We start from the raw sequence: 110,079 nt of genomic DNA, 5'->3' as shown, positions 1-110,079 counted from the left end.
CGTCGCTCGACGCGGCGCAGCGCTTCGACGTCATCTACTGCGCCAACATGCTGCACATCGCGCCGGCTGCGGCGTGCGCCGCCCTCATGGCAGGCGCCGCGCGGCACCTGGTGGCGGGCGGACTGCTGATCACCTACGGCCCCTATTTCGAAGCGGATGTTCCGCCGGCGCCGAGCAACCTGGCCTTCGATCAGAGCCTGCGGGCCCGCGACCCCGCCTGGGGCATCCGCCACCTGGACGAGGTGGCGGCAGAGGCGCGCCGGGCCGGGCTGGCCCTGCGTGAGCGCCATGACATGCCCGCGAACAACTTGCTGCTGGTCTTCGGCGCCTGACGGGCGAGGAGGGTCGAACAGGCGCCACGCCCTTCCGAGTCAGTTCAACTTGATGCCGAAGGCCTTCACGATCTCCCCGTTGCGCTCGTATTCCGTGCGCACGTCCTCGGCGGCCTGCTCCAGCGTGCGCGATTCCGTGATGGGCTCGAAGCCGGTGCTGGCGTAGCGCGCCCGCACGACGGGCGAGGCGTTGATCTTGGTGAGTGTCGCGTGGATTTTGGCCAGCAGCGCCGGGGGCGTCTGCGACGAGGCGAACACGCCGCTCCAGTTGCTGAAGTTCACCTCCGGGTAGCCGAGCTCCGCCATGGTGGGCACGTTCGGGTATTCGGGCATGCGGCTCTTGTAGGCCACGGCCAGCAGCTTGACCTTGCCCGCCGCGATCATCGGCTTGGAGGTGACCGAGCCATCGAACATCAGCGGGATCTGGTTGCCCATGACCTGGGCCAGCGCAGGGGCCGAGCCGGCGAACGCCACGTGCTCCATGTCCAGCCCGGCCTTCCTGTTCAGGATGGCGCTGGCGTACTGCGACGAGGTGCCGGGGCTGTAGGAGGCCACCGAAACCTTGCCGGGGTTGGCCTTCACGTAGGCGATGGCTTCCTTCGCGTCATTGGCAGGGAACTGCGGCGCGGCAATGAACAGCATGTAGGAGCGCGCCATCTCCGCGATGGGCTTCACGTCCTTGAGCGGGTCGAAGCCGCTCTTGACCACGTGCGGCGATTCGGTCAGCACGTTGGTCACGCTGACCAGCAGCACCTGGCCGTCGGCAGGCTGCGAGAGCATGTACTTGATGGCCACCGCGCCGCCCGCGCCCGGCTTGTTTTCAACGATCACGGGCTGGTTGATCTCTTGCGAGAGCTGGTCGCTGATGATGCGGGCGAAGACATCGATGGTGCCGCCCGGCGGGGCGGGCACCACGAGCTTGACGGGCTTGTCGGTGAAGGCCATCGCGGCGCTCGTGCACAAAAGGGCAGCGGCGGTGACAACAAGGGAAATACGGCGTTGCATGGGTCGTCTCCTCGGGATGTATTTCTTATGCGGCCTTGCGCAGGAAGCCCTGCTGGCGGCCAGGGGCGTTGGGGGCGAAGCCGTTGGCGGCCAGCGCTTCTTCCGTCGTGTCGTAGAACACGCCGATGCGGCAGATCTCGCGCGCCTGCTTCGCCGTCGCGATCGGGCGGCCCAGCTCACCCGAGATGCGCACCAGCTGCTCGATCTGCTTGACGGTGCCGATCTTGGCGGTGCGGGTCTGGTTCCACAGGTTGTCCTCGGTGCCGGTGCGCACGTGCAGGCCGGCGGCGATGCCCCACATGTTCACGGGCAGCGTGTTGAGCACCGAGCTTTCGACCGTCAACACCGCGCCGTCGGGCACGCCGCGCACGAAGTTGGCCAGGGTGTAGAGGTTGGGCGAATCCATGCCGCCGCCGATCGCCACCCAGTTCAGAACCAGCGGGCCCTTGTAGACGCCGCGGCGGATCAGGCGCTCCACGGATTCGAGGCTGTTCTGGTTGTAGCACTGGAACTCGCTCTGGATGCCCGCGGCGGAGAGGCGGCGGATGTGCTCCTCGGCCCAGCCGGGCTGCGCGGGCACGGTCATTTCCTTGTAGGCGTTGAAGACCGCCGGGTCTTCCAGGGAGCTGCCTTGCACATCGCGGTGGTCGAACTGCTCCAGGAAGTTCATCTGCGCGGTATTGATGGTCACCGTCACCTGGTCGGGCTTGGGGTCCAGTTCGGCCAGCATGTGCCGCGTGTCGTCGCTGAGCCACTTGGCCGCTGCGCCATCCGTCTCGGGGGCGAAGCTGATGGAGCCGCCGACCTGGATGATCATGTCCGGCACCCGGGCGCGCACGCCGGCGATCAGTTCGTTGAACTTGGACAGCCGCTTGCTGCCCTTGCCGTCCAGTTCGCGCACGTGCAGGTGCAGCACCGTGGCGCCGGCGTCGTAGCAGTCCGCCGCCATCTGGATCTGTTCTTCCATCGTCACCGCGATCTCGCCGGGAAAATCCGAGGGCACGTAGGAAGGCGCATAGGGCGCGGCGGTGATGATCAGGGGTTGCATGTTCTCGGGGAACAGGTGGCCGTCGAGGAAGTTCATGGTGGTTTCTCTTTGCGGGGTAGGGGTCAGGCGGTGGGGGTACCGATGATTCCGGCACGTTCCATCTTGCGATGGCAGGGGGGGTAGTCCATCACCGCGTAGTGCTGCGTGGCGCGGTTGTCCCAGATGGCGACATCGTTGGGCCTCCAGCGCCAGCGCACCTGGTACTCCGGAATCGCGGCCTGGCTGATGAGGTACTGGAGCAGCTGCGCCGAGCCCGGCGCGAAATCCTGTCCGACGCGCACGTTGGCGGCAATGTGGAAGTTGGTGAGGTGGGTGGCGAAGCCGCACACGAACAGCACTTTCTCGCCCGTCTCGGGATGGGTGCGCACCACGGGGTGCTCGGCGTCGGGGTACTGGGCGCGCAGCGCGTGGCGCTTCTCGATCGGCATCGCCGCGCCGAAGGTGCATTCGATGCTGTGGCGCGCGCGCAGCGGGGCGATCAGGTCCTTGACGTGCGCGGGCAGCCTCTCATAGGCCAGCGCCATGTTGGACCACATGGTGTCGCCGCCCACGGGCGGGCACTCGATGCAGCGCAGCACCGCGCCCATGGACGGGGCCTCGCGCCAGCTTCCGTCGGCGTGCCAGGAATTCTCGTAGCGTTCGGCCGGGCTCTCGGGCGACTTGTAGATGCGCACCAGGCCGGGGTGATCGGGGTCGCTGCCGACGACGGGGTGGTCTTCCAGGTCGCCGAAGCGGCGTGCGAAGGCCACATGATCGGCGCGGGCGATATCCTGGCCACGCAGGAACACGACCTTGTGGGCGAGCAGCGCGGCCCTGATCTCGGCAAACAGGTCGGCGTCATGGGCCGCGTCGGCCAGGCTGACGCCGGTGACTTCGGCGCCGATGGCGCAAGTCAGTGGTTCGATACGCATCGTTGTCTCCATCGGGAAGATCGGGATTGGATCTGTCGTCCAGTGGCGCAACTGTAGGAACGAGTGGGCTTCCACGCTTTGCATTTCGTGCCACCGGCTGTACTCTTCGTGCCAGTACGGGTTTCCCCAGGAGGGGCCGCAGATGGTGACTTTGGTGCGAGCAGCGGCCCTGACCGGCTTTGCCGAGGTCATGCACGCCCTGGGCGGCGACGCGGACCGAGCCCTGCGCCGTGCCGGCCTGCGGCGAGCGCTCATTCGCGAGCCGGACCAGCTCATCGAGGCCGCGGTGGCCGCGCAACTGGTGGAGGACGCCGCCGCGGCCACGCAGTGCGACACCTTCGGCCTGCGCATGGCCGAGTCGCGCCAGTTGTCGCACTTCGGCGTGCTGAGCCTCCTGTTGCTGCACCAGGCCACCTTGCGCCAGGCGCTGGCCACGCTGATCGCCTATTCGCACCTGCTCAACGAGTCGCTCGCCATCCAGATGGAGGATGCGGGCAGCCTGGTCATCCTGCGCGAAGACATCGTGGCCCCGGGGCCCATGCCGCAGTCGGTGGACCTGGCGATCGGCGTGCTCTACCGCACCTGCGCGGCCTTGCTGCACGAGCGCTGGCGGCCTCAACGCGTGTGTTTCGGCCACTCGGCGCCGAGGGACCTGGCCGTGCACAAGCGCTTGTTCGCCTGCCGCGTGGAGTTCGATGCGGAGTTCAACGGCATCGTCTGCAAGGCGGCCGACTTGAACGAGCCCAACCTGCTGGCCGACCCCGCGCTGGCGCGCTACGCCCAGACGCTGGTGGACACCCAGTTCGGCGCCCGCGACGCCAGCACCGCCCAGCAGGTGCGGCGCGCCATCTACCTGCTGCTGCCCTCGGGACGCGCCACCTGCGCCGGCGTGGCGCAGGGGCTGGGCCGCAGCATGCGCACCCTGCAACGCACGCTGGATGCCGAGGGGCTGTCGTTCACGGCACTGCTCGACCAGGTGCGCCGCGAGCTCGCGCAACGCTACCTGGCCAACCCGCGCTACGACATGGGTCAGATCGCCGTCATGCTGGGCTACGGCAGCCACAGCGCCTTCTCGCGCTGGTTCGGCGCCCAGTTCGGCTGCGCGCCGCAGGCGTGGCGCAACAGGCACCGCAGGCCATGATGAAGGCACCCGCCCGCTTCGCCGACCTGGTGGCCGGCACTTCGATCGCAGGCCTGCTGCTGCCCGAGGCCGTGGCCTACTCGGGCCTGGCCGGGCTGCCGCCGCAGGCGGGCGTGATCGCGCTGCTGGTGGGCCTGTTCGTCTACGCGCTGCTCGGCAGCAGCCGCTTCGCGATCGTGTCGGCCACCTCGTCCTCGGCCACCGTGCTGCTGGCGGCCACGAACTCGATGGGCGCGTCGGATCCCGCGACCCGCGCCGCCCTGAGCGTCGGCGTCATGCTGCTGGCCGGCCTGTTCTTCGTGGCGGCGGCGCTGGCGCAGCTGGGGGCGGTCTCGAGCCTGATCGCCAAGCCGGTGCTGCGCGGCTTCGCCCTCGGCCTGGCCTTGACGATCGTCGTCAAGCAGTTGCCCAAGGTGCTGGTGGTCCATCCGGGGCATGGCGATTTCTTCCCGCTGGTCGCGGAACTGGCGGCGGGCTGGCGGCAGTGGAACCTGGCCGGCGCCGCGATGGCGGCCATGGCGCTGGTGCTGATGCGGGTGCTGGCGCGCTGGCGCGCCGTGCCGGCGGCGCTGCTCGTGATTGTCGCGGGCATCCTGCTCGACCGCGCCGGCTGGTGCCAGGCCTGGGGCGTGTCGCCGGTGGGGCCGATCGTGATCGGGCTCGGCGAGCCGGCGCTGCCGACGCTGGACCGGGCGCACTGGCTGCGCCTGGGCGAGCTGGCCTTCGCCGTGGCGCTGATCCTCTATGCCGAGTCCTATGGCTCGATCCGCACCTTTGCGCTGCGGCACGGCGACAACGTGTCGATCAACCGCGACCTGCTGGCGCTGGGCGTCGCCAACGTCGGCGCCGGCTTGCTGCAGGGGATGCCGGTGGGCGCTGGCTATTCGGCGACTTCGGCCAACGAGTCCTCTGGGGCGCAGAGCCGTGCGGCCGGCGCGATCGCCGGGTTGGTGGTGCTGCTCGCGGTGCTGACCTTGCTGCCGTGGATCGCGCACATTCCCGAGCCGCTGCTGGCCGCGATCGTGATCCACGCCGTCAGCCACAGCCTGAGCCCGACCGTGCTCCAACCGTATTTCAAGTGGCGGCGCGACCGGCTGATCTCGATCGTGGCGGTGGTTGCGGTGCTGCTGCTCGGCGTGCTCGACGGCTTGCTGGCCGCCATCGGCGTGAGCCTGCTGCTGCTGCTGCGGGGCTTCGCCCGCACGACGGTCAGCTGGCTCGGCCGTCTCGGCCAGAGCCACGACTACGTCGACACGGCGCGCCATCCCGAAGCGGTGGTGCCGCCCGCCACCCTGATCGCGCGGCCCGAGGTGCCGCTCTTCTTCGGCAACGCCGAGGCGGTGTTCGCGAGCATCCGCAACCGCATCGACGCCACGCCCGGCCTGCAACGCTTCGTGCTGAGCCTGGAGGAGTCGCCCGACTTGGACGCCACGACGATCGAAGCCCTGTGCGACTTCGCCGCCTTCGTCCGCGCGCGCCGGGCCGAACTGGTCCTGGCGCGCGTCAAGGACCGGGTGCGTGACCTGCTCGCACAGGTGGGGTCGCCGGACCTTCCGGCGGCGGTCTATGCGAACTGGAGCGTCGACGACGCGGTGCACTGAGCGGCATGTCAAACGGCTCCTGGAACGGGGTCGCAATCGACGATCCGACCATCGTCGATACAGATCACGTCCTGCGCCAGCGCTTCCACGTCCTGCGGATCGTGCGTCACCAGCAGCGTCGGCACCTGCACGCGTTCGAGCATCTCGGCCAGCTCGTGTCGAAGCCGCTTGCGCAGCGGCGAATCCAGTGCCGACAGCGGTTCGTCGAGCAGCAGCAGGCGGGGCTCGATGGCGAGCGCCCGGGCCAGCGCCACGCGCTGCCGCTGGCCGCCGGACAGGTGGCGCGGCAGGGCGCCGCGCAGGCTCGCGAGATCGAACTGCCGGATCAGGGTGTCGACGCGCAGTGCGTGCCCGGCATCCGCACGTTGGCCGAGGCGGCGCAGGCCGAACTGCAGGTTCTGCTCCACCGTCATGTGCGGGAACAGCGCATAGTCCTGGAACACCACGCCCACCCGGCGCTCGCGTGCCGGCAGGTCGATGCCCCGCGGTGTGTCCAGCAGCGCCTGCCCGCCGACCCGCACCCGGCCGCGCGCCTGCGGCAGCAGGCCGGCGATGGCCTGCAGCACGGTCGACTTGCCGGAGCCCGACGGCCCGATCAACGCGGTGCGCTGCGACGCGGCGGTGAAATCGACGTCCAGTTCGAAGCTGCGGTCGGGCGAATGCAAGGTGAGCTGCAACTGGACTTCGAGCGCGGCCATTTCAATGCCTCGCCTGCAGCAGCCGGCCCGAGGCCACCAGCACCCCGATACAGACCAGCGAGATCACCAGGGTCAGCCACAGGGCCTGGCTGTCGTTGCCCGCCTGGACCGCCTCGTAGACGGCGATCGACAGGGTCTGCGTCTTTCCGGGCAGGTTGCCGGCGATCATCAGCGTGGCGCCGAACTCGCCCATGGCGCGGGCGAAGGCCAGCATCACGCCGGCCGCGATGCCGCGGATGGCCAGCGGCAGCGACACTCGCAGGAAGACCTCGAGCTCGCCGGCACCGAGGGTCCGCGCGGCATTGGCGAAGCGGCCGTCGACTTCCTCGAAGGCGGCCCGCGCCCCCTTGTAGACCAGCGGCAGCGAGACCACCGAGGCCGCGATCACCGCGCCCTGCCAGGTGAAGATCAGGTTGATGCCGAACCAGCGGTCGAGGTACTGGCCGAGGATGCCGTTGCGTCCGATCAGCACGATCAGGTAGTAGCCGATCACGGTCGGCGGCAGCACCATCGGCAGCATCAGCAGCGAGTCGACGAAGCTGCGGCCGGGGAAGGGCCGGCGCGCCAGCCACCATCCCAGCGCGATGCCGATGGCCGCGGCGATCAAAGTTGCGAACAGTGCGACCTTGAGCGTCAGCCAGAGCGGGACGAACAAGGCGTGCATGTGCTGCCCGGCGCCGCGTCAGGGCTTCGAGAAGCCGTAGCGCTGAAGGATCTCCTGGCCGGGCGCGCTGCGCACGAAGGCGATGAACTCGCCGGCCAGGACTGCGTTCTTGCTGCTGCCGATCTGCGCGATCGGATAGGTCACGGGCGTGGTGGTCGGGATCGTCAGCACGATGCGGGTCTTTTCGGGCTCGATCAGCGCGTCGGTGCGGTAGACGAAGCCGGCATCGACCTCGCCGCGTGCCACGTAGTTGAGCACCTGGCGCACGCTCTCGCCATAGATCCAGCGCGATTGCAGCTGCGCCGTGAGGCCGGCCTTGTCGATCGCCTCCATGGTGTAGCGCCCGACCGGGACCGTCGCCGGCGTGCCGGTCGAGATGCGCTGGATCGACGGATTCGCCAGGTCGCCCAGCTGCTTCGGTGCACGGGTCGAGACCGCAGGCACGATCAGCACCAGCATGTTGGCCGCGAAGTCGACCCGCGTCGCCGGCGCGATCAGGTTGGCGCCGGCTGCGCGGTTCATGGTCTCCTGGTCGGCCGACGCGAACACGTCGACCGGCGCGCCTTGCTGGATCTGGGCCAGCAACGGCCCCGATGCCGCGAAGTTGAAAGTGACTTTCGCGCCCGGCCGGGTTTGCTCGAAGGCCTTGCCGGCCGCCTGGAAGGCGTTCGTCAGACTGGCGGCCGCGGAGACGATCAATTCCTGCGCGCTGCAGGCGGCACTGCCCAGCAACAGCGTCGCGACCAGGGCCGCGCTGCGAAGCCTCGGGAAAATCGTCATGGCCGGTGCCTCTCGATCGCTATTCAGTTTAGGAATAGCGATGATAGCAACACTGTCAGGTGAGCCGGCGCGCCTGGCGCCGGCGGTCCCTCAGGCGTCGACCTTGACCTTGCCGTCGCGCACCACGCGCGCCCACTTGTCGATCTCGCTCGAGATGAACTTCGCGAACTTGTCGCGCGAGCCGCCGCCGTCCTCGGCGCCGTAGGTGTCGAGGCGTTCCTGCACGTCGGGCATCGCCAGCACGGTGTTGACGTCGCGGTTGATCTTGTCGGCGATGGCCGACGGCAGCCTGCCCGGGCCGGCGAGTCCGTACCAGGTGGTCGCTTCGAAGCCCTCGAAGCCCTGCTCCTGCATGGTCGGGATGCCGGGATGGCCCTTGGCGCGCTTGAGCCGCGTCTGCGCCACGCCGATCACCTTGCCGCTCTTCACGTGCGGGGTCGCGGCGGTCATGGTCTCGAAGCTGTACTGGATCTGGCTGCCCATCAGGTCGGCCAGCAGCGGCCCGCTGCCCTTGTAGGGCACGTGCAGCGCATCGACCTTGGCCTGGAGCTTGAACATCTCCAGCGCCAGATGCTGCGCCGACCCGGCGCCGGCCGAGCCGAAGCTCACCTTGCCGGGCTCCGCGGCGCACAGGGCGACGATGTCCTTCACCGTCACGGCCTTCTGCGTCGGGCTCGCGATCAGCAGGTTGGGCGTGACGCCGACCAGCACGATCGGCACGAAGTCGCGCTGCACGTCGTAGCGCAGCTTCGGCTGCAGGCTGGGCGCCAGCGCGTGGCTGTTGATGTGCGCCATAAGCAGCGTGCTGCCGTCGCTCGGCTGCGTCGACACGTACTCGGCGGCCAGCACGCCCGCGACACCGCCCTTGTTCTCGACGATGACCGTCTGATTCCACATCACGGACAGTTTCTGCGCCACCACGCGGGCCAGCGCGTCGGTGCCGCCGCCGGGCGGGAAGCCGACCACGATGCGCACCGGGCCGGTGGGCCATTCCTGCGCGAACACGCTGGGCACGCCCAGGGCCGCCGCGGTGGCGCCCACGGCCTGGATGAAGGAACGTCTTTGCATGATGTCTCCGTTGTTGTGAATGACCGGCCGGCGCTCAGGCGGCTTTCTGCAGCGCGGCCGGCGCCGCGTGGCCGGCGAAGTAGTCCATCGACGCCTGCACGCCGCTGCCGGCGAGCTTCACGCCGGAGAGCTTCAGGCCCATCTCGACGCCGGCGACCATCGCGACCAGCGTCAGGTCGTTGCTGTCGCCGAGGTGGCCCATGCGGAACATGCGCCCCTTGAGCTTGCCCAGCCCGGTGCCGAGCGACAGGTCGAAGCGCTGGTGGATGAGACGGCGCACCGCATCGGCGTCGATGCCCTCGGGCGTGATCACGCCGGTGAGCACCGGCGAGTACACGGCCGGGTCGGCGCACTGGATCGGCAGGCCCCAGGCGTTCACGGCGGCGCGCACCCCCGCGCCCCAGCGCTGGTGGCGCGCGAAGACGTTGTCCAGGCCTTCGCCGAGGAGCATGTCCAACGACTCCGACAGGCCGTAGAGCAGGTTGGTGTTGGGCGTGTAGGGCCAGTAGCCGTCCTTGTTCATCTCGACGATCTCGTCCCAGGCCCAGAACGAGCGCGGCAAGGTCGCGCTCTTCATCGCATCGAGCGCCCGCGGCGAAATGGCGTTGAAGCTGATGCCCGGCGGCAGCATCAGCCCCTTCTGCGAGCCGCTGATGGTCACGTCGACGCCCCATTCGTCATGGCGGAAGTCGGCGCTCGCCAGGCCGGAGATGCTGTCGACCATCAGCAGGGCGGGGTGGCCCGCCGCATCGATGGCGCGGCGCACCGAGGCGATGTCGGAGGTCACGCCGGTCGAGGTCTCGTTGTGCACCACGCACACGGCCTTGATCTTTTTCCCGGTGTCCTTGCGCAGGCGGGCTTCGATCAGGTCGGCCTGCACGCCGTGGCGCCAGCCCGGTGCCTGCGGCAAGTCGGCGTCGGTGCCGCCATAGACGAGGAATTCGGTCGAGATGCCCAGGCGGGCGGCCATCTTCTGCCAGAGCGAGGCGAAGTGGCCGGTCTCGAACATCAGCACGTGGTCGCCGGGGCTCAGCGTGTTCGACAGCGCGGCCTCCCACGCCCCGGTGCCCGAGGCCGGATAGATGACCACCGGATGCTGCGTCTTGAAAACCTGCCGGATGCCGGCCAGCACCTTGCGGCCGAGCGCGCCGAACTCGGGCCCGCGATGGTCGATGGTGGGCAGGCTCAGCGCGCGCAGGATGCGGTCGGGCACCGGGCTCGGACCGGGGATCTGCAGGAAGTGCCTGCCGGTGGGATGGGAGTCGAGTTGAAGCATGGGGCCGTCCTTTCCTTTTCAGTTTTGCATTCAAAACACAAAAAATCATGATCGTTATCCCCTACGCACAATGATTGATACATCGTAAATTTGCATTCAAAATGCATCTCAAGGGAAATGAAGCCATGGCTGAAGTGATAGAAATCTCGCGCCTCGCGCTGCATGACCAGGTCGCGTCGCGCTTGCGAACCATGCTGATCGAAGGGCAGATCGCACCCGGCGCCAAGCTCAACGAGCGCGAGTTGTGCGAGCAGTTGCGGGTCTCGCGCACGCCGCTGCGCGAAGCCATCAAGCTGCTCGCGGCAGAGGGGCTGGTCGACCTGCTGCCCAATCGCGGCGCGGTGGCCGTCAAGCTGACCGAGGCCGACGTGGTCAACACCTTCGAGCTGCTGTCGATGCTCGAAGTCATGTCCGGCGAACTGGCGGCGCAGCGCATCACCGACAGCGAACTGGCCGAAGTGCGCGCGCTGCACTACGAGATGATGGCCTGCTTCGCGCGGCGCGACCTGTCCGGCTACTACCGGATCAACGCCCGCATCCACGCGGCGATCAACGACGCGGCCAAGAACCCGGTACTGACCAGCACCTACCGTGCGGTCAATGCGCGCGTGCAGTCGCTGCGCTTTCGCACCAACCAGAACGAAGCCAAGTGGGCCGGCGCGGTGGCCGAGCACGAGCGAATGATCGAAGCCCTGGGCGCCCGCGACCCTGCCGCGATGCGGCAAGTGCTGGTCGAGCACCTGAACCGCAAGCGCGACACCGTGCTGGAGCTCCTGCGCGCCGGCGAAATCTATCCACGGGCCCCAGCGGCCAAGACCTGAAGCCCACCCCATGCGCATCGAGCCCGCCAGCCATCTGCAGCCCGCCGGTACGGTCCTGCCGCCCAACGAAACCTGCGAGGCGCTGGCCAGGCGGCTGGCGGCCGAGACCCAGGGCGAAGTGCTCTTCGACGCCGCATCGCGCGGCCGCTATGCGACCGATGCGTCGATCTACCAGATCATGCCGGTCGGCGTTCTGGTGCCGAAGACCGAGCGCGACATCGCGACCGCCATCGACGTGGCGCGCGATCTCAAGGTGCCGGTGCTGGCACGCGGCGGCGGCACCAGCCAGTGCGGCCAGACCACCGGCGCGGCGCTGGTGATCGACAACAGCAAGCACTTCCGGCGCGTGCTGGATCTCGATCTCGACCGCTGCACCGTCACGGTCGAGCCGGGTATCGTGCTCGACCACCTCAACGCGCAGCTCAAGCCGCACGGGCTGTGGTATCCGGTCGACGTGTCGACCAGCGCTCAAGCCACGCTCGGCGGCATGGCGGGCAACAACTCCTGCGGCTCGCGCTCCATCGCCTACGGCAACATGGTGCACAACGTCGCCGGCGCGAGCGCCTGGTTGTCCGACGGCGAACTGGTCGACTTCGGTCCGGTCTCGAACCTGGGTGCGAGGGCCAGCGACATCGCGCTGCATGTGCGGCAGCTGGTGCTCCAGCACCGCGGCGAGATCCACGCGCGCTGGCCCAAGGTGATGCGCCGGGTCGCCGGCTACAACCTCGACATCTTCGACAACCAGAGCGAGAAGCCCTACACGGCGGACGGCAGCGTCAACCTGGCGCACCTGCTGATCGGCGCCGAAGGTACGCTGGCCTACACCCGCAGCCTGACGCTCAAGCTCGCGGAACTGCCGCGCGCCAAGGTGCTGGGCGTCGTCAACTTCCCGAGCTTCCGAGCGGCCATGGATTCGGCGCAGCACATCGTCAAGCTGGGCCCCACGGCGGTCGAGCTGGTCGATCGCACGATGATCGAGCTGAGCCTCGCCAACCCCGCCTTCAGGCCGACGGTCGAGACCGCGCTCATCGGCCGGCCCGCCGCCATCCTGCTGGTCGAGTTCTCGGGCGGCGACAAGGCCTCGCTGCTGCCCAGGCTGAAGGATCTGGTCGACCTGATGGGCGAGCTCGGCCTGCCCGGCAGCGTGGTCGAGATGCGCGACGACGCGCCGCAGAAGAACCTGTGGGAAGTCCGCAAGGCCGGCCTCAACATCATGATGAGCCTCAAGGGCGACGGCAAGCCGGTGAGCTTCATCGAGGACTGCGCGGTGCCGCTCGAGCATCTGGCCGACTACACCGACGGCCTCACCGAAGTGTTCGCCAGGCACGGCAGCCGCGGCACCTGGTATGCCCACGCCTCGGTCGGCACGCTGCACGTGCGGCCCATCCTGGACATGCGCACCGATGGCGGGTCCAAGATGCGCGCCATCGCCGAGGAAGCGGGCGCGCTGGTGCGCAAGTACAAGGGCGCCTTCAGCGGCGAGCACGGCGACGGCCTGTGCCGCGGCGAGTGGATCGAATGGCAGTTCGGCCCGGCGATCAACGAGGCCTTCCGGTCCATCAAGCAGAAGCTCGACCCGATCAATCTCTTCAACCCCGGCAAGATCATCGATCCGCCGAAGATGGACGACGGCGCGCTGTTCCGCTTCGCGCCGGCGACGGCACCGAAGCCCTACAGGCGCATCCCGCTCACGCCGGTGCTCGATTGGTCCGCATGGAACGTGCAGGCCGATCCGGTGACAGAAGCGACCACGGCGCCGGGCACCGGCGGCGACCTCACGGGCGGCTTCGCCAAGGCCGTCGAGATGTGCAACAACAACGGCCATTGCCGCAAGTTCGACGCCGGCACGATGTGCCCGAGCTACCGCGTGACGCGCGACGAGCAGCACCTGACACGCGGCCGCGCCAACACGCTGCGCCTCGCCATCTCGGGCCAGCTCGGCCCCGATGCCTTCACCAGCGAGGCCATGCACGAGACGATGGACCTGTGCGTCGGCTGCAAGGGCTGCAAGCGCGACTGCCCGACGGGCGTCGACATGGCGAAGATGAAGATCGAGTTCCTGGCGCACTACAAGAAGAAGCACGGCCACACGCTCAAGGACCGGCTCATCGCCCGCTTGCCGGACTACGCCCACCTGGCCAGCCGGGTGCCGTGGCTGCTCAATCTGCGCAACAGCGTGCCGGCTGCACGCTGGCTCGGTGAAAAGGTGCTGGGCCTTTCCGCCAGGCGATCACTGCCCGTGTGGCGCAGCGACACCTTCTGGCGCGCTGCCGACGCTTCGACGTTCGCCAGCCGCGAGGAGGCCATTGCCGCGGCGCGAGAAGGTCGCAAGGTGGCGGTGCTGTTCGTCGACACCTTCAATGGCAACTTCGAAAGCCAGAACGCCTGGGCCGCTGCGCGCGTGCTCAAGGCCGCCGGCTACCTGCTGCACACGGTGCAGAAGGACGGTGGTCATCACTGCTGCGGCCGCACTTACCTCGCCAACGGCATGGTGGACGAGGCCAGGGCCAGGGCCGGCGCGCTGATCGATGCGCTGATGCCGTTGGCGGAAGCCGGCATTCCGATCGTCGGCCTCGAGCCCTCGTGCCTGCTGACCTTGCGCGACGAGACGCTGGTCATGGGGCTCGGGGCCAAGGCCGACAAGGTCGCGGGTCAGGCGCTGCTGTTCGAGGAATTCATCGCGCGTGAAGTGAAGGCGGGCCGGTTCCAGCTGGCGCTCAAGGCGGTGGACCAGCCGATCCTGCTGCACGGCCATTGCCACCAGAAGGCTTTCGGCGCCGTGAGCCCGATCCTCGATGTCCTCAAACTGATTCCCGGCGCCAAGCCGGAGCTGATCGAAAGCTCATGCTGCGGCATGGCCGGAAGCTTCGGCTACGAGGCGGCCCACTACGACGTCTCGATGCAGATGGCGGAAGCCAGCCTGCTGCCGGCGGTGCGGAGTCGACCCGACGCGATCGTGGTCGCCGATGGCACCAGCTGCCGCCACCAGATCGCCGACGGCGCGCAGCGCGAGGCGGTCCACGTCGCGGTAATGCTCGACCGGCAGCTCATGTCTTAGTCGATCCAGGGACCGCCCAGCATCGCCTGGATGTAGGCCGCGACCTTGACCAGGTCTTCATCGGACAAGGGAATCGGCGGCGCGTCGACCAGGTGCTCGGCGACCATGTGCAGCTTCGCCGATGCGTTGGGCTGCTCCTGGAGCAGGACCGCGAGGGCCGCGGTCTGGGCGACAGCCCTCAGCTCGAGCGATCGGAGCCGTGCGTTGAGTTCTTCCGCATCCATTTCGTCCATCCTTCGAGAGTCCAAGAGTGAGGCCCGATTCTGCTTCGGATTGGACGGGCGGGTGATGGCCCGTGCTACGCTGCGCGCGGAGGACCCAGCCCGTGCACACGCCGATTCCGCTCGACGAACCGACCGATCCGCCGCTGGTTTCCACCGGCCACCTGCCGCCCCCCGAGCGCGTCAAGGCGCTGGTCGACGAGGCCTATGGCCGCTACCGATCGATCGACGAAGGCGCGGTCGCCGACTACATCCCGGCGCTGGCCAAGGTGCCGCGCGACCTGTTCGGCGTCTGCCTCGTCGGCGTCGACGGCTCGGTCCATGAGGTCGGCGATGCCGGGTACCCGTTCTCGATCCAGAGCGTCTCGAAGCCTTTCGTCTTCGCCCTGGTCTGCCAGGCCATCGGCGCCGAAGAGGCGCGCCGGAAGCTGGGCGTGAACGCCACCGGGCTGCCTTTCAACTCCGTCATCGCCCTGGAGCTCAACCAGGACCGGACCATGAACCCGATGGTGAACGCAGGCGCCATCGCGGCCACCAGCCTGGCGCCGGGCGAGATCGCAGACGAGAAGTGGCGCTTCATCCAGGATGGACTGTCGCGCTTCGCCGGCCGCAGGCTCGAGGTCGACGAACAGATCTACCAGTCCGAGGCGGCCACCAACCTGCGCAACCGAGGCATCGCCAAGCTGCTGGAGGGCTATGGCCGCATGTACTTCGACGCGCTGGAGGCCACCGACATCTACACCCGGCAGTGCGCGTTGAAGGTGACCGCGAAGGACCTCGCCGTGATGGGCGCCACGCTGGCCGACGGCGGGGTGAATCCGGTCACCGAGGAGCGGGTGGTCGACGCCTCGATCTGCAAGCGGGTGCTCGCGGTGCTCGCTACGGCCGGGCTCTACGAGCTCTCGGGCGACTGGCTCTACGAGATCGGCCTGCCGGGCAAGAGCGGCGTCAGCGGCGGCATCGTCACGGTGATTCCGGGCAAGGGCGGCCTGGGCACCTTCGCTCCGGCGCTGGACGAAGCCGGCAACAGCATCAAGGGCCAGCGGGTGTCCAAGTACCTCTCGGAGCGGATGGGCCTGAACCTGTTCGCGTCGAAGCCCGACCACTGAAGATTCAGGGTCGAAGGCCTTGCACCGGCCATTGTTGCGAGGAAGAATGCAAGCGGGAAGTCCTCAAGGAGATGCAATGAAAGCACTGACCCCTCCGGGACGCGCGGCCCTGATCGCCAGCTTTGCACTCGCCATCGGCATGGCCTGGAGCACGGTCCGCGCAGCCGAAATCGCCGTGGTCAACGGCGAGCAATGGACCACCTCCAGCGATGCCGTCAAGAAGGCCTACCTGGTCGGCGTCGCCAACATGGTCCAGGTCGAGCGCGCCTACAGCGGCGCAACGCCTCCCTCGGACGCCCAGAGCATCGTGCCGCGCATGGCCAGGGGAATGCAGGGCCAGACCCTCGACAGCGTGCGCGAAGGCGTCGACCGCTGGTATGCCGCCAACCCGACCAAGCTGAAGCGCCCGGTGCTGGACATCATCTGGTTCGAGATGGCCGCTCCCGGGCTGCAAAAGAAGTGACGGAGGCCCTCATGAAATCGCTTGCTTGGATGGCGGGCATCGCCAGCGTGACGCTCCTCGTGGGCTGCACCAACATGACCCCGCAGCAGCAGGGAACGATGAGCGGCGCGGCCATTGGCGCCGCGGCGGGCGCCGGGATCGCGGCGATCGCCGGCGGCGACGGTTGGACGGGCGCAGCGATCGGCGGCATCGCCGGCGGCATTGCCGGCAACATCAAGGGCGGCCGCCAGCAGCAGCAGGGGTGGTGATCGCGCACCGGGCACGAGCGGCGCGGCCTGACATGTCGCGCGCCCGATGATCGTCAGGCCCCGGCCCCATTGGCTGCGCCTGTTGTTCGTCTGGCGCGGATCGGTGCTGCCCGACATCCTGCCGCAGCTGCTGGCGACCACGGCCTTCGCGATCGTCGTGACCGTGCTTCACGGGCGGCTGTTCCAGTGGAAGATCCCGCTGAACTTCGTGCCCTTCTCGCTAATCGGCCTGACCCTGGCGATCTTCCTGGGCTTTCGCAACGGCACCAGCTACGCGCGCTACTGGGAGGCCCGAACGCTCTGGGGCACGGTGCTCAACGACACGCGGGCGCTGGTGCGGCAGGCGCTCACCCTGGCGGACGCGCCGTCGGAGGCGTCCTTGCTGGCGGCGCGGCTGATCGCTTTCGTGCATGCACTGCGCCACCAGCTGCGCCGGACCGATCCGGCCGCGGATTTCGAGCGCCTGCTCTGCGTCGAGGACCGCGACCGCCTGCGTCCGGCGCGCTACAAGCCTGCGCTGCTGCTGCTCATGGCCGGCGAGTGGCTGCGCGACCGGCGCCAGGCCGGGCGGATCGCGCCGGCGCTGGTCCAGGCCATGGAAGGCCCGCTCGGGCGGCTCACCGACGCACTGGGCGGATGCGAGCGCATCGCCGGCACGCCGATCCCGTTCACCTACACCGTGATCATCCACCGGACCATCTACCTCTACTGCGTGCTGCTCCCGTTCGGGCTGGTCGATGCCATCGGCCCCATGACGCCGTTGATCGTGGCCTTCATCGCCTACACCTTCTTCGCGCTGGAGGCCCTGGGCGCCCAGATCGAGGAGCCCTTCGGCACCGACCCCAACGACCTGGCCCTCGACGCCATGTCGCACATGATCGAGTCTTCGCTGCGCGAGATGATGGGCGAGCCGCTGGCGCCGCAGGACGCCGAGCCGGGCGCGTTCATCCAGACCTGAGTCCTCAGGGCAGCGCCGGCCTGGCGAGCGATTAGAGCACCGAGGGCATCGCATCCTCCGGCAGGTCGATCACCTGTTCGCCCCCGGCGGCGTCCTCGACGCGAAGGCGATAGCTGAAGCGGTCGGCACCCGGCGCCGGGCCGGGCGGCGCACCGCGCGACCTGGCCGGCCGGTCGGACGCCGCCGCTTCGATCACCCGTTCCAATGCCTGCTGCTGGGCTGCGTTGAGCGCCGCGAAGTCGTGCTCGGCGCTCACGGCCAGCCCGGCCAGGCCGCCGCGGCGCTCGATGCGGACGCGGCGCACCGCGGGCCGGGCGGGATCGGCCGGCTCGGTCATGGGCTCGCGGGCGTGACGCCCACCTCGGTCCAGGCGCCGGTGCACTGGGCCTGCAGTGCGGCGCCCCCGATCTTCAGCGCCGAGGCGATGGTCAGCGCCGCGAACTCGCTGAAGGTGGCGTCGCTGCGCAGCGCCCGGTTGATGCAGGTGTCGTACCAGGCCTTGATGGCGTTGTCCCAGGCCTGCCCGCCGGCCGCCCGCGCGAAGGTGGCGAAGGCCTTGTTCGGCACGCCGCTGTTCTCGTGCACGTCGGCCGTCGGGTCGATCTCGCCGTAGAGTTCGGGCTGCGGCGACAGGCAATGCCTGGCCGAGGGCTGCGCCATGTCGCGCAGGCAGGTGAAGCCCTTGGCCAGTGCCGGGGGCGCCATGATGCCGGCACCGACCAGCCAGCCGCGCGGCTCGGTCACGGCCCAGTTGTTCAGCCACTGGTTGAACACGGCGCTGATGCTCTCGTTGAGCGCACCCGACTCGCCTTCGTAGCGCAGGGCGCTGAGGTTCTGCGTCACGCCATGGGTCAGCTCGTGGCCGATGACGTCGGGCGACAGGTACATCTCTCCGAACAGCTTGCCGTCGCCGTCGCCGTACACCATCTGCGAACCGTTCCAGAACGCGTTGTCGTAGTTCCTGGCGTAGTGCAGGCTGGACACCAGGTCGAAGCCCTTGTTGTCGACCGAATTGCGGCCGAGCACGGTTTTGTAGAACTCCACCACAGATGCTGGGCCGGCACGTGGACCGCAGCGCCGGCCAGGAAGCGGTCCGTGTCGCGCAAGGTCGCGACGCGATGGGCTTCACGCAGTGCGCGCAGGCGCTCGGTTTCCACATAGGTGTCCTGCAGGGACTTGCGCGTGGCGGCGTCGATGGCGTCGTCGCGCGCGTATTTCTTCAGCACGCCGGGCGGGACGATGAAGCAGCACATCGATCGATAAGGCAGGACCAGCGCATCGGATGGTCGGCCGCAGGCATTGGCAGATGACATGGCGTTCTCCTTGAAGATCCCCGGACCTTCGGCGATCGAACCGGCGCCGGGCCGGAACGCAATTAGGAACCCGGCGATCGCGGAATGCGACCTCCACGCGAAGGAGCCATGCGCGCCTGCAGTCAGTGCGAAGTCAGCTCGGTTATCCTTGCGTCGACCCGTTCGCTGCTGCAGGCAAGCGTCATGGAGGCCCATGCGAATCCCGAGCGCTGTTCCCGTCAGAGCACTTTTCGCGGCCGTACTGTGCGCGTCCGGCTTGCGGGGCCGAAACGCGACCGCAGGCAACACGCTGCCGGCCGGTGTCGGCGTGCGCTTCTAGACGACGGCGCACCGTATGCTCCTCCCCCTCGCAGCCTACGGTCCGACCTTCGTGGTCGTGAGTTCGGTGCTGCTCTACATCTCGCGCGGCGCGATGACGCGTCCGCGCTCGCACGGCTTCTATCGCTTCTTCGCCTGGGAGTGCATCCTCGGGCTCATCTGGATCAACCTGCCGGTCTGGGGCGCAGACCCGCGCGCGCTGCCTCAGCGGGTGGCGATGGTGCTGTTCATGACCTCGATCTGGCTGCCGCTGCATGCATTCAGACTGCTACGGCGCGACGGGCATCCGGGCGAGGCGCGCCAGGACGAAGCGCTGATCGGATTCGAGAAGACGACCACGCTCGTGACGGCCGGCGCATTCCGCTACATCCGCCATCCGATGTACACCGCGCTGATCTGCCTGGCCTGGGGCATCTTTCTGCAGCAGTTCACCTGGCTGGGGCTGGCGCTGGTGGTGGCGGCGACGGTGCTGCTGTTCGTCACCGCCTTGCGCGAAGAACAGGAATGCCTTGCGCATTTCGGCCAGGCGTACCAGGACTACATGCGGCGCACGCGCCGCTTCGTGCCCTTCCTGCTGTAGCGCGTGCCGCCTATGCGCCCTCGGTCTGCGCGTCCGGCCCGGCGTCCTGCAGACAGGCATCGCGCAGCAGCCCCGGACACTGTTCGCGGAAGTCCGCGAAACCGAAGGCGCTCGCCGCGATCGTGGCTGCGAGCAGCAGCAGCCACGCGGTCGTCGCGAGGCCGCTGCGTGCCCTGGGATGCTGTCGCTCGAGGTAGGCCTGCCAACGTTCCTCGCCAGGGGACGCGTGGCCTTCGAGCTTCGCCAGGTAGTCGGCCACAAGGGCCAGGCGGGCGCGGACGGCCCTGGCTTTCAGGATGCCGTAGGCCGGGACGACGATCGGCAGGAACCACACGAGGCCCTGGTAGCCGACATAGTCGCCCGCGCCCCGGACCAGCCAGGCGAACAGGGCCGCCGCGCCCAGCACGCAGGCAAGCTCGAGGCGTGCGAGCGCCGCCATGCCGCTGCGCATTTCCTGCTGCAGGGCGACGTACTCTTCTCTTGGTAGCCAGGGGTCGGCCATGCACGCTGCTCCGTCATCGCCGGCTGGGGCGCCGGTGGGGTGAGGAGCTTACCAGCGCCGGTCCCGCTTTCAGGGCTTGCGCACCAGCGCAAGCCCTGGTGCATCGGCGTCACCTCGCCGAACGCCGTGGCGCCTGCAATTCGAAGCGATGACCTCGACGACGCGTCGTCGGCTCCTGCCTATCGGAACGCTTGCAGGTAGTTGTCGACGCTTGATGAAAGCTGGTTCTGCTCGGGTACCTGGCCGCCCGGCGTGAAATGGTCGACCACGTCGGGCAGCAATTCAGACAGCCCCGAGCGCGTCTCGTCGTCGCCGAGGCCTGCCTGCTGGGCGATCTGGTGGAGCTGATCGCGGCCGAAGATGTCGTCGATCGCATTCGGCGGCAAGGCCTGGTTCGCACCCGTGCCCACCCATGACTCGGCTTGGCTCCCGTAGCCCTTCTGCGTGAACTGTTCGAGGAGGCCGCCGAGGCCGCCCATGCCGGCGAGACCTCCGGGTCCACCAACTTCACCCCCGCCGCTGGCAGGACCGGCGCCGAGGCCGCCCGCGTGACCGCGCTGGCTCAGCATGTTGAGGACCACCGGCAGCAAGGCCATCAGGACCGGGCTCATGCCGCCGCGCGAGCTGTGGCTCTGGCTTCCGCCGAGTGCATTGCCGGCGAGTCCGCCGAGGATCTGCGTCAAGAGGCCCATGATGATCTCCTTGGTTGATCGCGCGCCCGCGGACGCGCGGGGGTGGCGCTTCGAACGACGCCAGTATCAGGCCATGGGCGGGCCGCGGGTGGAGGACGAAGCCTCGACCTACAACGCCTGGGCTCAATCGCTGATTCGTTCGGCCTTCACGTGGGCGGATATCTGCATGAGGCAGAAGGCGATCGGCCGCGGCCACCTGTTTCATTCTTTCACCGGAGGCACCATGGGCAACCCTTCAATCGTCTCGCGCCCGGACAGCGACCCGAACCGCAGCACCACGTCAACCGGGACGGGGCGGGAGACCACCTGGACCACGGACACGGCCGCCCCGTTCGATCAAGGCCGGCAATCCGGGCAGCAGTCGGGGCAGCCGCAGCAGGCCGCGCAGGGCACCGCGTCGCCGCAGGGCGGCCCTCCTGGCACCCAGCCCGACACCGACGAGGGCTCGTCGATGCGCCGCAGCATGGACGACGCAGATGCGGTCGGACGCAAGGTGGCGAGTACCGCCCAAGGGTACCTCCATGATGTCAAGGACAAGGCCGGCAGCGTCACGCACTCCGCCAAGTCCTACGCCCGCAGTGCGGTCGATGCGGCGGGCGAGAAGATCCAGGGCATGAAGGAACAGGCGGGCGACCTGCGGGTGAAGGGCCAGCAATACGTGATGGGGGAGCCGATCAAGGCAATCCTCTGCGCCGCTGCGGGCGGCGCGCTGATCACGGCGTTGCTGCTCGCGCTGTCCGCGCCGCGCCGCTGATCCGCCCGCGCCCACCCGGGCGGTCGAATCGGACCCCACTCCCTCATGTGTCGCGGGCGGGTAGCTGTAGTGGCCATCACCTGTGCTCGTCGACGTAGTGCGATTGGTAGAAGACATGGCGGATGTCGTCGGGTCGGGCGAGGCGTCGCATAGGGGTGTTGGGGCGTCTGAAGGGCGGCCGAGTGTAGTCGCGCACCGAGGCTATGCTCGGGTCCGAATGTCCTTCCATTTCGTGCCGCGGCGGCTTCTTCCGGTCGCCGCTTACCTCTTGGCCATGGCCGCGCCGTTCGCTGCCGGGGCCGCTTCGCTGTGCCTCGACACCGCCACGCGATCCCCCCCGCCGCCCCGCGCGCTGGCCATGGCGGCCGCGGCCGAGCGCGAACACCGGGCCTTCGGCGGACAGGCCATGGATGCCGAAGGCCGGCTCACCGAATCGGGCCTGTCGGAGGCCGAAGACGTGCGCACCGGTGTGTGGGCCCGTGCGCCCTGGGAGCGCGTGCTCGGCTATTGGGGCGCCGTCGATCCGCAGCAAGGCCGCCTGCCCTACCTCGTGCGGTTCGGCGCGCTGCGCCCGGCCGATCGGCAACTCCTGCTGCAGGCGCTGAACCAGGCCACGGCCGCCCGGCTGCAAGGACTGGGCGTCGGCCCGGACCAGGGCCTGGAATCGCACGAGCTGCGCGCCGCGCAGGCCGCGATCGACCGGGTCGCCGTGATCGACACCCCCTGGTCCGCGGCTTTCGTGAGCTGGCTCGCACGCCAGGCCGGGCTCGGCGCGGACGAGTTCCAGTTCTCCGAGGCCCATGCCGACTATGCGGGCGCGGCCTGGCAGGCCGGCAGCGCCGAGGCGGCCGGCCGTCCGACCGCCTACGCGATGCGCGCCTGCGACATCACGCGCACACCGCCGCGCGTCGGCGACCTGGTCTGCCAGGCGCGCGGCACCGGTGCCGGGCTCGACAGCTTCGAGAAGATCGGCGAGGCGCTGGCGGCCCGCCGCACCGGCGGCGGCGCCTTGCCGATGCATTGCGATGTCGTGGTGACGGTCGATGCCCTGGGCTTCGATGCCATCGGCGGCAACGTGCTGCAGTCCGTCACCTTGCGCCGGCTGGCCTTCGCGCCGGGGAATCGCTGGCTCGACCCCAGCTACCTGAGCGACGGCTGCGGTGCGGCCAGGGCCGACTGCGTCGATCGCCACATGAGCCGGCAGCCCTGGTCGCTGCTGCTGCAGTGGCGCTGAACCGCGCCGGACTCAGCGCCAGACCGTCTCGTGCTTCAGGACCAGTGGGTCCAGGCGCTCGTCGATCTGCCGCGCGACCGACTCGCGATCGCCCGTGGCCGCGCCGGTGACCGCAACCGTGACCAGGCTGCCGTGCAGCGCGTGGGCGCCGACCTCGACCGTCAGTTCGCGATCGGCTCGCTGCAGGTCCGACAGCAGGCGCAACGCCACGCGCTGCGCCGCCTGCCATCGCAGCGCGGGCTTGAAGACCTTGCCCACCGCGGTCAGCGGCAGGGCCTCGACGAACAGCACCTCGACCGGCAGCGCCGCGCGTTCCGGCGTGCCGGCGGCAACGAAGGCGAGCAGGTCGGCCGCCTCGACCGCCGCGCCCGGCTTGAGCTGCACGAAGGCGATCGGCAGCTCGCCCGCATACACGTCCGGCTGGCCGACGACGCTGGCCTGCGCCACCGCGGGATGCTGGAAGAAGACCTCTTCGATCGCCATCGGGTCGATGTTGTGGCCGCCGCGGATGATCAGGTCCTTGGCGCGGCCGGTGATCCAGAGGTAGCCTTCGGCGTCGAGGCGGCCGAGGTCGCCGGAGTTCACCCAGCCGGGCGCGACGAAGGCCTCGCGGTTGTGGCTGTCGCTCAGGTAGCCGCTGAACACGCCGGGCCCGCTCATCGCCACGACCCCGCTCTCGCCGACCGCGCAGTCGCGCGTGGCGCGCCCCTCGGCATCGACCTCGACGATCCGCACCCGGCTGTACGGCACCGGATGGCCGACCGAGCCCAGGCGGATCGGCCGGTCGAGGTAGGCCAGGGTGTGGACGCTCGAGGTCTCGGTCATGCCGTAGACCTCGACCACCGGCACCTCGAAGCGCTGCGCGTAAGCCCTGCCGATCGGCACCGGGATCGCCGAGCCGCCGCCCGAGCAGATGCGGATGCTCGAGACGTCGGCGCCGTCGACCGGCACGTTGAGCGCCGCGCCGAGCACGGTCGGAACACCGCCGAACACTTCGGGCCGAAAGCGCTCGACCAGCCGCCAGACATTGCGCACCGCCACCGGGTTGCGCCAGCCCGACGGCGACAGCACGACGATCGCGCCGCCCGCGCTCAGTTGAGCCAGGCCCTGCGTCAGCGCACCGCCCACATGGAAGAGCGGCAGGCCGAACAGCAGCGGCGCGCCGGCGCGCACGCGCAGCATCAGGCCCACGGCCCAGGCCTGGTAGACCTGGTTGCCGTGCGTATGGCGCACCAGCTTCGGCATGCCGGTGGTGCCGCCGGTGTGGAAGTAGGCGGCGGTGTCGCTGGCCGCGATCTGGCGGCCGCCGAGCAGCCGGTCGGCGGGCTGCCGGTCCACCAGTGCGTCGAAGCCGTGCACGGCGCGTGCCGGGTCGCTCTCGCCACCGACCACGACGATCGCCTTCAGGCCCGGCAACTGGTCGCGGATGCGTTCGACCTTGGCCCAGATGTCGGTTCCGGGCACGGGGCCGAGCGCGACCAGCACCTTGGTGTTGGCGGCGCGCAGGATCTCGGCGATCTGGCCCGCCTCGAGCAGCGGATTGACCGGATTGGCTATGCCGGCCGCTTCGGCGCCGAACAGGCAGAAGAAGCTCTGGGGAACCAGCGGCAGCAGCAGGCTGACGACATCGCCGGGGCCGACGCCGAGTTCGGTGAACAGGTTCGCGGCCTGCGTCACGCGGCCGACGAACTGCCGATGGCTGATGCGCATCGGCGTATCGTCGGGCTCCGCCTGCGGCAGGAACACGATGGCATCGGCGTCGGGGTCGCAGGCGGCGCCGCGCTGCAGGGCCTCGTAGGTGCTCTGCGCTGCGATGCGCTCGGCATAGGGCGTGGCTTCGAAGGCACGCAGTTGGGCGTCGCTCGCGAAGGCCGGCCATTCGTCGCCGATCAGCCGGTCCAGGGGGTGCGCGGGTCTCATGGGTTCTCCTGTTCGCGCCGGCCGTCGCGAGGCGCTCCGGCTACGGCATTGACATGGTCGGGCTGCAGCACCTTGGCCGGATGCGACGCCGTGACGTGGCCCATGAAGGGCGGCATGATCTCGTAGCCGAGCAGCGACTGCAGGCGCGGCGACATGCCGCGCACCAGCGCCGGCGGGATGCCGAGGTAGAAGTTCTCCTGGGTGCGCGCCCAGGGTTCGCAGTACTGGTTCGAGAACGCCAGCCGCGGCGCCGCGCTGCGATTGGCGCCGCCGCGGTGCATCAGGGTGCCATGGAAGAAGATGCAGGCCCCTGCCGGAACGACCATCGGCACGAGCAAGCGCTCCAGCGAGGAGGGCATCGGCGCATCGGCATCGCGGCCGTCGTAGGCCCCGATGATCCGGGCGTCGCTCCAGCGGTGGCTGCCGGGGATGATCTCGGTGCCGCCGTTCTCGGCCGTGAACGCATCGACCGCGACGATCGTGCTGAAGCTGATGGAAGGCCGCGGGCGCGGTACCGGGTAGAACGAGTCGTCGTAGTGGATCGGCTGCGGCGTCTCGCCCGCATGGATGCAGATCGCCTGGCTCGCCGTCAGCAGGTAGCCCGGTGCCAGCAGCCGGTCGAGCAGGGCCAGCACGCGCGCGTCTTCGGCGATGTCCTCGAAACAGCGGCCCCGGCCGACCAGCGTGTAGACCCGTTCGGTGCGCACGCCCTCGAAGTTGTTGCGTCCGGTGTGGCTGCCCAGGTGTGGTGCGAGGCCCGCGCGGACCCGCTGCAGATCGTCCGGCCGCAGGAAATCGGGGATGACCGTGTAGCCCTGGGCGTCGAGTTCGGCGAGATGGCGCTGCACGCCGATGGCGCTGTCCTGGTGGCCTGGCCCCGTGTCCGTCAATGTGGTCATGAAGATCCTCGGTCGCGCGCAGCGTAGCCCGGAACGCCAGCCCGGACAACCAAGAGGAACCCCGAGGCCGGCGGCGGCAGCCTTCACAATCGGCGGGCCGAATTTCATTTGCCGCGACCCATGTTCACCCTGACCCGAATGACGATCCAGCGCGCCCGCAAAGAGCGCTTGCCCCAGGTCGCCGGGAGCCTGACCTTCACGACCCTGCTGTCCATCGTCCCCTTGCTGGCGGCGAGCTTCGCGCTCTTCACGCACTTCCCGGTCTTCAGGCGATTCAAGGATGCGATCCAGGAGTTCCTGCTGAGCCCGCTGCTGCCGGCCGATATCGCGCGCACGGTCCTGCAGTACCTGAACCGGTTCGCCGCCAACGCCAGCGGCCTGACCTGGGTCGGCTCGCTGCTGCTGCTTTGCACGGCGGTCGCGATGCTGCTGACCGTCGAGAACGCCCTGAACCAGATGTGGGAGGTGCGGCGCAACCGGCCGTTCTTCAGGCGGGTCGGCCTGTACCTGCTGATGCTGGCGGTCGGGCCGCCGGTGCTGGGCCTGAGCCTGTGGGCGAGCTCCCATGTGCTCGGCGCCTCGCTGGGCTGGATCGGCGCGCTGCCCGCTTCGCTCGCCTTCGTGTTCGATCTCGGCCCGCTGCTGCTCGTCCTGGCGGCGCTGACCAGCATGTTCTACCTCGTCCCGAACACCCAGGTGCGCCTGCGTGATGCCCTCGCCGGGGGCCTGGTCGCCAGCTTGGCCTTCGAGTTCGGCAAGCGCGGCTTTGCCGGCTACCTCGCCAAGGTGCCGACCTACAAGGCGGTCTACGGGACCTTCGCGGCGTTCCCGATGTTTCTGCTCTGGGTGTATTTCTCGTGGCTGGTCACGCTGGTCGCGGCCATGATCGCGGCCAACCTGGGGCGTGCCAGGAAGGAAAATCGACGATCCTCGAATCGAGCGGCATGACCTGGTGGCGCGCGCCCGAGGTGCCTATGGCGGCGGTTGCCTTCGCCGAAGCTCCATCGACACGGCCTTGCCCATGGTGTCGAGGTCGAAAGGCTTGGCGAGCACCGAGTGCGGGCCGATCAGACGCTCGACGGCGTTCATGTCCGCGTAGCCGGTCGCCATGAGAATCGGAAGATCGACGTACATCTCGCGTGCATGGGCGATCAGTTCAGCGCCGTTCATACGCGGCATCAGGTAGTCGACCAGCAGCAGGTCCGGTCGCGCCTTCTTCAACTCGGTCAGGCCCGCTGCGCCATCCGCGGCCTGGCGAACGTGGAATCCAAGCACCTGAAGGCATTCGACCATGCTTCGGCGAACGGCGGGATCGTCTTCGACGACCAGGATCTCCGCCTGCAACGCCAGCGCCGCGTTCTGCCCGCGAAGCGTGGCCTCGGCCGCTTCCTTCGGCGCCGGGGCCAGCGGGAAGCAGAGCTTGATCGTCGTGCCTGCGCCGACCTCGCTCTGCACTTCCACATTGCCGCCCGACTGCCGCGTGAATCCGTAGACCTGGCTCAACCCGAGCCCGGTACCGGCGTGCTGCTTGGTCGTGAAGAACGGATCGAAAACCTTGCCGAGCAGGTTGTCCGGGATTCCCTCGCCCGTATCGCGCACGGCGACGCTGACCGTGCCCAGTGGATACGCAGTGGCGACAGCGCCACCGGGACTGGCGTCGGGATCGACGGCCGCCGCCATCTGCGTGTGGATTTCCAGCATGCCGCCCAGGGGCATGGCATCGCGCGAGTTCACCGAGAGATTGAGGACGGCCATCTCCATCTGGGCGGCGTCGACGACGACATACGCGGGCTCGGGACACAGCGACAGCGACAGCTTGACATGGGCGCCCACGGAAATCGAAATCAGCTCCGCCATGTTGCGGATGAGATCGTTCACGTCATGCAGCTTGGGCACCAGGCTCTGCGTGCGCGCAAAGGACAGCAGTTGGCCGGTCAGGCGCGAACCGCGGTCCACGGCCTCCTTGGCCCGGTGCGCGTAGTGGCGAACGCGGTCGTCCTTGATTGTCAGCCGCTCGATCAACTGCAGGTTCAGGTTGACGGCATGCAGCAGGTTGTTGAAGTCGTGGGCGATGCCGCCGGTCAGGCGGCCCAGTGCTTCCATTTTCTGGTTCTGGACGCGCGAACTCTCGACGCGTTCCCGCTCCAGGATCTCGCGCATCAACCGATCGTTCGCGCTCGCGAGGTCGGCGGTCCGCTCGGCGATCCGGGTTTCGAGCTTGTCGTTAAGCTGCTCGACGCTCAGCTTGGATGCCTCCAACTCGGCAAGATGCTTGCGCGTGAGGTATTGGCGCTGCCGTGCGCGCAATGCGGACTCGGCAGCACTTGCCAAGGTGTCGGGATTGACCGGCCGCTCGAGCAGCACCAGATTGCTGAGTTCCTGCAGCGCAGACCGGGCACGATCGGTCCGGTGCAGCGTTTGCCGCGCCGCCAGCACGACGAACGGATAGTCGGACCACGGCGGCTGGCTCGCGAGCATCTCGCGCAGCGCATCGACGATGCCGTTGGTCAGCGCTTCCTCGGTGAGGATCGTCGCGGCCGAGTCCTGGCACATTTCGCGGATCAGCGCGTCGCCGCTTTCGCAGATGTGTGCAACGACTCGCCGTGCCGCGAGCACCTCGGTGATCACCCGGGCGTCGCGCCCGAACGGCGCCAGGACGAGTATTCGATTCTCCACGCCGTCACGCCTGTTCCGCGCTGCCGAGCAGCGAGGTCTCTCCGCTATAGCGCGGAACACCAGCCATGACACCTTCGAAATCCGTGAGCGCCTCACCGATCTCGAGGCCGCTCGCGCTGAGCCTGAACTGATGGATCGTGGAGGCGTGCGCGCTGGTGCGACTCTTGATCACCGACACCGCCTTGAGGAGTTGCCCACGGGCCTCGAAGTACCGGAACTGCAGCATCGAATCGCTCAGGTAGCTCAGGTCGACATCGTTTGGGACCTCGCCGGAAAGGCCGTGCTGAGACAGGACAAGAATGGTCGTCACCCCCTGCAGATTGAGGTACGTCAGCAGCTCGTGCATCTGCAGCAGAAGGAAGTTGCTGCCGGGCATGGCGACCAGGTAGGCGTTCAGCGTATCGATCACGACCGTGCCGACGCCCCGCCGCTCGACCGCATCTCGCACGCGGTGCGAAAACTCGCCGGCGGAAATCGCCGCCGGGTCGATCGTGTGCAGATCCAGCTGTCCCGACGCGTTGTACTCTTCGATGTCCAGCCCCAGGGCCCGCGAGCGCATCAGGAGTGTCTTGATTCCTTCGTCGAAAAGGAAGAATGCCGCCTTGCCCCCGCGCTGCATGGCGGCAGCCGCACAGCACACGGCAGTGGTCGTCTTGCCGACGCCGGCGGGGCCGGCGAACAGCAAGTTGCTGCCCGGGACCAGCCCGCCGCCCAGGAGCCGGTCCAGTTCTGCATTGCCGGAACTCACGGCTTCGCTCGCATGCTCGCGGCCGTGCTCGTTGGCCACCAGGCGCGAGAACACCTGCAGTCCGCCCCAATCGAGATTGAAGTCGTGCTCGCCCTCCCGGAACCTCACGCCCCGCATCTTCACCACGCGAAGCCGGCGCTTGTCGGGGCCGTAGGTGCCGGTGTTCTGCTCGAGATGGATCACGCCGTGCGCAATGCTGTGCAGGTGCATGTCGCCGGCGCCGGCCGATTTGTCGTCGAGCATGAGCACGGTGCAGCGCTGCGTCAGGAAGAAGCGCTTGAGCGCCAGGATCTGCCGCCGATAGCGCAGCGGGTTCTGGGACAGCAAGCGCAGCTCCGAGAGGCTGTCGAAAACGACACGCTCCGGTCGCACGCGCTCCACCAGGGCCATGACGTTGCGGATCGTTTCGCCCAGCTCGAAATCGGAGGGGTTGAGGATGCTCTGCTCGGCGTCTGCGCTGAGGCCCTCGTCGCCGACGAGATCGAAGATTTCTATGCCGTCGAGTTCCCACCCGTGCGACCTCGCGCCCTGCGCAAGCTCGTCGGAAGTCTCCGACAACGTGACGTACAAGCCCTTTTGGCCGAGTACCCGCCCTTCGAGAAGGAACTGCAGGCCGAGCGTCGTCTTGCCGGCGCCCGGGGTCCCTTCGACAAGATAGAGGTGCCCCGCTGGCAGTCCTCCGGCCAGCACCTCGTCGAGTCCTGGCACCCCGGTGGGCTCGAAGAGCGACGGCTGCGAGGCAGTGCGTAGATTCGTCATGGCGAAAGCATCCGGTTTGTTTTTTCCTGAATCTAGTGTGAAGACGGATGTCGTCTCGAGCGATGCTGCGCGCGCCCGCATGTAGGCGCTTTTCTTGAAAGCGTGTGGGGACGGGCGGCAGGGCGCTCAGGGTTTCGAGGGGCCGCGGCGCAGGCGAGCCACCATCGCTTCGAACGTTTCATCGGAAAACCGGAGCAGTCGCACGCGGTCGTTGACCACCCTCAGCAACTCGTGCTCGCCGCAGACCAGGGTTGCGCCGGAGCCTGGCGCGCCGTCCGTTATATCGCCGGGGAAGGACAGGTTCCAGTAGGGCCAGTCCATGGGCAGCACTTCGATGTTGTAGGCCTCGGCCAGGGCCAATGCCGGAATGGCCATCGTTTCGAGGAACTCGTGGTCGGGCGATGCGATGGGGACCGGTCGGTGGACCTTGACGGTCAAGGCGAACCTGACCTGCATGTCGAGGTCCAGGTGGCCTTCCCGGACCAGCACGCCGAGGCTGGCGGGAGCGCTGTGGGTCCAGGCCGCGGCCTGGCTGCCCAGAAACGCGAAGGCCTCGCCAGATTCGCAGATCGCGAACAGGCGCTCGCACGGACCCGGCGAACGCGCATAGGCCCGCAGCACCTCTGCCAGCACCGGCCGACGACGGACATCGGCGTAGAGCCGGTGCGGCGCGTAGCCGAACCGCAGGAGTGCTGCGTGGCATACATCCTCGGGCGCCACTTCCCCGTGGATGCCGGCCAGTCCAGCCAATGCGTCCATGCATTGCCAGATGACCCGGGCGACCTCCGTCAGCGGTTGCCCGGTGATCGCAGCGATCGCAGCCGGAATGGGGCGCACCGGACCCGCCCGGTCCCGGACGATCGGGCTGAGTGTTCGTACCATGCAGGAGCCTTGTGTCTGATCCGATAGCGCCCACGACCCGGTGCGGGGGCAACGGACCGATCGTAGGTTCCCCGAGCCTGCCCAGCCCGTGGCACCTTCGGCCGTGCGCGTGTAGGACCACGCAGCATGAAGCGCTCTGGCACAGTTGGACCCCTCGACACTGAACGATCTCATCCAAGGAGGTGCCATGGATCTTCAATTGACCGGCAAGCATGTGCTTGTCACGGGCGGCAGCCGCGGCATCGGGCTGGCCTGCGCCCGCGAGTTCCTGCGCGAAGGCGCGCGGGTCAGCCTGGCCGGGCGCACGGCCGCGCACCTGGAGGCCGCTGTGGCGGCATTGCGCGCCGAGGGCCACGTGGCGCACGGCCAACTCGCCGACCTCGGTGATGCGGGTGCGGCGCTTGCGATGGTGGATGCCGCCGAAGCCGAGGGTGGCCCGATCGACGTCCTCGTCAACTCGGCCGGGGCCGCGCGCCGCACGCCCTTCGACGAGTTGCAGCCGCAAGCGTGGCAGGACGCCATGCAGGCCAAGTTCTTCACTTACGTCAACGTCATGGACCCGGTGATCAAGCGCATGGGGGCGCGCGGCACGGGCGCGATCGTCAACGTCATCGGCATGGGCGGCAAGGTCGCCACCACCACCCACCTGGCAGGCGGTGCCGCCAATGCGGCGCTGATGCTCGCGACCGCCGGCCTGGCCGCGGCCTATGGGCCGCGCGGCGTGCGCGTGAATGCGGTCAACCCGGCACTGACGCTGACCGACCGCATGGCCGAGGGCCTGGCCGCCGAGGCCCGGCTGCACAAGACCAGCGCCGAGGCGGTGCTGCGCGACGCGCAGGCCCGCATGCCCCTCGGACGGGTCGCCGCGCCCGAGGACATCGCGCGTGCGGTCGTGTTCCTGGCATCGGGTGCGGCCGGCTACATCTCCGGGGCCATCGTCTCGATGGACGGCGCCGCGGTGCCGATGGTGGTCTGAGACCGTGAAGGGGCTCGGCCCCCTGATGAATTGCGCAACGACCGGCCTGGCATACCTTCCCATTGCTCGGCAACGCGATCCCTGGAAGTAGGGTGAACAGGCCCTAATCGATCGAGATGTTGGCCCGGGCCACCACGTCCTTCCAGCGCGCCAGGTCGCGCTGGATGAGGCGCGTGACTTCCTCGGGGCCGCTTGGTTTCACCGCGTAGCCCAGTTGGGCCAGGCGGGCGCCGAGCTCGCCATCGAGCGCCTTGCGCGTGGCGTCGCGGATGCTCGAGAGCACCGCCGCAGGGACCGCGGCGGGCGCCATCAGGCAATACCAGACTTCGTAGTTGACCGCCGGGCCGCCGGCCTCCGGCAGCGTCGGCACCTCGGGCAGATGGGTGCTGCGGCGTTCGCCGAAGACCGCGATGCCGCGCAGCTTGCCCGCCGCGATGTGCCCGGCCACCGAGGGCGTGGTGGCGTAGACCATGTCGATCTGGCCGCCGATCGCGTCATTGACCGATGGTGCCGTGCCCTTGTAGGGCACATGCAGGGTCTTGAGCGGCGAGATCGTCGACAGGTACTCGCCCACCAGATGCGGCGATGTCCCGGCGCCCGGTGTTCCGAAGCTCAGGGGTCGCTGTTGCGAGAGCGCGACCAGTTCGTTGAAGTTCTTCGCCGGGAAGTCCGGCCGCACCGCGATCACAACCTGCGTGGTGCCGATCATGCTCACCGGGACGAAGTCCTTGAGGGGGTCGTAGCGCACGTTGCGGTTCACGCTCGGATTGGTCGCCAGGAAATCGTTGGCGAACAACAGGGTGTAGCCATCGGCGGGCGCCCTGGCGACCGCATCGGTTCCCATGTTGCCGCCGCTGCCGGGGCGGTTGTCCACGATCACGGCCTGGCCCAGGCGCTTGCCGAGCCGCTCCGCGAAGGGCCGTGCGATGGTGTCGAAGCCGCCGCCCGGCGGAAAGGGCACCACCATCGAGATCGGGCGCGAAGGGAAGCCCTGGGCCCAGGCGCGCAGCACGGGCGCGGTGGCCAGCGCGGCGGCGCCGAGGCCGAGCAGGGCGCGCCGACGGCGCGGGTCGAAGGGGCGGCCGATCATGGCGAGAGCCTCGGCAGCTCGATCTGCAGCAGCTGGCTGGCGGCGTCGGCCTGCATCCGGCTCGCGTTCGCCCCGCTGTACAGCGACGAGCGCGGCTCCCAGTCGCCGTCGCCCGCCCGGCCTTGCCCTTCGAGCACGAAGACGATGGTGTTCGGCGGCACCTCGAACCCGACGCCGGGCTGGAGCTCGACCAGCGACAGCGTGGTGCAGGCCTCGGAGAACGTGCCGAGGTGCTTGCGCGCGAGCCCCGGGGCGCTGTCGTCCGGCACCCAGGCGGCCGCCGACGGCCGGATGAAGACCGGCTTGTCGTAGCGGCTCTCGGGATAGCGCAGCGCGCGGCCATGGACATGCTCCCAGACCGCTTCGTAGGCATCCTGGTTGCGCGTGCCGCCCTCGGGCTTGTCGACCTTGTAGACGCCGGCCTCGAACCGGCCGGTCTCCTTGAGTTCGCTGATGCCGCGCTGGAAGGCGGCCTCCGACAGATAGCCGCTGCGGCTGGCACCGCCGAACTGCAGCACCAGCGTGAGGGATTCGCCCGCGATGCTTTGCGGGCCGTAGAACACGCCTTCGGGGAAGTAGCCGATCATGCCCGGCTTCATGACGCCGTCGCGCGAGAAGTCGGCGTCGCCTTCGAGCTGCACGCGCACCTGGTCGAAGTTGTGCCGGTGGCGCGGCGAGTCGAAGTCGTTGAAGGTGTTGGACAGCTGAAGGAAGAAGTTGCCCACCGCGCCGTCGGTGCCGGACAGAAGGGGGTGGTAGCGAAAGCGGCCGCCGCGGGCGTGAACGCGCTCGATCATCGTCAGATCGCGTAGATTCAGTATCTGTTGCATGGTTCGTCTTGTCTCCGTGGGAACAGGGCGCATGCTGACGCACCCGCCGCCACCTGCCCAGCGACATTTATTCACAACGGCGTTGCCCTCCCGGCAACGCATGCCCCGATCCGATGAAAGCTCGACGTCCGCTGCTGGACCACCTGAACCTCTCGACCCTGAAGCTCATCGCCGCGATCGAGCGCGAGGGCAGCCTGTCGCGCGCCGCCGCGACCCTGCACATCGTGCCGTCGGCCGCGAGCCGCCGCATCACGCAGCTGGAGGCCGCGACGGGCTCGCCCCTGCTCGACCGCACCGCGCGCGGCGTCGAACTGACTGCCGCGGGCCTGTCGGTCGCGCGCTATGCGCGCGCGATGATCGACGACGTCGAGGCGCTCGACGACGAACTGCAGAACCTGCAGGCCGGCGTGTCGGGCCGCATTCGGCTGGTTGCCTCGATCTCCGCCATCGTGCAGCACCTGCCGCAGGACCTGGCGCTCTTCCTGCACCAGCACCCGAGCATCAAGATCGAGCTGGCCGAGCACACCAGCGCCGACATCGTCGAGCTGCTGCTGCAGGACCGGGCCGACGTCGGCGTCTTCGTCGCCGAAGGGGACATCCCGGGCCTGACGCTCCGGCCCTACCGCAGCGAACGGCTGGTCGTGATCCTGCCCGCCGCCCACCGGTTCGCCAAGCGCAAGCGCCTGCGCTTCGACCAGCTGCTCGAGGAGGAGTGGGTCGAACTTCCGCCCGGCACCGCGCTGGCGATGCGGGTCGCGAAAGAGGCGCTGAAGCATGGCGTGAAGCTGCGCACGCGCATCCAGGTCAAGGGCATGGACTCGTGCAGCCGGATGGTGCAGTGCGGCCTCGGCATCGGTCTCCTTCCGCAAGCCAGCCTGGAGCAGCAGGCGCAGTTTCCAAACCTTGCGTTCGTGCCGCTCGACGAGCCCTGGGCGCATCGCGTGAGCTCGCTGGCGGTGTCGGCGCACAGCGAGCCCACGCCGGCGAGCCGGACCTTGCTGCAGGCGCTGATGTACGCCAGCAAGCTGCCGGGCTAGCCGCTATTCGCGGAGCACGACGACCCCGTCGGCGGCACGCACGCCGGCGCCTCGGGGCAGCACGAACAGGGGATTGATCTCGGCCTCGACCAGCCGGTCGCCCAATTGCGCGGCCATGCGGGAGAAGGCCACGATGGCATCGGCCAGCGCGTCGACGTCGGCCTTCGGACGCCCGCGAAAGCCGTCGAGCAACGGCCAGGTCTTGAGGTCGCGCGCCATCGCCAGGGCCTCGTCGCGGCCCAGGCCGCCTTGCGCTGGAAGCAAGCGGATCGTCGTGTCCTTGAACAGTTCCGCGGTCACGCCGCCCATGCCGAGCAGGATGGCCGTGCCGAGCGCGTCGCGGTGCATGCCGAGGATCAGTTCGCATCCGCCGTCCACCATCTCCTGCACCAGGAATCGCTCCGGGCGTAGCCCGGTGGCTCGCTCGACCCCGGCCGCCATCGCGACCAGCCGAGCGGCGATCTCCTCGGGCGAGACGTTGACGGCGACGCCGCCGACGTCGCTCTTGTGCGTGATCTCGCTCGACAGGATCTTCAGCACGACCCGTCCTCCCAGTTCGCGCGCTGCGCGCTCGGCTTCCTCGCCGCTGCGGACGATCGCCTCGCGGGCGCAGGGCACGCCGAAGCGGGCGAACAAGCGCTTGGCTTGCGCCTCGTCCAGCGAGCCCGCGGGGAGATCGTGCAGCTGCACGCGGGCGGCGCCCTCCGGCGCACCGGCCGGCGCCCGCCATCGGCTCGCCTGCAGCATGCCCGCCAGTGCTGCGGTGCAGCTCTCGGCGGCAACGAAGGCGGGCACGCCGCGCTGCGTCAAGAGCGCGGCGGCCTCGGGGGCATGCGGGCTTACATAGGCCAGCACCGGCTTGTCGGACAGCGGCAGGCAGTCCTCGATCGCGCCGGCCATCAGCTCGGGCCTGCCGACGCCCGACGAGCCGATGATGACGGCCAAGGCGTCGTAGCTCGGACTGGCCAGGAGCGCCTTGATTGCGCCGCGCAGCAGATCCGGCTGCAGGCCGGCCAGCGTGACGTCGATCGGATTGCGGTCCAGCGCGGCATGGTCGCCGGTCTGCAGGGCCCGCAAGGCCGCCGCCGTGGGTTCGTCCGGCGCCGGGGTCTCGAAGCCGGACACGCCCAGGCTGTCGGACACCAGCGTGCCGGCGCCGCCGGTCGATGTGAGGATGGCGACCCGCTTGCCGCGCAGGACCCGCCCTGTCGCGAGGGCGGCCGGGATGTCGAGCAGGTCGCCGAAGGTCTGCGCCCGGATCACGCCGGTCTGCTGGAACAGCGCGTCGTACATGCGGTCCGCGCCGGCCAGCGCCCCCGTGTGCGACACCGCGGCCTTGGCGCCCGCTTCGGAGCGCCCGATCTTGAAGGCGACGATGGGCTTGCCGGCGCGCGCCGCCTTGAGCGCGGCGGCGCGGAATTTCTCCGGCTGCCGGATCGCCTCGATGTACAGCGCGATGACCCGCGTCGCCGGATCGTCGACCAGCGCGTCGACGAAATCCGCGAGTTCGAGATCCGCTTCGTTGCTGGTCGACACCAGCTTCGACAAGCCGATGCCCCGGGCGGCGGCGCGCGACAGCAGCGCGCCGAGGATGCCGCCGCTCTGCGACACCACGCCGATGGCGCCGGCGTGGAAATGGTCCATCTCCAGCGCACCGCTGGCCGAGAGCACGATATGGTCGGTCAGGTTCACCAGGCCGATGGTGTTCGGGCCCAGGATGCGCATGCTGCCGGCGGCCTCCAGCAGCTGCTGCTGGCGCCGTGCGCCTTCTTCGCCGGTCTCGGTGTAGCCGCTCGCCAGCACGATGGCCGCGGCCGCGCCGCGTTGGGCGAGTTCCTTCACGGCGATGTGGGCCCGCTCCGCGCCCAGCAGCACGATGCCGACGTCGGGGACCGCCGGCAGCGAGGCCACGTCGCGGTAGCAGGGCAGCTCGCCAATGCGATCGAGCTTCGGGTTCACGGGGTAGATCGTGCCGGCGAAGCCATGCTTCTGCAGGTACGACACCGGCCGGCCGGCGGTCTTGGCCGGGTCGCCCGAGGCGCCGATCACGGCGACGCTTCGGGGCTGGAGCAATCGGGACAGTGCTTCCATGGCGGTCATTCCCCGGCCGTGCCGTGGGACTTCGCCAGGAAGGCCCGGACCGACTCGCGGTGCTCGGTGCTCGTGTAGCAGATGCCCTGCGCCTGGCTGCCCTGGGCGAAGACCTGCTGGGCCGGCAGTTCGAAGGTCTGGTTCAGGATCGTCTTGGACAGCGCCAGCGCGGTCGCGGAACCCCGCCCCAGTTCGGCGGCCCACGCCTGGGCATCGGCCAGCAGCCGGTCCGCCGTGGTCTTGCGGTCCACGATGCCCAAGGCGAGCGCTTCGTCGGCCTCCACCTTGCGCCCGGTGAAGATCAGGTCCTTGGCCTTGGCCAGCCCGACGCGGCGCGGGAGGAAGTACATGCCGCCGCCGTCGGGGATGATGCCCCGGTGGATGTAGGACCAGGTGAAGCTGGCCCACTCGCTGGCGATGATGAAGTCGCACGCGAGCGCGGTGTCCGCGCCCAGGCCGGAGGCAGCGCCGTTCACTGCGGCGATCACCGGCTTGGGCATCGTATGCAGCAGCGCTTGCGTGTGGTGCACCCGTTGCTGCCGATGCCAGCCGTTGAATGCGACCTCGCCGGCCGGCGCGTTCATGCGGCGCTCCATGCCCGCGATGTCGCCGCCGGCGCAGAAGCCCTTGCCGGCGCCCGTGAGCACCAGCGCTCGAGTCTCCTTGTCGGCGGCGACGCGCTCCAGGGCATGGGTGAATTCGGCGCGCAGTTCATCGCTCATCGCGTTGCGCTTCTCGGGGCGGTTGAAGGTCAAGGTGGCGATGCCGCGCTCGACCTGCAGCTGGATCAAGGTGTAGTCCATGGGGTTCATCCTTCCTCGGCCTCAGTCGGCCTTGACGTTGTTTTCTTTCACGATCCGAGACCAGCGGACGGTCTCGGACCTGACGAAGTCATCCAGTTCGGTCGGGGCCCCGCCGCTGACCGTCAGGCCTTCGGGCTCGAGCATCTTGCGGAACTCGGCGCTTTCGGTGGCCTTCCTTGCCGCCGCGTTCAGCTTGGCGACCACATCGGCCGGCGTGCCGGCGGCGACGAACAGGCCGTACCAGCTCTCCACGGCGTAGCCGGGAACGGTCTCCGCGATCGCGGGCACATCCTTCAGGGCCGGCGCACGGCGCGGCGTGGTGACCCCGATGGCGCGCAGCTTGCCGCCGGCCAGCTGGGACGACACCGCTGCGGCGGTGGCGAACATCATGTCGACCTGGCCCCCGAGCAGATCGGTCAGGGCCGGGCCGGCGCCCTTGTAGGGGATGTGCGTCATCTGCACCTTCGCGAGGTTCGTGAACAACTCGCCCGCGAGGTGCGCCGAAGTGCCGTTGCCCTGCGAGGCAAAAGTGAGCTTTCCGGGCTTGGCATGCGCGGCTGCCGCCACGTCCGCCACCGACCGGTAGGGGCTGTCCGCACGCACCACGAGGACGTTTGGGCCGCGGGCCAGCAGCACCACCGGCGCGAAGGCCTTCTGCGTGTCGTAGGGGAGCTTGGGCATCAGGCTGGGATTGACCGCATGCGCGAACGTGGACACCAGCACCGAATAGCCGTCCGGCGCACTCTTGGCCACGGCATCGCTGCCGATGATGGTGCCCGCGCCGGGCTTGTTGTCGACGATGACCGGCTGGCCGAGCGCCTGCGACATGCCGAGGCCCAGCGCACGCGCGATGGCGTCGGTCCCGCCGCCCGGGGCGAAGGGAACGACCAGTTTCACGGGCCTGTCCGGGAAGGCGGCGAAGGCCGCGGAGGCTGCGAGTGCGGTCACGGCCAGACAGCCGGCCACGCGGCACAGAATGGAACGAAAGGATCGGGTCATCGGCTGTCTCCTGCCACGCGGGGGCAAAGGTCTTTGTCGCTGCCGCTTCCGGGTGAAGCCGCCATGGGAAGTAGCTTAGGAAGCCGGTGCCGGTTTGGCATCCCTTCGATTCCAAGCAGTGGAACCCAATACACTGGCGTTCTGCCGTCGTCCGGCCCGGCATGGAGGTGCTGAATCTCATGAATTCGTCAACGCCTGCGCAGTCTCTGGGGGCGGAGAAGCCCGGGGTCTCGCCCGCGAACAGGTCGCTGGAGCGGGGCATCGAGATCCTTCGATCGTTCCGCCCCGGCTCGGAGCTGCTGGGCAACGCCGAGATCGCCGAGCGAACGGGCCTTTCCCGTTCGACGGTGAGCCGCCTGACGCAAACTCTGGTGGGGTGTGGCTATCTCCAGGTGGAAGCACGCACCCGGGCGTATCGCCTGGCGCCTGCGGTCCTGAGCCTGGCGCACGCCATGCGCTCGGGTTCCACCGCGCTCGCCATCGCCGCGCCGCACATGCGCGACGCCTCGCAGGCGGAGCGGCTCAACGTGGGCCTGGCCGCTCCCGATCGGGACGAGATGGTCTACCTGGAGTCGATCCGATACAACCGCCGGCCCTCCCTGCGCCGGGTGGTGTCGGGCCAGCGTGTGCCGATGGAGCTGACCTCCCTCGGTCGCGCCTACCTGGCCGTCGCGCCGGAGGGCCAGCGCAAGGCCTTGCTCGCGCACTTTCGCCGGACCCGGCGCACCCAGTGGGCGACGCTCGGGCCGGCGCTCGCGGCCGCGATCCGGGACGTCGAGGAGAAGGGCTTCTGCGCCGCCGCCTGGCAGCCTGAAGTGGTGGCGCTGGCGGCTCCGCTGCTGTTCAAGGGCTCGCGATACGCCTTGAACGTGAGCCTGTCGACGGCCGAACCCTTGGCTTCGGCGGTGCGCGAACTCGCTCCGACGCTGCTCGCGCTGAGCGCGCGCATTCAGCACGACTTGGATGTCGCGACGGACGCGTGGTGAGCATCGATGGGCTGCGACCGCTTGGCCGGCGGCGCGTCACTGCTGCCGCGTCAGCCCGAGCTCGCGGATGATGCCGCCCCACTGCTGGTAGGTCGAGCGCGTGAGCTCGTCGAGCTGCTGCGGTGTCGACGCCTCGGCCTCGTAGGCGCCCTGGCGGAAGAAGTCGCGCGTGGCCGGCATTGCCAGCACCTGGGCGAGCGCGGCATTGAGCCTGGCGACGACCGGAGCCGGCATGTGTGCCGGGCCGTAGAAGGCGAGCCAGCTCGGCATGTCGACACCGCTCACGCCTTGCTCGGTCATCGTCGGCAGGTCGGGCAGCATCGGGCTGCGGCGAGGCGCGGCCACCGCCAGCATGCGGACCTTGCCGGTCGCGGTGTTGGTGATGGCGTTCGGCGCGGCGTCGAAGTAGTACTGCACGCGGCCGGCGAGGAAATCCTTGGCGGCGTCCGAGCCGCCCTTGTAGGGCACGTGCACCACATCGAGCCCGGCCTTGCGCGCGAAGGCCTCGCCGTAGATGTGCGAGGAGGTGCCGGTGCCGAACGAGGCATAGCTGAGCTTGCCGGGGTTGGCCTTGATGTACGCGATCAGTTCCTGCACGGTCTTCGCGGGCACGCTGACGTGGACCGTGAGTACCAGCGGACCTCGGGCGCCGAGCGAGATCGGCGTCAGGTCCTTGAACGGGTCGTAGCGCACCTGGGCGAGCGTCTGCGGGTTCTGCGCCACGACCGAGGAGGGCGCATACATGATCGTGTAGCCGTCGGGCGCCGATCGGATGACTTCCTCGGTCGCGAGGATGAAGCTGGCGCCGGGGCGGTTCTCGACGATCACCGGCGTCTGCAGCACGTCGCCGAGCTTGCTGGCGACGAAGCGCGCCTGCGCGTCCGAGGCGCCACCGGCGGCCAGGCCCAGGATGATCCGGATCGGCCGTCCCTTGTCGGGGAACGCGGGCGGGGCGGCCGGTGCGGCGGTTGCGAGCACGGGCGCGAGGGACAGGACCAGCGCGCCGATTGCGCGGCGGCGGTCGATGCGACATACGGAAAGACGATGCGATTTCATTCCTTGGCCAATCCAACTTGCTTCACCATCGCGCCCCAGCGGTCGTAGGTCGACCGCGTGATGCGCGCGAATTCATCCGGCGAGCTGCCACCGGCCTCGTAGCCGCCACTGCGATAGAAGTCCTGCACCGCGGGCATCTCGAGCACCTGGCCGAGCGCCTTGTTGAGGCGCGCCACCACCGGTGCCGGCATGTTCGCGGGGCCATAGAAGCCGAGCCAGCTCGGCAGGTCCAGGCCTTCCACGCCTTGCTCGGCGAAGGTCGGGACCTCCGGCAAGGCGGGGATGCGCGCGGCCGAGGCCACGGCAAGAATCCTGACCTTGCCGGAGCCGACCGTGATGATCGCGGAAGAGGCGGAGTCGAACATGTACTGGACGCGGCCGGCGATCAGGTCCTTGGCGGCGTCCGAGCCGCCCTTGTAGGGGATGTGCACCGCGTCGATGCCGGTCTTCTTGACGAAGGCCTCGCCGTAGATGTGCGAGGAGGTGCCGGTACCGAAGGACGCGTAGCTGACCGTGCCCGGGTGCGCCTTCACGTAGCGCACGAGCTCGCCGACCGACTTCGCCGGCACGCTGTCGTTGACTGTCAGCACCAGCGGCCCGCGGCCGCCCATCGACAGCGCGGTGAAGTCCCTGAAGGGGTCGTACGGAACCTGGGCCAGCGTGTGCGGGTTCTGCGCCATGGTCGACGAGGGCGCATACATCAGCGTGTAGCCATCCGCCGGCGCACGCGCGACTTCGCTGGCCGCCAGCATGGTGCTGGCGCCTGGACGGTTGTCGACGATCACGGGGGTGCCGAGCACCTCGCCGAGCTTCTGCGCCACCAGGCGCGCCTGGCCGTCGGTGCCGCCGCCGGCGGTGAAGCCGACCACGATGCGGATCGGCTTTCCCTTGGCCGGAAAGTCCTGCGCGCCGGCCCAGGGCGCGAGTGCCAGCAGCGCGCTGCCGAGCAGGAGGCCGAATCGCCGCCGCGCGTTCCGCCCTGCTTGCCGGTGAATGTCCATTTTTCGTCTCCGTCTTGAAAATGGATTGTCAAACCATAAAAGACGGACAAAGCCAAGGGAATACCCGGGTTTCAGGCCGATTGATATCAATAAAATGGACATCAAAATCAAAATAGTCGCATCAACCCGCCCTTGACCCAAGTTATGAAAACCATCGTCCGCACCGACGAGCGCATCCTCAGCTCCGACATCTTCGATCGCGACGGTCGCGTGGCACGGCCCGACCACGGGGTCTGGTCCGAGCCGGGCCGTGACATACCGGTTTATCACCGGTGCGGCGTGCTGGTGGTCGGCGGCGGGCCGTCGGGCACCGCCGCCGCGGCGTCGGCGGCGCGGGCCGGCGCCGACGTGGCCTTGCTGGAGCGCTACAACCACCTGGGCGGGCTGTCCACCGGCGGCCTCGTGATCTGGATCGACCGCATGACCGACTGGGAGGGCCAGCTCGTGATCCGCGGCTTCGCCGAGGAGCTGTTCGATCGGCTGCCGGCCGACGCGGTGGCCGGGCCGTCGCGGGAAGACTGGGGCTCCCAGGACTCGGCCAAGGCCAGCCACTGGGCGCAGCGCACCGCGGCCTACCACGGCATCGTCACCTGGTCGCCGACCATCGATCCCGAGCGCCTCAAGCTGCTGTCGCAGGAGATCGTGCTGGAGCGCAAGGTCAAGCTCATCTACCACTCGTGGGCCGCGGTGCCGATCGTGCAGGACGGCGCGGTCAAGGGCGTGGTGTTCGAGAGCAAGGAGGGGCGCATGGCGATCATGGCCGACGTGGTGGTCGACGCCACCGGCGACGGCGATCTCTTCGCGCGCGCCGGCGCCGCCTTCGTCAACGACATCGAGGAGGCCGACGTGCACCATTGCATGAACACCTCGTGGCTGTTCGGCGGCGTCGACATGGGCCGCTGGATCGACTTCAAGGCCGGCCGCCCCGACGCGTTCAGCGCCTTCATGGCGCGCGGCCGCGAGCAGCTGGGCCTGTTCGAGCGCCCCTTCGTCTCCTGGCGCAACGACGTCGCCTTGTTCATGGGGCCGCGCCAGTCGGGCTACTCGGCGCTCGACGTCGACGATCTCACCGCGGTGGAGGTGCGCTCGCACCGGGCGATGGCCGCGCATCTCGACTTCTTCCGCGCCCATGCGCCCGGCTTCGAGGACGCCTACCTGATGCTGAGTGCACCACAGATCGGCGTGCGCCATGCGCGGCGCCTGAGCGGCGTCGGCGCGGTGCTGCGCAGCCAGTGGCCCGAAGGCCGCGCGCTGGCCGACGAGATCGGCGTGTCTCCGGCCGTGTCGCCCAAGTTCCCGAACATCTCGATCCCCTACGGCGCGCTGGTGCCGCAGCGGCTCGACGGCCTGCTGGCCTGCGGCCGCCACATCTCGTGCGACCGCAACTCGCACGGCTTCATGCGCGAGATCCCGCAATGCTGGATCACCGGACAGGCGGCGGGCACGGCGGCGGCACTGGCTTCGCAGGGACGGATCGCACCGAGGGCGGTCGAGGTGACCGCGCTGCAGACGGCGCTGCAGGCCCAGGGCGTGTACCTGCGCGCCGGTGCCGACGGCGCCGGGCCGGTGGCCGAGCGGCCGTCGCTCGAAACCGCGAACAGCTGAGCCGCTCACGATGATCGGGACGACCGGACCCTCGCCGGCAGGCTCTACATTGGCGGATCTCCCAAAGGACTTCCGCATGGCCGCCGAACACAATCCGCTCCCCGTTCCCTCCGCCGACACCACCGACGCGCGGGTGGACCGTTCCGACACCGTGAGCGCGCTCGAGCGCGGCATCTCGGTGCTGCGCAGCTTCTCCGAAGACCGGCCACTGCTGAGCCCCGCCGAACTCGCGCGCATCACCGGCATCCCGAGGCCGACGGTCAACCGCCTGGTCGCGACGCTGGTGGCGATGGGCATGCTCAAGGCATCGCCGGCCGGCGACCGCTTGGCGCTCGGCCCGGGCGTGGTGTCGCTGTCACGCGTCTTCCTCGGCAGCCTCGACGTCCGCGCCGTTGCGCGGCCGGTGATGCAGGCGCTGGCGGAGGAAAGCGGCGCCTCGGTCTATCTGGCGGTGCGCGACGGGATGGAGATGGTGCTGATCGAGGCCTGCCGGCCGCGCTCGACCATGCTGTCGGCCCGCCTCGATGTCGGATCGCGTGCGCCGCTGCCGAACTCGGCGCTGGGCCGCGCCTACCTGTCGGCGCTCGACGACGCCACGCGCGCGCAGCTGTTCGATTCGATGCGCCTCATGCGCGGCCCCGAGTGGGACAGCCTGGCGCCGGCCATGCTGCGCGCGATCGACGAGGCCCAGCGCCTCGGCTATTGCCTGTCGCTCGGCGAGTTCCATCGCGAGATCAACTCGGTGTCGGTGCCGCTGGTCGGGCCGGGCAACGAGATCATGGCCTTGAACGGCGGCGGCGCAGGCTTCGTGTTTCCCGAGGAGCGGCTGCGCGACGAACTCGCACCGCGGCTGCGCGCGGTGGCCGGGCGCATCGCGAGCGAGATCGGCGGCCACGTGCCGGGCCCGCGCCTGCCCGAGCGCTGACCTTTTTTCTTCGAACCCTCCAGCGAGACAACAGGCGATGTACCTGACCGACGACGAGAAAGCGATGCGAGACGGCAGCGGTGGCGCCGCGGTGCAGAAGGCGATGGACCTTCTGGTGCGCTATGGCGAGGCACTGGGCGCCGAGCGGCTCGTGGAGACGCGCAACGTCTGCGCCACCATCACGTCGACGACGCCGTTCCAGCGCGATTTCGCGTTGAAGCAGGGGGGCATGGACGCGGTGTTTTCAGAGTTCAGCCTGGACAGCCAGGAGGTGGTGCCGATCCCGAAGTTCAAGGTCTTCACGAGCCACCTGCAGCTCGGCTTCGATCCGGGGCAGCCCGAGCGCATGGGCGTGAGCGAGGACATCGTGCGCTTCTACGAGAAGAGCGAGCGCCACGCGGCCGGACTCGGCGCCCAGATCATGAACACCTGCACGCCCTACCAGGTCGGCAACATCCCGACCCGCGGCGAACACTGCGCCTGGATGGAGTCGTCGGCGGTGATCTACTGCAACTCGGTGCTCGGCGCGCGCACCAATGCCGAAGGCCGGGAGAGCACCGGCGCCGCGATGCTCACCGGCCGCATCCCCTACTGGGGCTACCACCTCGACGAGCATCGGCTCGGGACCCACGTCGTCGAGCTCGACATCGAGATCGAGTCGGTGCAGGACTGGGGCCTGCTCGGCTACTTCATCGGCGAGCAGGTGCAGGACCGGGTGCCGGTGGTCCACAGCCGGCGCGGCATCGGCCGGGTGCCGAACCTGCCGCGGCTCAAGCACTTCGGCGCTGCGGCCTCGTCGTCGGGCGGCGTCGAGATGTACCACGTGGTCGGCGTGACGCCCGAAGCCCTCAGTCTCGAGCAGGCCCTGGGCGGCCGCAAGCCGGCACAGGTGCTGCGCTATGGCGAGGCCGAGCGCCGCGCCACCTACGAGACCATCAACGCCACCGCCCGCAGCGCGGACATCCAGTACGTGATGCTCGGCTGTCCGCACTACACGATCGAGCAGATCTGGGAGGCGGCGCAACTGATCGAGGGGCGCAAGGTGCATCCCGGTTGCGAGCTGTGGATCTTCACGCCGCGCGCCATCAAGTCGCTGGCCGACCGCAACGGCTACACCAAGATCATCGAGGACGCGGGAGGCATCCTCATGACCGACAGCTGCTCGGCCATGAGCCGCGCGGTGCCGAAGGGCACGCAGACCGTGGCCCTGGATTCGGCCAAGCAGGCGCACTACCTGCCCGCCATCCTCGGCGTGCAGGCCTGGTTCGGCAGCACGGCCGAATGCATCGATGCGGCCTGTACGGGGCGCTGGAACGGGAGCCTGGCATGAGCGGACAGACACTGGGCGGTCAGACCCTGGTGATCCGCGGACGCAAGGTGGTCGGCGGCGTCGCCGAGGGCGAGGCGATGGTCACGCGGGACCAGATCTCGGGCTGGGGCGGCATCGATCCGCGCACCGGCACGGTCGTCGAGACGCGCCACTCGCTGCGCGGCCAGAGCTTCGCGGGCAAGGTGCTGGTGTTCCCGGGGGCCAAGGGGTCGTCGGGCTGGTCCGCGATGTTCCACGTCGCGCGGCTCATGAACACGGTGCCGGCGGCCTTCCTGTTCAACGAGATGACCACCAAGGTGGCGCTCGGCACCGTGGTCTCGCATTCGCCGTCGATGACCGACTTCGACCGCGACCCGCTCGAATGCATCGAGACCGGCGACTGGGTGCGGGTCGATGCCGACCGCGGCATCGTCGAAGTCACGAAGAAGAACAATCACAACCCGGAGGCCGCACCATGACACGTCCGCTGCGCAGCAATTTCCCGCGCGGTTCCTACCTCTGGTCGGTGCGCAATGCCCATTGGCGCGCGCTCGGCATCCCCGAGGAAGACTGCGAGAAGCCCAAGATCGCGGTCGTCAACAGTTCCTCGGAGCTTGCGGCCTGCTTCAGCCATCTGGACCAGGTCGCGGTGCAGGTCAAGGACGCGATCCGCGCCGCCGGCGGGGTTCCGTTCGAGATCCGCACCGCCGCGCCGAGCGACTTCATCACCGGCGCCGGAGCGCGCGGCGCCTACATGCTGGCGGCGCGGGACCTCGTGACCAACGACATCGAGGTCGCGGTCGAGGGCGCGCAGCTCGATGGCATGGTCTGCCTCACGTCTTGCGACAAGACGGTGCCCGGGCAGTTGATGGCGGCGGCGCGGCTCAACGTTCCGACCCTGCTGGTGCCTTGCGGCTACCAGCCCAGTGGCGAGTTCCGGGGCCGCCACATGGACATCGAGGAGGTCTTCATCGGCGCGATGCATGCCGTCACCGGCACGCTGCCGGTCGGCGAGCTGATCGAGATGAGCCGCGAGGCGATCCGCGGCCCCGGCGTGTGCTCCGGCCTGGGAACCGCCAACACGATGCACGTCGTCTGCGAAGCGCTCGGCCTGGCGCTGCCGGGCAGCGCGCCGGTCGCGGCCCTGAGCCCGAAGATGATGGCCGATGCGCGTGCGGCCGGGGCCCGCATCGTGCTGATGGTGCGGGACGACCTGAAGCCGCGCGACATCCTCACGCCTGGCGCGTTCGCGAACGCCGTGCGCGCGGTGCTCGCGATCGGCGGCTCGCTCAACGCGGCCAAGCACCTCCAGGCCGTGGCCACCGAAGGCGAATGCGGCGTCGACGTGTATGGCCTGTTCGAGCGGCTCGGGCCCGAGACGCCGGTGCTCGCCGGCGTGCGCCCGATCGGCGGGCACAGCATCGAGGAATTCGAGGCGGCCGGCGGCTGCCGGGCGCTGATGAAGCAGCTCGAACCGCTGCTCGACACCGGCGCGCGCACGGTCAGCGGCGACTCGGTCGCAGGCAACCTGCGGGGCATCGAGGTGGCGGATGCGGAAGTCATCCGGCCGATCGCCCGGCCGGTCGCGCCGCGGCCCGCGATCATCCTGCTGCGCGGCAACCTGGCGCCCGAATCGGGCCTGATCAAGACCGGCATCGTCGAGCGGAAGGTGCGCCGCTTCAGCGGTCCGGCGTTGTGCTTCTGGAGTTCCGACGAAGCGATTGCGGCGCTGAAGCAAGGTCGCATCCGTGCCGGCCAGGTGGTGGTCATGCGCGGTGCCGGAGCCTGCGGCGGTCCTGCGATGGGCGGCGGCGCCTCGCGCGTCGTCTTCGCGATCGACGGCGCCGGCCTCGGCGACGAGGTCGCGCTGTTGACCGACGGCCATCTCTCCGGCCTGGTGTGCAAGGGCCTGGTGGTTGCCGAAGTCTCGCCCGAGGCCGCGCTCGGCGGACCGTTGGGACTGCTCGAGGACGGCGATATCGTGACCATCGATCTCGACGCCCGCCGTCTCGACGTCGCCCTCGACGAGGCCCAGCTGCAGGCCCGCCGCGCGGACTGGCGCGCGCCGCCGCTGGCCCATCACACCGGCTGGCTGCAGCAGTACCGGCGCAACGTCGGTCCGCTGTCGCAGGGGGCCGTGCTGGTACAGGCGCAGGAACCCGTGCCGCCCGGCTAGGCCCTTTGCGGAGAGCCGTCCGGCTCTCCCGTTCCGCTACCCATCGGCCCGACTTGGCGGCGCCAGGTTTGTCAATCGCAAGGAGACAGAGATGCAACGCAGGACGATCCTCCGGTGGGCTGCGCCCATCGCCGCAGCGCTGGCGCTGCCCCACGGCGCGAGCTGGGCCGCGGAAGCCTATCCCGAGAAGCCGGTCCGGTTGATCGTCGGCTTCGCGTCCGGTGGGGGCGCCGACGCCATCACGCGGATCATGGCCGAGGGCCTGTCGCGGCAGCTGGGCCAGCAGGTGGTGGTCGAGAACCGGCCGGGTGCCGATGGCGTGCTGGCGGCGCAAGCCGTGAGCGGCGCACGGCCCGATGGCTACACGCTGCTGATGGGCACCAACACCGCGATGGTGGCGGCGCCGACCTTGCGGCCGAATCCGCCCTACGACCCCTTCAAGGCCTTTGCGCCGATCAGCAGCGCAGGCCAGTTCTCGATGTTCCTCGTGGTGCCGGCTTCATTGCCGGTGAAGAGCGTCGGCGATCTGCTGGCGATGGTCGCGGCCCGGCCCGGCGCCTACAACTCGGCGTCCAGCAACAGCGCTTCCGAGCTCGCGATGCTGCAGCTGCTCGGCGGGCGCAAGGTCGTGAACGCACGCTACAAGGGCGACATGCAGGCGATGACCGATCTGCTGGGCGGGCAGGTGCAGATGATGTTCACCACCGGAACACTGGCGCCCGCCTTCGTGCGCGACGGCCGCATCCGGGCGCTCGTCACGCTGCAGCCGCAGCGCAGTGCGCTGCTGCCCGACGTGCCGAGCGCGGGCGAGCTCGGACTCGGCAAGCTGACCATCACGCCCTGGGCCGGTTTCTTCGGACCGCCCGGGCTGCCGGCCGGGATCACCGAGAAGCTGTCGGCCGCGCTGCAGCAGACGCTGAAGGACCCCGCGGTGCACGAGCGGCTGACGCAGCAGGGCTTCGAAGGCTATGGCATGAGCCCGGCGAAGTTCGCCGAGTTCTTCCGCGCGCAGCACGACGCTTTCGTCTCGACGGTGCGCGAGCACGGCGTCAGTTTCGAATAGGGCGCGTTCGCCCTGCGGCGGTCAGGGCCGGCGCTTGCGCAGCGGCGCCCGGCTGCGTTCGTTGTTGAGGCTGACGAACTTTCGCAGCAGGCGCAGCAGCTCGCTGCTTTCGTTCTCGGTCAGGCCTTCGAGCAGGGTGTCCTGCAGTGTCTGGATCGGCACCGAGAGATCCTGGATCAGGCTGCGACCGTCGTCCGTCAGGTGCAGGCTGCGCTGTCCCCTTGCGCCCACGTCGCGGGTGATCAGTCCCTTGGCCTCGAGCCGGGCGGCGATGTCGGCGCAGGACGAGGTGTCGATCGCGATCTCCTGCGCCACGGTCAGCTGGTCGAGCCCGGGTCGCTGGCCCAGCAGCATCAGCATGGCGTACTGGATCGGCGTCACCTCGCGGCCGACGACATCCAGGAAGACCGACACCGAGATCTGGTGCGCCCGCCGTATGAGGTGGCCGGGCTGGTGGTCAAGGTCGATGAAGGCGTGAGCGTCGGTGGGGGTCGACATGGGCGAAGGAGAGGGAAGAGAGGGCGCCGCCGTCTGCTGGCGGACGCGGCGCCCGATTGTCCCACCAACCCGCGCGCTAGATATCGAGCACCAGCACCGGCGAGCGCGCACGCGAGCAGCAGGGTGTGAACTGGTCGTTCGCGGCCTGCTCTTCGGGCGTCAGGTACAGGTCCTTGTGCTCGGGTTCGCCCTCGAGCACGCGCGTGAGGCAGGTGCCGCACACGCCCTGTTCGCAGGAGACCTGGATCTCGACCCCGGCTTGTGAAAGCGCCTGGACGACGGTGCGGTCCGCCGGCACGCGGATCACGCGCCCCGAGCTCGCGAGCTTGACGTCGAACGCGCCGTCGGTCGCTGACGCCGCGACCTCGGCACCGAAGAACTCGAAGTGCAGCCTCGATTCGGCCCAGCCCGCGCCGCGCGCACGCGCCAGCACCCAGTCGATGAAGCCCTTCGGTCCGCAGACGTAGAGATGGGTGTCGGCCGGCGCGGCCGCGAGCGTGCGGTCGATGTCGAGCTTCTGCGCGTCGAGGCCGTCGTCGAAATGGAAGCGGACCTGCCCGGCGAACGCGGCCGCGGCGATGCGGTGGCGGAATGCCGCGCGCTCGGGCGAGCGGGTGCAGTAGTGCATGTCGAACGACCGGCCGGCCGCCGCCAGCTTTTCCGCCATGCTCAGCAGCGGCGTGATGCCGATGCCGCCGGCCAGCAGCAGGCTGTGCGGCGCCTCTTCGTCGAGCGCGAAGTGATTCCGCGGCGCCGCGATGCGGAGCAGGTCGCCCTCGTTGACCTGCTCGTGCATGGCGCGGGATCCGCCGCGCGAGGCCGGATCGCGCAGCACGCCGATCAGGTAACGGTGGGTCTCGCTGGCGTCGTTGCACAGCGAGTACTGGCGCGTGATGCCGGTCGGCAGGCGGACGTCGATGTGCGAGCCCGCCGAGAATGCCGGCAGGGCGCTGCCGTCGGGCTGCACCAGTTCGAAGGCGCAGATGTCGAGCGCCTCGGCGGTCTTGCGCGCCACGCGCACGTTCAATTCGATGGCTTGCATGGCTCAGGCCCCGGCAGCGGCGACGCTTGCCGGTTCTTCCTGCGCGATGAGCCGCTCGATCACGCGCCGCGACTGCACGCCGCCGGCGTCGATGTTGAGCTTGAGCAAGGAGCGGGAAGGGTGCGCCAGCAGGTTGCGCTGTTGCCGCTCCAGCATCTCGAGGTCTTCGCCGAAGATCTTGCCCTGGCCTTCGCGGATGGTGGCGGTGAGCTCGGCGTCCCCGGGCTTGAAGTTGCGCGCCATGCCCCAGAAGTACCAGATCGAGGTGTCGGTCTCGGGCGTGATGAAGTCGACCACGATGCTCGATACCTTGTGTGCCGGATCGGCCTCGTAGCCGCCCTTGCCGGCATGCGCCACGCCGACCTCGATCATCACGTGGCTCGGCGGCGTGAAGCGGCAGATCTGCCAGCGGTCGACCGGCACGTCGTCGGCCAGGCCGTTGCCGCGCAGGGCCATGCGCCAGAAAGGCGGCGCCGACACCTTCTCCATGAAGCGGCTCGTGATGACTTCGTCTCCCTCGACGCGGGTCTGGGTCGGCGTCTCGTCGATCTCCTTCTGGCCGATGCTCGATGCATGGACGTAGGTCTCGTGCGTGAGGTCCATCAGGTTGTCGATCATCAGGCGGTAGTCGCACTGGATGTGGTACAGGCCGCCGCCATAGGCCCAGTCAGGGCTTTCGGCCCATTCGAGGTGGTGCAGCTTGGAGGCATCCGCCTCGCTGGCCTGGCCCGGCCAGATCCAGACGAAGCCGTAGCGCTCGATCAGCGGAAACTTCCTGATCGGCGGGAAGCCGCGCACGCGCTGACCCGGCATCGCGACCGTCTTGCCGTCGCAGCCCATTTCGAGCCCGTGGTAGCCGCAGACCAGCTTGCCGTCGACGACGCGGCCGAGCGACAGCGGGGCGCCTCGGTGCGGGCAGAAGTCTTCGAGCGCGACTGCGCTTCCGGAGCCGTCGCGGTAGATCACCAGCCGCTCGTTGCAGATCGTTCGACCGAGCGGCGCATCGGTCACTTCGTCGCTCGAACAGGCGACGTACCAGGCATTTTTCGGGAACATCGTGAGAACTCCTTCAAGGTATCGAATCGGGGCACACAGGGATCAGTGAGCGGAGGCAACCGCCGCGGAGGGCGCATGGACGCCACCGCGGCGTCCCATGGCCAGCACCGCCGCCGCGGCCGCCACCAGGGGCAGGGCATAGATGAAGTAGAGATGCGGTGCGGGCCAGTTGCGGTCCAGCAGCAGGCCCGCGACGAAGGGGCCGAGCACCGCGCCGAGGCGGCCGACGCCGATCGCCCAGCCCAATCCGGTGGTGCGCACCGCGGCGGGATAGATCACGGGCGCGAAGGCGTAGAGGCCCGCCATGGAGGCGAAGATGAACGCGCCGATCGCACTCGCGGCGGCGAAGGCGGCACTCAACTGGTCGGTGCAGAGACCGAAGACGACCAGCGCCAGCGCCGTGAGGACGAGCGCCGAGGCGGTCAGCGGGCGCAGCCCGAAGCGGGCGGCGAGGACGCCGAAGATGCCGCCCCCGGCGATGCCGCCGACGTTGAGAAGAACGCCGCCGGTCACGCCCTGGGTGGCCGACAGGCCGGCGGAGACCAGCAGCTTCGGCGTCCAGCTCAGCGCGAAGTAGAAGCTGAACATCAGCAGGAAGAAGGCGCCCCACAACAGCAGCGTGGCGCCGCGAAGCCTGGCGTCGAAGAGGCCCGCGACGCCGGTGGAAGGTGCGCCGGCGAGCTTGGCGGCGCGCGGAGGCAACTGGGCCAGCTGCGGCCGGTGCATCTGCCGCAGCAGTGCGTTGGCTTTCTTCAAGGCGCCGCGGGGCTGCCGGTTGAGCAGAAAGTCCAGCGATTCGGGAAGGCGCCACAGCACCACCGGAATCATCAGCGCGGTGGCCAGGCTGCCGAACACGAACACCGAGCGCCAGCCGTGCAGATCGAGCAGCACGGCGGCGATCGTGCCGCCGATGGTGGCGCCGATCGGGTAGCCGGTGGCCTGCAGGCTCACCGCGGTGCTGCGCCACTTGTCGGAGGCGAATTCGGCGGTGATGACGCCGACGCTGGCCAGCATGCCGCCGATCCCGAGGCCCGTGAGCGCCCGCAGCAGGCCCAGCTCGATGCTGCTGCGCGCCAGGGCGGAGAGTGCCATGCCGACGGTGATGATCACCAGGCAGACGAGGATGATGGCCTGCCTGCCCCAGCGGTCGGCCAGCGGGGCCAGGAACAGCGAGCCGATCGCCATGCCGACCAGGCCGGCACTGAAGAGGAAGCCGAGCTGGGCGCCGTTGAGCTGCCATTCGGCCGCGACGCTGGAGGCCGTGAAGGCCATCACCAGGACGTCGAATCCGTCCAGCATGACCAGCATCACGCAGATGCCCACGGCCAACCACTGGAATGAAGTCATCTCGCCCTCGGCGAGACCGGTACCTGTATCACGCTTCATCGTCTTCGCTCCCGTCGTTTCTGTTTTGTCGATCAGTACACTGATTGTGGATCAAGCGAAGGCGGCGCGGTTCAGGGTTTTCCCTTTGAGGGGGCGTTTCGGGGAAGGTCAGGGCGGAGAACTCGACGCATATCGCCCTTTCTCCGCCCCCGAATCGCGCCTATCATCGCGACCCCGGCGGCCGCTCGGCTGCCCTCGATCTCCATCGAGCACGCAAGAAGGGGGACACCATGGCCGCCAAGAAAACCAAGCCGGGCAACGATGCCACCGCACTGTCGCTGCACATCGGGCTCAATGCCGTGAGCGCGGCCGCCTACGAGGGCTGGGATGGCCCCCTGGCGGCATGCGAATTCGATGCCTCGGACATGGCGGCGATCGCCAAGGCCAAAGGCATGACGTCCACCGTGCTGCTGACCAAGAAGGCCACGCGAGCGAATGTCCTCGCGGCGATCCGCGGCGCGGCCAAGGCGCTCAAGCCCGGCGACCTGTTCTTCATGAGCTACTCCGGCCATGGCGGCCAGGTCCCTGACATCGACCATGACGAGAAAGACCGCAAGGACGAGACCTGGTGCCTCTTCGACGGACAGCTGATCGACGACGAGCTCTACTTCGAGCTCAGCAAGTTCGGCGCCGGCGTCCGGATCCTGGTGCTTTCAGACAGTTGCCACAGCGGCACCGTGACACGCGACCGGCCGCCGATACCGCCGCCCGGAACGCGGGCGCGCCTGATGCCCGCCGGCGTGGCGATGCGCGTCTACGAGGCGCACAAGGCCTTCTACGACAAGCTGCAGAACGATGTGGCGAAGGCGGCCGGCGGCCAGGTGACCGATCCCGACGCGGCCCTGTCCCAGGTGGGCACGGCCGGCCAGGCGTCGACTGTCATCGGCGAGTTCAAGCCCTCGGTGATCCTGATGTCCGGCTGCCAGGACAACCAGGTCTCACTGGACGGCGACCACAACGGCGCCTTCACCGAACAGCTCCTGAAGGTCTGGAACCACGGGGCCTTCGAAGGCACCTACGGCAGCTTCCACGCCCGCATCCGGGCCGGCATGCCCGCCAGCCAGTCCCCCAACCTCTTCGTGCTGGGCCCGGCGGCCGCCTTCCTCAAGCAAGCGCCCTTCGCGACCTGAGCGGCAACGCCGGGGCAGGTGCCCGCGCCTGCCGCGAGAATGCGTGCTCCGCCGCTGGTTGGCGGCGAATCACGAACGCATGACCTACCCCGATGCCCCCACGCTCGCGCAGATCGATGCCTGCGCCGAAGCCTCGCTCGACCTCCTGCAGCGCAACCTGACGCCGCACGGCATCCTCGCGGCCACCCGCACCGAGGCGGCGGTGGCCCGGCGCTACACGCGCATCTTCGGACGCGATGCCGCCATCTGCGTGATGGCGATGTGCGGCAGCGGCGTGCCGGCGCTGGAGCAGGGCGCGGTGGCCAGCCTCGACGCGCTGGCGGCGCAGCAAGCCGGCAACGGCCAGATTCCCAAGTACGTCGACCCCGAAGGCCGCGACGCCGACTTCTGGTATCTGGGATGCATCGACGCCACCCTGTGGTGGCTGATCGCGGTGGACCATGTGCGGCGCCACGGCCAGGTCGGCGCCTCGCACTGGCAGCCGGAGGTGGATCGCGCGCTCGGCTGGCTGCTGGCGCAGGAGCACCAGCACTTCCGGCTGCTGCAGCAGAACGAAGCCAGCGACTGGGCCGACATCATGCCGCGCTCCGGCTATGTGCTGTACACCAACGCCCTGTGGTACGAGGTCAAGCGCCGCCATGGCCTGGACCATGCCGAGGCCACGCTGCATCACTTCAATCACCTGTTCAATCCGTTCCAGCGCGACCTGCCTGAATACCACCGGGCACGCCTGCTGCGGCACTATGCGCGTCGTGGCCGCCGCGACCCCGGCCTCTACCTCAGCTTCGTGAATCTCGCGGTCGTCGGCGACGAGGGCGACGTGTTCGGCAACGTGCTCGCGATCCAGAGCGGGTTGGCCGACGCCTCGATGGCGCGCCGCATCGTGGACACCATCGCCGCCGCCGGCGCCGACGATCCCTATCCGGTGCGCGTGGTGCTGCATCCGTTGTCGCGCCAGCACGAACTCTGGCGGCCCTACATGGCGCGCCATCAGCAGAACATGGTCCACCAGTACCACAACGGCGGCATCTGGCCCTTCGTGGGCGGCTTCTGGGTCATGGCGCTGGCCCGCCTGGGCTTGGAGGCGCAGGCCTGGTCCGATCTGGCGCGGCTGGCGCATGTCAACGCGCTCGACGACTGGCGCTTCACCGAGTGGTTCCACGGCCGGACGCTGGCGCCCATGGGCATGGCCGGCCAGAGCTGGAACGCGGCCACCTTCCTGCTCGCCCGGCGCGCCTTGACGGGCGGCGCGGCGGCCTGGTGAGTCAGCCGGGGGATGACGGCGCCGGCCCGACGCGTCCGAGGTAGCGCGCGGCTTCGCCCGCTGTCATCTGGGCCTCGATCTGCGCGAGCTCCAGCCGTTCGAAATCGTGGGAGATCCATTCGAACAGACGAGACGGCGGCATTCGGTCGAGCGGGTCCTGGTCGCTCCAACCCTGCAGCCGCTGCGGCGCGCTCTGGAGCAGCAGCTGGAGGAACTGGGCACGGGCCAGCATCACCTCGGAGCGCTCCTTGTCGTCCAGCCCGGCAAACAGGCGCAGCGCCAGGCGTTCCCGGGCCGAGATGCGCGCGGGCACCTCCGGCTCCTTCGCTCGGCCGCCGGCGACGCCCGACAGCTGGCTGCAGCTGAAACGGATCCTGGCTTGCGACAGCTGCTGGAGCAGCTGCAGCAATTGCAGGGCGGTGGGCGTCATGGCGTCGATTTCAGGTCCGGCCGGCCGGGGCGCCCGTAGGACCCGGCCTCAGTGATAAACGCCGATGTCCGACGTCTCGAAGTCGGCCGTCTCCAGTCGCACCGGCCGGCCCTGGGTCTCGCGGTGGCGGGCGAGAGCCAGAGCGTTGATCAGATCGGCGTTCATCAGGTAGGCGTCGACCAGGCTGTCACCGCCGCCGCAGGCGCCGAACAGGTCTCGCAGCGGGTCTTCGGCGATCTCGACGATGCAGCGCTCGCCGTCCGGGCCCTCGGGATGGATGGCGAAGCGAACGCTCGCGGTATCGAAACAGTAGATGGCTTGGGTCATGTGCCTTTGTCTCCGCGTCGGTGCGTGGGAGCACGGTGGAAGAATTATCAGACCGATAGCGATGCGGGAGCGGCTCCGCACGCATTGCAATGTAGGCCCGTGCTTACAGTGGCTGCACCAGCGTCAGTACGGCGCCCGGAAAGGCCTGCAGCACCGCGGCCAGCGCGAGTTGCGGGCCGCCCGCCGGGTGCCGCAGGCCCGTCACTTCGTCGTCCATCGCCACGGTTGCGAAGCCGGCGGGCAGCTGTACACAGGTGTCGCCCCAGCCGGTGTCGCCGAGCCGCGCGAACAGGCGCGCCACGATCACCACCAGCGCCCGGTCGTCGTGGCGGCGGGCGAAGGCGATGACGTGGTCGGCGCGTTCGCCGCGCACTTCGAGCGGCTCGTAGCTGCCATGCCGGAACAGCGCGGGCCAGCGCTGGCGCAAGGCGAGCAGCCGCCAGGTCAGCCACAGCTTGGCCCGGCCATCGGACGGCGTGGCCGCGAAGCCGCTGACGGCCTGCGCGAGCGCGCCGCCAGAGGCAGCGGCCGCCAGTGCCTGCATGGTCTCCAGGAGGTGCTCGCGCTCGCCGTAGTCCACTGGCCGACGGTTGTCCGGATCGACCAGGCTGCGATCGATGAGTTCGCAGCCCTGGTACAAGTCGGGCACTCCGGGCGAGCTGTACTTGAGCAGCGTGAGGCTGATGCCGTTGAGCGCACCGAAGCGGTCCAGCGTGCCCACCACGCGCCCCAGGTCGGCCAGGAACGCATTGTCGGGCCGCGGCGCCAGCACACCGCGCACGAAGCGTTCGAGCGCCTCTTCGTAGGCGGCATCGGGCCGGGTCCAGCTGGTGCCCGTCTTGCCTTCCCGGGCGGCCTTGTGCATGTAGCGCACGATGCGGTCCGCATAGCCGTCCTGTGCCCCGGCGTCGGGTGGCGCCACCGGCATCGTGCCCAGCAGCGTCTGGTAGAGCAGGTACTCGTGCACGGCCAGCACCGGGCCGCGCAGCGGCGCATTGAAGCGCGACCAGCGCCGCAGCGCCAGCCGCCACAGGCCAGGCATCTCGGACAGCACGTCGATGCGCAGCCGCACGTCCTCGGCACGCTTGTTGTCGTGGGTCGAGGTGGCCAGCATGGTCTGCGGCCAGCGCCGCTGGCGATCGCCGCTGGCTTCGTGGAAGGCCGCCACCGAAACGCCGAGCCGGGCGGGCTCGCCGCCGACCTCGTTGGCCGAGGCGAGCGGAAAGTAGCGGTAGAACGCCGTGTCCTCGACCCCCTTGGCCGCCACTGGCGCGCTGAACTGCTGGAAGCGGCGGGCGAAGCGCAGCGCCTTCCGGCGTGCCGCCCGGCCGGGTGTGGGGGCCCGCCCCAGCAAGGCTTCGCGCACGAACTCGAACACCGAGGGGTCGGGCAGCCCCAGGCGTTCGCGCGCCGCGGCGACCGCCTGGTCGATGAAATGCCGATCCTGCTCGCTGACCTGCTTGTCGTTGTAGGTGCGATAGACCGTGAGGCTCGCCGCTACGGTCGCCAGCACCTCGCGCAGCGTGTTGAGCGTGTGGTCGCGGGTGCTGCGATGGGCCTTGCCGATGGCCAGCAGCGCGATCGAGAGCACCTCGAGGTCGGAGGCCAGCGTCACGCCGGCCACTTCGCGCTTCGCCTGGTAGACGATCTCTTCGAACGGTGCGCACTGCCCGGTGAAATGGCGCCAGATCCGCTTCAGCCGGTCGGCGGCGCGCTCGTCCACCAGCACCGCGTTGGCCAGGTTGGCGAAACGGTAGCCGGTGGTGCCGTGGACCGCCCACGACTCCGGCACCTCCTCGTTCGGCGCCGCGATCTTCTCGGCCACCACGTAGAGCGGCCGGTCGGGGCGGCCGTCGGCATCGACGCCGCGCGGCGGCAGGCCGGCGCGGGCGACGAAGCCGTCCTGCAGTCGCTCGAAATAGCGCGCCGGGTCCTGCAGCCCGTCGGGATGGTCGATGCGCAGCCCGTCGACCCAGCCGCGCGCGGCCAGGTCGAGCGCCATCGCGTGCGTGGCCTCGAAGACCGAACGGCGCTCGTTGCGCAGCGCCGCGAGCTCGTTGACGTCGAAGAAGCGCCGGTAGTTGATCTCGTCGGCCGCCGCCCGCCAGTGGGCCAGCCGCCAGGCCTGCGCCTCCAGCAGCCGATGCAGAGCGTCGCGTTGCTGCGGTCCGTTGAGCGCCTCGACCACGGCCGCGATCGCCTGCGCCACCGCGGGCCGGGCGGCCGCGAGCAGCGCCAGTTGGGCCTTGAGCAGCTGGCTGTCGCGCGCGCGCTCGGCCACGGCCTTGGGCTTGGTGCGGTGCATGCCTGGCAGATGGCGCAGCGCGGTGGCGATGCCGGCCAGCGGAGCGCTGGCCTCGCCCGCGCCGAGATGGGCGCAGGCGCGCTCGAGCACGGTGGCGGTGCTTTCCGGGGCCAGCGGAAAGCGGTGCTCGAAGTAGCCGATGCCGAACTCGCCGGACTCGGCGTCCCACAGCAGCGACAGCTCGCCGCGTTCGAGCACCCGGCCGTAGGCATCGCCGAGCACCGGCAGCATCACCTTGCCCGCCAGCTTCGGTGTCAGCGGCCGCCAGTCGATGTCGAAGTGGCGCGCGTAGCGCGAGGCCATGCCGTGCGCCAGCACGTCGGACCACCAGGCGTTGTCGTTGCCGAGCACCCCCATGTGGTTGGGCACCAGGTCGATCAGCTGGCCCATGCCATGGGCCTTCAGCGTCTTCGTCAGGCGCTCGAACGCGGCCAGGCCGCCGAGCTCGGGATTGATCTCGTCGTGGGCCACGACGTCGTAGCCGTGCATGCTGCCGGGGCGGGCGCGATGGATCGGCGAGCAGTAGACGTGGCTGATGCCGAGCCGCGCGAGGTAGGGCACGATGCGCGCGGCATCGTCGAAAGTGAAGCCGCTGTGCAGCTGCAGCCGGTAGGTGGCGCGCGGCACGCGGGTGCCGGTCGGCGGGCTGGCCGCTTCGCGCGGCCGGCTGCGGGCGATGGCGGCGCACAGCCGCAGCACCGGCGTCCGGGCCCACAGGTCCTTCGGACCGCTGCCGTATTTGCGCTGCCAGTTGGGATGCTGGAAGGTGGTGCCGGGCAGGTTGGCCTGCTCCACCTCGCCGAGCGCGTCCTCGAGCTGCGCCATCATCACGCACGAGGGTGCCGCCGCCAGGAAGGCATGCACGGCCGCCACTGCGTCGGCGTCCAGCGTGCCAGCCACGGCCGCGGCCACGCTGTCTTGCGGCAGCGCCTGTTGCTGCCGCACGGCGTCGAGCAGGCTCGTGCGATCACGCTTGCGCTGCTCGACCTGCTGCTCATAGGCCGCGGCGTCGGGAATCAGCCCCAGCTCGAAGCGCAGGCGCAGGTCATGGGCCGACCACCAGCCCGCGAGCGTCGGCAGGTCGTGGGTGCTGACCGCCACCACCGCTTCGCGCGGCCAGGACGCCGGCGCCCGGAAGGCACCGTCGGCCTCGCGCTCGAAGTACAGCAGCCGGTACGACTGCACGCCGCGGCTGCGCATCGCGTCGCGCATCGCGTCCGGCACGGTGCCCAGGTCCTCGCCGATCACCAGGCAGCGATGGCGCTGGCTTTCCAGGGCCAGGATGGCCATCAGTTCGTCGACCGGATAGGCCACGTAGCTGCCGTCGCGCGGCGTGCCGGCGGCCGGGATCCAGAACAGGCGCATCAGCATCATCACGTGGTCGATGCGGATCGCGCCGGCGCCGCGCATGTTGGCGCGCAGGGCCTCGATGAAGACGGCGTGCCGGCCTTCGCGCAGCCGGTCCGGGCGAAGCGGCGGCAGGCCCCAGTCCTGGCCCTGGGTGTTGAAGGCGTCGGGCGGTGCGCCCACCCGCACGTCGAGCGCGAAGCTGTGGCGATGGCGCCAGGCGTCCGAGCCGCCGCGGTCGACCGAGACCGCCAGGTCGAGGTAGAGGCCGACCGCCATGCCGAGTTCGGCGCAGCGCGCCGCCGCCGCTTCGAGCTGCCGGGCGGCCTGCCATTGCAGGTAGGCGTGGTAGTCGATGCGCTCGGCATGTTCGGCGGCAAAGGCGGCGACGGCGGCATTGCCCGGATCGCGATAGGCCTCGGGCCAGGCCGGCCAGCCCCAGACGGCGGCATCGGCCGCGTGCAGGTGCGCCTGCAGCGCCTCGAACAGCGCGTGCTGCTGCAAGGCGACACCACCGCGCTGGCGGAACAGCGCCAGCGCGGCGACTTCCGCATCGTCCGCCGCTCGTTCGAGGAAGCGCCGGTAGAGCAGTTCGAGCACCTCGTGCTTGGCGGTCGAGACGCCTTCGTGGTCGATCAACGGCGCCGCTCGCAGGCCGGCCAGCCGGGCCTGGAAGGCCGGCGAGCGGACGCGCCGCTGCGCCGCGGGCGAGGCCCGGAAATCCGGCACCGCCTCGACATCGATGTAGAGCGGGTTGAGCTGGCCCCGCGACGAGGGGCTGTAGGGGCTCTGGTGCGCGGGGTTGTGCGCGAACAGCGCGTGCAGGGGATTCAGCCCGACCACGTCCGCGCCCGCGCGGGCGGCGCCGACGACGAAGTCGGCCAGATCGCCGAAGTCGCCGAAGCCCCAGTTGCGCTCCGAGCGCAGCGAATGCAATTGCAGCGTGAAGCCCCAGAGCCGGCCGCCGCGCTCCAGCCAGGCCGGCTGGTGGCAGCGCGCGGGCGCGCAGACCAGCAGCGTGTCGCCGGCCTGGCCGTCGATGCGCAGGCGGTGGTAGCCGACGGGCAGCGCCAGCGCGATCGACAGCCGGAGACGGCGGTAGCCGGCGCCGCCGATCTCGGCCTGCGCTTCGACTTCGAGGGCGGCGGCGTCGACGGCGCCCTGGTGGCAGGCGCCGCTCTCGTCGTCCACCTGCCATTCGATCCGCGTGGCGGACGCCGGCAGGTGCAGCGTCACGCTGAAGTGGTCGCTGGCGGCCGCGACCGATCGAACCGGCGGCAGGGCACGCAGCCATGACCGGCGCTCGGCGGCCGCCTCGGCGGCGGTGGGATCGACATCCGCCGGCAGGAAGCCGGCATCGCGCAGCAGCGCCGCGAGCGCCTCGGGCGCGACCCGATGCCAATGACCAACGACGTCGTGATAGCCGGTCGCCACGCCGTGGCGTTCGCAAAGACGCTGCAGCGCCTCCGCCTCATCCATCGCCGGGCTCCTCGAGGGTTGCACAGACGCCGCCCCTGGGCAGGCGCAGCAGGCCGCCGGGGGGCGCCGCATCGTCGACCCGCAGCCGGTGGATCACGCGGCCGGGCGGCCAGGCCAGCTCGGCGTCGCCGGCACCGAAATTGGCGACCAGGTGCAAAAGGACGCCAGGGCCGTCATCGGCGCCGAGCCGCCACGCCAGCCGCAAGGCATCGCCTTCGCAGGACCATTGGTGGGCGCCTGCGCCGCCGGCGAGGCGCGGCATCAGTTCGGCGCGCCGGACCCGCAACAACTCCCGCGTGATGGCCAGCGCGGCGGCGTGCGGCGGCTGCGCCGCTTGCTGCGCATCGAGGCGCGAATCGGCGAAGGTGGCGGGGTCGTTGGGATCGGGAATGCGGGCCTGCGCCGCCTCGCCGGCAAAGGCGACGAAGCGGCCGAACTCGGCGCGCCGGCCGGCCGTGACCGCGGCCGCCAGCTCGGGTCCGAAGTCGCAGAAGAACTGGAACGGCGTGGTCGCCGCGTATTCCTCGCCCATGAACAGCATCGGCGTGTGCGGCGACAGCAGCACGCAGCTGCGGGCGGCCATCACCAGCAGCGGGTCGGCGAGGGCATCGATGCGCTCGCCCATGGCGCGGTTGCCGACCTGGTCGTGGGTCTGCAGGAACGAGACGAAGGCGCCCAGCGGCAGGTGGGTGCAGGGTTCGCCGCGGGCCTCGCCGCCACGAAACGCGGAGGGCTGCCCGCTGTAGATGAAGCCCTGCGCCAGCGCCAGCCCGAACTGTTCGAGCGGCCGCGACGCATAGTCGGCGTAGTAGCCGTCGGTCTCGCCGGTCAGCAGCACATGCGCCGCATGGTGCAGGTCGTCGTTCCATTGGGCGGTGGCGGCCAGCGGCGCACCGTCGTCGCCGCGTTCGAGCCGATGCGCCTGGTTGAGGTCGTTCTCGAGCACCACGTGGACCTGCCGGCGGCGGCCCGGGCCCTGTCGCAGTGCGTTGCAGATCTCCTCGACGATCGGCGGCGTCGAATCATCGCGGATGGCATGCACCGCGTCCATCCGCAGGCCATCGAAGCCGTACTCTTCGATCCAGTAGAGCGCGTTGTGGACGAAGAAGTCGCGCACGGTGCGGGCACCGGCACCGTCGAAGTTGATCGCCGCGCCCCACGGCGTCTGGTGGGCCGGGTTGAAGAATTCCGGGCAGTAGGCCGGCAGGTAGTTGCCTTCGGGACCAAGGTGGTTGTAGACCACGTCCAGCAGCACCATCAGCCCCAGCGCGTGGGCACTCTCCACGAAGCGCCGGAGGTCGTCGGGGGTGCCGTAGCTGGCGTCCGGCGCGAAGGGCAGCACGCCGTCGTAGCCCCAGTTGCGGTGCCCCGGGAAATCGGCGAGGGGCATCAGCTCGACCGCCGTGATGCCGAGTTCGGCGAGGCCGGGGAGGCGGTCCCGGGCCGCCGCCAGCGTGCCTTCGGGCGTGAAGGTGCCGAGGTGCAGTTCGTAGACCACGGCCTCGTGCCAGGGCCGGCCGGTCCAGTCCGCGTCGCGCCATGCGTACGCCCCCGGGTCGACCACCTCGCTCGGGCCGTGGACGTCGTCGGGGTTCAGCCGCGAGGCGGGGTCTGGCACGCGCAGGCCGTCGGGCAGGCGGTAGCGATAGCGGTCGCCCGCCGCCGCCTGCGCCAGCCCGGCCTCGTGCCAGCCGTCCTCGGCGCGCTGCATCGCGTGGTCCTGCCAGCCGGCGCCGCGCGCCCGTTCGAGCACCACCCGTTCGATCGAGGGCGCCCAGAGCCGGAAGCGCACGCCGCCTTCCGCCAGCACCTCGGCGCCGAAGGGCATCGCATGACGGCGCTTCATGAGGCGGCCAGGCTGCGGCGCAGCAGCGCCAGCGACCGGCCCTGCAGCGGATAGGTGGCCTCGGCCAGCAGCAGCGACAACGCGCTCTCGCGGGCGGTGTCGACCATCCGGGTCCAGCGATCGCCCGGGCGGGTCGGCATCGTGAAGGGCACGGGGTCGTGGTAGGCGTTCAGCAGCAGCAGGAAGTCGTCGTCGCGCTGCGGCTCGCCGCGCGGGCCGACGTCGGTGATGCCGGTGCCCGAGAACAGCATGCCGAGGCAGCGCACGTGCTCGCCTTCCCAGTCGGGCGGCGTCATCTCCTGGCCGTCGGGCCGCAGCCAGACCACATCCTTGGTCTCGCTGTCGCCGGCCGGCTGGCCGCGGAAGAAACTGCGGCGCCGGAACGACGGATGCTCGCGCCTGACGCGGATCAGGCGGGCGACGAAATCGCGCAGCGAGTCGGCCTCGGGCCGCGGCGTCCAGTCGAGCCAGCCGAGCGCGTTGTCCTGGCAGTAGACGTTGTTGTTGCCGTTTTGCGTGTGGCCGCGCTCGTCGCCCGCCAGCAGCATCGGCACCCCCTGCGACAGCAGCAGGGTGGCCAGGAAGTTGCGCTTCTGGCGTTCGCGCAGCGCGTTGATCTCGGGGTCGTCGGTGGGTCCCTCGGCGCCGCAGTTCCAGGACATGTTGTTGCTGTTGCCGTCGCGGTTGTCCTCGCCGTTGGCCTCGTTGTGCTTGTCGTTGTAGGAGACCAGGTCGTGCAAGGTGAAGCCGTCGTGGGCGGTGATGAAATTGATGCTCGCGTGCGGCCCCTTGCCCGACCAGCCGTACAGGTCCTGCGAGCCGGCCAGCCGGTGGGCGACGTCGCCCACCACGCCGGCGTCGCCCTTCCACCAGCCTCGCAGGCCGTCGCGGTAGCGGTCGTTCCACTCGGCCCAGCCGGGCGGGAAGTTGCCCACCTGGTAGCCGCCATGGCCCAGGTCCCAGGGTTCGGCGATGAGCTTGACCTGGTTCAGCGTCGGGTCCTGGCGGATGGCGTCGAAGAAGCCGCCGAGGTTCTCGACCTTGCCGGCCTCGCGCGCCAGCGCCGAGGCGAGGTCGAAGCGGAAGCCGTCGACATGCATTTCCTCGGCCCAGTAGCGCAGCGAGTCCATCACCAGCTGCAGTGCGCGCGGCTGCTCCAGGTTGACCGTGTTGCCGCAGCCGGTGAAGTCGTCGTAGTAGCGCGGCTGCTCGGCATTGGCGATGTAGTAGGAGGCGTTGTCGACGCCCCGCATCGACAAGGTGGGCCCGAGATGGTTGCCCTCGCAGGTGTGGTTGTAGACGACGTCGAGGATCACCTCGATGCCGGCCGAGTGCAGGGTCTTGACCAGGGTCTTGAACTCCTTCACCTTGCCCGAGGCGCTGTAGCGCACTTCGGGCGCGAAATAGGCCAGCGTGTTGTAGCCCCAGTAGTTCTGCAGGCCCTGTTCGGCCAGGTGGCGGTCGTTCAGGAAGGCATGCACCGGCAGCAGCTCGACGGTGGTCACGCCGAGGCGCTGCAGGTAGTCGATGACCGGTGCGCAGCCGAGCGCCGCGTAGGTGCCGCGCAGCGGCTCGGGCACGGCCGGGTGCTGCATGGTGAAGCCGCGCACGTGCAGCTCGTAGATCACCATGTCCTGCCATGGCACCTCGGGCCGGCGGTCGTCGCCCCAGGTGAAGGCGGTCTCGAGCACCCGGCCCTTGGGCATGAAGGCGGCGCTGTCGCGGCGGTCGAAGGACAGGTCCTGGCGCTTGCTGCCGACCGAATAGCCGTACAGCGCGTCACCCCACCGCAGCTCGCCGACCAGGTCCTTCGCATAGGGGTCGAGCAGCAGCTTGTTCGGATTGAAGCGATGGCCCTGCTCGGGCTTGTAGGGGCCGTGGATGCGCAGGCCATAGGCCATGCCGGGGCGTGCCTCGGGCAGGTAGCAGTGCCAGACGTCGTTGGTGCGCTCGCGCAGCACGATGCGCTGCCGCTCGTGGCGGCCCTTGTCGTCGAAGATGCAGAGCTCGGCTTTCTCGCCGTGCTTGGAGAACACCGCGAAATTCACACCCTGGCCGTCCCAGGTGGCTCCCAGCGGGTAGGGCTTGCCGGGCCAGACGGCGGACAGCGGGGTGTGCGGGTGCTTGGTCATGGATGCGGGCGGTCGTCGTGCAAGTTCTGCGCCGGGCGGGCCGGCCATGGGTTGGAGGCTGGGGTCACGGCCGGGGCGCGCGGCGCCGGGCGCTCGGGCGGCCGCTTCTTCTTCGGCCACCAGTCCTCGATCCGGTCGGCCGCCCAGTCCTTGCCGGCCAGGCCGAAGGCCAGCGCCAGCGCGAAGACCACGCCGCCGAGGATGATCAGGAAGCTCTGGCGCACGATGTCGCCGCCGATCTTGACCTGGTCGAGCGCGATCAGAACCACGAACAGCAAAATTGCGTACTGCGCCACCTTGCCCAGCAGCATGGCATCCTGGATGCCGGCATGGCGGCCGTAGGTGGTCACGGCGTCGCCCACGAACTTGGCGAAGTAGGCGCCGAAGGCCAGCACCAGCATGGCCACGAAGACATTCGGCACGAACCACATCACGCGGCCGAGCAGGTCGGCGACGTAGCTCAGTCCCAGTCCGTTGGAGGCCACCACCAGCGAGGCCAGGATCACCATCCAGTAGGCCAGGGCGCCGAAAACCACGGTCGAGTCCGTCACCATGCCGCCTTGGCGCAGGAAGGTGTCGATGCCGGCGCGCTCGGTCAGGACGGGGAAATTGATCGCATGCAGCCCGCGGATGACTGCAAAGCGCACCACCTTCGCGATCAGCCAGCCCGCGATCACGACCAGGGTGGCGAACACCAGCCGCGGCACGAAGGCACCGATCTGGAACAGGAAGGCGCGCAGCGGCTCGAGGTAGAACGTCAGGGTGTCCATGGAAGCTCTCCGGGAGATGGGGGGTCGGTCGCTCAGACGGCCGTCGGGCCATGGCCTTCGAGCAGTGCCAGGATGCCCTGCAGCGGCACGGGCACCCAGTCGACCCGATTGCCGAGTTCGTAGCGCAGTTCGTAGAAGGCTTTCTCGAGCTCGAACAGGCGCAGCAGCTGCGGGTCGACCGGTCCGGCGTCGGGCGCCAGTGCCGCGGCGTAGCCGTCCAGGAAGGCCGCGCGGGTCTCGCGTTCCCAGTCGCGGGCGTCGGCGTCGAGCCGGGCCAGTTCGACCGCGTTCTGCGCCGCGCGCCGCAATGCGCTCCAGCGCGCGTAGTTGAACGACCTCAGCATGCCGGCGACGTCGCGCAGCGGCGGCTGCTTGGCGCGGCGCTCCTCGATCGAACGCGCCGGTTCGCCCTCGAAGTCGATGATCACGAAGTCGTTGCGGGCCAGCAGCACCTGGCCCAGGTGGTAGTCGCCGTGGAAGCGCGAGCGCCGGCCCGCACCGCCTTCGAGCGGCAGGGCGTCGACGAAGGCATCGATCGCGCCGGAGCGCTCCAGCAGCCGGCGCGCATCCTCTTGCGTCGCTTGGGGCAGCCCGGCCAGATGTTCGCGCAACTGGACCAGCGTCGCCTGGCCCTGCGCGCGCACGCTGTCGCGCATCGCGCGCCGGTCGGCTGCGGTCATCGGTTCTGGGTCGAACGCCGGATTGCCGGTGCGCCGGCCGAGCGCGTTGTGCAGCTCCGCGGTGCGGCGACCCAGGATCGCGATCAGGGCCAGGAAGGCCCCGTGCGGCGCGTCGGCCCGAGGGCCATCGGCGTCGCGCAGCTCGGTCAGCACGCGCTCCAGGTAGTCCAGCGTCCAGCTCCAGCCATCGCCCTGGTTCGGCACGTAGGCTTGCAGCAGCGCGAGGGTGAACACGCTGCCGTCGTCGCCCAGGTATTCGAGCGCGCCGGCCACGGGCACGCCGTGCAGGAAGCCGGCCTCCTCGGTCAGGAAGCGCCCCATCTCGAGTTCGGGGTTGATGCCGCGGCGCAGCTGGCGGTAGCCCTTGAGGAACAGGGTCTCGCCGAGGGTCACGACGGTGTTGCTGCTCATGGCGGTCGGCCGGCTGACCGGCAGGTCCTGGATCGCGGAGAGCACCAGCTCGCGGCCCAGCGAGGTGGGCCGGAAATGCAGCCGGCCGTGTGCGGTCCGCATCTCGGTGTCGCCGACGATGCCGCGCACCAGCGCGCGGCAGAAGGTCTCGTCGAAGAAGGCGTCGCCCATCACGCCCACGTTGGCCTTTTGCCGGACCTTGGCGATGGCGGCCGGCTGCAGGCACTTCATGCGCTCTTCGTCGCGGTCTTCCCAGGCCAGCGCGAGCGGCATGAAATAGGTCGCCGTCTCTGGCAGCCCCTCAAGTTCCAGCAGCGGCAGCATCCAGCTCAGCCCGTCGATGTCCCAGATCGCCGAGTCCGCCAGCCGGGCCCGTGCGATGCGGCTGCCCTTGGACGCGTACCAGCGCTGGGCTTCGATGTGCGGTGGCAGCGTATCGGTCTCGAACTGCTTGATCAGCCGGTCCGCGAAGCCGATGCGCCAGGGCATCACGCGGTCCTTGAGCAGGCTGGTCCAGCCGTCGAACAGCACGATGACCGGGCGGTCGAGCAGCGCCACGCCCTCCTGGTGCCAGCTCGGCATCGGTGCCTCGTCGGCCAGCTTGAACCAGTAGAAGCCATGCGAGGGCAGGGTCAGCAGGTAGGGCAGTTCGCCGATCGGCGGGAACGAGGTGCGTCCGAGCATCTCGACCGGCACCCGGCCCTTGAAGGCCGAGAGGTCGAGCTCGACCGGCTGCGCGGCACGCGACAGGTTGAACACCGACAGGATCGCGTCGTCGTCGTGCTCGCTGATGTAGGCCAGGATCTTCCGGTTGCCGGGCTTCAGGAAGGTGCGCTTGCCGCGGCCGAAGGCGCGGCTGGTCTTGCGCACCGCGAGCATCCGGCGGGTCCAGTGCAGCAGCGAGCTCTTGTCGCGCAGCTGGGCCTCGACGTTGACCGCCTCGTAGCCGTACATCGCATCCATGATCGGCGGCAGGTAGAGCCGCTGCGGGTCGGCGCGCGAGAAGCCGGCGTTGCGGTCGGGGCTCCATTGCATGGGGGTTCGAACGCCGTTGCGGTCGCCGACGAAGACGTTGTCGCCCATGCCGATCTCGTCGCCGTAGTAGATGATCGGCGAGCCCGGCATCGACAGCAGCATGCTGTTCATGAGCTTGATGCGGTCCTTGTCGTTGTCCATGAGCGGCGCCAGCCGGCGCCGGATGCCCAGGTTGATGCGCGCCTGCATGTCGGCCGCGTAGGTGGTGTACATGTAATCGCGTTCGCGGTTGGTCACCATCTCCAGGGTCAGCTCGTCGTGGTTGCGCAGGAAGATCGCCCATTGGCAGCCCTCGGGGATCTCTGGCGTCTGCTGCAGGATCTCGACGATCGGGTCCCGGTCTTCCTGCGCGATCGCCATGTACATGCGCGGCATCAGGGGGAAGTGATAGGCCATGTGGCACTCGTCGCCATCGCCGAAATACTCGCGCACGTCTTCCGGCCACATGTTGGCCTCGGCCAGCAGGAAGCGGTCCTTGTAGTTGGCGTCGATCGCCGCCCGCAGGGCCTTGATGACCACGTGGGTCTCGGGCAGGTTCTCGTTCGAGGTGCCGTCGCGCTCGATCAGGTAGGGAATGGCGTCGAGCCGGAAGCCATCGACCCCCATGTCGAGCCAGAAGCGCATGGTGCGGAACACCGCCTCGAGCACCTGCGGGTTGTCGAAGTTGAGGTCCGGCTGGTGGCTGAAGAAGCGGTGCCAGAAGTACGCCTTGGCGACCGGGTCCCAGGTCCAGTTCGACTTCTCGGTGTCGGTGAAGATGATGCGCGTGCCCTGGTAGAGCTGGTCGGTGTCGCTCCAGACGTAGAAGTCGCGCTCGGGCGACCCCGGCGGCGCCATGCGCGCCGCCTGGAACCACGGATGGGCGTCCGAGGTGTGGTTGATGACCAGTTCGATCACCACCCGCAGTTCGCGCTTGTGGGCCTCCTCGAGCATGTCCTTGAAATCCTGCAAGCTGCCGTACTGCGGATGCACGTCCTCGTAGGCGGCGATGTCGTAGCCGTCGTCGCGCAGCGGCGACGGGTAGAAGGGCATCAGCCACAGCGTGTTGACGCCCAGGTCCTTCACGTAGTCGAGCTTGCTCGTCAGGCCCTGGAAGTCGCCGACGCCGTCGCCGTTGGAGTCGACGAAGGCCTTGACGTTGCACTGGTAGATCACCGCGTCGCGGTACCAGGTCGGGTCGCCCGAGGTGTCGATCTCGGTGGTTTCGAGCGCCAGTGTCGGCACGGGAGCATTCATGCGGCTTCCTGTTGCTCAGAGGTAGTAGTCGAAGTCGCGCTCGTCGCGCAGCCGGCGGCGCACCACCAGCACGTGTGCCGGCACGCGCTCGGGCTCGAGCCGGATGAAGTGCCGTCCGCCCTGCCAGCTGAAGCGCTGGTCGGTCAGCAGGTCGTGCATCTGGAACGGCTGGTCGCGCGGCACGTCGACCTCCGAGGGGTCCAGCGAGAGGAAGCCCCACTGGGCGTTGTGCGGGTCGAGGTTGACGATCGTCACCACGACATTGCGGCCATCGTCGGAAGCCTTGAGATAGGCGATCAGCTGGTCGTTGTCGATGTCCAGGAAGCGCAGGCTGCGGTCGGACTGCAGAGCCGCGTTGCCCTGCCGGATACGGTTGACCCGGGCGATGAAGGGCCGCAGGCCGCTGTCGGGCTCCCAGTCCCAGTGGCGCAGCTGGTATTTTTCCGAGTCGAGATACTCCTCGCTCGAGAGGCCGCGCGGCCGATGCTCGAGCAGTTCGAAGGCCGGCCCGTAGATGCCGTAGCTGGCGGCCAGCGTGGCGGCCAGCACCAGCCGCAGCTTGAACATCGCCTCCTCGCCGCCCTGCAGCGCGGCGTGCAGGATGTCCGGCGTGTTGGGCCAGACGTTGGGCCGGAAGTAGTCCGCGCCCGGGCCCTGCGCGAGCTCGGTGAAATAGTCCGTGAGTTCGGCCTTGGTGTTGCGCCAGGTGAAGTAGGTGTAGGACTGCGTGAAGCCCAGCTTGGCGAGGCGATGCATGACCTTCGGCCGGGTGAAGGCCTCGGCCAGAAAGATCAGTTCGGGGTGTGCCCGCTTGCATTCGGTGATCGCCCATTCCCAGAACGCGAACGACTTGGTGTGCGGGTTGTCGACCCGGAAGATCGTCACGCCCTCGGCGATCCAGTGGTCGAGCACGCTCTTGAGTTCGCACCAGAGGCCCTGCCAGTCTTCGCTCTCGAAGTTGAAGGGATAGATGTCCTGGTACTTCTTCGGCGGGTTCTCGGCGTACTGCACGCTGCCGTCGGGCCGCCAGCGGAACCACTGGGGATGCGCCTTGACGTAGGGATGGTCGGGTGCGCACTGGAAGGCGATGTCCATCGCGATCTCGAGCCCCCGGGCCCGGGCCGCGGCGACCAGGTGGCGGAAGTCCTCCGGCGTCCCGAGGGCGGGCAGGATCGCCTTGTGGCCGCCCTCGGCGGCGCCGATCGCCCAGGGGCTGCCGACGTCGCCCGGCTCGGTGTCGAGCGCGTTGTTGCGGCCCTTGCGCTGCAGGCGGCCGATCGGATGGATCGGCGGAAAGTACAGCACGTCGAAGCCCATGGCCGCGACCAGCGGCAGCCGTGCCTCGACATCGCGCAGGGTGCCGTGGGCGCCGGGCGCGTCGCCGGCCGAGCGCGGAAACAGTTCGTACCAGGTGCTGAAGCGGGCCCGCTCGCGATCGGCGACCAGGGGCAGGTCGGCGCCGTAGCGGGTCTCCAGCCGGCGGTCCGGATAGCGGCCCGCGGTGACGGCCAGGTCCTCGTCGAGCGCCAGCGCCTTCAGCGCCGTCACCTCCAGCGCCGGGTCCTGGGCGCCCTGTTCGAGCGCGAGGGCCCAATCCTCGAGCGCCTCCCGTTCGGTGGCTGCCGCGCGTGCGGCGGCGGCCCGGATTTCAAGTGCGCCGACCCGCGCCGCCAGCCGGATGTCGTCGGCATCGACCCGCCGCACCAGTTCGTGGCGCCACGACTCGAAGGCGTCGACCCAGGCCACCACCGTGTAGCGGTAGCGCCCGGCCATGGGCGGCACGAAGTCCGCATGCCACTCGTCGTTGTAGCGAAGCTTCATCGGCAACTCGCGGCGGCGGGCCTCGCCGTCTTTCCACCACTGAAGCATCACGCGCGGCGCGTCGTGGCCGTCGGTGAACACATGGGCCGTCACCCGGAAGTGCTCGCCCGCCACGCACTTGGCGGCGAAGCGGCCGCCGTCCACCGCCGGCAGCACCGCATCGACGACGGCGCGGCTGCGGCCGTCGGGCGTGTCGATCGCGAAGGGAGGCTGGGGCTCGGCCGGCGTCGAGCTCGGCAGCAGTCCATCAGGCATCGGCAACCGCCTTCAGATAGAGGGTGGACAACGGCGGCAGGGTCAGGCTGAGCGCCTGCCTGTGGCCATGCGAAGGCACGGGTGCGGCCTCGACCTCGCCGAGATTTCCCCAACCCGCGCCGCCGAAGGCGAGCGTATCGCTGTTGAGCAGTTCGCGCCAGATGCCGCCGCTGGGCACGCCCAGCCGGTAGTTGCGCCGTGGCACCGGCGTCAGGTTGCAGACCACCAGCACGGCCTCGCCGTTGCGGGCCCGGCGCAGGAAGGCGATCACGCTCTGCGATTGGTCGTCGGCCTCGATCCACTCGAAGCCGTCGGGCGAGGCATCGAGTTCGTGCAGCGCCCGCTCGCTGCGATAGAGCCGGTTGAGCTCGCCCACCAGGTGCTGGACGCCGCGGTGCGCCGGCAGTTCGGCCTGCTGCCACTCCAGCTGGCCCTCGTGCGTCCACTCGCGCCGCTGGGCGAATTCGCCACCCATGAACAGCAGCTTCTTGCCGGGATGCGCCCACATGTAGCCATACAGCAGGCGCAGGTTGGCGAACTGCTGCCAGGCGTCGCCCGGCATCTTGCCGATCAGCGACCCCTTGCCGTACACCACCTCGTCGTGCGACAGCGGCAGCACGAAGTTCTCGCTGAAGGCGTAGACCATCGAGAAGGTCAGGCGGTGGTGGTGGAAGCGGCGATGCACCGGGTCTTCCTTCATGAAGGCCAGGGTGTCGTGCATCCAGCCCATGTTCCATTTCATGCCGAAGCCGAGGCCGCCCATCTCGATCGGCCGCGACACGCGGGGCCAGGCGGTCGATTCCTCGGCCACCGTGAAGGTGTCGGGGTGCTCGCGGTAGACCGCCCGGTTGAGTTCGTTGAGGAAGGTGATGGCCTCGAGGTTCTCGCGCCCGCCGTGCCGGTTGGGGATCCACTCGCCTTCCTTGCGCGCGTAGTCCAGGTACAGCATCGAGGCGACCGCGTCCACGCGCAGGCCGTCGATGTGGTAGCGGTCGAGCCAGAACAGGGCCGACGAGACGAGGAAGCTGCGGACCTCGTTGCGCCCGTAGTTGAAGATCGCCGAGTGCCACTCGGGGTGGAAGCCCTGGCGCGGATCGGCGTGTTCGTAGAGGTGGGTGCCGTCGAAGACGGACAGTCCGTGGGCGTCGTCGGGGAAGTGCGACGGCACCCAGTCGAGCACCACCCCGATGCCGCGCTGGTGCAGGTGGTCGACGAAGTCCATGAAGTCCTGCGGCGTGCCGTAGCGTGCGGTGGGCGCGAAATAGCCGGTCGTCTGGTAGCCCCACGAGCCGTAGAACGGATGCTCGGTGACCGGCATCAATTCGACATGTGTGAAGCCCAGCGACACCACGTGCTCGGCGAGCGGTCGCGCGAGCTCGCGATAGTTGGGCAGTGCGCCATCCGGACGCCGCCAGGAGCCCGGATGCACCTCGTAGATCGAGATCGGCGCATCGAGGCGGTTGCGCTCGGCGCGCGTCCGCATCCAGTGGTCGTCGCCCCAGTCATGCGCGAGCGACCAGAGCCGCGAGGCGGTGGCCGGCGGCGCTTCGCTCAGGAGGGCCAGCGGGTCGGCCTTTTCCAGCACGCGGCCGCCCTCGGCGACGATCCGGAACTTGTAGGCCTGGCCGTGGCGGGCGTGCGCGCTGCGCCCTTCCCAGACGCCGGTGCTGTCGGCGCGGACGATCAGGGGGTCGGCCCGCGGGTCCCAGGCGTTCCAGTCGCCGATCACCGACACCGATCGCGCATTGGGCGCCCAGACCGCAAAGGTGGCGCCGAGGCCGTCGGCGACCAGGCGGCCGCCCAGGTGCTCGTGGAGACGGGCGTGCGTGCCTTCCCCGAGCAAGTAGGCGTCCGTGTCGCCGAAGGTGGAATCGGGGGAACGAGACATGGAGTTCGATGAGCCGGCCGGGGTCGGCCTCTGCGGCAAAACTCGGGTTTAGGCGATGGGGCCGGAGGCGAAATGCGTCAAAGCACCCGTCCTCCTGTCGGACAGCGACTCGATGCCGAAGAAAGGCCTGCGGCAGCCCGGGAAACTGAAACGCAACGTTGCAAACGGCCCTGCTGCCGATCGATGGCGTTAAATTGGAGCGCCAAGGAGGAAGTGCCATGGCATATCCGACGAGCCCCCATCTCGCCTCGTCTGCGCCCGACCCGGTGATGCAGCCGGTCCTGGCCTTTCAGCAGGCCTATTTCACCGGGCTGCTGCAACTCCAGCAAATGCAGCTCCAGATGATGACCGCGTGGCAGCGGCCGTTCAGTACCGCTTCACAGGAAGTGTGGGATGTGTGGGTGGCGCATTTCGGAGGCGGCGTGCCCATCGACGCCTGAGGCGTGTCGCCGGTCCGCGGATGACCAAGTATTGCAGTTCCTGCCATACCCCGAACCCGGATCGGGCGCGTCGTTGCCGCGGATGTGGCGGCAGGTTTTCCGGCATTCGCACGCCCACCTTCGGCTTCGACAGCACGCGCCTGGAAGCGGCCGAGACCACCTGGATACCACCAGGGCGGCGCGAACCGCCGCCGAAGCCTTCAGGTCATGCAGCGGCGCCCGGCGCGCGCAAGCCGAGGACCAGGCGCTCGACCACTGCCGCGGCCGTCGCTGCCAAGCTGGCTGTGCTCGCCGCGCTGGCCGGGGCGGCCGTGCTGGTGGCGCAGGTCGTGCCTGCGGACCGATGGGGCCGGGCGATCGCCCGATGGACCGAACCAGCAGTGAGAGCGCCGGCAGCGCCTGCACGGCAGGCGGCGCGGTCGTCGCCGCCACCGGCCGCCGAGGCCCCCGCGAACTCGGCGGCCGCCGTGCTCGACGCACTCGGCATCGATCCCGCCCGCATCGCTGGCCCCCCTCCGGTCGATGCGCCTGCCATCGGGCCGGTCGATCCGGATGCGGCGAGCCGCTCGCGTTGACTTTCAGGTGCCTTCCTGCCCCTGGGCCGCACGGGTTCGACGCAAGCCCTGCGAGATCGCGTGTGCCAGCTGCGCCATGTCGAAGGGCTTCGAGAGCTTGACGGTGGAGGGGTGCAGGTCGCCTGGTTGCTCGGCGAAGCCCGAGGCGAGGATCATCGGCAGGGAAGGGTTGTTCTTGCGCAAGGCCTCGACGAGATGCGCGCCGCTCATGCCCGGCATCACCTGGTCCGAAATGACCAGGTCGATGTGTGGCGCTGCCCGCGCCATGGCCAACGCCTCTTCGGCGCTCGAGGCCGCGAGCACCGAATGGCCCAGGTCCTCCAGCATGGAGGCCGTCCCGGCGAGAACCAGGGGGTCGTCGTCGACGGCCAGGACCAGCATCGGCGCCAGGGGCGCGGTGTCCGTCGGCACCGAGGCCATCGGGGCGGCAGCGGGCAGGGCCTGCGAATTCGCCGAAGCCACGGGAAGCCACAGGGTGGCGGTCGTCCCCACGCCCGCGGTGCTCTCGAGGACGAACTTGCCGCCCGACTGGACCGCGAGTCCGTGCACCATGGCCAGGCCCAGGCCGGTGCCCTTGCCGACGCCCTTGGTCGTGAAGAACGGTTCGAGTGCGCGCGCCAGCGTCGCGGCGTCCATGCCGGCGCCGCTGTCGGTCATCGAGAGTCGCAGGAAGGCGCCCGGCGCCAGGTGGTCGGCCAACGTGCACGCCACTTCGGATGCCGCGAACCGGAGCCGACCCCCTTCGGGCATCGCGTCGCGTGCATTCACCGCCAGGTTGAGCAGGGCCAGCTCCAGCTGGTGCGCATCCACCAGCACCGGTCGCAGGCCCGGCTCGAACGCCTCCTCGATGTGGATGGTGGCCCCGAGCGTGCGCTCGAGCATGTCCTTCATGCCGTCGACGAGCGCCGGAATGTCGACCGCGGCCGGCTGCAGGTCCTGGCGGCGCGCGAAGGCCAGCATCCGCTGCGTGAGCGAGGCGCCTCGCTTGGCCGCCGACACCGCGTTCTCGACCAGGCGCAGCAGCTTGTCGTCCCCTGCGACCCGGCGCCGCAGCAGTTCGAGGCTGGTGAGCACGACCATCAGGAGGTTGTTGAAGTCGTGCGCGACGCCGCCCGTGAGCTGGCCGATCGCGTCGAGCTTCTGCGACTGGAACAGCGCTTCGCGCGCCTGTTCGAGCGCCAGCTGGGTGTTGCGCTTCTCGGTGATGTCGCGCGTCACCTTGGCGAAGCCGATCACCTGGCCGTGCGGACCGTAGATCGGGTCGATGACCACGTTGGCCCAGAACGCCGAGCCGTCCTTGCGCACCCGCCACCCCTCGCCTTCGAAGCGGCCTTCGGCGGCTGCCGTCGCCAGCGCCTGGGCGGGAATGCCGCGCTCACGGTCTTCGGGGCGGTAGAAGCGCGAGAAGTGGGTGCCGATGATCTCGCGCGGCTCGTAGCCCTTGATGCGCTGCGCGCCGGCATTCCAGTTGGTGACGATGCCGTCGGCATCGAGCATGAAGATCGCGTAGTCGGTCACCGCCTGCACCAGCAGGCTGAACTGCTCTTCGCTCTTCATCAGGGCGTCTTGGGCCGCCTTGCGCTCGCTGAGGTCGCGGGTCACCTTGGCGTAGCCGATGAGCTCGCCCCCCGGCGCGCGGATCGGTCGGACCACGACCTGGGCCCAGAAGCGCCGGCCGTCCTTGCAGACGCGCCAGCCCTGGGATTCGAAGCGGCCCTCCTGCCGGGCCATCGTCAGCGCATGGTCCGGCATCCCGTTGCGCACGTCTTCCGGGAGATAGAAGGTCGAAAAGTGCTTGCCGATGATTTCGGACGCAGTGAAGCCCTTCAGTCGTTCGGCACCCGAGTTCCAGCTGACGACGATGCCGTCAGGGTTCAGCATGTAGATCGCGTAGTCGACGACCGCATCCACCAACAGCCGATACCGCTCCTCGGTCTGGATGCTCGAACCGGCATTTGAAAGGTAATCCACTGGCGCCCTTCGCTTTCACCGGATTATGTGCGGGTCGTCCTCGATAGCGTGCGCATGTAACATTTTGTGCGGTTTCGTGAAATCGGCACGCGGCGATTCGGGCGAATGCTTTCAAGCTCGCGCGATGTCCGTGATCTGTCCCAAGTGCCATACCGAGAATCGCGCGATCGCGAAGTTCTGCATCGAGTGCATCAGCACCTTGCCGACCCCGCGCGCCGACGACGGCTTTGCGCCGACTTTGCGGTTGCGCTGGCCCGCCGCGACCCGGTCAACGGGCGCGGAGGCGCCGACCATGCAAGTCCAGGCGGCGGACAGCGTCGCCCAGGCTCCCTTCGCCAAGGGTCTGTGGGTCAGCGTGGCGGCGCTGAGCGTGGCCCTGCTCGTCGGCGCCGCGGGCTGGCTCGTGGCCGGTGCGGGTGGTTGGTATCTCTACAGCGCCGGCAAGGCGCAGGCGAGCCCGGTCGGCGAGCCGGAGCGCGTCGCCGCGCCGGCGCCCGCGGCTCAGCCGATCGCGCCCGCCCCTCAGCCGATCGCGCCTGTCCTGGCCGAGGGCGCTGCCGCGGCAGTGGCGCGCCCGCCGGCGCCGCCCGCGGCTCCGAGCGCACGTCAGGCGGTGGCCGGCGCGCCGCGGGCGGCGTGCGCCGGCATGGGCTTCATCGCCGAAGCCAGGTGCATGGCCGACCAGTGCCTGAAGCCGCAATTCACGCATCATCCGCAGTGCGACGATGTGCGCCGCCGCCAGCGGCTCGAGGAGGCGAAGCGCAATCCTGTCGCGCCCTGACCGGCGCGGCAGGGGCGGTCGTGTGCGGCGAATGAGGGGCCGGCTCAGAGCGTCATCTTGAGGATGGTGAAGTCGTCCTCGAGCACGCCCGGGCCATGGGCGTCGCGCGCGCATTCCAGCAGTCGGTCCAGCTCCGACGCCCCGCCGGCGACCGGCCGCGAAAGCGCCTCGGCGAGGGCCGAGAACTCGAGCATGGAGCCGTCCGGCCGGCCGACCTCGTAGGTGCCGTCGCTGAAGACGTAGAGCCGCGCCGGCGATGGCAGGATGCAGCGCTCTTCCTGGTAGCGGGCGGCGGGCGAGATACCGATGCAGGGGCCGTTGGCCGGCAGCGGCCGGCCCTCGCCGGCGGCTTCGCAAGGGCCGCTCACCAGCAGGGCCGGCGGATGGCCGGCCGAGGCATAGCGGAGCTCGCCCGTGGCGCGATGATAGACGCCGTACCAGACGGTGGAGAACAGCTCGCCGTGGCGCTCCATCTGGTAGGCCTGGTTGAGCGCGGTCAGCACCGCGGCGGGGCTGCGGAAATCGGTTCGCTGCAGCGCTTCCGAGCGCAGCGTGTCGGCGACCGCCACCGACAGCAGGGCCGAACCCACGCCATGGCCGCAGACGTCGATCAGGTAGAGCGCGAAGTGCTCGTCGTCGACCCAGTGGTAGCCGAACGAGTCGCCGCCCAACTCGGTCGAAGGCACGAAGCGCCAATCGACCGCCAGCGGCTCCGCGAGCGGCGGCGGCAGGATCGCGCGAACGTAGCGCTCGGCCTCGCGCAGCTCGTCCTGCAGCCGATCGTGCGTGACCTGCAGCGCCTCGCGCGAAGCGGCCAGTTCGCGGTGGGCCAGGGTCAGCTCCTGGTTGGCCGCCTCGAGCTGCGCGATCAGCCTGGCCTCGCGCTGGCTGAGCAGGGTCATGTCATAGGCCTTCTGCTGCACCAGCCGGGCTTCCTCGTATTCCGCGGTCACGTCGAGCAGCAGGATCCAGACCGTGCCGTCGTCGGCGAAGAAATGGACGTCGGCCACGCGCCCGCTGGGCATTTCCATCGAACGGATCAGGAACGGCGTCTCGACCAGCGGCAGCAGCCCTTCGAGGAACGGGATCTGATCGCTCGCCAGGCCGCCGCAACTCAGGCCGCCCAGCCCGTAGTGGTCCAGGTGGCCGCCGGCCTGCACCAGGTTCTGGGCGTCGTCGACGACCAGGTGCGCCAGCACGCGCTGCGCGTGCAGCAGCATCAGGAGCGAGTCGGAGATCCGCGCCGGCAGGTCGAGCATGGCTATCGGGCGAGCAGCGCCGCCAGTTCCTGGAAGGTCTCCTCGACCGCGGCCCCGGTCTTGGCGCTGGTGCGGCGAAACTGCCATCCGGCGGCTTCCAGCTGCGCGATCCGCTCCATCGAGATGGTCCAGTCCTCCTCGAGGTCGGCCTTGTTGAGCAGGGCGACGAAGGGAACGCTGCCGATCTCGGCATCGACGCGGCCCTGGATCGAGACCGCGGTGTCCAGCGTCTCGGGCCGCGTGCCGTCGATCACCAGCAGGTAGCCCGCCGCGCCGCGCAGGTAGCTCACCCGCACGGCCGCGATATCGTCCTCACCGGCGATGTCCCACAGGATCAGCGCCATCTGCTCGCTGCCGACGGTGAGCAGCTTCTTGTCGATCTTCACCCCGACCGTGGTCAGGTAGGCGTCCGAGAAAATGGTGTCGACGAAGCGGCGCACCAGGCTGGTCTTCCCGACGCCGAAGGCGCCGAGCAGGCAGATCTTCTTTTGCAGCATGTGTGGATGGTCCTAGTCCCCGGTGCTGACGCCGAATGAAACGCGCCGGTTCATCGACAGCTCGTCCTCGCTGGCGCCGGGGCGCAGCGGTTCGAGCGGGCCGGCACCGCGTACCGCGAGCACGGAAGGATCGACGCCGCGGGCGCGCAGCATCGAGCGCACGACCTCGGCGCGGCCGACGCTGAGGGCCAGGTTCGAAGTGTCCTTGCCGGTGGCGTCGGCGTGGCCGACGATCGTCACCTTGACCGGGAAGCCCTGGTCGCGCGCCACCTGGACCAGTTCGCGCATGTAGCCGGCCACTGCGTCGAGCTTGGCCTCCTGGTCGGCCGCGGGCCGCGGCATGCTGAAGTCGAAGTGGATGAGCTGGGCCTGGATCGCATCGCGCAGGCGAAGGTAGTCCGGGTCTTGCACATCCTTCAGGGCGCTGAGGTCGACCTTGGGCGCGCCGGCGGGCAAGGTCTGCACGAAAGCCCGCGCCTTCTCCATCCATCGCTGGGGCGCGTTGCCGGTGGCGCGGATGCCGCTCGCGTCCTGCACCAGGCTGACCGTCGGCGGCGGGTCGAGCGTGGCCTGCAGCCGCTTCAGCACGATCGCCGGATGCAGCGCCTGGTAGGGCTCCCAGCGGCCGACGATGCGCGCCGGATCCAGGTCGGTCTTCGCCAGCAAGGCTTCCGGCTGCGCCGCCAGCGGGTCGCGCAGCCCGGACACCAGCCACCTGCCGTCGCGCCGTTCGGCGCCCATCACGACGATGCCGGGCTGATCCTGCAGGCTCGACACATAGGCGTCGACGTGGCGGCGCTCGATGATCCGCTGGCCGACCCACCAGCCCAGCGCCCCCAGCAGCAGCAAGGGGATCAGCCACATCAGCGGCGAGACCTTCTTGTGGGTCTCCGCGGCCTGGGACAGCAGGCACAGGCGCAGCAGCGGCTGTGCTGCTTCGAAAGGCGTCGTGTCGCCGGAGAATTCCTCCAGCGCGCCGCGCCACTGGTCGTGCACCGAGCCCAGCGTCTCGCCGAGCCGCGTGCGCAGCATGGCCGGCGGTGTGCCGTGGATCACGGCGGCGAGGAAGGCCGACGGGCCTTCCTCGCACCACAGCAGCAGGTCGCCCAGGCGAAGGCTGTCGATGCCGCCGCTGCTGGCGCCGCCGCTGGCGGATTCGTCGAACGAGTCGCGCACGAAATCCTGGATCGCCGAGAGCATCGCCGACACCAGCTGCGGATCGCGCGTGGTCGCGTCGTCGCGCGCCACGTGCGCCAGCAGCAGGCCGGTCTTTCGATGGATCAGGAAGACGTGGTCGACCCGGAACACGGCCGTGTGCTTGAGCACCACCTCGGCGAAACTGCTGCCGGTGCGCCAGGCTTCGATGCGCCACTTGAGGCCGCGCCACGACAGGCTGTGCTTGAGCGCCTGGTTCAGCGATTGCAGCGAGCCCTCGAGGGTCTCGGCGATGGCCTTGCGGATCGCGGGCCCCATGACGGGGTACAGGATGTCGACCATCCGGCCCGGGTTCTTCTGGATCGACGCCTGGGTGGCGCGCTCGACCGTGGGCGAGATCGCGAGGCCCAGGCGGTCGTCCTGTGCCGCCGCCAGCGCGAAGGCCGCGGGCAGCACCGAGCCCACCGCATCGGCGAGCTCTTTGGGATCGTCGAACTTCTGCTGCAGCCGCGCCAGCGCCACCCGCTCGCGTTCGAGCAGCACGCGGCGCATCGCGTCCAGCCGCGGGTCGGCCTCCAGGCGGCTCGGCAGGGTGGCCGCGACGCTGGGATCGACGCAGCGCGCCAACTCCAGCAGCAGCGCGGCGAGCCGCGCCTTCTGCTCCTCGTCGGAAGGCTCGCCTGGCGCGTGCGTCGCGGCCAGCGACAGGCGTGCGTTCACCGCGCCTCCGCTCGGGCGCGCGCCCGTGCCCCTGGCGCTAAGGTCATGCGAGTCAGCCGGCGTGGCCGTTGCTGCCCTTGGGCGCGACGTCCTGGTTCAGGCATTTGGCGATCTCGACGAACAGGCCGGCGAGCAGGTTGCGGTCGGTCTTGACGTTGCTGAGCTCGGCGAACATCCGCTCGGTGGTGGCCCGGGCGTCGTCCTGGCGCTTGCGCATCTCGTCGCGCAGCACCTGGACCTCGTGGCTCAGTCGATCGGTGAACTCGCGCTCCTGGCGCGCCAGCTGGTCGGACAGCTGGGCCAGCCGCTTCTCGAGCGTCTGCGTGTGGTCGCGCAGGCTGCGCTCCAGCTCCTTGTCGGCGTCGGCGCGCAGGTCCTTTTCCTCGCGGAACTGGCCGGCGACCGATTCGAGTTGTTTCTTCATCGTCGATTCGAGGCTGCTCAGCCCGCGCGACGACTCGGTCTCCATGTCGCGCATCCGCTGCTGGAAGCGGTCCTCGAGGATCGAGAAGCGCTTGTCGTAGTCCTGCATCTGGTTGCCGAACAGCAGCTCGCGCATCTTGTCGACGCCGGAACTCTCGCCGGCGCCGTTGGGTTGGCCGGCGGCCAGGGCCGCCTGCGCCGCCAGCGCGCTCTGGGTGTCGATGCTCATGGAAGGCTTGGCTGCAGTTGCCATGGAGAATGCTCCTCGGTGGTGGGTTGACGATAGGTGGTGAAATCAAAGGCGCTCAGGGCGGCGCCGACGCCCGGAACAAAAGAGTCAGGCAGTTGCGGCCGTCGTGGTGGCTGTAGCGCAGCCCGTCGGAGAAGCGCCGCACGATCGGAATGCCCCAGCCGCCGATCCGGGCATCGTCGATGCTGGTCGCACGCGCCGGTTCAGGCACCTGCCGCGGATCGAACTGGCTGCCCTCGTCCTCGACTTCCAGGGCCACGTCCTGGCCCTGCCAGCACAGCCGCAGGAAGATGTTCTGCCCGCCCTGGCTGCAGGCATGGGTCATGATGTTCGTCACCACCTCGGTCGAGCAGAGGTCGAGGTTCAGCGCGACGCGCGCCGGCAGCCGCTGGCCTTCGGCCCAGTCGTGCACCCAGGCGCTCACGCGCGCGAGTTCGCGCAACTCGCTGCCGACGGTGAGGGAGGCTTGGGACTCCCCGGTGGAGGCCATCAGCGGCTCCCGGCTCCCGCCATCAGCGCGCTGCAGGCGGTGTCGACGTCGGGGTACACCGGGATGATCGTGTCGATGCCTGCCATCTTGAGTACCTCCGCCACGAGCGGTTGCGGACTTGCCAACGCCATGACGCCGCCGCGCATCGACTGCGCCCTCGCGTTGACGACCAGGGTGCGGATGCCGATCGACGCGAGGAACGAGACCTCGGACAGATCGACCACCGCGAGCAGCTTGCGGTTGGCCACCAGCGCCGACAGGCGCACGTTGATGTCATGCCCGCCGATGCTGTCCATGCGCCCGACCAGACTGATCTTCTCGACACCGTCGGCCAGTTGCTCGCTTCTCAGATCCATACGCTCTCCGCAGTCGATTTCGATAGGGGGCTGATCGGGTTCGTCGTATGCCTGCCTCTCACGCAAGTTCTTGTTTTTAAAAGAAAACAAGATGCTCTTTCGAGCAACAAATAGAACCTTTTTCTAGCTTACGCCCAAATTGCGGCCTCGTCGACAAGGCGGCCTCATCAAGCCGATGGACCCCCCTCGGGTTCTCAACGATCCGTGCGCGGCGGCGCGTTGAGCAGGGCCTCGACCAGCCGATCGACCCGGATCGGCTTGGTCAGGTAGTCGTCCATGCCGGCGCCGATGCACATTTCCTGGTCGCCCTGCATGGCGTTGGCGGTCATGGCGACGATGCGGGGCCTGCGGCCGGCCTCGAACAGCCTGCAGATCTGTCGGGTGGCGTCGAGCCCGTCGAGCTCGGGCATCTGGACGTCCATCAGCACCACGTCGTAGGTCTGGCGCTGCACCGACTCGACCGCCTCGATGCCGTTGGAAGCCAGGTCGGCCCGGTAGCCCATCTGCTGCAGCAGGCGCAGAGCGAGCTTCTGGTTCACCACGTTGTCCTCGGCCAGCAGGATCCGCAGCGGATGCCGCGCCGCCATCGTCGGGTCGATCTGCGGCTTGGCGCCGGCGCTGTCCGTGGGCCGGGTGGCGACCGTTTCGTGGGCCAGCAGGCTCACCAGGGTGTCGAACAGCGCCGACTGGTGGATCGGCTTGGACAGGTAGGCGTTGAACAGCGACTCGGCGTCGCCGGCCTCGCGCCGGCCGAGCGAGCTGAAGAGCACCAGCGGCAAGCTGGCGTGGTTGGCGCGGATGCGGCGCGCGAGATCGACGCCGTCCATCTCCGGCATGTGCATGTCGAGGATCGCGAGGTCGAAGCGCTCGCCCTGGGTCAGCCAGCGCAGGGCCTCGGCCGGCGATTCGGTGGCGCGCGAGTCCATGCCCCAGCGGGCCGTCTGGAGTGCCAGCACGCGCCGGTTGGTCGCGTTGTCGTCGACGATCAGCAGGTGCTTGCCCTGCAGTTCGATCTGCACGCCGCTGACGATGCGGCGCTTGCTCGGCGGCGCATCGGAGGTCGCCACCTCGAGGGTGAAGAAGAAGGTCGAACCCATGCCCGGCCCGTCGCTCTCGACCCACATGGTGCCGCCCATCAACTCGGCCAGCCGCTTGCTGATCGCCAGGCCGAGGCCGGTGCCGCCGTACTTGCGGGTGGTGCTGGAGTCGGCCTGCGAGAACGACTGGAACAGCCGGCCCTTGCCCTGCGCCGACAGGCCGATGCCGGTGTCGCGCACCGCGAAGGTCAGCTCGACCCGCCCGCCCGGCCGGGCATCGGCGCTGACCGTCAGCACCACCTCGCCGGCCTCGGTGAACTTCACCGCGTTGCTCAGCAGGTTCAGCAGGATCTGCCGCAGCCGCGTGAGGTCGCCGCTCACGCCCACCGGCACGTCGCCCTCGAACACGTAGGCGATCTCGAGCTTCTTCTCGGTCGCCCGCGTGCTGACCAGGTCGAGCGCCGACTCCACGCACTCGCGCAGGTCGAAGGGATGGGCCTCGATGTCCATCCGGCCGGCCTCGATCTTCGAGTAGTCGAGGATGTCGTTGATGATGGTCAGCAGCGCATCGCCCGAGTCGCGGATGGTCGACACGTAGTCCTGCTGCTCGGCGTCGAGCGCGGTGTCGAGCAGCAGCCCGCTCATGCCGATGACGGCATTCATGGGGGTGCGGATCTCGTGGCTCATGGTCGCCAGGAAGGCGCTCTTGGCCTCGTTCGTGGCCTCGGCGGCGGCCCGCGCCTCCTTGGTCTCGTTGAACAGGCGCGCGTTCTGGATCGCGATCACGGCCTGGTCGGCGAAGGTCTCGAGCAGCCGGATCTCCTTGTCGGCGAAGGCCCCGGGGGGCTGGCGCGCAACGTGGATCGAGCCGATGTAGCGGCCCTCCCAGATCAGCGGCGCCAGCATGATCGCGTAGCTGCCGATCTTTTCGCCGAGCTCGCGCATGAAGACCGGCAGGTTCGGCTCGGCCAGCGCGTCGGGGATGTGCAGGACCTCGGGCCCGGCCATGGCCTCGCCCATGGGCGAGTGGTCGATGGGCCGCGGATAGTAGCGCTCGAGCGCCTCGCGGGCCGAGCCGCGATGGGCGCCCAGGTGCATCATCCCGTCGTCGCCGACCAGGGAGATGCCGAGCTGCGTGCCGGAGAACAGGCGCTGGCAGCTCTCCAGGATCTTGTCGAACACGGGGCGAGCGTCCTCCATCGATTCGCTGATGACCTGGAGCACGTCGGCGGTCGCGGTCTGGCGCTCGAGCGCCTCGCGGGTCTCGGTGGTCAGGCGGACGTTGTCGATCGCGATCACCGCCTGCTCGGCGAACAGGTTGAGCAGGTCGACCTGCCGCTGCGGCGTCGGGCCGGGGTCCGGCCAGGCCATGGTGATGGCGCCGATCGGCTCGCCGTCCTTGAGCATCGGGGCGGCGATCACGCGGCGCCGGTTGCCGGAGTTGGCCAGTCGGCGGTCGTAGTCGGGGTCCGACCACGCGTCCTCGATGCTCAGGGCCTGGCGCTCGAGGATCACGCGCCCGTTCATCTGGCGCCGGTCGGGCGGCGCCGGCCACACCGTGCGCGCCGCCTCGAGCGCCTGCTCGGACCAGTTGCGGGCCGCCGCCAGGTGGACCTGCCGGCCGTCGAAGCTGAAGATCGCGGCGGTCGGGCCTTCGAACAGCCACATGGTGCAGTCCAGGATCGCCTCGAACACCGGCATCACGTCGTCGGGCGATTCGCTGATGGCGCGCAGCACGTCGCTGACCGCGGTCTGGTATTCGAGCGACTCGGTCAGCTCCGCGGTGCGCTCCTCGACCTTGTGCAGCGCCACCTGCGTCTCATTGAACAGCCGGGCGTTCTGGATCGCGATGACCGCCTGGTCGGCGAAGGTCTTGAGCAGCGCCCGCTCGCTCGGGCGGAACGGGCCTGTCTCGGCGCGCTGCATGCTCAGGATGCCGATGCCGCGGCCCTCCCAGATCAGCGGCGCCGCCAGGTTGGCGTAGCTGTAGCCGATCAGCTCGGCATTGCGGCGCAGCACCACCGGTGCCGCCGGGTCGGCCAGCACGTCGGCGAACTCCACCAGGTCGCCGGTGCGGAAGGAGACCTCGGCCGAGGTGCCGGCCAGCGGCATCGGGTAGTTCGCCTCCATCGAGGCGGCGAGCTGAGCCAGCCGAGCCTCGCCGACCGCGGCGCGGCCGGCGGCCGTCATCTGCCAGCGGGTCAGCGCCAGCTTGCCCTGGGCATCGACCATCAGCAGCGCGAAGGAACTGCCGTCGAACAGGTGCTCGCAGCACTCCAGGATCTTGTCGAACACCGGGCCGGGGTCGGCCAGCGAGCTGCCGATGACCTGCAGCACCTCGGCCGCCGCGCTCTGGTGGGCCAGCGCCTCCTGCATCTCGCGGGCGTGGCGCCGCGTTTCGTCGAACAGGCGCGCGCTCTCCAGCGCCAGGCCCAGGCTGGCGGCCACGGTTTCGAGCAGGTGGAGCTCGTGGGCGCCGAAGGCGTATTCGCGTTCGTGGTTCTGCAGCGAGATGATGCCGAGCGCGCGGTCGTTGCCGATGATCGGGACGGCCGCCATCGACAGCGCCCAGTCGGTGCCCGGCGCGGGATGCAGCCCCATCCGGGTCTGCTCCTCGCGGGTGTTGAGCACGCCGACCTCCCGCGTGCGCATCAGGCGCGCCATCGGCTCGTCCGGGTCCAGCGGCCGCGCCGGCGGCCGGGGCAGGGGCCGGTTGTGCTCGTAGCGGTACATCGCCTGCACCAGGTTGGTCCGGTCGTCCCACCAGACGATGTTCAGGTTGCCGGAATCGAAGATCTCGCGCAGCCGGTCGCCTACCAGGTCGACGATGGCCTGGAAGCCCAGCTTGGCCGCGATCCCGCGCTGGATGCCGTTGATCAGCGCCAGCCCGTCGTTGCGCTGCTGGAGCTCGTCCTGGCGCGCGGTCAGCTCGCGCTGGAGGTTTTCGCGCTCGCGGCAGCGGGCCAGGGCCGCCGCCGCCTGGCGCGCCAGCGCGGCCAGCAGGTCGCGGTGGATTCGGTCGAACCGGCCCAGCCGGCCTTCGATGTCGGCGTAGAGGTAGCCGAGCAGCTCGCGCTGGACGACGAGCGGCGCGATCAGGCAGGAGCGCTGCTCGCCCGGCGCGGCGTGCTCGGGCCCGTGGCGCAGGCTGGGCTTGCGGCGCTGGCGGGCCTCGGCCAGCCACGGCGCGATGGCGCTGAACAGTGCAGTGGCATCTTCGGCCGGCGGCAGCAGGGCGCCGGCGCTGTGCACGCCGGCCTCGGTGTCGAGCACCAGCAGCACCCGCTGGGCCCCGAGGAGCCGGGCGGCTTCGTCGACCAGCGCCGCCTGCAGCGCGCCGCCGTCGGCCAGCGCGTCGAGCCGCAGCCCGGCCTCGACCAGGCGCTCGAACGGGTCGCGCAGCGTCCGGCCCGCGCGCGGCGGGTTCTTCGACAGGGGGCGAGACCGGGACTCAGCCATGGGGCAGGTGCCTTCAGCGATCAGCAGCTCGGTGCGCGGGCGGCGCACCACGGCGCCAGTCTAGCGCCTGACTTGTACAACAAAGGGTATATCCGATTCGTGACTTTTGGGAGGCGCTGCGGAACAATCGCTGGGGCTCCAATTCGCTGACAAGGAAGAACCAAAATGCGCAGATTGAAGAGGTGGACCGCTGCCGTGGCCGCGGTGGCGGGGATGGCGCTGGCGGGTTGCACCACCACCGGCACGGGGGGCGGCGAAATCGTGCAGAAGGGCCAGCCCGACAAGCCGGTGCTGTTTTCCTGGAAGAGCACCGACGGCGGCATCACCGGCACCATGACGGCCACGCTGCCGACCGCCACCTTCCAGGGACCCTTCCTGCAGATCACGCAGCAGACCCGGAGCGAGGCCATGGCGCCGATGTGGGGCGGCGGCTGGCCGGTGGGCTGGTCCGACTGGTCCTACTGGGGCTATGGCAGCGTCGCGGGCATGGGCGGCGGGGGCATGATGCCGGGCTTCGACCCGGTGCAGTTCGCCACCGTCTACAGCGGCAAGGTGATCGCCAACCTGAAGAGCCCGCAAGGGGGCCTGATGCGCTGCCGGCTGCACATGCTGCGGCCCCAGCAGGGCATGTCGGGCGGCGGCACCGGCGAATGCCAGATCCAGGGCGGCGCCACCATCCAGGCCAACTTTTGAAGACGGGGGCGCCTGTGCGGGTCCGGCAAACCCTCAGCGCAGTCCAGATGAAGCTGGTGCTCGAGCTGCACGAGCTTCGCCTGGTTTCGTGCGCCGAGTCGACCCAGCTGCTCGATGCCTGGACCCGCCTGGGCACGTTTTCGAACGAGCAGCGCTGCGCCGTCGATGCCCTGTTCGCGCTCTGCTACGACGACATGATGCGCGGCCTTCACGATTCCGCCGACGGGCCCGAATCACGTGCCGTGGTCCGCGCGGAACTGATCCGCAAGCTCGGCTGAGCCGGCAGCGCGCCCATGCAGCAGAAAAGAAATGACAGCGGCGAACTCAATTTCTATCTCCTGAAGTGCCTGGTCGCGCTGGTCGACCACTCGCATGTCTCGCGCGCCGCGGAGGCGCTGTCGATCAGCCAGCCCGCCATGAGCCGGGCGATGAGCCAGTTGCGCGCCGTCACCGCCGATCCGATCCTCGTGAAGGGCGGCACCGGGCTCATCCCCACCGCCAAGGCGCTCCAGCTGCGTGAATTCGCCGAGCGCATCCTGGGCGAAATGAGCGAATTGCTGGGCAATGCGGTGGCCTTCGACCCCGGCAGCACGCGCTACCTGTTCCGGATGGTCGCCACCGACTACCTCGAATGCCTCTTCATGGAAGGCCTGGTGCAGCACATGGGCAGCCGCTATCCGGGCATCTCGATGTCGGTGCGGCACCCGGTTCACCCGTCGCAGTTCAACAAGGTGCTGGAAGCCGGCGAGGTCGACTTCGCGGTCGGCATGCTGCCGGCCAGCCTGCGCGAGCTGCGCCACCGCCTGCTGTTTCGCGATCGGATCATCTGCGTGGCGCGGGCCGGCCACTGGGCGATCGGCCGGACGCTGTCGGCCGCCGAATTCGCGGCGCTCGGGCATGTCGTGATCATGCCCAACACGGTCAACTGCTTCGGCGAGGTGGTCGACCAGGCGCTGGCCGCCCAGGGCCTGGCGCGTAACCGCCGCTTCGTCACCCCGAACTACCTCACGGCGCCGCACCTGCTCGAAAGGACCGACATGGTGGCGCTGCTGCCACAGTCGCTGGCGGCCCGCTTCCAGGAGCGCTTCGGCCTGGCCGAGCTGGCGCTGCCGGTGGAGGTGCCGGAATTCGAGGTCTACATCTCGTGGCACGACCGCACCCACCGCCACGCCGCCCACGTCTGGTTCCGCAACCAGGTCATGCAGAGCCTTGACCTGAACGGCCAGGGGCCTGATTGGGCTTACGCATTGATGCCTACATTCAATAAGTGAATAGTGTCAATCCATTCCTGGCATGGACAAGGGCCGGCGGAGTCCCAATACTGGAACAACGCCCGTTGATTCGGCAAGCAACCACGGTCCGACGGGACCGGTACCTGTATCGATAGCGACTGCGCCTATGTCTTGCACGATCCGAACCGTTGATGACCTCGCCCAACTGCCGGATGCTCAATTGCTCGCCTGTTTTGGCGCCCTCCGGACCGCCATCCACGAGGCCAAGCGCCAGCATGCGGATGCGCTGCGCGACAACCTGATCCCCTCCGGCGCGCCCTTCGAGTTCCGCTCCTTCGACTGGCGCCCCCGGGGGTCCCAGCGCTTCAACATGCCGGCTCAGCTGAGCCCCGAGACGCCGATCGACGAGATCTCCATGCGTTCCGGGGCCCGCGACGCGCTGCGCAACCTCAGCATCTTCTGCATCGACGACCTGTCGGCGATCAGCGAACAGGAATTGCTCAACGAAGAGGCGATCGGCGCCAAGACCGTGGGCCGGCTGCGCGAGGCGCTGATCCGCGTGGGGCTCGACTTTCTTCCCAACGCCGGCGCGGAGGACCCCGTCCCGGCCGGCGCCGAGCCTGAGGAATCGATGGCGGGCCCGGGACCGGGTCGGCCGCGCTTCGTGGAGGTCCGCAAGCTGCTGAGCGAGCAGGCGCGCCAGTCGCGCGACACCAGCGTGAGCGAGAGCATGGACTGGATGGGCCTGTACGCCTACCCCTCGCAGCTGCTGCGGCTTCGCCCGGGCGATTCCGGCGTCTTCGTCTGCCCGCCGGCCTGGCGCGGGCGCCTCGGCACGGTCTGCGGTGTCTGGGTCAAGGGCAACACCGACTGGGCCGCGCGCTTCCCGGCCGGCACGCCGTGGAAGGACGTGTTCTGGACCGAGGCCCACGTCGACGGTCTGAAGGTGGTGCGCGCAGCGCTGCCGGGCCAGTCCGCCAGGGAGCTCCCGCGGCACTTCGTGTTCGCGCCCCGGTCCACCATCTCCATGCCGGAGCCCGGACTGCCCAAGCTCGACCAAGTGGTCTCGCTGTGGCGCAGCCCCAGCACGGCGAACGAAGGGCGGCGGGTCGAGCCGCCCAGGGACCTGGCCATGGACGACCAGGCGGCGTCCGGCTGACCGGGGCCGACGCGGCCAGTCCTGCGACTTCACGGCCGGCCCTCGCGGGGCGGTTCGCGACCCCGGCACAATGCGGGCGCTTCAAGTGAATTCAATGGAGAGCCGGAGTCATGGAGACAAGTCAGGAATGCGATGTGCTGGTGGTCGGCGGCGGGCCGGCCGGCTCGACCATCGCGACGCTGCTCGCGCGCCAGGGGCGGCGGGTGGTGCTGCTCGAAAAGGAGCATCACCCGCGCTTCCACATCGGCGAATCCCTGCTGCCGGGAAATGTCGAGCTGTTCGACAAGCTGGGCGTGCGCGACCAGGTCGAAAAGATCGGCATGCCCAAGTTCGGCATCGAGTTCGTGCCGCCGGACCTCGACTACCGCAGCTACGTCGATTTCTCCGAGGGCTGGGACCCGACCAAGGATTCGGCCTGGCAGGTGCGCCGCTCCGAGCTCGACGAACTGCTGTTCCGCCACGCCGGCAACGAGGGCGCGCTGACCCTCGAAGGCGCCCGGGTCCGGCAGGTGGATTTCGACGCCGAGGGCGCCACGGTGCAGGCCGTGCTCGATGATGGCGGCACCCGCAGCTGGAGGGCACGCTTCGTGGTCGATGCCAGCGGCCGCGACACGCTGCTGGCCACCAAGTTCAAGTGCAAGAACAAGAACCCCGACCACAACAGCACGGCGCTGTTCGGCCACTTCCGCAATGCGCGGCGCCTCGAGGGTCGGCGCGAGGGCAACATCAGCATCTGCTGGTTCGAGCACGGCTGGTTCTGGTTCATTCCGCTCGCCGACGGCACCACCAGCGTCGGCGCGGTGTGCTGGGCCTACTACCTGAAGGCGCGCGACAAGCCGCTGAAGGACTATTTCCTCGACACCATCGCGATGTGCCCGGAACTGCACGACCGGCTCGCGAACGCCACGCTGGTCGACGACGCGGTGCATGCCACCGGCAACTTCTCGTACGCGAGCACGCACGCCACCGGCGAGCGCTACCTGATGGTGGGCGACGCCTTCACCTTCATCGACCCGATGTTCTCCTCGGGCGTGTTCCTGGCGATGCAGAGCGCCTTCGATGGCGCCGCGCTGGTGGCGACCGCCCTCGACCGGCCGGCGGAGCTGGCGGCGGCGCGCCAGGCGCTCGAGAAACGCATGCGGGTGGGGCCGCGCGACTACTCGTGGTTCATCTACCGGGTGACCAACCCGACGATCCGCGACATGTTCATGCACCCCAACAACGTCTTCAAGGCCAAGCAGGGCCTGATGTCGCTGCTGGCGGCCGACATCCACCACGGGCGGGCGTACCGCCGTTCGCTGTGGATGTTCAAGGTGCTCTACTACTTCATCTCGGTGGTGAACTGGCGGCGCACCTATGCCGGCTGGAAGCGCCGCCGTGACAACATCCGCGACTGGGGTCCGCTCAAGGGCGAGACCATCCTGAAGGCGGATTGAACAGCAGCGACCCGGCGATCGTTGCCATCAGCAGGGCCACGAGGGTGTCGAGCACGCGCCAGGCCAGGGGGCGGGTGAACAGCGGGCCGAGCAGCCGGGCGCCGTAGCCCAGCGCTGCGAACCAGGCCACGCTGGCGCACGCCGCGCCGATGCCGAAGACCCAGCGCCCGCCCGCGGGCTGCTGCGCCGAGACGGCGCCCAGCAGCACCACGGTGTCGAGCCAGCAGTGCGGGTTGAGGTAGGTGAAGCCCAGGCAGGCGGCCAGGGCCGAGCGCCGGCTCATCGGCGCGGTCGAGGGCAGCGACATCCGCTCGCCGGCCCAGGCACGGCGGGCCGCCAGCGCGCCGTAGGCCAGCAGGAAGGCGGCGCCGCCCCAGCGCGCGAACGCCAGCAGCGGGGCGTTGGCCTGCACCAGCAGCCCCAGCCCGGCCACGCCGAGGGCGATCAGCAGCGCATCGGACAAGGCGCAGACCAGCACCACCTCGCGCACGTGTTCGCGCTTCAGGCCCTGGCGCAGCACGAAGGCGTTCTGCGCCCCGATGGCGACGATCAGCGCGGCCGATGTGAGGAAACCCTTGGCAAAGATCAGGAACATGGCCGCACGGTAGCGGCCCCGGGCGGATCAATCAAACTCATCTTTCTGACGCCAGATTAGAATTTTTGACATGCAGATCGACTCGCGCCAGCTCGCCGCCTTCGATGCCGTGCTGCGCGAAGGCAGCTTCGATGGCGCGGCGCGCGCGCTGCACGTCACGCCGTCGGCCATCAGCCAGCGCATCAAGGGCCTCGAGGAGAGGATGGGCCGGGTGCTGATCCAGCGGGCCTCGCCCTGCGTGGCGACGCCGGCCGGCCAGGCGCTGCAGCGGCATGCCCAGCAGGTGCGCCTGCTGGAGGCCGACGCCCTGCGGCCCTTCGGCCTCGGCGCGCCGGATGCGGTGCTGCCGCTGGCGCTGGCGGTCAACGCCGATTCGCTGGCCACCTGGTTCGTGCCGGCGCTGGCCGCCGTGCAGGCCGCCGGCCCGGTGAGCTTCGAACTGCGCGTCGAGGACCAGGACCATTCGGCGCTGCTGCTGCGCGAGGGCCGCGTGATGGCGGCCGTCACCGCCGAGCCCCAGGCGGTGCAGGGCTGCGTGGTCGAGCCCCTGGGCGCGATGCGCTACCTGGCGGTCGCCAGCCCGGCCTTCATGGCCCGGCACTTCGCGCACGGCGTCGATGCCGCGGCGCTGGCCGCGGCGCCCTGCAACGTGTTCAACGCCAAGGATGCGCTGCAGGCGCGGTTCATGCGCCGGCTCACGCGCAAGCCGCTGGCGCCACCCCTGCACCGGGTGCCCGGCACCCACGGATTCGTGCATGCGGCGGTGCAGGGCCTGGGGTGGGGCATGAACCCGCAGGTGCTGGTGGCCGGCTTGCTGGCGCGCGGCGATCTGGTCGAACTGGTGCCGGGGCAATCGCTCGACGTCGCCTTGTACTGGCAGCACTGGCGTGTCGAATCGCAGGCGCTGCGCTTGTTGACGGGGGCGGTGCATGCGGCCGCCGCCGCCATGCTCGAGCAGGGGTAGCAGCCGCGCTACTGCCCGATCACCGACCAGCCGGCCTGCTGGTTGGTCTTGTCGTTCTCGTATTCCCAGCGCGTGCCGCAGGCGTCGCAGCGGTAGCTGGTGACGTTGACCGTGTGGCCGTCGCGCTCTTCCTTGCGGCTCGATTGCTGCACCAGTTCGGCATGCCCGGGCGCGCGCCGCCAGTTGCGCTGGATGCCGGCGCATGACGTGCACAGCACCATCTTCTTCAGTTCGGCTTGTCGGTTGGATTCGTTCGCCATGGCGCTGCTGCTCTCTCGTGATGGGTGGCTCGGTCGGGCATGTTAACTGGCCGATCGGGGCGGGGAATGGGCCGCCTCGCCCAAGGGATTCTGTCCGTTGCCGGTTCCGGGCGCTGCCAGAATCCGCCGGCCATGAGGGTCCCCCCACTGCCTGCCTCCGCGCCAGCGACCGCCACACGGCCTATCCGCCCGCTGAAGGCCTGCGCCGCCATGGGCGCCATGCTGCTGGCGCTGGTGGTGCTGGGACATGACGGCCGGCGGGTGGCCCAGCTGTTCGCGCTCGGCCTGCCCTTGCTGGCCTGGATGCTGTGGCCGGTGCGCAGCCGCCGGATCCATCGGCTGCGCACGGCCCTGCTGTGGCTGGGCGCCATGGCCTTCGCCTTCGACGGCGTGGCGCGCGGCTACCTGCTGGAGGCCTACCAGGCGGCACCGAACAGCGCCCTGGTGCTGGCGTCGGCGGCCAATACCAACGGCCGGGAGGGCGCGGAGTACCTCTCGATGCACTGGCGCGCGCTGGTGGTCTGGGCGGCGCCGCTGATGGTGGCAGGATGGGTCTTCGGACGCTGCGTGCGGCAAGGCGCGCGGGCGACCGCGCCCTGGCCGCCCTGGGCCATCGGGCTCCTGTGCGCGGCGCTCCTGCTGGCCGCCGCCGCCCATGCCAGCAAGCCCTGGCGGCGCCTTCATCCAGTGGTGTTCTGGACCGACTGGGCCCATTCGGTCCAGGCCCTGCGCCTCGCCTGGTCGGATCAGCAGCGCGCGCGCGACCAGGCCTTGCAGCGGGCCCGGGAGGCCGCACCGGTGGCGACCCGGGCGGGGCCGTCCACCGTGGTGCTGGTCATCACCGACAGCATCAATCGCGACAACCTGGCGCTCTACGGCTACGGCCGGGCGACGACGCCGCGCCTGCTGGCGCACCAGCAACTGCTCGGCGACGACATGCTGGTGATCCGCAACGCCTGGTCGGTCGATGCCAGCACCCTGCCGGCACTGCGCAGCCTGTTCAACTTCGGCGTGCCGGCCGGCGAGTCGCCGCAGCACCTGCTGGCGCTGGCCCGCACGGCCGGCTACAAGGTCTGGTGGATGAGCAACCACGACGACATCGCGGTCGAGCAGGCGCATGCGCGGCTGGCCGACGTGGTCGAGATGGTCAATCGCACACCGGGCCGGGCCGGCGCTTCGCTGGACGGCGAACTGCTCGACTGCCTGCAGGAGGCCCTGGACGACTCGGCCGAACGCAAGCTCGTCGTGGTCCACCTGATGGGCGCGCATCCGCACTACAGCCTGAGATTTCCCGCCGGCGAGAACCCCTTCGACGACCAGGTCGATGCGGTCGAGACCGGCCTGGTCGAGAGCGGCCGCTCGAGCTGGGTGCGGCGCTACCGCCAGGAGTACGACGCCGCGCTGCTTTATCACGACTTCGTGGTCTCCGAGACGCTGCAGCTGACGCGCCAGGCGGGCCGGCCGGGCGACTACCGGGCCTGGATGTACCTGTCCGACCACGGGCAGGAGGTCGGCCATGTGAGCGACCGGGCCGGCCACAGCCCGACCACCGCGTCGGGCTACCGGATTCCCGCCGTCATCTGGCAGGACCCGCCCGATGCCTCGCGCGCAGCCGGGGCGGCGCTCACGCCTTTCAGGGCGGATTGGGCCGGCTGGACGATCGCGGACCTGCTCGACATCCAATGGCCGGGAGCACCGCCGGATCGCAACGCGCTGAGCGCGGCCTATCGCTGGCAGGCGCCGGTGCTGCCGGTCGAGGTGAAATCCTTCTCGGAGTGACGAGGAGACCGGCACAATGGGTGTGCCATGCGCCGCACCTCTCTCATCTTCGCCATGCTTCTGCTCGGCCCGGTGGCCGGTGCCGAAGTGGTGCGGTGCGCGGACGCGGCCGGCAACGTGAGCTATACCGACGGCGCCTGCCCGGCGGGTGCCCGCGCGGCGGGGCGGGTCACGATCCTCGAGGCGCCGCCACCCGCCGCGGACGGCAGCGACCGGCCGGCGGCCGTGCCGCGCGAGCCGCCGGCGCCCATCGTGCATGCGCCGCCGGCGCCTTCCGGCCCGGGCGTGATCGGCAACGGCGCGAACAGCAACCAGCCGGCCGGCGATTCGCGCTGGAGCGACCGCGGCAGCGACCCGATGCTGGTCGACGACGGTTCCGGCTATGCCTATCCCGGCTATGGCGGCGCCTATGGCCGGCCTGCGCCGCCACGCGACATGCGGCCGCGGATCCGCAGCTGCGACGCGGGCGGTTGCGACGACCGCCAGGGCAACCGGTTCAACCGCTCGGGCCAGCTGGAGCGCTACCGGAGCATCGACGGCAAGACCTGCCAGCCGGTCGGCACGACCACGGTCTGCCGCTGAGCGCGGGCGCAGCCGCTATCGGAGGCAATCGCCGCCGACCGAGACCGTTCCGTTCTTGCACTCCGTGAGGATCGGCTCGCCGCGCGGTCGCGCAGGGGCCGCCCCGGCCCCGCTGCCCGGTTCGCGCTGGTAGACGATCTTCTTGCTGCCGAGTTCGCAGCTGCCCACCACCTGGCCGGCCGCCACCGCAGCCGCGTCGACCGTGGTGACGCTGAAGCGCGTCACGCCGGCGGCGGCGATCTTGGCTTCGATCTGTGCCCTCAAGGCTTCGCAGGGTTCGGCGGCCGCGGCCGCGCCGGCGAACGCAAATGCGATGGGAAGCAGCCAGGTTCTGGTCATGACGGATGTCAGTCGAAGTTCAGGATCACCTTCATCGCCTGCGAGCGATCGGCCGCCAGCGCGAAGGCGCGGGCCGAATCCCGGTACGACAGCGTAGCCGAGATCAGCGGCTTGACGTCGACCAGGCCCTTGTTCAGCAGCTCGACGGCCACCGCGAACTCCTCGTGGAAGCGGAAGGCGCCGCGCAGGTCGAACTCCTTGGCCACGATGGTGTTGATCGGCAGCGTCATCTCGCCGCCCAGGCCGAGCTGGACGATCACGGCGCGCGGGCGCAGGGCGTCGAAGGCGCCGACCAGCGCGCGGGCGTTGCCGCTGGCCTCGAACAGCACCTCGAAGCTGCCCTTGTCGGCCGTGAAGCGCTGCAGGCCCTCGGGGTCGTCGGCCACGTTGACCACCTCGTCGGCGCCCACCTTGAGCGCCTTGCCCAGCGTGTGCGCGCCGACGTCGGTGGCTACGATGTGCACGGCGCCCGCGCGCCGCGCCGCGATGATCGCCAGCGCGCCGATCGGCCCGCAGCCCGTCACCAGCACCCGCTTGCCCAGCAATGAACCGGCGCGGCGCACCGCATGCAGCGCCACCGACAGCGGCTCGGCCATCGACCCCTCGCCGTCGCTGACCGAATCGGCCAGTTTGTGGGCCTGGTGGGTCTCGACCACGATCTGCTGGCGGAAGGCGCCCTGCACGTGCGGGGTGCGCATCGCGCTGCCGTAGTAGCGCATGTCGAGGCAATGGTTCTGCAGGCCCTGCTGGCAGTAGGTGCACAGGCCGCAGGGCCGGCTGGGGCTGATCGCGACGCGCTCGCCGACGGCGTAGCCGCGCACGTCGGCGCCCACCGCCTCGATCATGCCGGCCACCTCGTGGCCGAGCACCATCGGCTCCTTGATGCGCACGGTGCCGAAGCCGCCGTGCTGGTAGTAGTGCAGGTCGGAGCCGCAGATGCCGCCGCAGCGCACCCGCACCTGCAGCTGGCCGGGCCCGAGCGGGGCGGTGTCGAACTGTTCGACCCGCAGGTCGCCGGGGGCGTGGATGACGAGCGCTTCCATGGGGGTCCTCAGAGGGTTGCCGTGACGCCGCCATCCACGTAGAGGATGTGGCCGTTGACGAAATTGGAGGCGTCGCTGGACAGGAAGACGGCCGCGCCGACCAGGTCCTCGACATCGCCCCAGCGGCGCGAGGGGGTGCGGCCCACCAGCCACTGGGTGAATTCCTCGTTCTTGACCAGCGCGTCGGTCAGCTCGGTCTTGAAGTAGCCCGGCCCCAGGCCGTTGACCTGGATGCCGTGCTGGCCCCAGTCGATCGCCATGCCCTTGGTGAGCATCTTGACCGCGCCCTTGCTGGCCGTGTACGGCGCGATGCCGGGACGGCCCAGTTCGCTCTGGACCGAGCAGATGTTGACGATCTTGCCGCGCCGGCGCCCGATCATGTGCCGCGCCACGGCCTGGCCGACCAGGAAGACGCTGTCGACGTTGGTCTTCATGAGTTCGTGCCAGTCGGCTTCGGCGAACTGGTCGAGCGGCGCCCGGCGCTGCATGCCGGCGTTGTTGACCAGGATGTCGATGGCGCCGACCTCGGCCTCGATGCGCGCGATGGCGGCGGTTACCGCCTCGCCCGAGGTGACGTCGAAGGCGGCGGTCAGCACCTGCAGGCCTTCGCCGCGCAGCACTTCGGCGGCGGCTTCGAGCTTGGCCGCGTTGCGCGCGTTCAGGATCACGCGCGCGCCGGCGCCGGCCAGGCCGCGCGCCAGCGCGAAGCCGATGCCGGCGCTGGAGCCGGTGACGAGGGCGGTGCGCCCCGTGAGGTCGAAGGACTTGAGTACGTTGTTCGTCATGCGGTGTCCGAGGGAGTCAAGGAGAGGAACGGCCGGGCCAGCGCCATTGTCGGCCGGCCAGCGGCCCGCGGACGGCCGGGGTTTCCCCCTGGCTCAGTTGGCGCAGCGCGCCTCGAGCGCATCGATGAAGGACCGGTCCCAGCGCCCCTCCTTCATGGCGCGCATGGTGTTGGCCTCGGCCTCGAGATGGGCGCGCGCCTTGGTGATCAGCGCCTCGGCTTCGTCGGGTGCGAAGGCCATCAGGCCGTCCTGGTCGCCGACCACGATGTCGCCGGGGTTCACCACCATGCCGCCGACCGAAACCGGGACGTTGATCTCGCCCGGGCCGTCCTTGTAGGGGCCGCGGTGGTTCACGCCGCGCGCATACACCGGGAAGTCGCGCGCCCGGATCTCCGCCAGGTCGCGGATCGCACCGTCGAGCACCACGCCGGCGGTGCCGATGGTGGCGGCATAGAAGGACAGGATGCCGCCGATCACGGCATTCGAGAGGTCGCCGTCGGCATCGATCACGATCACGTCGCCGGGGCGGCAGAACTCGAAGGCCCGCAGCAGCGTGAGGTTGTCGCCGCCGCGCGACTTGATCGTCACGGCGGTGCCCGCCATGGTGGCCGGGCCCGGCCGGTGGTAGGGCGTGAGGCCGACGCTGCCGATGTTGCGGTGCATGTTGTCGCTCAGCGCCGCGACCGGGATGTCGCGCAGCGCGGCGAGGATCGCCGCGTCGACCTGCGGCGCGGACGGGTTCTTGCGGATGCCTTTGAATGTCATGGTGGTGTCCTTCAGTGCAGCTCGGCCACGGCCCGGGCGATCCGGGCGCAGCCCTCCTCGAGCGTTTCGATCGAGGTCGCGATGGAGAGGCGGAAGTAGGGCGACAGCCCGTAGGCGGTGCCCGCGACCACGGCCACGCCCTGGCTCTCGAGCAGGTACATCACCACGTCGCCGTCCTCGGCCAGCGTCTTGCCCGCGGGCGTGGTCTTGCCGATCAGGCCGGCGCAGTTGATGTAGAGGTAGAACGCGCCCGGCGGCGTCGCGCAGCTCAGGCCCCCGATCGCGTTGATGAGCGCGAGCGTGCGGTCGCGGCGCTGCTTGTAGATGGCGACGCTTTCGGTCACGAAACTCTGGTCGCCGTTCATCGCAGCCGCCGCCGCGGCCTGGCTGACCGAGCAGCAGTTGCCCGCCGACTGCGACAGCAGCGTGTCGAGCGCGCGCACCAGGTCCACCGGCCCGGCCACGTAGCCGATGCGCCAGCCGGTCATCGCGTAGGTCTTCGACACGCCGTTGACGACCAGCGTGCGGTCGCGCAGGGCCGGCGCGACCGCGAGGAGGTGCGGCGTCTTCTGGCCGTCGAAGCGGATGTGCTCGTAGATGTCGTCGGTCATGACCAGCACCTGGGGATGGCGCAGCAGCACCTCGGCCAGGGCCCGGTACTCGTCGGCGGTGTAGCTGGCGCCGGTGGGGTTGCTCGGCGAGTTGATCAGCAGCCAGCGGGTGCGCGGCGTGATGGCCGCCTCGAGCTGCGCCGGCTGCAGCTTGAAGCCGCTGGATTCGGGGCAGGGGACGGTCACCGGCACGCCTTCGCAGGCGATCACCATGTCCGGGTAGGACACCCAGTAGGGGGCGGGCACGATCACCTCGTCCCCCGGCTCCAGCGTGACCGCCAGGGCGTTGTAGATGGCGCTCTTGGCGCCGTTGGTGGCGATGATCTCGTCGATCGCGTAGTGCAGGCCGTTCTCGCGTTCGAGCTTGGCGACGATCGCCTGGCGCAGCTCCACGGTGCCCGCCATCAGGGTGTAGCGCGTGGCGCCCTTCTCGATCGCGGCGGCGGCGGCCTGGCGGATGTGGGCCGGCGTGTCGAAGTCGGGCTCGCCGACCACGAGGTTCACGATCGACTTGCCCTGGCGGCGCAGCTCATTGGCGCGGTCGGCGGCGGAGGTACTGGGCGAGGGCTTGATCCGCCGCACGCGGGCGGCAATTCGGGAGGTGGTCACATGTCGTCCTGGTTGAGGGATTGCACGGACCGAACGGTACGCAAATCCCGCTCGCGAGGCCAAGACGAGTTCGCTCTGGTCGTATAGGAAGAGCTTATGGTGGGTTGGGAAAGGTCTCCCGAAGGACATCAGCCCGCGAAGGCATCGACGCCTGAGCGCCGACGCGCGTCACGCAAATTGCCGCAGCGCGTATGGCATGGCGAATTGCCTCGGCCATCCCGCGGCCTTCCGCCCGCAGGGCCGCAAATGCGCCGATGAACGTATCCCCCGCCGCCGTGGTGTCGACCGCGACAACCGGCTGCGCCACGAAGTGCTGCGTTCCGGCGCCGGAGCTCCATACGACGCCTTGCTCGCCCAGCGTCACCAGCACGTCGCCCGGTCCGCTCCGGCGCAGGAGGTTCGCAGCTTCCCCGGCGTTCGAGCGCGTGACCAGGGGCATGCCGGAGAGGAGGCTGGCCTCGGATTCGTTGACGACCAGGATGTCGATCGACCGCCACAGTTCGGGCGGCAGCAGTTGCGCAGGCGCAGGATTCAACAGGACGGTGCAGCCGGCCTGGCGCGCGACCGCGGCGGCACGCACCACCGAGTCCAACGGCACCTCGAGCTGCAGCAGCAGCATCGCCGACCGTTCGAGGTGCGTCCGCAGCAGGTCCGCATCGGCGACAGTCACCGATGCATTGGCGCCGGGAATCACGGTGATGCAGTTCTGCCCGCTGCTGTCGACCATGATCATCGCCACCCCGGTGCTCTGGCCCGGTGTGCTGCCGACGCCGGTGTGGTCGACCCGACGGCTGTCCAGGGCTGCCCGCAACTGGTCCGCGAAGTCATCGTCGCCAACCCGACCCACCATCTGCACCCTTGCACCCTGGAGCGCGCAGGCCACCGCCTGGTTGGCGCCCTTGCCGCCGGGATTGACGAGCAGGCTCTCGCCGGTGAGGGTCTCGCCGGGCCTGGGCATGCGCGGCACGCGTGCCACCAGGTCCATGTTCAGGCTGCCGAAGACGACGACGCCTTGCCGCATCGCCTGGGGCTTCACTTGAGGTCTCGCTCCATGTCGTGCAGCTTCCGGACCCGACGGCGATAGTCTTCGTTGTCGTCGAACCTCGCATCGAGGAACGCCGTCACCAGGTCGTTGGCAAGCCAGGGTCCCACGATCTGGGCACCGATGCACATGACGTTGACGTCGTCGTGCTCGACGCTCTGGTGCGACGAATGCACGTCGTGGCAGACGGCGGCACGGATGCCGCGCACCTTGTTCGCCGCGATCGCCGCGCCGACGCCGGTGCCGCACACCATGATGCCGCGCTCGACCTCGCCGGACAGCACCTGGGCCGTCAAGGCCTGGGCAATGTCTGGAAAGTCCACTGGATTGGCGTCGTGGCTTCCGACGTCGACCACCTGGTGGCCAAGCGCCTCGAGATGGGCGATCACGCCGCCCTTGAGTGCCCAACCTGCGTGGTCCGAGCCGATGGCGAGTTTCATGGTGCAGCGTTCTTTCAGGTTTTCAGTTGGTCATGGACGCGGGCAGGCCGACACCATAGAACTTCTTGTAGGTGTCGCTCAGCTTGCCGTTCTTGAGGTTGGCGGCGACCCATTCGTTCAGCTTCGCCAACAGCCTTGGCTCGCCTTGCTTGACGCCGATCGCGAGGTCGAAATTGCGGATGACGAACTTCGGCTCCCAGGGCTTCTGCGGATTCTTGGCCGAGATCTGGTTCACCAACGCCACCGACGTCGCGACGACCTCCGCCTGGCCCGTGGCGCCCGCGGCAACCACGGTGGCGTCGTCGTCGTAGCGCACGACCTTGAAGCCCTTGTCGTTCGCCATGGCGCTCAGTTCGGTGTCCTGCGTCGTGCCGCGGGAGACCGTGACGTTCTTTCCCTTCAGGTCGCCCCAATCCTTGATCGACGCATTCTTCGGCGCGCCCACGACCGATTGAAGAACCGCGTAGGGCTTCGAGAAGTCGATGATCTTGGCCCGCTCGGGCGTGACCGACAGGGTCGAGATGACGATGTCGGCCTTGCCGGTGTTGAGGTTCGGGATGCGGGTCGCGCCGGTGGTCGGCACCCACTCGATCTGCAGGCCCCAATCCTGGGCCAGCAGCTTCGCGGTCTCGACATCGGAGCCGGTGGGCTGCATGTTGGCGTCCATCATGCCGGCCGGAGGGATCGCGACGTCGGTCGAAATGCGTATCTTCTTCGCCGCCATGATGTCGTCCAGCAGGTCGGCGTGTGCGGTCAATGCCAATAGGCTGAGGCAGGCTGCTGCGAGGGAAGAACGAATCGGTGTCATCTTGTCTCCTTGGTTGTTCGCTTGGGATCGGTGAAGCTACAAGTCGCTGTGCACGAATTGTTGGAGTTCCGGCGTCTGCGGATCGGTCAGGATGCTTGCATCGCCGTGTTCCCAGACGCGCCCGGAATGCATGAAGACCACCTTGTCGGCCACCCGGCGCGCAAAGGCCATCTCGTGGGTGACCATGACCATGGTCATGCCGGCGGCGGCGAGTTCCTCGATGACCTTCAGGACCTCGCCGGTCAACTGGGGGTCCAGCGCCGAGGTGACCTCGTCGAACAGCATGACTTTCGGCTGCATCGCCAGCGACCGCGCGATCGCGACCCGCTGCTGCTGGCCACCGGAAAGCTGCTCGGGATAGGCCTTCGCCTTCTCCGACAAGCCGACCTTGGCGAGGACGGATTGCGCGAGTTCGCGCGCCTGTGCCTTGTCGACGCCCTTGGCGGCACGCGGGGCCAGCATGATGTTCTCTTCGATCGTCAGATGCGGGAAGAGGTTGTAGCTCTGGAAGACGATGCCGACGTCGAGGCGCAAGGCCTTGAGGTCGACGTTCGGGTCGTCCACGCGGCGCCCGCAGACCGAGATCTGGCCGCTGTCGACCACTTCGAGGCGATCGATGCAGCGCAGCGCCGTGCTCTTGCCGGAGCCGCTGCGGCCGATGATGGCCGTGACCTCGCCGCGATGCGCCTCCATGTCGACGCCGGCCAGCACCAGGTGGCTGCCGAAGCTCTTGCGCACGTCGCGCAGCATCACGATGGGATCGTCGCTGTTCATATAGCTGTCGCTCATGTCAGGGAGAGTTGGCCCGGCGGGGTGGACAAGCTCCGGGCTTCCTGCGCCCGGGCGCTGCGGCGCTCGAGCCGGCGACTCCAGCGCGACAGGGGATAGCACAGCGCGAAGTAGACCGCCGCGATGATCAGGTAGACCAGGAAGGGCTCGAACAGCGAGTTGTTGATGATCTGGCCGGCACGGGCCAGCTCGACGAAGCCGACCACCGATGCCAGCGAGGTGTTCTTGACGATCTGCACCATGAAGCCGACGGTGGGCGGCGTGGCGATGCGGATCGCCTGCGGCAAGACGACCTTCCGCATGCGCTGCGCGCGCGTCAACGCCAGGCATTCGGCCGCTTCCCACTGTGCGCGCGGCACCGAGAGAATGCAGCCGCGCCAGATTTCGCCGAGGTAGGCCGACACATAGACCAGCAGCGACGCGCTCGCTGCCGTCAGCGGCGAGATCTTCAGGCCCAGGGCGGGGAGGCCGAAGAAGGTCATGAACAGGATCACCATGAGCGGGGTGCCCTGCACCAGTTGCACGTAGGTGCCGGTGGCCAGGCGCACCGACTTGAGCGGCGACACCCGGCACAGCGCGACGACCATGCCGAGCAGGCCGCCGCCGATGAAGGCGATCAACGACAGGCCGATCGTCCAGGCCGCCCCGTGCAGCAGGAACAGCAGGTGATTGGCGTTCAGGCCGGTCGTCACAGGGCGGTCCCCAGCCGGCGCCGGCGCGGAAAGAGCCACATGCCCAGCCCCCAGAACGCTGCGCGCATGGCGAGAGAAAGCAGCACGTAGAGGACGCCGACCAGCACGTAGGTCTCGAACGGCCGGTAGGTGTCGGACTGCACGAAGTTCGCCACGGCCGTGAGCTCTTCGGCGGAGATCTGCGAGCAGACCGAGGTCGCCAGCATCAGCAGCACGAACTGGCTGGTCAGCGCCGGGTAGACCCGCTCCATCGCCGGCAGCAGGACGACGTGCCAGTAGACCTGCCGGCGACTGAGCGCCAGGCATTCGGCGGCCTCGACCTGGCCCTTGTGGATGGAGTCGAAGCCGGCCCGCATGATCTCGGTCGCATAGGCGCCGACGTTGATGATCAGCGCCGCGGTCGCCACCGTGATGGCGGGCAGCTTGAGGCCGATGCTGCTGAGGCCGAAGTAGACCAGGAAGATCTGCACCAGCAGCGGTGTGTTGCGGATCGCCTCGACATAGGCGCTTGCCACGCGCTGCGCCCACACCACGTTGCTTCGCTTGGCGATGGCGAACAGCGTTCCGATGGCGAAGCCGACGACGGTTGCACCGGTCGCGAGTTTCACGGTCACGATCGCGCCGTCGAGAAACATCGGCCAGCGCGACAGCACCGCCGCGAAATCGAGCGTCATGCCGGTGCCTGTCCGCTCATGCGGTCGTAGACGCGAAACAGGGCCTGGTTGCCGTTGGATCCTTCGCCGTGGGCCCGTGCATCGAGGTATTGCGTCGTGACCAGTGAAGTGGCCGGCAGCGGCACGTTGGTTTCCGCGGCCTGCTGCGCCACCAGGCGCAGGTCCTTGAGCATCAGGTCGATCCGGAAGCCGGCCGAAGCGTCGCCCTCGATCATCTGCGGGCCCAGCTTGTCGAGCATCCATGAAGCGGCCGATCCCCCCATGAGCACCTCGCGCAGCCGGGGCAGGTCGACGCCGGCGGCACGGCCGAGGGCCAGCGCTTCGCAGATCGCCTGCAAGTTGATGCCGCAGATCAGTTGGTTGCACAGCTTGACCGCCTGGCCCGACCCGCTTTCGCCGACGTGCGTGATCGTGGTTCCCATCGCCGAAAAGAAGCGCCGGGCCTTTTCGAAGGCTGCCGCGTCGCCTCCGGCCATGATGGACAGCGCCGCGTTCCGGGCGCCGATCGGCCCCCCCGAGACGGGCGCGTCGAGGAATGCGACGCCGATGCGGGCCAGGTCGGCGGACATGCGGCGCACGGCGCCGGGTGCGATGGTGCTCATGTCGATGACCAGTCGACCCGCCGGCGGATGAGCAAGGAGTCCGCCGTCGCCATGGACGACAGCCTCGACGTCCGGCGTGTCCGGCAGCATCGTGACCACGGCGTCGGCCGCGGTGCTTGCATCGGCAATGCTGGCCGCCGCGTCGATGCCGAAAGGCGCGAGTGCGTCGACGGCCTCGCGCCGCACGTCGTAGGCCTTCACGCGATGGCCGGCTTTCGCGAGGTTGATGGCCATCTCGCGCCCCATCGTCCCGATGCCGATGAAGCCGACGACGCCCTTGCTTGTTTCATCGCTCATGGGGTTGCCTTGGCCTTCCTGGGTTTCTTGGCGGTCGGCGGGGCCGCCGGCGCGGCGGCCGCCTTGCGGGGAGCAATTGCCTTCTGCCGCCTCAATTCGTCGCCGATGCGGAAGTGCTTGCGAAGGGCCTGGTCGGCGGCGTCTTCGTCGCCGGCGATCACCATCTCCAGCAGCAGGTGGTGGTCTTCGACCACGGTGCGCTTGATCGACTCGTCCTTGTGTTCGCCCACCAGATGGCGGCGGTCCCGGTGCGAGCGGGTCAGCATCGCGGCCATCGCGCCATGCAGCTGGATCAGCGTGTCGGATTTGCTCGACCGCACGATCGCCTGGTGGAATTCGAAGTCGGCCAGTGCCCCTCCGGCAGCGTCGTCCACTGTGGCCTCGATGGCGTCCAGTGCGGCGCGCATGCGCTCGATGTCGGCGGTGGTGGCGCGTTGGCAGGCGAGGCGGATGGCCTGGCATTCGAGTGCGATGCGGGCTTGCATGACATCGTCCAGTGCATCCGGTGCCTGTGCCAGCGAAAAGGCGAACACGTCGCCGAGCACGGAGACGTCAGGCTGTCGAACCACCGTGCCGACGCGTTCGCGGATCTCGACCACGCCCATCATGGACAACGCCCGAAGGCCTTCGCGCACGATCGGACGGCTGACGCCCAGCTGGAGCGCCAGTTCGCGTTCGGGAAGCAGCCGGTCGCCGGTGCGGATGCGGCTTTCGAGCAGCTGTTCGCGCAGGAACCCGAACACCTTGGCGAAGCCGGTCGTCTGGTTTTCGGACTCGGCGCGGGTGATGTTCGGAATCCGGGACTTTGTTGTCATGCCGTGGTTTTACCAGCGGCTGACCAACGGACGCATCCGGGTAGTCCCGTAGCCTGGAAATGGCGGCGTGCTTAAGATGGGAGCCCGACAGCCGAACGCCAGGCTTGTCTTTTGCATGTGGACCGGTCGTGAACCTCCGCCGCCTCAAATACTTCGTCAAGATCGTGGACATCGGCAGCCTGACCCAGGCGGCCGAGCATCTGTTCATCGCCCAGCCGGCGCTCAGCCAGCAACTGGCGACCCTCGAAGGCGAAGTCCGCCAGCAATTGCTCGTGCGGACCGGGCGTGGCGTCACGCCGACCGAGGCCGGCAAGGTGCTGTACCGGCACGCCCAGATCATCCTGCGCCAGTGCGAGCAGGCGACGGTCGACATGGAGGCGGCCGGGCAGGGCGTGTCGGGGCCGGTGTCGGTCGGGCTGGCGCCGGGCACTGCGGCCTCGGCGCTGTCGCTGCCCCTGCTGCGCACCGTGCGGGCGCGCCATCCCGGCATCCTGCTGTACCTCAACGAGAACTACGGCACCACCTTGAGCGAGCTCATCATGAACGGCCGCATGGACCTGGCGGTGCTGTACGGCGACAAGGCCATCCACGGCCTGACCTTCCTGCCGCTGCTCAAGGAGCCCCTGTTCCTGGTCGGGCCGGCGTCGCTGCCGGCGCCGGCGCAGCCGGTGAGGCTGGCCGACCTGCACGAGATCGAACTGTTCCTGCCGCGCCCCTACAACGTGGTGCGCAAGCTGGTCGATGCCGCCTGCATGCGGCTGGGCATCGCGCCCCGGATCGTGGCCGAGATCGAATCCGCCTTCACCCTGACGGCCGCGATCGCCGACGGCCTGGGCTGCACCATCCTGCCGGCCTCGATGGCGCGCGAGGTGGTCGCGGCCTGCGGCGCCTGGCAGTTCCAGATCGTCGACCCCGTGATCGAAGCGCCGCTCGCGCTCTGCCAGTCCGACCACCTGCCGCTGTCGGAGCCGGCGCAGGCGGTGAAGGACATCCTGCTCGAACTGGTCACCGACCTGGACGGCGGCGCCGCCACCCGCTGAGCCCCGGGCCGCGGCCGGCGTCATAAGGCGCCCTTATCCCGCCACAGCCAAACCGTCTTTGGCATCGGCGCGCGCGCCAGTTACCTTTCATGCCAGCCGTCACGCGTTCGTGGAGCGCGTCGGTCCTTCAGGAGCTCGCCCTTACCGGCGGACCCGGGCATGAACCAGGAACAGATCAAGCTACTCATCGATTCCCTCGCGGCGTCGGACCTCGCGGAACTCCGCTTCAGCGAGAACGGCAGCACGCTGAGGCTGGTGAAGAAGGCGACGCCCGTCGAAGACGGTTCGCCGTCCACGGCGGAGCCGGTGGCGCCATCGGCCGCCGCCGACGCCTCGACCCTGTGCGTGGCGCCGCTCTACGGCGTGGTCCACCTCCAGCCGACCCCCGGCGAGCCCGCCTACGTGCGCGTCGGCCAGGGCATCACGGCCGGCCAGACCCTTTGCGTGATCGAGGCCATGAAGGTCTTCAACGAGGTGCGCGCGGACGCCGACGGCACGATCGAAGCCGTGATGGTGGCCTCGGGCGACGAAGTCGAAGGCGGGCAGGCGCTCTTTCGCATCCGCCGGGGGCAGCCCGATGTTTGACACCGTGCTCATCGCCAATCGTGGCGAGATCGCCCTGCGCATCCAGCGCGCCTGCCGCGGGCTGGGCCTCAAGACCGTGGCGGTCCACTCGGAAGCCGACCGCGACGCGGTCTATGTGCGGCAGGCCGACCAGGCCCTGTGCATCGGCCCGGCGAGTCCGTCGCAAAGCTACCTCGACCCCTCGGCGCTGCTGTTCGCCGCCGAGGTCAGCGGCGCGCAGGCGATCCATCCGGGCTATGGCTTCTTGTCGGAGAACGCGGGCTTCGCGCAGCAGGTCGAGGACGCCGGGCTTGTCTTTGTCGGCCCCAGCGCGGCCTGCATCCGCACCATGGGCGACAAGGTGGCGGCCAAGCGTGCGATGCGCAGGGCCGGCGTGCCCTGCGTTCCCGGACCCGACGAAGGTCTGCCGTCGGCGCCGGCCGAGGTGCTGGCTCTGGCGCGCGAGGTCGGCTTTCCGGTCATCGTCAAGGCCGCCGGCGGCGGCGGCGGGCGCGGCATGCGCGTGGTCCACGAGGAAGGCGCGCTGCTCGAGGCCATCGCCCTGACCCGCGAGGAGGCGCGCCGCGCCTTCGGCAACGCCGAGGTCTACATCGAGAAGTTCCTGCTGCATCCGCGGCATGTGGAGATCCAGGTGCTGGCCGACAGCCATGGCCATGCGATCTGGCTCGGCAGCCGGGATTGCTCGCTGCAGCGGCGCCACCAGAAGGTGGTCGAGGAAGCGCCGGCGCCCGGCATCGACGAGGCGCTGGTGGCGGAGGTGGGCGAGCGCTGCGCGGCCGCCTGCCGGCAGCTCGGCTACAGCGGCGTGGGCACCTTCGAATTCCTGTACGAGAAGGGCGCCTTCTACTTCATCGAGATGAACACGCGGCTCCAGGTCGAGCACACGGTGACCGAAATGACCACCGGCATCGACATCGTGCAGCAGCAGCTGCGCGCCGCACGCGGCGAACGGCTGGCCCTGACCCAGGCCGACATCGCCTGCCAGGGCCACGCGATCGAATGCCGCATCAATGCCGAGGACCCGGACAGCTTCGCACCGTCGCCGGGCCGCATCACGGGCTGGCACATGCCGGGCGGCTTCGGCGTACGCGTCGACACCCATGCCGGGGCCGGCTACCGCGTGCCGCCGTACTACGACTCGATGATCGCCAAGCTGATCGTCCACGGCAGCTCGCGCGCCGATGCGCTCGATCGCATGCGCCTGGCGCTGGCCGAGATGCAGGTCGAGGGCATCGCGACCAACGTGCCGCTGCACCGGGCCATCATGCGGGACGAGGGCTTCGCCGCCGGCGGCGTCGACATCCACCATCTGGAGCGCTGGCTGGCGCAGCGGAGCGCGGCATGAACTCGCTGCCCGCGACGCCGGTTTTCAGCCTGCTCGGCACCACCGCGCTGCTGTTCGAGGCGCCGGGCGCATTCGACCTGGAAGCGCAGCAGCGCATCTGGGCGCTGGCGAAGGAGGCCGAGGCCTGGCCCGAGATCCGCGAAGCGGTGCCGGGCATGAAGAACCTGATGCTGACCTTCGTCGAGCCGCCTCAGACGCTCGATGCGCTGCAGGAGCGGCTGATGGCCGCATGGCAGGCCGCCGTACCGCTCGCCCGCAGCGGCCGGGTGGTCGAGCTGCCGGTGGTCTACGGCGGCGCCGGCGGGCCGCACATGGCGGACGTGGTCGCGCACACCGGGCTCTCGGTCGAGCAGATCGTCGAGCTCCACAGCGCGCCGCTCTACCCGGTTTATGCGCTGGGCAGCCATCCCGGCTATTGCTACCTCGGCGGCATGGACCCGCGCCTGGCCACGCCGCGGCGCAAGGTGCCGGTCATGAGCATCCCGGGCGGCGCGGTGTCGATCGGCGGTGCGCAGACCGGCGTCTCGGCGTCCGCCGGCCCCAGCGGATGGAACACCATCGGGAGCACCACGATGTCCTTCTTCGACCCGGCGGCCGAGCCGCCGGCCGCGCTGCAGCCCGGCGACATGATCCGTTTCCGCGTGGAGGCCGTCCTGCGATGATCGAAATCCTTTCCAACGCGGCGCTGGCGACCGTCCAGGACCTCGGCCGCAACGGCAGCCTGCGCTGGGGCGTCGGTACCTCGGGCGCCATGGACGACCTGGCGCTGGCGGCCGGCAACCTGATGCTCGGCAACCCGGTGGGTGCGGCCGGCATCGAGATCCCGGTGTTTCCCTTCAAAGTGCGTTTCGGCGCCGACTGCGCCTTTGCCCTGACCGGCGCCGACTGCGACGCGCGGCTGGACGAGCGGCCCCTGCTGCCCTGGTGGACGCATCGCGCACGGGCCGGCGAGGTGCTGGCGCTGGGCGTCCCGAAGGGCCCGATGCGGGCCAGCCGGGCCCTGCTGTGCCTGTCCGGCGGCGTCGACGTGCCGGAGGTCCTGGGCTCGCGCAGCACCCAGCTGCGCGGCGCCTTCGGCGGCTTCGAAGGGCGGGCGCTGAAGCGCGGCGACGTGCTGCGCTGCGGCCATGACGGCCACGGCCGGCCCACCGGCTTCGGCCTGGTTCCGCCGGCGCTGGCCATGCCCCTGCAGCGCGACGGCATCGCGGCCGTGCGGGTCCTGCCGGCGGCCGAATACCTGGCCTTCGAACCCGCGTCGCGCGAAGCCTTCTGGGACCGGGACTGGAAGATCACCGCCCAGAGCGATCGCTATGGCTATCGGCTCGACGGCGAAGCGCTGCGTCCGATCGCACCCATGGAACTGCTGTCGCACGGCATCGTGCCGGGCGTGATCCAGGTGCCCCACAGCGGCCAGCCGATCGTCCAGATGCGCGACGCCCAGCCTTCCGGCGGCTATCCAAAGTTCGGCACCGTGATCGAGGCCGACCTGTGGCGGCTCGGGCAGGCGCCGATCGGCAGCCGCATCCGCTTCATCGAGACCACCTGGGCGCAGGCCGTGGCTGCGCGCGACGAAGCCCGCCAATGGCTGGCGAAGGTCGAACGGATGGTGGCGCTGCATTGCAGCGCGCGGGGCGCCCGGTGAAGAAGACCGACGCACAACGCGAGGACATCGCGCGCTGGCTGGCCGGGACCGACATCGGCTACTTCGAGCTGCGCACGCC

At 69.4% G+C, this 110,079-nt stretch carries 104 protein-coding genes (2 of these 104 running past the window's edge); 42 read left to right on the top strand and 62 right to left on the bottom strand.

Annotated features, from left to right (window positions below):
* On the top strand, positions 1–332 hold the 3' portion of the coding sequence (locus tag QZH52_RS10965; RefSeq protein WP_301808040.1) for a DUF938 domain-containing protein. Its footprint begins 277 nt before the window's first position; the window shows 332 of its 609 coding nt (coding positions 278–609); the start codon falls outside the window, past its left edge; the stop codon is at positions 330–332.
* 39 nt (positions 333–371) lie between these two features.
* Here the strand turns inward: QZH52_RS10965 and QZH52_RS10960 are convergent, their stop codons facing one another.
* From QZH52_RS10960 to QZH52_RS10950, 3 genes are read right to left on the bottom strand one after another with little or no spacing between them, the layout of a single operon-like run.
* Complete coding sequence (locus QZH52_RS10960; RefSeq protein WP_436411562.1) at positions 372–1,337, bottom strand: Bug family tripartite tricarboxylate transporter substrate binding protein; 966 nt, start codon at positions 1,335–1,337, stop codon at positions 372–374.
* A gap of 25 nt (positions 1,338–1,362) precedes the next feature.
* Positions 1,363–2,421 (bottom strand): beta-keto acid cleavage family enzyme, encoded by a 1,059-nt coding sequence (locus QZH52_RS10955; protein WP_301808038.1) that lies wholly within the window; start codon positions 2,419–2,421, stop codon positions 1,363–1,365.
* Between the two features lie 26 nt (positions 2,422–2,447).
* Positions 2,448–3,296, bottom strand: a complete 849-nt coding sequence (locus QZH52_RS10950; RefSeq protein ID WP_301808035.1) for a TauD/TfdA dioxygenase family protein — start codon at positions 3,294–3,296, stop codon at positions 2,448–2,450.
* A gap of 142 nt (positions 3,297–3,438) precedes the next feature.
* On the opposite strand from QZH52_RS10950, the gene QZH52_RS10945 reads away from it, so the two are divergent.
* Both QZH52_RS10945 and QZH52_RS10940 read left to right on the top strand, forming a co-directional pair.
* Complete coding sequence (locus tag QZH52_RS10945; protein WP_301808033.1) at positions 3,439–4,437, top strand: AraC family transcriptional regulator; 999 nt, start codon at positions 3,439–3,441, stop codon at positions 4,435–4,437.
* Positions 4,437–6,038, top strand: coding sequence for a SulP family inorganic anion transporter (locus QZH52_RS10940; protein WP_301808210.1), 1,602 nt, complete (start codon positions 4,437–4,439; stop codon positions 6,036–6,038). Before QZH52_RS10945 ends, QZH52_RS10940 begins: the two co-directional genes overlap by 1 nt.
* An 8-nt stretch (positions 6,039–6,046) precedes the next feature.
* Here QZH52_RS10940 and QZH52_RS10935 read toward each other — a convergent pair whose 3' ends face one another.
* The 5 genes from QZH52_RS10935 to QZH52_RS10915 all read right to left on the bottom strand — a co-directional run bounded on the left by QZH52_RS10935 (position 6,047) and on the right by QZH52_RS10915 (position 10,524).
* Positions 6,047–6,736, bottom strand: coding sequence for a sulfate/molybdate ABC transporter ATP-binding protein (locus QZH52_RS10935; RefSeq protein ID WP_301808030.1), 690 nt, complete (start codon positions 6,734–6,736; stop codon positions 6,047–6,049).
* 1 nt (position 6,737) lies between these two features.
* Positions 6,738–7,400, bottom strand: a complete 663-nt coding sequence (gene modB / locus QZH52_RS10930) for a molybdate ABC transporter permease subunit (protein WP_301808026.1) — start codon at positions 7,398–7,400, stop codon at positions 6,738–6,740.
* An 18-nt stretch (positions 7,401–7,418) separates the two neighbouring features.
* On the bottom strand, positions 7,419–8,180 hold the full coding sequence (gene modA / locus QZH52_RS10925) for a molybdate ABC transporter substrate-binding protein (protein ID WP_301808023.1): 762 nt from the start codon (positions 8,178–8,180) through the stop codon (positions 7,419–7,421).
* A 90-nt stretch (positions 8,181–8,270) separates the two neighbouring features.
* Positions 8,271–9,248 (bottom strand): Bug family tripartite tricarboxylate transporter substrate binding protein, encoded by a 978-nt coding sequence (locus tag QZH52_RS10920; RefSeq protein WP_301808021.1) that lies wholly within the window; start codon positions 9,246–9,248, stop codon positions 8,271–8,273.
* Between the two features lie 34 nt (positions 9,249–9,282).
* A complete protein-coding gene (locus QZH52_RS10915) occupies positions 9,283–10,524 on the bottom strand; it encodes a pyridoxal-phosphate-dependent aminotransferase family protein (protein ID WP_301808017.1) in 1,242 nt (413 codons plus the stop codon).
* 125 nt (positions 10,525–10,649) lie between these two features.
* Here QZH52_RS10915 and QZH52_RS10910 point away from each other — a divergent pair, with 125 nt between their 5' ends.
* Together QZH52_RS10910 and QZH52_RS10905 are read left to right on the top strand one after the other, a co-directional pair.
* On the top strand, positions 10,650–11,345 hold the full coding sequence (locus QZH52_RS10910; RefSeq protein WP_301808015.1) for a GntR family transcriptional regulator: 696 nt from the start codon (positions 10,650–10,652) through the stop codon (positions 11,343–11,345).
* Between the two features lie 10 nt (positions 11,346–11,355).
* Positions 11,356–14,403, top strand: a complete 3,048-nt coding sequence (locus tag QZH52_RS10905) for an FAD-binding and (Fe-S)-binding domain-containing protein (RefSeq protein ID WP_301808012.1) — start codon at positions 11,356–11,358, stop codon at positions 14,401–14,403.
* Here QZH52_RS10905 and QZH52_RS10900 read toward each other — a convergent pair.
* Entirely contained in the window at positions 14,400–14,627 is a 228-nt protein-coding gene (locus QZH52_RS10900) for a hypothetical protein (protein WP_286525778.1), read from the bottom strand. The genes QZH52_RS10905 and QZH52_RS10900 overlap by 4 nt on opposite strands.
* A gap of 101 nt (positions 14,628–14,728) precedes the next feature.
* On the opposite strand from QZH52_RS10900, the gene glsA reads away from it, so the two are divergent.
* The 4 genes from glsA to QZH52_RS10880 all read left to right on the top strand — a co-directional run bounded on the left by glsA (position 14,729) and on the right by QZH52_RS10880 (position 17,402).
* On the top strand, positions 14,729–15,733 hold the full coding sequence (glsA, locus tag QZH52_RS10895) for a glutaminase A (RefSeq protein WP_301808008.1): 1,005 nt from the start codon (positions 14,729–14,731) through the stop codon (positions 15,731–15,733).
* 76 nt (positions 15,734–15,809) lie between these two features.
* Entirely contained in the window at positions 15,810–16,196 is a 387-nt protein-coding gene (locus QZH52_RS10890; protein ID WP_301808005.1) for a hypothetical protein, read from the top strand.
* Positions 16,197–16,207: 11 nt separating this feature from the next.
* Positions 16,208–16,444: a YMGG-like glycine zipper-containing protein gene (locus QZH52_RS10885; protein ID WP_286525782.1), complete on the top strand. Its 237-nt coding sequence runs from the start codon at positions 16,208–16,210 to the stop codon at positions 16,442–16,444.
* Positions 16,445–16,490: 46 nt separating this feature from the next.
* Positions 16,491–17,402: a bestrophin family protein gene (locus QZH52_RS10880; protein ID WP_301808002.1), complete on the top strand. Its 912-nt coding sequence runs from the start codon at positions 16,491–16,493 to the stop codon at positions 17,400–17,402.
* A gap of 31 nt (positions 17,403–17,433) precedes the next feature.
* Here QZH52_RS10880 and QZH52_RS10875 read toward each other — a convergent pair whose 3' ends face one another.
* Complete coding sequence (locus QZH52_RS10875) at positions 17,434–17,739, bottom strand: protealysin inhibitor emfourin (protein ID WP_301807999.1); 306 nt, start codon at positions 17,737–17,739, stop codon at positions 17,434–17,436.
* The gene (locus QZH52_RS10870; protein WP_301807998.1) at positions 17,736–18,446 is read right to left on the bottom strand and encodes a M4 family metallopeptidase; all 711 of its coding nucleotides are present in this window, start codon (positions 18,444–18,446) and stop codon (positions 17,736–17,738) included. Before QZH52_RS10870 ends, QZH52_RS10875 begins: the two co-directional genes overlap by 4 nt.
* A 20-nt stretch (positions 18,447–18,466) precedes the next feature.
* On the opposite strand from QZH52_RS10870, the gene QZH52_RS10865 reads away from it, so the two are divergent.
* Both QZH52_RS10865 and QZH52_RS10860 read left to right on the top strand, forming a co-directional pair.
* On the top strand, positions 18,467–18,712 hold the full coding sequence (locus tag QZH52_RS10865) for a hypothetical protein (protein ID WP_301807995.1): 246 nt from the start codon (positions 18,467–18,469) through the stop codon (positions 18,710–18,712).
* 337 nt (positions 18,713–19,049) lie between these two features.
* Complete coding sequence (locus QZH52_RS10860; protein ID WP_301807992.1) at positions 19,050–19,613, top strand: methyltransferase family protein; 564 nt, start codon at positions 19,050–19,052, stop codon at positions 19,611–19,613.
* Between the two features lie 10 nt (positions 19,614–19,623).
* Here QZH52_RS10860 and QZH52_RS10855 read toward each other — a convergent pair whose 3' ends face one another.
* Complete coding sequence (locus tag QZH52_RS10855; RefSeq protein ID WP_301807989.1) at positions 19,624–20,115, bottom strand: hypothetical protein; 492 nt, start codon at positions 20,113–20,115, stop codon at positions 19,624–19,626.
* A gap of 179 nt (positions 20,116–20,294) precedes the next feature.
* Entirely contained in the window at positions 20,295–20,807 is a 513-nt protein-coding gene (locus QZH52_RS10850) for a YidB family protein (protein ID WP_301807986.1), read from the bottom strand.
* Here QZH52_RS10850 and QZH52_RS10845 point away from each other — a divergent pair.
* The gene (locus QZH52_RS10845) at positions 20,806–21,561 is read left to right on the top strand and encodes a hypothetical protein (RefSeq protein ID WP_301807981.1); all 756 of its coding nucleotides are present in this window, start codon (positions 20,806–20,808) and stop codon (positions 21,559–21,561) included. The genes QZH52_RS10850 and QZH52_RS10845 overlap by 2 nt on opposite strands.
* Before the next feature lie 217 nt (positions 21,562–21,778).
* On the top strand, positions 21,779–22,795 hold the full coding sequence (locus QZH52_RS10840) for a DUF2272 domain-containing protein (protein WP_301807978.1): 1,017 nt from the start codon (positions 21,779–21,781) through the stop codon (positions 22,793–22,795).
* A 12-nt stretch (positions 22,796–22,807) separates the two neighbouring features.
* On the opposite strand, the gene QZH52_RS10835 is transcribed toward QZH52_RS10840, so the two are convergent.
* On the bottom strand, positions 22,808–24,715 hold the full coding sequence (locus QZH52_RS10835; RefSeq protein ID WP_301807977.1) for an acyl-CoA synthetase: 1,908 nt from the start codon (positions 24,713–24,715) through the stop codon (positions 22,808–22,810).
* The gene (locus QZH52_RS10830; protein WP_301807976.1) at positions 24,712–25,614 is read right to left on the bottom strand and encodes a phytanoyl-CoA dioxygenase family protein; all 903 of its coding nucleotides are present in this window, start codon (positions 25,612–25,614) and stop codon (positions 24,712–24,714) included. The genes QZH52_RS10835 and QZH52_RS10830 overlap by 4 nt, the downstream gene beginning before the upstream one ends.
* 120 nt (positions 25,615–25,734) lie before the next feature.
* Between QZH52_RS10830 and QZH52_RS10825 the strand changes: the two genes are divergently transcribed.
* Positions 25,735–26,562 (top strand): YihY family inner membrane protein, encoded by an 828-nt coding sequence (locus tag QZH52_RS10825; protein ID WP_301807974.1) that lies wholly within the window; start codon positions 25,735–25,737, stop codon positions 26,560–26,562.
* Between the two features lie 24 nt (positions 26,563–26,586).
* Here the strand turns inward: QZH52_RS10825 and QZH52_RS10820 are convergent, their stop codons facing one another.
* The 3 genes from QZH52_RS10820 to QZH52_RS10810 form a co-directional block, all read right to left on the bottom strand.
* Positions 26,587–28,362 (bottom strand): response regulator, encoded by a 1,776-nt coding sequence (locus QZH52_RS10820; RefSeq protein WP_301807973.1) that lies wholly within the window; start codon positions 28,360–28,362, stop codon positions 26,587–26,589.
* Positions 28,295–29,797, bottom strand: a complete 1,503-nt coding sequence (locus QZH52_RS10815; RefSeq protein WP_301808208.1) for an ATPase domain-containing protein — start codon at positions 29,795–29,797, stop codon at positions 28,295–28,297. The genes QZH52_RS10820 and QZH52_RS10815 overlap by 68 nt, the downstream gene beginning before the upstream one ends.
* Before the next feature lie 126 nt (positions 29,798–29,923).
* A complete protein-coding gene (locus QZH52_RS10810; RefSeq protein ID WP_301807970.1) occupies positions 29,924–30,679 on the bottom strand; it encodes a hypothetical protein in 756 nt (251 codons plus the stop codon).
* Between the two features lie 187 nt (positions 30,680–30,866).
* Here QZH52_RS10810 and QZH52_RS10805 point away from each other — a divergent pair, with 187 nt between their 5' ends.
* Entirely contained in the window at positions 30,867–31,655 is a 789-nt protein-coding gene (locus QZH52_RS10805; protein WP_301807967.1) for an SDR family NAD(P)-dependent oxidoreductase, read from the top strand.
* A gap of 103 nt (positions 31,656–31,758) precedes the next feature.
* Here the strand turns inward: QZH52_RS10805 and QZH52_RS10800 are convergent, their stop codons facing one another.
* Together QZH52_RS10800 and QZH52_RS10795 are read right to left on the bottom strand one after the other, a co-directional pair.
* Positions 31,759–32,745, bottom strand: coding sequence for a Bug family tripartite tricarboxylate transporter substrate binding protein (locus tag QZH52_RS10800; RefSeq protein ID WP_301807963.1), 987 nt, complete (start codon positions 32,743–32,745; stop codon positions 31,759–31,761).
* Positions 32,742–33,575, bottom strand: a complete 834-nt coding sequence (locus tag QZH52_RS10795) for a hypothetical protein (RefSeq protein ID WP_301807960.1) — start codon at positions 33,573–33,575, stop codon at positions 32,742–32,744. The genes QZH52_RS10800 and QZH52_RS10795 overlap by 4 nt, the downstream gene beginning before the upstream one ends.
* 113 nt (positions 33,576–33,688) lie before the next feature.
* Here QZH52_RS10795 and QZH52_RS10790 point away from each other — a divergent pair, with 113 nt between their 5' ends.
* Positions 33,689–34,612 carry a LysR family transcriptional regulator gene (locus QZH52_RS10790; protein ID WP_301807958.1) on the top strand — a complete coding sequence of 308 codons (924 nt, stop codon included), beginning with the start codon at positions 33,689–33,691 and terminating at the stop codon, positions 34,610–34,612.
* A 3-nt stretch (positions 34,613–34,615) separates the two neighbouring features.
* On the opposite strand, the gene QZH52_RS10785 is transcribed toward QZH52_RS10790, so the two are convergent.
* The 3 genes from QZH52_RS10785 to QZH52_RS10775 are packed head-to-tail and all read right to left on the bottom strand — an operon-like array spanning position 34,616 to position 38,505.
* On the bottom strand, positions 34,616–36,703 hold the full coding sequence (locus tag QZH52_RS10785) for an acetate--CoA ligase family protein (RefSeq protein WP_436411561.1): 2,088 nt from the start codon (positions 36,701–36,703) through the stop codon (positions 34,616–34,618).
* Between the two features lie 5 nt (positions 36,704–36,708).
* Positions 36,709–37,506 carry an enoyl-CoA hydratase/isomerase family protein gene (locus tag QZH52_RS10780; RefSeq protein WP_301807954.1) on the bottom strand — a complete coding sequence of 266 codons (798 nt, stop codon included), beginning with the start codon at positions 37,504–37,506 and terminating at the stop codon, positions 36,709–36,711.
* A gap of 21 nt (positions 37,507–37,527) precedes the next feature.
* On the bottom strand, positions 37,528–38,505 hold the full coding sequence (locus tag QZH52_RS10775; protein WP_301807952.1) for a tripartite tricarboxylate transporter substrate binding protein: 978 nt from the start codon (positions 38,503–38,505) through the stop codon (positions 37,528–37,530).
* Positions 38,506–38,666: 161 nt separating this feature from the next.
* Between QZH52_RS10775 and QZH52_RS10770 the strand changes: the two genes are divergently transcribed.
* Positions 38,667–39,491 (top strand): IclR family transcriptional regulator, encoded by an 825-nt coding sequence (locus tag QZH52_RS10770; RefSeq protein ID WP_301807949.1) that lies wholly within the window; start codon positions 38,667–38,669, stop codon positions 39,489–39,491.
* 36 nt (positions 39,492–39,527) lie between these two features.
* On the opposite strand, the gene QZH52_RS10765 is transcribed toward QZH52_RS10770, so the two are convergent.
* Positions 39,528–40,547 carry a Bug family tripartite tricarboxylate transporter substrate binding protein gene (locus tag QZH52_RS10765; RefSeq protein WP_286530525.1) on the bottom strand — a complete coding sequence of 340 codons (1,020 nt, stop codon included), beginning with the start codon at positions 40,545–40,547 and terminating at the stop codon, positions 39,528–39,530.
* Positions 40,544–41,548 carry a Bug family tripartite tricarboxylate transporter substrate binding protein gene (locus QZH52_RS10760; RefSeq protein ID WP_301807944.1) on the bottom strand — a complete coding sequence of 335 codons (1,005 nt, stop codon included), beginning with the start codon at positions 41,546–41,548 and terminating at the stop codon, positions 40,544–40,546. The genes QZH52_RS10765 and QZH52_RS10760 overlap by 4 nt, the downstream gene beginning before the upstream one ends.
* A 144-nt stretch (positions 41,549–41,692) precedes the next feature.
* Between QZH52_RS10760 and QZH52_RS10755 the strand changes: the two genes are divergently transcribed.
* The 6 genes from QZH52_RS10755 to QZH52_RS10730 all read left to right on the top strand — a co-directional run bounded on the left by QZH52_RS10755 (position 41,693) and on the right by QZH52_RS10730 (position 48,626).
* Positions 41,693–43,153 (top strand): FAD-dependent oxidoreductase, encoded by a 1,461-nt coding sequence (locus tag QZH52_RS10755; protein ID WP_301807942.1) that lies wholly within the window; start codon positions 41,693–41,695, stop codon positions 43,151–43,153.
* Positions 43,154–43,229: 76 nt separating this feature from the next.
* The gene (locus tag QZH52_RS10750; RefSeq protein WP_301807939.1) at positions 43,230–44,078 is read left to right on the top strand and encodes an IclR family transcriptional regulator; all 849 of its coding nucleotides are present in this window, start codon (positions 43,230–43,232) and stop codon (positions 44,076–44,078) included.
* A gap of 37 nt (positions 44,079–44,115) precedes the next feature.
* On the top strand, positions 44,116–45,408 hold the full coding sequence (locus tag QZH52_RS10745; protein WP_286530517.1) for an aconitase X: 1,293 nt from the start codon (positions 44,116–44,118) through the stop codon (positions 45,406–45,408).
* Positions 45,405–45,866, top strand: a complete 462-nt coding sequence (locus tag QZH52_RS10740) for an aconitase X swivel domain-containing protein (RefSeq protein ID WP_301807937.1) — start codon at positions 45,405–45,407, stop codon at positions 45,864–45,866. Before QZH52_RS10745 ends, QZH52_RS10740 begins: the two co-directional genes overlap by 4 nt.
* Positions 45,863–47,563: a dihydroxy-acid dehydratase gene (gene ilvD, locus QZH52_RS10735; RefSeq protein WP_301807933.1), complete on the top strand. Its 1,701-nt coding sequence runs from the start codon at positions 45,863–45,865 to the stop codon at positions 47,561–47,563. Before QZH52_RS10740 ends, ilvD begins: the two co-directional genes overlap by 4 nt.
* Before the next feature lie 91 nt (positions 47,564–47,654).
* On the top strand, positions 47,655–48,626 hold the full coding sequence (locus QZH52_RS10730; RefSeq protein ID WP_301807930.1) for a Bug family tripartite tricarboxylate transporter substrate binding protein: 972 nt from the start codon (positions 47,655–47,657) through the stop codon (positions 48,624–48,626).
* A 21-nt stretch (positions 48,627–48,647) separates the two neighbouring features.
* Here the strand turns inward: QZH52_RS10730 and QZH52_RS10725 are convergent, their stop codons facing one another.
* The 4 genes from QZH52_RS10725 to QZH52_RS10710 form a co-directional block, all read right to left on the bottom strand.
* Entirely contained in the window at positions 48,648–49,124 is a 477-nt protein-coding gene (locus tag QZH52_RS10725; protein WP_301807928.1) for a MarR family winged helix-turn-helix transcriptional regulator, read from the bottom strand.
* Positions 49,125–49,200: 76 nt separating this feature from the next.
* On the bottom strand, positions 49,201–50,166 hold the full coding sequence (locus QZH52_RS10720) for a PDR/VanB family oxidoreductase (RefSeq protein WP_301807927.1): 966 nt from the start codon (positions 50,164–50,166) through the stop codon (positions 49,201–49,203).
* A gap of 3 nt (positions 50,167–50,169) precedes the next feature.
* The gene (locus tag QZH52_RS10715) at positions 50,170–51,222 is read right to left on the bottom strand and encodes an aromatic ring-hydroxylating dioxygenase subunit alpha (protein WP_301807924.1); all 1,053 of its coding nucleotides are present in this window, start codon (positions 51,220–51,222) and stop codon (positions 50,170–50,172) included.
* Positions 51,223–51,264: 42 nt separating this feature from the next.
* Entirely contained in the window at positions 51,265–52,608 is a 1,344-nt protein-coding gene (locus QZH52_RS10710; RefSeq protein ID WP_301807921.1) for an MFS transporter, read from the bottom strand.
* A gap of 230 nt (positions 52,609–52,838) precedes the next feature.
* On the opposite strand from QZH52_RS10710, the gene QZH52_RS10705 reads away from it, so the two are divergent.
* Positions 52,839–53,738 carry a caspase family protein gene (locus QZH52_RS10705; RefSeq protein ID WP_301807917.1) on the top strand — a complete coding sequence of 300 codons (900 nt, stop codon included), beginning with the start codon at positions 52,839–52,841 and terminating at the stop codon, positions 53,736–53,738.
* A 79-nt stretch (positions 53,739–53,817) separates the two neighbouring features.
* Positions 53,818–55,002, top strand: a complete 1,185-nt coding sequence (locus QZH52_RS10700) for an amylo-alpha-1,6-glucosidase (RefSeq protein ID WP_301807914.1) — start codon at positions 53,818–53,820, stop codon at positions 55,000–55,002.
* A gap of 1 nt (position 55,003) precedes the next feature.
* Here QZH52_RS10700 and QZH52_RS10695 read toward each other — a convergent pair whose 3' ends face one another.
* The 9 genes from QZH52_RS10695 to glgB form a co-directional block, all read right to left on the bottom strand.
* Positions 55,004–55,432 (bottom strand): hypothetical protein, encoded by a 429-nt coding sequence (locus tag QZH52_RS10695; RefSeq protein ID WP_301807911.1) that lies wholly within the window; start codon positions 55,430–55,432, stop codon positions 55,004–55,006.
* Between the two features lie 48 nt (positions 55,433–55,480).
* Positions 55,481–55,759, bottom strand: a complete 279-nt coding sequence (locus tag QZH52_RS10690) for a hypothetical protein (protein ID WP_301807909.1) — start codon at positions 55,757–55,759, stop codon at positions 55,481–55,483.
* 103 nt (positions 55,760–55,862) lie between these two features.
* Positions 55,863–60,890 carry a malto-oligosyltrehalose synthase gene (treY, locus tag QZH52_RS10685; RefSeq protein WP_301807907.1) on the bottom strand — a complete coding sequence of 1,676 codons (5,028 nt, stop codon included), beginning with the start codon at positions 60,888–60,890 and terminating at the stop codon, positions 55,863–55,865.
* The gene (gene treZ / locus QZH52_RS10680; RefSeq protein ID WP_301807904.1) at positions 60,883–62,736 is read right to left on the bottom strand and encodes a malto-oligosyltrehalose trehalohydrolase; all 1,854 of its coding nucleotides are present in this window, start codon (positions 62,734–62,736) and stop codon (positions 60,883–60,885) included. Before treZ ends, treY begins: the two co-directional genes overlap by 8 nt.
* Positions 62,733–64,868 (bottom strand): glycogen debranching protein GlgX, encoded by a 2,136-nt coding sequence (glgX, locus tag QZH52_RS10675; protein ID WP_301807902.1) that lies wholly within the window; start codon positions 64,866–64,868, stop codon positions 62,733–62,735. The genes treZ and glgX overlap by 4 nt, the downstream gene beginning before the upstream one ends.
* Complete coding sequence (locus tag QZH52_RS10670; RefSeq protein ID WP_301807900.1) at positions 64,865–65,638, bottom strand: mechanosensitive ion channel family protein; 774 nt, start codon at positions 65,636–65,638, stop codon at positions 64,865–64,867. Before QZH52_RS10670 ends, glgX begins: the two co-directional genes overlap by 4 nt.
* 32 nt (positions 65,639–65,670) lie before the next feature.
* A complete protein-coding gene (treS, locus tag QZH52_RS10665; protein ID WP_301807898.1) occupies positions 65,671–69,000 on the bottom strand; it encodes a maltose alpha-D-glucosyltransferase in 3,330 nt (1,109 codons plus the stop codon).
* 15 nt (positions 69,001–69,015) lie between these two features.
* Positions 69,016–71,076, bottom strand: coding sequence for an alpha-1,4-glucan--maltose-1-phosphate maltosyltransferase (locus QZH52_RS10660; protein ID WP_301807895.1), 2,061 nt, complete (start codon positions 71,074–71,076; stop codon positions 69,016–69,018).
* On the bottom strand, positions 71,069–72,964 hold the full coding sequence (gene glgB / locus QZH52_RS10655; RefSeq protein ID WP_301807892.1) for a 1,4-alpha-glucan branching protein GlgB: 1,896 nt from the start codon (positions 72,962–72,964) through the stop codon (positions 71,069–71,071). Before glgB ends, QZH52_RS10660 begins: the two co-directional genes overlap by 8 nt.
* A 218-nt stretch (positions 72,965–73,182) precedes the next feature.
* On the opposite strand from glgB, the gene QZH52_RS10650 reads away from it, so the two are divergent.
* Both QZH52_RS10650 and QZH52_RS10645 read left to right on the top strand, forming a co-directional pair.
* Entirely contained in the window at positions 73,183–73,404 is a 222-nt protein-coding gene (locus QZH52_RS10650; protein ID WP_301807889.1) for a hypothetical protein, read from the top strand.
* A 20-nt stretch (positions 73,405–73,424) separates the two neighbouring features.
* Positions 73,425–73,979, top strand: a complete 555-nt coding sequence (locus QZH52_RS10645) for a hypothetical protein (RefSeq protein WP_301807886.1) — start codon at positions 73,425–73,427, stop codon at positions 73,977–73,979.
* A 3-nt stretch (positions 73,980–73,982) separates the two neighbouring features.
* Here the strand turns inward: QZH52_RS10645 and QZH52_RS10640 are convergent, their stop codons facing one another.
* Together QZH52_RS10640 and QZH52_RS10635 are read right to left on the bottom strand one after the other, a co-directional pair.
* Positions 73,983–75,950, bottom strand: coding sequence for a hybrid sensor histidine kinase/response regulator (locus QZH52_RS10640; RefSeq protein WP_301807881.1), 1,968 nt, complete (start codon positions 75,948–75,950; stop codon positions 73,983–73,985).
* Positions 75,951–76,061: 111 nt separating this feature from the next.
* A complete protein-coding gene (locus tag QZH52_RS10635) occupies positions 76,062–76,244 on the bottom strand; it encodes a hypothetical protein (protein ID WP_286530481.1) in 183 nt (60 codons plus the stop codon).
* Here QZH52_RS10635 and QZH52_RS10630 point away from each other — a divergent pair.
* Positions 76,243–76,731, top strand: a complete 489-nt coding sequence (locus QZH52_RS10630; protein WP_301807877.1) for a hypothetical protein — start codon at positions 76,243–76,245, stop codon at positions 76,729–76,731. The genes QZH52_RS10635 and QZH52_RS10630 overlap by 2 nt on opposite strands.
* A gap of 44 nt (positions 76,732–76,775) precedes the next feature.
* On the opposite strand, the gene QZH52_RS10625 is transcribed toward QZH52_RS10630, so the two are convergent.
* The 7 genes from QZH52_RS10625 to QZH52_RS10595 all read right to left on the bottom strand — a co-directional run bounded on the left by QZH52_RS10625 (position 76,776) and on the right by QZH52_RS10595 (position 86,377).
* Positions 76,776–77,990 (bottom strand): PP2C family protein-serine/threonine phosphatase, encoded by a 1,215-nt coding sequence (locus QZH52_RS10625; protein WP_301807875.1) that lies wholly within the window; start codon positions 77,988–77,990, stop codon positions 76,776–76,778.
* A gap of 2 nt (positions 77,991–77,992) precedes the next feature.
* Positions 77,993–78,487, bottom strand: a complete 495-nt coding sequence (locus QZH52_RS10620; RefSeq protein WP_286509461.1) for a Rab family GTPase — start codon at positions 78,485–78,487, stop codon at positions 77,993–77,995.
* Between the two features lie 12 nt (positions 78,488–78,499).
* Positions 78,500–80,362 (bottom strand): OmpA family protein, encoded by a 1,863-nt coding sequence (locus QZH52_RS10615; RefSeq protein WP_301807872.1) that lies wholly within the window; start codon positions 80,360–80,362, stop codon positions 78,500–78,502.
* A gap of 52 nt (positions 80,363–80,414) precedes the next feature.
* Positions 80,415–81,038 carry a hypothetical protein gene (locus QZH52_RS10610; RefSeq protein ID WP_286530475.1) on the bottom strand — a complete coding sequence of 208 codons (624 nt, stop codon included), beginning with the start codon at positions 81,036–81,038 and terminating at the stop codon, positions 80,415–80,417.
* Positions 81,039–81,090: 52 nt separating this feature from the next.
* Positions 81,091–81,525, bottom strand: coding sequence for an ATP-binding protein (locus tag QZH52_RS10605; RefSeq protein WP_301807870.1), 435 nt, complete (start codon positions 81,523–81,525; stop codon positions 81,091–81,093).
* Positions 81,525–81,881 carry an STAS domain-containing protein gene (locus QZH52_RS10600; protein ID WP_286509457.1) on the bottom strand — a complete coding sequence of 119 codons (357 nt, stop codon included), beginning with the start codon at positions 81,879–81,881 and terminating at the stop codon, positions 81,525–81,527. Before QZH52_RS10600 ends, QZH52_RS10605 begins: the two co-directional genes overlap by 1 nt.
* Positions 81,882–82,075: 194 nt before the next feature.
* Positions 82,076–86,377 carry a GAF domain-containing protein gene (locus QZH52_RS10595; protein ID WP_301807866.1) on the bottom strand — a complete coding sequence of 1,434 codons (4,302 nt, stop codon included), beginning with the start codon at positions 86,375–86,377 and terminating at the stop codon, positions 82,076–82,078.
* Positions 86,378–86,542: 165 nt separating this feature from the next.
* Here QZH52_RS10595 and QZH52_RS10590 point away from each other — a divergent pair, with 165 nt between their 5' ends.
* From QZH52_RS10590 to QZH52_RS10570, 5 genes are all read left to right on the top strand, one after another.
* Positions 86,543–87,070, top strand: a complete 528-nt coding sequence (locus QZH52_RS10590) for a hypothetical protein (RefSeq protein ID WP_301807864.1) — start codon at positions 86,543–86,545, stop codon at positions 87,068–87,070.
* Between the two features lie 47 nt (positions 87,071–87,117).
* Complete coding sequence (locus QZH52_RS10585) at positions 87,118–87,348, top strand: hypothetical protein (RefSeq protein WP_301807863.1); 231 nt, start codon at positions 87,118–87,120, stop codon at positions 87,346–87,348.
* A gap of 15 nt (positions 87,349–87,363) precedes the next feature.
* Positions 87,364–88,341: a LysR family transcriptional regulator gene (locus tag QZH52_RS10580; protein ID WP_301807861.1), complete on the top strand. Its 978-nt coding sequence runs from the start codon at positions 87,364–87,366 to the stop codon at positions 88,339–88,341.
* Positions 88,342–88,522: 181 nt separating this feature from the next.
* Complete coding sequence (locus QZH52_RS10575; protein ID WP_286530466.1) at positions 88,523–89,461, top strand: helix-hairpin-helix domain-containing protein; 939 nt, start codon at positions 88,523–88,525, stop codon at positions 89,459–89,461.
* A 110-nt stretch (positions 89,462–89,571) separates the two neighbouring features.
* A complete protein-coding gene (locus QZH52_RS10570) occupies positions 89,572–90,897 on the top strand; it encodes an NAD(P)/FAD-dependent oxidoreductase (RefSeq protein ID WP_301807853.1) in 1,326 nt (441 codons plus the stop codon).
* Here the strand turns inward: QZH52_RS10570 and QZH52_RS10565 are convergent.
* Positions 90,866–91,492 carry a LysE/ArgO family amino acid transporter gene (locus QZH52_RS10565; protein WP_286530462.1) on the bottom strand — a complete coding sequence of 209 codons (627 nt, stop codon included), beginning with the start codon at positions 91,490–91,492 and terminating at the stop codon, positions 90,866–90,868. The genes QZH52_RS10570 and QZH52_RS10565 overlap by 32 nt on opposite strands.
* Positions 91,493–91,562: 70 nt before the next feature.
* Here QZH52_RS10565 and QZH52_RS10560 point away from each other — a divergent pair, with 70 nt between their 5' ends.
* On the top strand, positions 91,563–92,456 hold the full coding sequence (locus QZH52_RS10560; protein ID WP_286530460.1) for a LysR family transcriptional regulator ArgP: 894 nt from the start codon (positions 91,563–91,565) through the stop codon (positions 92,454–92,456).
* An 8-nt stretch (positions 92,457–92,464) separates the two neighbouring features.
* Here the strand turns inward: QZH52_RS10560 and QZH52_RS10555 are convergent, their stop codons facing one another.
* Positions 92,465–92,716, bottom strand: a complete 252-nt coding sequence (locus QZH52_RS10555) for a hypothetical protein (protein WP_286509445.1) — start codon at positions 92,714–92,716, stop codon at positions 92,465–92,467.
* Positions 92,717–92,848: 132 nt separating this feature from the next.
* Here QZH52_RS10555 and QZH52_RS10550 point away from each other — a divergent pair, with 132 nt between their 5' ends.
* Both QZH52_RS10550 and QZH52_RS10545 read left to right on the top strand, forming a co-directional pair.
* Complete coding sequence (locus QZH52_RS10550; protein ID WP_301807848.1) at positions 92,849–94,495, top strand: phosphoethanolamine transferase; 1,647 nt, start codon at positions 92,849–92,851, stop codon at positions 94,493–94,495.
* A 27-nt stretch (positions 94,496–94,522) separates the two neighbouring features.
* The gene (locus tag QZH52_RS10545) at positions 94,523–95,077 is read left to right on the top strand and encodes a DUF4124 domain-containing protein (protein ID WP_301807845.1); all 555 of its coding nucleotides are present in this window, start codon (positions 94,523–94,525) and stop codon (positions 95,075–95,077) included.
* A gap of 15 nt (positions 95,078–95,092) precedes the next feature.
* Here the strand turns inward: QZH52_RS10545 and QZH52_RS10540 are convergent, their stop codons facing one another.
* The 13 genes from QZH52_RS10540 to QZH52_RS10480 all read right to left on the bottom strand — a co-directional run bounded on the left by QZH52_RS10540 (position 95,093) and on the right by QZH52_RS10480 (position 105,388).
* Entirely contained in the window at positions 95,093–95,416 is a 324-nt protein-coding gene (locus QZH52_RS10540) for a DUF1161 domain-containing protein (protein WP_301807842.1), read from the bottom strand.
* An 8-nt stretch (positions 95,417–95,424) separates the two neighbouring features.
* On the bottom strand, positions 95,425–96,459 hold the full coding sequence (locus QZH52_RS10535; RefSeq protein WP_301807840.1) for an L-idonate 5-dehydrogenase: 1,035 nt from the start codon (positions 96,457–96,459) through the stop codon (positions 95,425–95,427).
* Positions 96,460–96,467: 8 nt separating this feature from the next.
* Entirely contained in the window at positions 96,468–97,244 is a 777-nt protein-coding gene (locus QZH52_RS10530; protein ID WP_286530450.1) for a glucose 1-dehydrogenase, read from the bottom strand.
* 93 nt (positions 97,245–97,337) lie between these two features.
* On the bottom strand, positions 97,338–98,009 hold the full coding sequence (locus tag QZH52_RS10525) for an RraA family protein (protein ID WP_301807837.1): 672 nt from the start codon (positions 98,007–98,009) through the stop codon (positions 97,338–97,340).
* Positions 98,010–98,020: 11 nt separating this feature from the next.
* Entirely contained in the window at positions 98,021–99,229 is a 1,209-nt protein-coding gene (locus QZH52_RS10520) for an aspartate transaminase (protein ID WP_301807835.1), read from the bottom strand.
* 94 nt (positions 99,230–99,323) lie between these two features.
* Entirely contained in the window at positions 99,324–100,265 is a 942-nt protein-coding gene (gene rbsK / locus QZH52_RS10515) for a ribokinase (protein ID WP_301807834.1), read from the bottom strand.
* Positions 100,262–100,711 carry a ribose 5-phosphate isomerase B gene (rpiB, locus tag QZH52_RS10510; RefSeq protein ID WP_286525909.1) on the bottom strand — a complete coding sequence of 150 codons (450 nt, stop codon included), beginning with the start codon at positions 100,709–100,711 and terminating at the stop codon, positions 100,262–100,264. The genes rbsK and rpiB overlap by 4 nt, the downstream gene beginning before the upstream one ends.
* A gap of 22 nt (positions 100,712–100,733) precedes the next feature.
* Positions 100,734–101,519 (bottom strand): transporter substrate-binding domain-containing protein, encoded by a 786-nt coding sequence (locus QZH52_RS10505; protein WP_286530443.1) that lies wholly within the window; start codon positions 101,517–101,519, stop codon positions 100,734–100,736.
* A gap of 36 nt (positions 101,520–101,555) precedes the next feature.
* Entirely contained in the window at positions 101,556–102,308 is a 753-nt protein-coding gene (locus tag QZH52_RS10500) for an amino acid ABC transporter ATP-binding protein (RefSeq protein WP_286530441.1), read from the bottom strand.
* Entirely contained in the window at positions 102,305–103,000 is a 696-nt protein-coding gene (locus tag QZH52_RS10495; protein ID WP_286530439.1) for an amino acid ABC transporter permease, read from the bottom strand. Before QZH52_RS10495 ends, QZH52_RS10500 begins: the two co-directional genes overlap by 4 nt.
* Positions 102,997–103,674, bottom strand: a complete 678-nt coding sequence (locus QZH52_RS10490; protein ID WP_301807826.1) for an amino acid ABC transporter permease — start codon at positions 103,672–103,674, stop codon at positions 102,997–102,999. Before QZH52_RS10490 ends, QZH52_RS10495 begins: the two co-directional genes overlap by 4 nt.
* Entirely contained in the window at positions 103,671–104,573 is a 903-nt protein-coding gene (locus QZH52_RS10485; protein WP_301807825.1) for an NAD(P)-dependent oxidoreductase, read from the bottom strand. Before QZH52_RS10485 ends, QZH52_RS10490 begins: the two co-directional genes overlap by 4 nt.
* On the bottom strand, positions 104,570–105,388 hold the full coding sequence (locus QZH52_RS10480) for a FadR/GntR family transcriptional regulator (protein ID WP_301807822.1): 819 nt from the start codon (positions 105,386–105,388) through the stop codon (positions 104,570–104,572). The genes QZH52_RS10485 and QZH52_RS10480 overlap by 4 nt, the downstream gene beginning before the upstream one ends.
* A 128-nt stretch (positions 105,389–105,516) precedes the next feature.
* Between QZH52_RS10480 and nac the strand changes: the two genes are divergently transcribed.
* From nac to QZH52_RS10450, 6 genes are all read left to right on the top strand, one after another.
* The gene (gene nac, locus QZH52_RS10475; protein WP_301807819.1) at positions 105,517–106,428 is read left to right on the top strand and encodes a nitrogen assimilation transcriptional regulator NAC; all 912 of its coding nucleotides are present in this window, start codon (positions 105,517–105,519) and stop codon (positions 106,426–106,428) included.
* Positions 106,429–106,587: 159 nt separating this feature from the next.
* Complete coding sequence (locus QZH52_RS10470; protein WP_301807816.1) at positions 106,588–107,013, top strand: acetyl-CoA carboxylase biotin carboxyl carrier protein; 426 nt, start codon at positions 106,588–106,590, stop codon at positions 107,011–107,013.
* Positions 107,006–108,358, top strand: a complete 1,353-nt coding sequence (accC, locus tag QZH52_RS10465) for an acetyl-CoA carboxylase biotin carboxylase subunit (RefSeq protein WP_301807813.1) — start codon at positions 107,006–107,008, stop codon at positions 108,356–108,358. Before QZH52_RS10470 ends, accC begins: the two co-directional genes overlap by 8 nt.
* Complete coding sequence (gene pxpB, locus QZH52_RS10460) at positions 108,355–109,020, top strand: 5-oxoprolinase subunit PxpB (protein WP_301807811.1); 666 nt, start codon at positions 108,355–108,357, stop codon at positions 109,018–109,020. Before accC ends, pxpB begins: the two co-directional genes overlap by 4 nt.
* Complete coding sequence (locus QZH52_RS10455) at positions 109,017–110,000, top strand: 5-oxoprolinase subunit C family protein (RefSeq protein ID WP_301807808.1); 984 nt, start codon at positions 109,017–109,019, stop codon at positions 109,998–110,000. The genes pxpB and QZH52_RS10455 overlap by 4 nt, the downstream gene beginning before the upstream one ends.
* On the top strand, positions 109,997–110,079 hold the beginning of the coding sequence (locus tag QZH52_RS10450; protein ID WP_301807806.1) for a biotin/lipoyl attachment domain-containing protein. It continues 286 nt past the right edge of the window; the window shows 83 of its 369 coding nt (coding positions 1–83); it begins with the start codon at positions 109,997–109,999; its stop codon lies beyond the right edge, outside the window. The genes QZH52_RS10455 and QZH52_RS10450 overlap by 4 nt, the downstream gene beginning before the upstream one ends.

The sequence above is a fragment of the Variovorax ginsengisoli genome, assembly GCF_030486595.1.
GTDB lineage: Bacteria > Pseudomonadota > Gammaproteobacteria > Burkholderiales > Burkholderiaceae_C > Variovorax > Variovorax ginsengisoli_B.
This window is presented reverse-complemented; position numbering and strand designations above follow the sequence as displayed.

What these genes read in the sequence shown, in the direction of transcription:
- QZH52_RS10525 (WP_301807837.1), bottom strand. Translation starts at nt 98,009, where the DNA reads ATGACATTCAAAGGCATCCGCAAGAACCCGTCCGCGCCGCAGGTCGAC.
- QZH52_RS10535 (WP_301807840.1), bottom strand. Translation starts at nt 96,459, where the DNA reads ATGGAAGCGCTCGTCATCCACGCCCCCGGCGACCTGCGGGTCGAACAG.
- QZH52_RS10555 (WP_286509445.1), bottom strand. Translation starts at nt 92,716, where the DNA reads ATGGCGAACGAATCCAACCGACAAGCCGAACTGAAGAAGATGGTGCTG.
- QZH52_RS10780 (WP_301807954.1), bottom strand. Translation starts at nt 37,506, where the DNA reads ATGGACTACACCTTGATCCAGCTGCAGGTCGAGCGCGGCATCGCCACC.
- QZH52_RS10810 (WP_301807970.1), bottom strand. Translation starts at nt 30,679, where the DNA reads ATGGTACGAACACTCAGCCCGATCGTCCGGGACCGGGCGGGTCCGGTG.
- QZH52_RS10695 (WP_301807911.1), bottom strand. Translation starts at nt 55,432, where the DNA reads ATGACGCCCACCGCCCTGCAATTGCTGCAGCTGCTCCAGCAGCTGTCG.
- QZH52_RS10580 (WP_301807861.1), top strand. Translation starts at nt 87,364, where the DNA reads ATGCAGCAGAAAAGAAATGACAGCGGCGAACTCAATTTCTATCTCCTG.
- QZH52_RS10765 (WP_286530525.1), bottom strand. Translation starts at nt 40,547, where the DNA reads ATGAAATCGCATCGTCTTTCCGTATGTCGCATCGACCGCCGCCGCGCA.
- QZH52_RS10920 (WP_301808021.1), bottom strand. Translation starts at nt 9,248, where the DNA reads ATGCAAAGACGTTCCTTCATCCAGGCCGTGGGCGCCACCGCGGCGGCC.
- QZH52_RS10830 (WP_301807976.1), bottom strand. Translation starts at nt 25,614, where the DNA reads ATGACCACATTGACGGACACGGGGCCAGGCCACCAGGACAGCGCCATC.
- QZH52_RS10455 (WP_301807808.1), top strand. Translation starts at nt 109,017, where the DNA reads ATGATCGAAATCCTTTCCAACGCGGCGCTGGCGACCGTCCAGGACCTC.
- QZH52_RS10605 (WP_301807870.1), bottom strand. Translation starts at nt 81,525, where the DNA reads ATGGCCTCCACCGGGGAGTCCCAAGCCTCCCTCACCGTCGGCAGCGAG.
- QZH52_RS10645 (WP_301807886.1), top strand. Translation starts at nt 73,425, where the DNA reads ATGACCAAGTATTGCAGTTCCTGCCATACCCCGAACCCGGATCGGGCG.
- QZH52_RS10940 (WP_301808210.1), top strand. Translation starts at nt 4,437, where the DNA reads ATGAAGGCACCCGCCCGCTTCGCCGACCTGGTGGCCGGCACTTCGATC.
- QZH52_RS10835 (WP_301807977.1), bottom strand. Translation starts at nt 24,715, where the DNA reads ATGAGACCCGCGCACCCCCTGGACCGGCTGATCGGCGACGAATGGCCG.
- QZH52_RS10720 (WP_301807927.1), bottom strand. Translation starts at nt 50,166, where the DNA reads ATGCAAGCCATCGAATTGAACGTGCGCGTGGCGCGCAAGACCGCCGAG.
- QZH52_RS10530 (WP_286530450.1), bottom strand. Translation starts at nt 97,244, where the DNA reads ATGACGAACAACGTACTCAAGTCCTTCGACCTCACGGGGCGCACCGCC.
- QZH52_RS10710 (WP_301807921.1), bottom strand. Translation starts at nt 52,608, where the DNA reads ATGAAGCGTGATACAGGTACCGGTCTCGCCGAGGGCGAGATGACTTCA.
- accC (WP_301807813.1), top strand. Translation starts at nt 107,006, where the DNA reads ATGTTTGACACCGTGCTCATCGCCAATCGTGGCGAGATCGCCCTGCGC.
- QZH52_RS10550 (WP_301807848.1), top strand. Translation starts at nt 92,849, where the DNA reads ATGAGGGTCCCCCCACTGCCTGCCTCCGCGCCAGCGACCGCCACACGG.
- QZH52_RS10760 (WP_301807944.1), bottom strand. Translation starts at nt 41,548, where the DNA reads ATGGACATTCACCGGCAAGCAGGGCGGAACGCGCGGCGGCGATTCGGC.
- modA (WP_301808023.1), bottom strand. Translation starts at nt 8,180, where the DNA reads ATGACGATTTTCCCGAGGCTTCGCAGCGCGGCCCTGGTCGCGACGCTG.
- QZH52_RS10945 (WP_301808033.1), top strand. Translation starts at nt 3,439, where the DNA reads ATGGTGACTTTGGTGCGAGCAGCGGCCCTGACCGGCTTTGCCGAGGTC.
- QZH52_RS10770 (WP_301807949.1), top strand. Translation starts at nt 38,667, where the DNA reads ATGGAGGTGCTGAATCTCATGAATTCGTCAACGCCTGCGCAGTCTCTG.
- QZH52_RS10855 (WP_301807989.1), bottom strand. Translation starts at nt 20,115, where the DNA reads ATGGCCGACCCCTGGCTACCAAGAGAAGAGTACGTCGCCCTGCAGCAG.
- treY (WP_301807907.1), bottom strand. Translation starts at nt 60,890, where the DNA reads ATGGATGAGGCGGAGGCGCTGCAGCGTCTTTGCGAACGCCACGGCGTG.
- QZH52_RS10850 (WP_301807986.1), bottom strand. Translation starts at nt 20,807, where the DNA reads ATGGGCCTCTTGACGCAGATCCTCGGCGGACTCGCCGGCAATGCACTC.
- QZH52_RS10860 (WP_301807992.1), top strand. Translation starts at nt 19,050, where the DNA reads ATGCTCCTCCCCCTCGCAGCCTACGGTCCGACCTTCGTGGTCGTGAGT.
- QZH52_RS10785 (WP_436411561.1), bottom strand. Translation starts at nt 36,703, where the DNA reads ATGGAAGCACTGTCCCGATTGCTCCAGCCCCGAAGCGTCGCCGTGATC.
- QZH52_RS10775 (WP_301807952.1), bottom strand. Translation starts at nt 38,505, where the DNA reads ATGACCCGATCCTTTCGTTCCATTCTGTGCCGCGTGGCCGGCTGTCTG.
- QZH52_RS10915 (WP_301808017.1), bottom strand. Translation starts at nt 10,524, where the DNA reads ATGCTTCAACTCGACTCCCATCCCACCGGCAGGCACTTCCTGCAGATC.
- QZH52_RS10505 (WP_286530443.1), bottom strand. Translation starts at nt 101,519, where the DNA reads ATGACACCGATTCGTTCTTCCCTCGCAGCAGCCTGCCTCAGCCTATTG.
- QZH52_RS10620 (WP_286509461.1), bottom strand. Translation starts at nt 78,487, where the DNA reads ATGCTGCAAAAGAAGATCTGCCTGCTCGGCGCCTTCGGCGTCGGGAAG.
- QZH52_RS10715 (WP_301807924.1), bottom strand. Translation starts at nt 51,222, where the DNA reads ATGTTCCCGAAAAATGCCTGGTACGTCGCCTGTTCGAGCGACGAAGTG.
- QZH52_RS10480 (WP_301807822.1), bottom strand. Translation starts at nt 105,388, where the DNA reads ATGACAACAAAGTCCCGGATTCCGAACATCACCCGCGCCGAGTCCGAA.
- QZH52_RS10890 (WP_301808005.1), top strand. Translation starts at nt 15,810, where the DNA reads ATGAAAGCACTGACCCCTCCGGGACGCGCGGCCCTGATCGCCAGCTTT.
- ilvD (WP_301807933.1), top strand. Translation starts at nt 45,863, where the DNA reads ATGACACGTCCGCTGCGCAGCAATTTCCCGCGCGGTTCCTACCTCTGG.
- QZH52_RS10950 (WP_301808035.1), bottom strand. Translation starts at nt 3,296, where the DNA reads ATGCGTATCGAACCACTGACTTGCGCCATCGGCGCCGAAGTCACCGGC.
- QZH52_RS10670 (WP_301807900.1), bottom strand. Translation starts at nt 65,638, where the DNA reads ATGGACACCCTGACGTTCTACCTCGAGCCGCTGCGCGCCTTCCTGTTC.
- glgB (WP_301807892.1), bottom strand. Translation starts at nt 72,964, where the DNA reads ATGTCTCGTTCCCCCGATTCCACCTTCGGCGACACGGACGCCTACTTG.
- QZH52_RS10690 (WP_301807909.1), bottom strand. Translation starts at nt 55,759, where the DNA reads ATGACCCAAGCCATCTACTGTTTCGATACCGCGAGCGTTCGCTTCGCC.
- QZH52_RS10565 (WP_286530462.1), bottom strand. Translation starts at nt 91,492, where the DNA reads ATGTTCCTGATCTTTGCCAAGGGTTTCCTCACATCGGCCGCGCTGATC.
- QZH52_RS10485 (WP_301807825.1), bottom strand. Translation starts at nt 104,573, where the DNA reads ATGAGCGATGAAACAAGCAAGGGCGTCGTCGGCTTCATCGGCATCGGG.
- QZH52_RS10800 (WP_301807963.1), bottom strand. Translation starts at nt 32,745, where the DNA reads ATGATCGGCCGCCCCTTCGACCCGCGCCGTCGGCGCGCCCTGCTCGGC.
- QZH52_RS10825 (WP_301807974.1), top strand. Translation starts at nt 25,735, where the DNA reads ATGTTCACCCTGACCCGAATGACGATCCAGCGCGCCCGCAAAGAGCGC.
- QZH52_RS10805 (WP_301807967.1), top strand. Translation starts at nt 30,867, where the DNA reads ATGGATCTTCAATTGACCGGCAAGCATGTGCTTGTCACGGGCGGCAGC.
- treZ (WP_301807904.1), bottom strand. Translation starts at nt 62,736, where the DNA reads ATGAAGCGCCGTCATGCGATGCCCTTCGGCGCCGAGGTGCTGGCGGAA.
- QZH52_RS10560 (WP_286530460.1), top strand. Translation starts at nt 91,563, where the DNA reads ATGCAGATCGACTCGCGCCAGCTCGCCGCCTTCGATGCCGTGCTGCGC.
- QZH52_RS10625 (WP_301807875.1), bottom strand. Translation starts at nt 77,990, where the DNA reads ATGCTCGACCTGCCGGCGCGGATCTCCGACTCGCTCCTGATGCTGCTG.
- QZH52_RS10545 (WP_301807845.1), top strand. Translation starts at nt 94,523, where the DNA reads ATGCGCCGCACCTCTCTCATCTTCGCCATGCTTCTGCTCGGCCCGGTG.
- QZH52_RS10650 (WP_301807889.1), top strand. Translation starts at nt 73,183, where the DNA reads ATGGCATATCCGACGAGCCCCCATCTCGCCTCGTCTGCGCCCGACCCG.
- treS (WP_301807898.1), bottom strand. Translation starts at nt 69,000, where the DNA reads ATGAATGCTCCCGTGCCGACACTGGCGCTCGAAACCACCGAGATCGAC.
- modB (WP_301808026.1), bottom strand. Translation starts at nt 7,400, where the DNA reads ATGCACGCCTTGTTCGTCCCGCTCTGGCTGACGCTCAAGGTCGCACTG.
- QZH52_RS10500 (WP_286530441.1), bottom strand. Translation starts at nt 102,308, where the DNA reads ATGAGCGACAGCTATATGAACAGCGACGATCCCATCGTGATGCTGCGC.
- QZH52_RS10905 (WP_301808012.1), top strand. Translation starts at nt 11,356, where the DNA reads ATGCGCATCGAGCCCGCCAGCCATCTGCAGCCCGCCGGTACGGTCCTG.
- QZH52_RS10910 (WP_301808015.1), top strand. Translation starts at nt 10,650, where the DNA reads ATGGCTGAAGTGATAGAAATCTCGCGCCTCGCGCTGCATGACCAGGTC.
- QZH52_RS10790 (WP_301807958.1), top strand. Translation starts at nt 33,689, where the DNA reads ATGAAAGCTCGACGTCCGCTGCTGGACCACCTGAACCTCTCGACCCTG.
- QZH52_RS10875 (WP_301807999.1), bottom strand. Translation starts at nt 17,739, where the DNA reads ATGACCGAGCCGGCCGATCCCGCCCGGCCCGCGGTGCGCCGCGTCCGC.
- glgX (WP_301807902.1), bottom strand. Translation starts at nt 64,868, where the DNA reads ATGACCAAGCACCCGCACACCCCGCTGTCCGCCGTCTGGCCCGGCAAG.
- QZH52_RS10740 (WP_301807937.1), top strand. Translation starts at nt 45,405, where the DNA reads ATGAGCGGACAGACACTGGGCGGTCAGACCCTGGTGATCCGCGGACGC.
- QZH52_RS10730 (WP_301807930.1), top strand. Translation starts at nt 47,655, where the DNA reads ATGCAACGCAGGACGATCCTCCGGTGGGCTGCGCCCATCGCCGCAGCG.
- pxpB (WP_301807811.1), top strand. Translation starts at nt 108,355, where the DNA reads ATGAACTCGCTGCCCGCGACGCCGGTTTTCAGCCTGCTCGGCACCACC.
- QZH52_RS10795 (WP_301807960.1), bottom strand. Translation starts at nt 33,575, where the DNA reads ATGCAACAGATACTGAATCTACGCGATCTGACGATGATCGAGCGCGTT.
- QZH52_RS10845 (WP_301807981.1), top strand. Translation starts at nt 20,806, where the DNA reads ATGATGATCTCCTTGGTTGATCGCGCGCCCGCGGACGCGCGGGGGTGG.
- QZH52_RS10470 (WP_301807816.1), top strand. Translation starts at nt 106,588, where the DNA reads ATGAACCAGGAACAGATCAAGCTACTCATCGATTCCCTCGCGGCGTCG.
- QZH52_RS10635 (WP_286530481.1), bottom strand. Translation starts at nt 76,244, where the DNA reads ATGGTCGGCGCCTCCGCGCCCGTTGACCGGGTCGCGGCGGGCCAGCGC.
- QZH52_RS10840 (WP_301807978.1), top strand. Translation starts at nt 21,779, where the DNA reads ATGTCCTTCCATTTCGTGCCGCGGCGGCTTCTTCCGGTCGCCGCTTAC.
- QZH52_RS10880 (WP_301808002.1), top strand. Translation starts at nt 16,491, where the DNA reads ATGATCGTCAGGCCCCGGCCCCATTGGCTGCGCCTGTTGTTCGTCTGG.
- rpiB (WP_286525909.1), bottom strand. Translation starts at nt 100,711, where the DNA reads ATGAAACTCGCCATCGGCTCGGACCACGCAGGTTGGGCACTCAAGGGC.
- QZH52_RS10660 (WP_301807895.1), bottom strand. Translation starts at nt 71,076, where the DNA reads ATGCCTGATGGACTGCTGCCGAGCTCGACGCCGGCCGAGCCCCAGCCT.
- QZH52_RS10585 (WP_301807863.1), top strand. Translation starts at nt 87,118, where the DNA reads ATGAAGCTGGTGCTCGAGCTGCACGAGCTTCGCCTGGTTTCGTGCGCC.
- QZH52_RS10955 (WP_301808038.1), bottom strand. Translation starts at nt 2,421, where the DNA reads ATGAACTTCCTCGACGGCCACCTGTTCCCCGAGAACATGCAACCCCTG.
- QZH52_RS10745 (WP_286530517.1), top strand. Translation starts at nt 44,116, where the DNA reads ATGTACCTGACCGACGACGAGAAAGCGATGCGAGACGGCAGCGGTGGC.
- QZH52_RS10755 (WP_301807942.1), top strand. Translation starts at nt 41,693, where the DNA reads ATGAAAACCATCGTCCGCACCGACGAGCGCATCCTCAGCTCCGACATC.
- QZH52_RS10960 (WP_436411562.1), bottom strand. Translation starts at nt 1,337, where the DNA reads ATGCAACGCCGTATTTCCCTTGTTGTCACCGCCGCTGCCCTTTTGTGC.
- QZH52_RS10815 (WP_301808208.1), bottom strand. Translation starts at nt 29,797, where the DNA reads ATGACGAATCTACGCACTGCCTCGCAGCCGTCGCTCTTCGAGCCCACC.
- QZH52_RS10540 (WP_301807842.1), bottom strand. Translation starts at nt 95,416, where the DNA reads ATGACCAGAACCTGGCTGCTTCCCATCGCATTTGCGTTCGCCGGCGCG.
- QZH52_RS10490 (WP_301807826.1), bottom strand. Translation starts at nt 103,674, where the DNA reads ATGACGCTCGATTTCGCGGCGGTGCTGTCGCGCTGGCCGATGTTTCTC.
- QZH52_RS10900 (WP_286525778.1), bottom strand. Translation starts at nt 14,627, where the DNA reads ATGGATGCGGAAGAACTCAACGCACGGCTCCGATCGCTCGAGCTGAGG.
- QZH52_RS10885 (WP_286525782.1), top strand. Translation starts at nt 16,208, where the DNA reads ATGAAATCGCTTGCTTGGATGGCGGGCATCGCCAGCGTGACGCTCCTC.
- QZH52_RS10700 (WP_301807914.1), top strand. Translation starts at nt 53,818, where the DNA reads ATGACCTACCCCGATGCCCCCACGCTCGCGCAGATCGATGCCTGCGCC.
- QZH52_RS10590 (WP_301807864.1), top strand. Translation starts at nt 86,543, where the DNA reads ATGCGCAGATTGAAGAGGTGGACCGCTGCCGTGGCCGCGGTGGCGGGG.
- QZH52_RS10610 (WP_286530475.1), bottom strand. Translation starts at nt 81,038, where the DNA reads ATGGCAACTGCAGCCAAGCCTTCCATGAGCATCGACACCCAGAGCGCG.
- QZH52_RS10935 (WP_301808030.1), bottom strand. Translation starts at nt 6,736, where the DNA reads ATGGCCGCGCTCGAAGTCCAGTTGCAGCTCACCTTGCATTCGCCCGAC.
- QZH52_RS10705 (WP_301807917.1), top strand. Translation starts at nt 52,839, where the DNA reads ATGGCCGCCAAGAAAACCAAGCCGGGCAACGATGCCACCGCACTGTCG.
- QZH52_RS10750 (WP_301807939.1), top strand. Translation starts at nt 43,230, where the DNA reads ATGGCCGCCGAACACAATCCGCTCCCCGTTCCCTCCGCCGACACCACC.
- QZH52_RS10725 (WP_301807928.1), bottom strand. Translation starts at nt 49,124, where the DNA reads ATGTCGACCCCCACCGACGCTCACGCCTTCATCGACCTTGACCACCAG.
- QZH52_RS10600 (WP_286509457.1), bottom strand. Translation starts at nt 81,881, where the DNA reads ATGGATCTGAGAAGCGAGCAACTGGCCGACGGTGTCGAGAAGATCAGT.
- QZH52_RS10595 (WP_301807866.1), bottom strand. Translation starts at nt 86,377, where the DNA reads ATGGCTGAGTCCCGGTCTCGCCCCCTGTCGAAGAACCCGCCGCGCGCG.
- QZH52_RS10570 (WP_301807853.1), top strand. Translation starts at nt 89,572, where the DNA reads ATGGAGACAAGTCAGGAATGCGATGTGCTGGTGGTCGGCGGCGGGCCG.
- QZH52_RS10630 (WP_301807877.1), top strand. Translation starts at nt 76,243, where the DNA reads ATGCAAGTCCAGGCGGCGGACAGCGTCGCCCAGGCTCCCTTCGCCAAG.